84 protein-coding genes and 19 pseudogenes (2 of these 103 running past the window's edge) are annotated in these 115343 nt (G+C 40.7%); 53 read left to right on the top strand and 50 right to left on the bottom strand.

The features are described 5' to 3' along the window. Together ANSO36C_RS29240 and hemW are read right to left on the bottom strand one after the other, a co-directional pair. Window positions 1-87 (bottom strand): annotated as a pseudogene (locus ANSO36C_RS29240) (sugar phosphate nucleotidyltransferase); it reaches 802 nt to the left of the window's first position. Between the two features lie 52 nt (window positions 88-139). After that, window positions 140-1323: pseudogene (gene hemW / locus ANSO36C_RS29235) on the bottom strand (radical SAM family heme chaperone HemW). 405 nt (window positions 1324-1728) lie between these two features. Here hemW and ANSO36C_RS29230 point away from each other — a divergent pair. Beyond that, complete coding sequence (locus tag ANSO36C_RS29230) at window positions 1729-2805, top strand: PIN/TRAM domain-containing protein (protein WP_251957612.1); 1077 nt, start codon at window positions 1729-1731, stop codon at window positions 2803-2805. Between the two features lie 163 nt (window positions 2806-2968). On the opposite strand, the gene ANSO36C_RS29225 is transcribed toward ANSO36C_RS29230, so the two are convergent. After that, window positions 2969-3364 (bottom strand): hypothetical protein, encoded by a 396-nt coding sequence (locus tag ANSO36C_RS29225; protein WP_251957611.1) that lies wholly within the window; start codon window positions 3362-3364, stop codon window positions 2969-2971. 10 nt (window positions 3365-3374) lie between these two features. After that, window positions 3375-3821 (bottom strand): hypothetical protein, encoded by a 447-nt coding sequence (locus ANSO36C_RS29220; RefSeq protein ID WP_251957610.1) that lies wholly within the window; start codon window positions 3819-3821, stop codon window positions 3375-3377. A 281-nt stretch (window positions 3822-4102) separates the two neighbouring features. Here ANSO36C_RS29220 and ANSO36C_RS29215 point away from each other — a divergent pair, with 281 nt between their 5' ends. From ANSO36C_RS29215 to ANSO36C_RS29200, 4 genes are all read left to right on the top strand, one after another. Next, window positions 4103-4741 (top strand): hypothetical protein, encoded by a 639-nt coding sequence (locus ANSO36C_RS29215; RefSeq protein WP_251957609.1) that lies wholly within the window; start codon window positions 4103-4105, stop codon window positions 4739-4741. 10 nt (window positions 4742-4751) lie between these two features. After that, on the top strand, window positions 4752-5558 hold the full coding sequence (locus tag ANSO36C_RS29210) for a pentapeptide repeat-containing protein (protein WP_251957608.1): 807 nt from the start codon (window positions 4752-4754) through the stop codon (window positions 5556-5558). Between the two features lie 812 nt (window positions 5559-6370). Beyond that, window positions 6371-7714 carry a calcium-binding protein gene (locus ANSO36C_RS29205; protein WP_251957607.1) on the top strand — a complete coding sequence of 448 codons (1344 nt, stop codon included), beginning with the start codon at window positions 6371-6373 and terminating at the stop codon, window positions 7712-7714. 184 nt (window positions 7715-7898) lie between these two features. Beyond that, on the top strand, window positions 7899-9248 hold the full coding sequence (locus ANSO36C_RS29200) for a PQQ-dependent sugar dehydrogenase (protein WP_251957606.1): 1350 nt from the start codon (window positions 7899-7901) through the stop codon (window positions 9246-9248). A 55-nt stretch (window positions 9249-9303) separates the two neighbouring features. Here ANSO36C_RS29200 and ANSO36C_RS29195 read toward each other — a convergent pair whose 3' ends face one another. Next, a complete protein-coding gene (locus ANSO36C_RS29195) occupies window positions 9304-10059 on the bottom strand; it encodes an amino acid ABC transporter ATP-binding protein (protein WP_251957605.1) in 756 nt (251 codons plus the stop codon). 87 nt (window positions 10060-10146) lie between these two features. Between ANSO36C_RS29195 and ANSO36C_RS29190 the strand changes: the two genes are divergently transcribed. Both ANSO36C_RS29190 and ANSO36C_RS29185 read left to right on the top strand, forming a co-directional pair. Continuing rightward, a complete protein-coding gene (locus ANSO36C_RS29190; RefSeq protein WP_251957604.1) occupies window positions 10147-11637 on the top strand; it encodes an ABC transporter permease subunit in 1491 nt (496 codons plus the stop codon). Between the two features lie 644 nt (window positions 11638-12281). Further along, window positions 12282-12917, top strand: coding sequence for a restriction endonuclease subunit R (locus ANSO36C_RS29185; protein WP_251957603.1), 636 nt, complete (start codon window positions 12282-12284; stop codon window positions 12915-12917). 575 nt (window positions 12918-13492) lie between these two features. Here ANSO36C_RS29185 and ANSO36C_RS29180 read toward each other — a convergent pair. From ANSO36C_RS29180 to ANSO36C_RS29170, 3 genes are all read right to left on the bottom strand, one after another. Continuing rightward, entirely contained in the window at window positions 13493-14092 is a 600-nt protein-coding gene (locus ANSO36C_RS29180) for an IS66 family transposase (RefSeq protein ID WP_251955367.1), read from the bottom strand. Between the two features lie 16 nt (window positions 14093-14108). Further along, a complete protein-coding gene (locus ANSO36C_RS29175) occupies window positions 14109-14813 on the bottom strand; it encodes a DUF6444 domain-containing protein (RefSeq protein ID WP_251955366.1) in 705 nt (234 codons plus the stop codon). A 175-nt stretch (window positions 14814-14988) separates the two neighbouring features. Further along, the gene (locus tag ANSO36C_RS29170; RefSeq protein WP_251957602.1) at window positions 14989-17037 is read right to left on the bottom strand and encodes an elongation factor G; all 2049 of its coding nucleotides are present in this window, start codon (window positions 17035-17037) and stop codon (window positions 14989-14991) included. Between the two features lie 267 nt (window positions 17038-17304). Here ANSO36C_RS29170 and ANSO36C_RS29165 point away from each other — a divergent pair. From ANSO36C_RS29165 to ANSO36C_RS29145, 3 genes and pseudogenes are all read left to right on the top strand, one after another. Then, window positions 17305-18229 (top strand): annotated as a pseudogene (locus tag ANSO36C_RS29165) (tetratricopeptide repeat protein). Window positions 18230-18316: 87 nt separating this feature from the next. Then, window positions 18317-18864 (top strand): annotated as a pseudogene (locus tag ANSO36C_RS29150) (phosphate-starvation-inducible PsiE family protein). A 335-nt stretch (window positions 18865-19199) separates the two neighbouring features. Then, entirely contained in the window at window positions 19200-19445 is a 246-nt protein-coding gene (locus ANSO36C_RS29145; RefSeq protein ID WP_118163057.1) for a hypothetical protein, read from the top strand. A 412-nt stretch (window positions 19446-19857) separates the two neighbouring features. On the opposite strand, the gene ANSO36C_RS34575 is transcribed toward ANSO36C_RS29145, so the two are convergent. The 3 genes from ANSO36C_RS34575 to ANSO36C_RS29135 are packed head-to-tail and all read right to left on the bottom strand — an operon-like array spanning window position 19858 to window position 22134. Then, window positions 19858-20220, bottom strand: coding sequence for a carotenoid oxygenase family protein (locus ANSO36C_RS34575; protein WP_323374622.1), 363 nt, complete (start codon window positions 20218-20220; stop codon window positions 19858-19860). Continuing rightward, window positions 20217-21518 carry a carotenoid oxygenase family protein gene (locus tag ANSO36C_RS29140; protein ID WP_323374532.1) on the bottom strand — a complete coding sequence of 434 codons (1302 nt, stop codon included), beginning with the start codon at window positions 21516-21518 and terminating at the stop codon, window positions 20217-20219. The genes ANSO36C_RS34575 and ANSO36C_RS29140 overlap by 4 nt, the downstream gene beginning before the upstream one ends. Next, window positions 21451-22134 (bottom strand): hypothetical protein, encoded by a 684-nt coding sequence (locus tag ANSO36C_RS29135; RefSeq protein ID WP_251957599.1) that lies wholly within the window; start codon window positions 22132-22134, stop codon window positions 21451-21453. Before ANSO36C_RS29135 ends, ANSO36C_RS29140 begins: the two co-directional genes overlap by 68 nt. 196 nt (window positions 22135-22330) lie before the next feature. Between ANSO36C_RS29135 and ANSO36C_RS35220 the strand changes: the two are divergent. Then, window positions 22331-22472 (top strand): annotated as a pseudogene (locus ANSO36C_RS35220) (hypothetical protein); the annotation flags it as partial. A gap of 353 nt (window positions 22473-22825) precedes the next feature. Here the strand turns inward: ANSO36C_RS35220 and ANSO36C_RS34025 are convergent. Further along, the gene (locus ANSO36C_RS34025) at window positions 22826-22957 is read right to left on the bottom strand and encodes a hypothetical protein (RefSeq protein ID WP_267145345.1); all 132 of its coding nucleotides are present in this window, start codon (window positions 22955-22957) and stop codon (window positions 22826-22828) included. An 87-nt stretch (window positions 22958-23044) separates the two neighbouring features. Here ANSO36C_RS34025 and ANSO36C_RS29130 point away from each other — a divergent pair, with 87 nt between their 5' ends. Beyond that, the gene (locus ANSO36C_RS29130) at window positions 23045-23278 is read left to right on the top strand and encodes an EF-hand domain-containing protein (protein WP_251957598.1); all 234 of its coding nucleotides are present in this window, start codon (window positions 23045-23047) and stop codon (window positions 23276-23278) included. A gap of 841 nt (window positions 23279-24119) precedes the next feature. Here ANSO36C_RS29130 and ANSO36C_RS29125 read toward each other — a convergent pair. Both ANSO36C_RS29125 and trpS read right to left on the bottom strand, forming a co-directional pair. After that, a pseudogene (locus ANSO36C_RS29125) lies at window positions 24120-25050 on the bottom strand (methylenetetrahydrofolate reductase). Between the two features lie 58 nt (window positions 25051-25108). After that, entirely contained in the window at window positions 25109-26119 is a 1011-nt protein-coding gene (trpS, locus tag ANSO36C_RS29120) for a tryptophan--tRNA ligase (protein ID WP_251957597.1), read from the bottom strand. Window positions 26120-26460: 341 nt separating this feature from the next. Between trpS and ANSO36C_RS29115 the strand changes: the two are divergent. The 4 genes and pseudogenes from ANSO36C_RS29115 to ANSO36C_RS29100 all read left to right on the top strand — a co-directional run bounded on the left by ANSO36C_RS29115 (window position 26461) and on the right by ANSO36C_RS29100 (window position 30725). After that, window positions 26461-27686: pseudogene (locus tag ANSO36C_RS29115) on the top strand (RNA-guided endonuclease InsQ/TnpB family protein). A gap of 273 nt (window positions 27687-27959) precedes the next feature. Then, window positions 27960-28532 (top strand): PhnD/SsuA/transferrin family substrate-binding protein, encoded by a 573-nt coding sequence (locus ANSO36C_RS29110; protein ID WP_251957596.1) that lies wholly within the window; start codon window positions 27960-27962, stop codon window positions 28530-28532. Between the two features lie 74 nt (window positions 28533-28606). Then, window positions 28607-28849: a substrate-binding domain-containing protein gene (locus tag ANSO36C_RS29105; RefSeq protein ID WP_323374531.1), complete on the top strand. Its 243-nt coding sequence runs from the start codon at window positions 28607-28609 to the stop codon at window positions 28847-28849. A gap of 19 nt (window positions 28850-28868) precedes the next feature. After that, entirely contained in the window at window positions 28869-30725 is a 1857-nt protein-coding gene (locus ANSO36C_RS29100; protein WP_251957595.1) for a sensor histidine kinase, read from the top strand. A gap of 400 nt (window positions 30726-31125) precedes the next feature. Here ANSO36C_RS29100 and ANSO36C_RS29095 read toward each other — a convergent pair whose 3' ends face one another. Next, the gene (locus tag ANSO36C_RS29095; RefSeq protein ID WP_251957594.1) at window positions 31126-31590 is read right to left on the bottom strand and encodes a cupin domain-containing protein; all 465 of its coding nucleotides are present in this window, start codon (window positions 31588-31590) and stop codon (window positions 31126-31128) included. Between the two features lie 455 nt (window positions 31591-32045). On the opposite strand from ANSO36C_RS29095, the gene ANSO36C_RS29090 reads away from it, so the two are divergent. Together ANSO36C_RS29090 and egtD are read left to right on the top strand one after the other, a co-directional pair. Continuing rightward, window positions 32046-32276, top strand: coding sequence for a hypothetical protein (locus ANSO36C_RS29090; RefSeq protein ID WP_251957593.1), 231 nt, complete (start codon window positions 32046-32048; stop codon window positions 32274-32276). A 763-nt stretch (window positions 32277-33039) separates the two neighbouring features. Continuing rightward, window positions 33040-34074: an L-histidine N(alpha)-methyltransferase gene (gene egtD, locus ANSO36C_RS29085; protein ID WP_251957592.1), complete on the top strand. Its 1035-nt coding sequence runs from the start codon at window positions 33040-33042 to the stop codon at window positions 34072-34074. A gap of 512 nt (window positions 34075-34586) precedes the next feature. Here the strand turns inward: egtD and ANSO36C_RS29080 are convergent. Continuing rightward, complete coding sequence (locus ANSO36C_RS29080) at window positions 34587-34904, bottom strand: hypothetical protein (RefSeq protein ID WP_251957591.1); 318 nt, start codon at window positions 34902-34904, stop codon at window positions 34587-34589. A gap of 1204 nt (window positions 34905-36108) precedes the next feature. Here ANSO36C_RS29080 and ANSO36C_RS29075 point away from each other — a divergent pair. The 3 genes and pseudogenes from ANSO36C_RS29075 (at window position 36109) to argC (ending at window position 40030) form a co-directional block, all read left to right on the top strand. Then, window positions 36109-37280, top strand: a pseudogene (locus tag ANSO36C_RS29075) (PAS domain S-box protein). A 144-nt stretch (window positions 37281-37424) separates the two neighbouring features. Continuing rightward, window positions 37425-38938: pseudogene (glpK, locus tag ANSO36C_RS29070) on the top strand (glycerol kinase GlpK). A 117-nt stretch (window positions 38939-39055) separates the two neighbouring features. Next, the gene (gene argC / locus ANSO36C_RS29065; RefSeq protein WP_251957590.1) at window positions 39056-40030 is read left to right on the top strand and encodes an N-acetyl-gamma-glutamyl-phosphate reductase; all 975 of its coding nucleotides are present in this window, start codon (window positions 39056-39058) and stop codon (window positions 40028-40030) included. Between the two features lie 111 nt (window positions 40031-40141). On the opposite strand, the gene ANSO36C_RS29060 is transcribed toward argC, so the two are convergent. Beyond that, window positions 40142-40321, bottom strand: coding sequence for a hypothetical protein (locus ANSO36C_RS29060; RefSeq protein WP_251957589.1), 180 nt, complete (start codon window positions 40319-40321; stop codon window positions 40142-40144). Between the two features lie 322 nt (window positions 40322-40643). Further along, window positions 40644-41306 (bottom strand): hypothetical protein, encoded by a 663-nt coding sequence (locus tag ANSO36C_RS29055; RefSeq protein WP_251957588.1) that lies wholly within the window; start codon window positions 41304-41306, stop codon window positions 40644-40646. 333 nt (window positions 41307-41639) lie between these two features. Here ANSO36C_RS29055 and ANSO36C_RS29050 point away from each other — a divergent pair, with 333 nt between their 5' ends. Further along, window positions 41640-42143: a hypothetical protein gene (locus tag ANSO36C_RS29050; protein ID WP_251957587.1), complete on the top strand. Its 504-nt coding sequence runs from the start codon at window positions 41640-41642 to the stop codon at window positions 42141-42143. A gap of 21 nt (window positions 42144-42164) precedes the next feature. Here ANSO36C_RS29050 and ANSO36C_RS29045 read toward each other — a convergent pair whose 3' ends face one another. After that, on the bottom strand, window positions 42165-42992 hold the full coding sequence (locus tag ANSO36C_RS29045; protein ID WP_251957586.1) for an ABC transporter permease: 828 nt from the start codon (window positions 42990-42992) through the stop codon (window positions 42165-42167). A gap of 536 nt (window positions 42993-43528) precedes the next feature. Here ANSO36C_RS29045 and ANSO36C_RS29040 point away from each other — a divergent pair. Beyond that, window positions 43529-44068 (top strand): DUF3172 domain-containing protein, encoded by a 540-nt coding sequence (locus ANSO36C_RS29040; RefSeq protein WP_190940800.1) that lies wholly within the window; start codon window positions 43529-43531, stop codon window positions 44066-44068. A 53-nt stretch (window positions 44069-44121) separates the two neighbouring features. On the opposite strand, the gene ANSO36C_RS29035 is transcribed toward ANSO36C_RS29040, so the two are convergent. The 4 genes from ANSO36C_RS29035 to ANSO36C_RS29020 all read right to left on the bottom strand — a co-directional run bounded on the left by ANSO36C_RS29035 (window position 44122) and on the right by ANSO36C_RS29020 (window position 47273). After that, window positions 44122-44949, bottom strand: a complete 828-nt coding sequence (locus tag ANSO36C_RS29035) for an AMIN domain-containing protein (protein ID WP_251957585.1) — start codon at window positions 44947-44949, stop codon at window positions 44122-44124. 396 nt (window positions 44950-45345) lie between these two features. Beyond that, a complete protein-coding gene (locus ANSO36C_RS29030) occupies window positions 45346-45786 on the bottom strand; it encodes a hypothetical protein (RefSeq protein ID WP_251957584.1) in 441 nt (146 codons plus the stop codon). 195 nt (window positions 45787-45981) lie between these two features. Further along, a complete protein-coding gene (locus ANSO36C_RS29025; RefSeq protein WP_251957583.1) occupies window positions 45982-47112 on the bottom strand; it encodes a cation:proton antiporter in 1131 nt (376 codons plus the stop codon). A gap of 2 nt (window positions 47113-47114) precedes the next feature. Then, window positions 47115-47273, bottom strand: coding sequence for a hypothetical protein (locus ANSO36C_RS29020; RefSeq protein ID WP_251957582.1), 159 nt, complete (start codon window positions 47271-47273; stop codon window positions 47115-47117). Window positions 47274-47673: 400 nt separating this feature from the next. Between ANSO36C_RS29020 and pabB the strand changes: the two genes are divergently transcribed. The 4 genes and pseudogenes from pabB (at window position 47674) to pip (ending at window position 53808) form a co-directional block, all read left to right on the top strand. After that, complete coding sequence (pabB, locus tag ANSO36C_RS29015; RefSeq protein ID WP_251957581.1) at window positions 47674-49836, top strand: aminodeoxychorismate synthase component I; 2163 nt, start codon at window positions 47674-47676, stop codon at window positions 49834-49836. A 467-nt stretch (window positions 49837-50303) separates the two neighbouring features. Beyond that, complete coding sequence (locus ANSO36C_RS34020; protein WP_267145344.1) at window positions 50304-50429, top strand: hypothetical protein; 126 nt, start codon at window positions 50304-50306, stop codon at window positions 50427-50429. 104 nt (window positions 50430-50533) lie between these two features. Beyond that, on the top strand, window positions 50534-52312 hold the full coding sequence (locus ANSO36C_RS29010) for an iron uptake porin (protein WP_251957580.1): 1779 nt from the start codon (window positions 50534-50536) through the stop codon (window positions 52310-52312). Between the two features lie 556 nt (window positions 52313-52868). Further along, window positions 52869-53808 (top strand): annotated as a pseudogene (pip, locus tag ANSO36C_RS29005) (prolyl aminopeptidase). A 39-nt stretch (window positions 53809-53847) separates the two neighbouring features. On the opposite strand, the gene ANSO36C_RS29000 reads toward pip, so the two are convergent. Then, a complete protein-coding gene (locus ANSO36C_RS29000; protein WP_251957579.1) occupies window positions 53848-54285 on the bottom strand; it encodes an NUDIX hydrolase in 438 nt (145 codons plus the stop codon). 147 nt (window positions 54286-54432) lie between these two features. Further along, window positions 54433-54618: a hypothetical protein gene (locus ANSO36C_RS28995; RefSeq protein ID WP_251957578.1), complete on the bottom strand. Its 186-nt coding sequence runs from the start codon at window positions 54616-54618 to the stop codon at window positions 54433-54435. 16 nt (window positions 54619-54634) lie between these two features. Between ANSO36C_RS28995 and ANSO36C_RS35335 the strand changes: the two are divergent. After that, window positions 54635-54808, top strand: a pseudogene (locus ANSO36C_RS35335) (IS701 family transposase); the annotation flags it as partial. A gap of 89 nt (window positions 54809-54897) precedes the next feature. On the opposite strand, the gene ANSO36C_RS28990 reads toward ANSO36C_RS35335, so the two are convergent. Then, window positions 54898-56286, bottom strand: coding sequence for a sensor histidine kinase (locus tag ANSO36C_RS28990; protein WP_251957577.1), 1389 nt, complete (start codon window positions 56284-56286; stop codon window positions 54898-54900). Window positions 56287-56767: 481 nt separating this feature from the next. Between ANSO36C_RS28990 and ANSO36C_RS28985 the strand changes: the two are divergent. Further along, window positions 56768-56984, top strand: a pseudogene (locus ANSO36C_RS28985) (IS4 family transposase); the annotation flags it as partial. 457 nt (window positions 56985-57441) lie between these two features. On the opposite strand, the gene ANSO36C_RS28980 reads toward ANSO36C_RS28985, so the two are convergent. Further along, entirely contained in the window at window positions 57442-57939 is a 498-nt protein-coding gene (locus tag ANSO36C_RS28980) for a pentapeptide repeat-containing protein (protein WP_251957576.1), read from the bottom strand. Between the two features lie 211 nt (window positions 57940-58150). On the opposite strand from ANSO36C_RS28980, the gene gcvT reads away from it, so the two are divergent. The 5 genes from gcvT (at window position 58151) to ANSO36C_RS28955 (ending at window position 65255) form a co-directional block, all read left to right on the top strand. Then, on the top strand, window positions 58151-59287 hold the full coding sequence (gene gcvT, locus ANSO36C_RS28975) for a glycine cleavage system aminomethyltransferase GcvT (protein ID WP_251957575.1): 1137 nt from the start codon (window positions 58151-58153) through the stop codon (window positions 59285-59287). A 125-nt stretch (window positions 59288-59412) separates the two neighbouring features. Beyond that, on the top strand, window positions 59413-59802 hold the full coding sequence (gcvH, locus tag ANSO36C_RS28970) for a glycine cleavage system protein GcvH (RefSeq protein ID WP_190942644.1): 390 nt from the start codon (window positions 59413-59415) through the stop codon (window positions 59800-59802). Window positions 59803-60122: 320 nt separating this feature from the next. Further along, window positions 60123-63041 carry an aminomethyl-transferring glycine dehydrogenase gene (gene gcvP / locus ANSO36C_RS28965; protein WP_251957574.1) on the top strand — a complete coding sequence of 973 codons (2919 nt, stop codon included), beginning with the start codon at window positions 60123-60125 and terminating at the stop codon, window positions 63039-63041. Between the two features lie 606 nt (window positions 63042-63647). After that, window positions 63648-64220 (top strand): DNA starvation/stationary phase protection protein Dps, encoded by a 573-nt coding sequence (gene dps / locus ANSO36C_RS28960; protein WP_251957573.1) that lies wholly within the window; start codon window positions 63648-63650, stop codon window positions 64218-64220. Between the two features lie 318 nt (window positions 64221-64538). After that, the gene (locus ANSO36C_RS28955; protein WP_251957572.1) at window positions 64539-65255 is read left to right on the top strand and encodes a pirin family protein; all 717 of its coding nucleotides are present in this window, start codon (window positions 64539-64541) and stop codon (window positions 65253-65255) included. 367 nt (window positions 65256-65622) lie between these two features. On the opposite strand, the gene ANSO36C_RS28950 is transcribed toward ANSO36C_RS28955, so the two are convergent. Then, on the bottom strand, window positions 65623-68907 hold the full coding sequence (locus ANSO36C_RS28950) for a tetratricopeptide repeat protein (protein WP_251957571.1): 3285 nt from the start codon (window positions 68905-68907) through the stop codon (window positions 65623-65625). 220 nt (window positions 68908-69127) lie between these two features. Here ANSO36C_RS28950 and ANSO36C_RS35215 point away from each other — a divergent pair. Next, window positions 69128-70341: pseudogene (locus ANSO36C_RS35215) on the top strand (ISAzo13 family transposase). Here the strand turns inward: ANSO36C_RS35215 and ANSO36C_RS28935 are convergent. Beyond that, window positions 70306-70617, bottom strand: coding sequence for a hypothetical protein (locus ANSO36C_RS28935; protein ID WP_251957570.1), 312 nt, complete (start codon window positions 70615-70617; stop codon window positions 70306-70308). The pseudogene ANSO36C_RS35215 and the gene ANSO36C_RS28935 overlap by 36 nt on opposite strands. A 144-nt stretch (window positions 70618-70761) precedes the next feature. Between ANSO36C_RS28935 and ANSO36C_RS28930 the strand changes: the two genes are divergently transcribed. Further along, window positions 70762-71484, top strand: coding sequence for a class I SAM-dependent methyltransferase (locus tag ANSO36C_RS28930; RefSeq protein ID WP_251957569.1), 723 nt, complete (start codon window positions 70762-70764; stop codon window positions 71482-71484). A gap of 8 nt (window positions 71485-71492) precedes the next feature. Here ANSO36C_RS28930 and ANSO36C_RS28925 read toward each other — a convergent pair whose 3' ends face one another. Next, window positions 71493-71921, bottom strand: a complete 429-nt coding sequence (locus ANSO36C_RS28925) for a YidH family protein (protein WP_251957568.1) — start codon at window positions 71919-71921, stop codon at window positions 71493-71495. 337 nt (window positions 71922-72258) lie between these two features. Here ANSO36C_RS28925 and ANSO36C_RS28920 point away from each other — a divergent pair, with 337 nt between their 5' ends. The 4 genes and pseudogenes from ANSO36C_RS28920 to ANSO36C_RS28905 all read left to right on the top strand — a co-directional run bounded on the left by ANSO36C_RS28920 (window position 72259) and on the right by ANSO36C_RS28905 (window position 75393). Next, a complete protein-coding gene (locus tag ANSO36C_RS28920) occupies window positions 72259-72399 on the top strand; it encodes a hypothetical protein (RefSeq protein WP_251957567.1) in 141 nt (46 codons plus the stop codon). A 145-nt stretch (window positions 72400-72544) separates the two neighbouring features. Further along, complete coding sequence (locus ANSO36C_RS28915; protein ID WP_251957566.1) at window positions 72545-73516, top strand: LysR substrate-binding domain-containing protein; 972 nt, start codon at window positions 72545-72547, stop codon at window positions 73514-73516. 640 nt (window positions 73517-74156) lie between these two features. Next, window positions 74157-74656, top strand: a pseudogene (locus ANSO36C_RS28910) (hypothetical protein). Window positions 74657-75192: 536 nt separating this feature from the next. After that, entirely contained in the window at window positions 75193-75393 is a 201-nt protein-coding gene (locus ANSO36C_RS28905) for a hypothetical protein (protein WP_410174652.1), read from the top strand. A 196-nt stretch (window positions 75394-75589) separates the two neighbouring features. Here the strand turns inward: ANSO36C_RS28905 and ANSO36C_RS28900 are convergent. The 4 genes and pseudogenes from ANSO36C_RS28900 to ANSO36C_RS28885 all read right to left on the bottom strand — a co-directional run. Further along, window positions 75590-76450: pseudogene (locus ANSO36C_RS28900) on the bottom strand (ISAs1 family transposase); the annotation flags it as partial. A gap of 261 nt (window positions 76451-76711) precedes the next feature. Next, window positions 76712-78148, bottom strand: a complete 1437-nt coding sequence (locus ANSO36C_RS28895) for a mechanosensitive ion channel family protein (RefSeq protein WP_251957565.1) — start codon at window positions 78146-78148, stop codon at window positions 76712-76714. 4 nt (window positions 78149-78152) lie between these two features. Beyond that, window positions 78153-80630: an adenylate/guanylate cyclase domain-containing protein gene (locus ANSO36C_RS28890; protein WP_251957564.1), complete on the bottom strand. Its 2478-nt coding sequence runs from the start codon at window positions 80628-80630 to the stop codon at window positions 78153-78155. 138 nt (window positions 80631-80768) lie between these two features. Beyond that, window positions 80769-81125, bottom strand: coding sequence for a hypothetical protein (locus tag ANSO36C_RS28885; RefSeq protein WP_251957563.1), 357 nt, complete (start codon window positions 81123-81125; stop codon window positions 80769-80771). Between the two features lie 57 nt (window positions 81126-81182). Here ANSO36C_RS28885 and ANSO36C_RS28880 point away from each other — a divergent pair. From ANSO36C_RS28880 to ANSO36C_RS28865, 4 genes and pseudogenes are all read left to right on the top strand, one after another. Further along, window positions 81183-82534 (top strand): annotated as a pseudogene (locus ANSO36C_RS28880) (pentapeptide repeat-containing protein). 469 nt (window positions 82535-83003) lie between these two features. After that, a complete protein-coding gene (locus ANSO36C_RS28875; protein ID WP_251957562.1) occupies window positions 83004-83255 on the top strand; it encodes an AbrB/MazE/SpoVT family DNA-binding domain-containing protein in 252 nt (83 codons plus the stop codon). After that, entirely contained in the window at window positions 83252-83425 is a 174-nt protein-coding gene (locus ANSO36C_RS28870; protein ID WP_251957561.1) for a hypothetical protein, read from the top strand. Before ANSO36C_RS28875 ends, ANSO36C_RS28870 begins: the two co-directional genes overlap by 4 nt. A gap of 285 nt (window positions 83426-83710) precedes the next feature. Next, the gene (locus ANSO36C_RS28865) at window positions 83711-84466 is read left to right on the top strand and encodes a dynamin family protein (RefSeq protein WP_251957560.1); all 756 of its coding nucleotides are present in this window, start codon (window positions 83711-83713) and stop codon (window positions 84464-84466) included. Between the two features lie 8 nt (window positions 84467-84474). Here ANSO36C_RS28865 and ANSO36C_RS28860 read toward each other — a convergent pair. Then, window positions 84475-85538: pseudogene (locus tag ANSO36C_RS28860) on the bottom strand (ISAzo13 family transposase). A 233-nt stretch (window positions 85539-85771) separates the two neighbouring features. Between ANSO36C_RS28860 and ANSO36C_RS28855 the strand changes: the two are divergent. The 4 genes from ANSO36C_RS28855 (at window position 85772) to ANSO36C_RS28840 (ending at window position 90331) form a co-directional block, all read left to right on the top strand. Beyond that, window positions 85772-87436 (top strand): GTPase, encoded by a 1665-nt coding sequence (locus tag ANSO36C_RS28855; RefSeq protein ID WP_251957559.1) that lies wholly within the window; start codon window positions 85772-85774, stop codon window positions 87434-87436. A gap of 100 nt (window positions 87437-87536) precedes the next feature. Then, window positions 87537-88031: a hypothetical protein gene (locus ANSO36C_RS28850; protein WP_251957558.1), complete on the top strand. Its 495-nt coding sequence runs from the start codon at window positions 87537-87539 to the stop codon at window positions 88029-88031. Window positions 88032-88042: 11 nt separating this feature from the next. After that, the gene (locus ANSO36C_RS28845; RefSeq protein ID WP_251957557.1) at window positions 88043-90148 is read left to right on the top strand and encodes a dynamin family protein; all 2106 of its coding nucleotides are present in this window, start codon (window positions 88043-88045) and stop codon (window positions 90146-90148) included. A gap of 9 nt (window positions 90149-90157) precedes the next feature. Next, the gene (locus ANSO36C_RS28840) at window positions 90158-90331 is read left to right on the top strand and encodes a hypothetical protein (RefSeq protein ID WP_251957556.1); all 174 of its coding nucleotides are present in this window, start codon (window positions 90158-90160) and stop codon (window positions 90329-90331) included. Between the two features lie 36 nt (window positions 90332-90367). Here ANSO36C_RS28840 and ANSO36C_RS28835 read toward each other — a convergent pair whose 3' ends face one another. The 4 genes from ANSO36C_RS28835 to ANSO36C_RS28820 form a co-directional block, all read right to left on the bottom strand. Beyond that, window positions 90368-91156: a Uma2 family endonuclease gene (locus ANSO36C_RS28835; RefSeq protein ID WP_251957555.1), complete on the bottom strand. Its 789-nt coding sequence runs from the start codon at window positions 91154-91156 to the stop codon at window positions 90368-90370. 68 nt (window positions 91157-91224) lie between these two features. After that, window positions 91225-96351 carry a WD40 domain-containing protein gene (locus ANSO36C_RS28830; protein WP_251957554.1) on the bottom strand — a complete coding sequence of 1709 codons (5127 nt, stop codon included), beginning with the start codon at window positions 96349-96351 and terminating at the stop codon, window positions 91225-91227. Next, window positions 96327-97658 (bottom strand): P-loop NTPase fold protein, encoded by a 1332-nt coding sequence (locus tag ANSO36C_RS28825; RefSeq protein ID WP_251957553.1) that lies wholly within the window; start codon window positions 97656-97658, stop codon window positions 96327-96329. Before ANSO36C_RS28825 ends, ANSO36C_RS28830 begins: the two co-directional genes overlap by 25 nt. A 731-nt stretch (window positions 97659-98389) precedes the next feature. Then, window positions 98390-99028 carry a peroxiredoxin gene (locus tag ANSO36C_RS28820; RefSeq protein WP_251957552.1) on the bottom strand — a complete coding sequence of 213 codons (639 nt, stop codon included), beginning with the start codon at window positions 99026-99028 and terminating at the stop codon, window positions 98390-98392. A gap of 563 nt (window positions 99029-99591) precedes the next feature. Here ANSO36C_RS28820 and ANSO36C_RS28815 point away from each other — a divergent pair. Beyond that, window positions 99592-100305, top strand: a complete 714-nt coding sequence (locus ANSO36C_RS28815) for a hypothetical protein (RefSeq protein WP_251957551.1) — start codon at window positions 99592-99594, stop codon at window positions 100303-100305. Here the strand turns inward: ANSO36C_RS28815 and hpsP are convergent. The 7 genes and pseudogenes from hpsP to glmM form a co-directional block, all read right to left on the bottom strand. Continuing rightward, a pseudogene (gene hpsP / locus ANSO36C_RS28810) lies at window positions 100302-101481 on the bottom strand (hormogonium polysaccharide biosynthesis glycosyltransferase HpsP). The gene ANSO36C_RS28815 and the pseudogene hpsP overlap by 4 nt on opposite strands. Window positions 101482-101516: 35 nt before the next feature. Then, window positions 101517-102692: a hormogonium polysaccharide biosynthesis glycosyltransferase HpsO gene (gene hpsO / locus ANSO36C_RS28805; RefSeq protein ID WP_251957550.1), complete on the bottom strand. Its 1176-nt coding sequence runs from the start codon at window positions 102690-102692 to the stop codon at window positions 101517-101519. A gap of 45 nt (window positions 102693-102737) precedes the next feature. After that, window positions 102738-103717: pseudogene (hpsN, locus tag ANSO36C_RS28800) on the bottom strand (hormogonium polysaccharide biosynthesis glycosyltransferase HpsN). A gap of 87 nt (window positions 103718-103804) precedes the next feature. After that, entirely contained in the window at window positions 103805-104953 is a 1149-nt protein-coding gene (locus ANSO36C_RS28795) for a glycosyltransferase family 4 protein (RefSeq protein ID WP_251957549.1), read from the bottom strand. An 11-nt stretch (window positions 104954-104964) separates the two neighbouring features. After that, window positions 104965-106611, bottom strand: a complete 1647-nt coding sequence (gene hpsL / locus ANSO36C_RS28790; protein ID WP_251957548.1) for a hormogonium polysaccharide biosynthesis protein HpsL — start codon at window positions 106609-106611, stop codon at window positions 104965-104967. A 66-nt stretch (window positions 106612-106677) separates the two neighbouring features. Continuing rightward, window positions 106678-107418, bottom strand: coding sequence for a glycosyltransferase family 2 protein (locus tag ANSO36C_RS28785; RefSeq protein WP_251957547.1), 741 nt, complete (start codon window positions 107416-107418; stop codon window positions 106678-106680). A gap of 354 nt (window positions 107419-107772) precedes the next feature. Next, window positions 107773-109239 carry a phosphoglucosamine mutase gene (gene glmM, locus ANSO36C_RS28780; RefSeq protein ID WP_251957546.1) on the bottom strand — a complete coding sequence of 489 codons (1467 nt, stop codon included), beginning with the start codon at window positions 109237-109239 and terminating at the stop codon, window positions 107773-107775. 569 nt (window positions 109240-109808) lie between these two features. Here glmM and ANSO36C_RS28775 point away from each other — a divergent pair. The 3 genes from ANSO36C_RS28775 (at window position 109809) to ANSO36C_RS28765 (ending at window position 112913) form a co-directional block, all read left to right on the top strand. Continuing rightward, a complete protein-coding gene (locus tag ANSO36C_RS28775; RefSeq protein WP_251957545.1) occupies window positions 109809-110525 on the top strand; it encodes a biliverdin-producing heme oxygenase in 717 nt (238 codons plus the stop codon). Between the two features lie 772 nt (window positions 110526-111297). Continuing rightward, window positions 111298-112338 (top strand): cobalamin biosynthesis protein CobW, encoded by a 1041-nt coding sequence (gene cobW, locus ANSO36C_RS28770; RefSeq protein ID WP_251957544.1) that lies wholly within the window; start codon window positions 111298-111300, stop codon window positions 112336-112338. Between the two features lie 122 nt (window positions 112339-112460). Further along, on the top strand, window positions 112461-112913 hold the full coding sequence (locus tag ANSO36C_RS28765) for an ABA4-like family protein (protein ID WP_251957543.1): 453 nt from the start codon (window positions 112461-112463) through the stop codon (window positions 112911-112913). A gap of 67 nt (window positions 112914-112980) precedes the next feature. Here ANSO36C_RS28765 and ANSO36C_RS28760 read toward each other — a convergent pair whose 3' ends face one another. The 3 genes from ANSO36C_RS28760 to ANSO36C_RS28750 form a co-directional block, all read right to left on the bottom strand. Beyond that, window positions 112981-113196 (bottom strand): acetyltransferase, encoded by a 216-nt coding sequence (locus ANSO36C_RS28760; protein ID WP_251957542.1) that lies wholly within the window; start codon window positions 113194-113196, stop codon window positions 112981-112983. Between the two features lie 277 nt (window positions 113197-113473). Then, a complete protein-coding gene (locus ANSO36C_RS28755) occupies window positions 113474-113782 on the bottom strand; it encodes a DUF3181 family protein (RefSeq protein ID WP_251957541.1) in 309 nt (102 codons plus the stop codon). A 119-nt stretch (window positions 113783-113901) separates the two neighbouring features. Next, complete coding sequence (locus tag ANSO36C_RS28750; RefSeq protein WP_251957540.1) at window positions 113902-114159, bottom strand: hypothetical protein; 258 nt, start codon at window positions 114157-114159, stop codon at window positions 113902-113904. A gap of 93 nt (window positions 114160-114252) precedes the next feature. Here ANSO36C_RS28750 and ANSO36C_RS28745 point away from each other — a divergent pair, with 93 nt between their 5' ends. Further along, window positions 114253-114942, top strand: coding sequence for a Uma2 family endonuclease (locus ANSO36C_RS28745; RefSeq protein ID WP_323374530.1), 690 nt, complete (start codon window positions 114253-114255; stop codon window positions 114940-114942). Between the two features lie 112 nt (window positions 114943-115054). Here the strand turns inward: ANSO36C_RS28745 and moaC are convergent, their stop codons facing one another. Beyond that, on the bottom strand, window positions 115055-115343 hold the 3' portion of the coding sequence (moaC, locus tag ANSO36C_RS28740) for a cyclic pyranopterin monophosphate synthase MoaC (protein ID WP_251957539.1). The gene runs 218 nt beyond the window's last position; 289 of the gene's 507 nt are visible here — the last part of the coding sequence; its start codon lies off the right edge, out of view; the stop codon is at window positions 115055-115057.

The raw sequence follows: 115343 nt of genomic DNA, 5'->3' as shown, positions 1-115343 counted from the left end.
TTTTTTCACAACTTTAGTAGCTGGAAACAACCGAGTCCCAAAACCAGCTACCGGAATCACAGCTTTTCTAACTTTATTTTTCTGCATAAATCCTCAATCCTCATCACCTTAAAATCTCCCCTGCCCCCCTGCCTCTTGATCACCCCAACTTCTCAAACAACTCCGCCAACACCACATTAGAAAACAAAAACCCTTGGGGATCAATCAAACGCAACCTTCCCCCTGCAACTTCCACCCAACCTCGATCAAAATACTCTTGTAAACACCTACAAATCTCTTCCACCTTCTCTTCACCAAACACCTCCGCCAACGCCGCCAAACTCACACCCTCCGCCAAACGCAACCCCAACATTAACGTTTCTAACAATACTTCCTTTGGGGGAGTCACATCACAATCAATCACACCGCCAGCTTGTACCCATTGATAATACTCACTAGTTTTACGCGGACGAGTGAAGCGCTTTCCTTCAACATAACTCGCCGCACCCATACCAAAACCATAGTAAGGGCGGTTTTCCCAATACACTCGATTATGCCGACACTGATGACCAGGTTGAGCATAATTAGAAATTTTCATAATGCTCATAACCTGCACCAGTCAAAACTTGCTGCCCCATCTGGATACATTTTGACTGTGGCTTCATCCGTAGGCAAAGGAGTATCGCCAGGTTTGTAGTAACGACCAAAGGCTGTACCTGGTTCGATGGTAAGATCGTAGATAGAAATGTGAGTGGGGACAAGCGCTACCGCTTTTGTTAGAGAATCCTGCCATTGATCCAAAGACTGATGCGGCAAGCCAGAAATTAAGTCTAAGCTAAATTCGGGAATCTCCACTTGGTGGATTAGTTCCACAGCTGCGAAAATATCTTCAACTGAGTGCGATCGCCCCGCCCTCTGCAATAATTCTGATTGAAAGGCTTGTACACCTAAACTTACCCGGTTCACGCCGACAGTGCGATAGCCTGCTATATGCGCTAAATCAAAGGTGGCTGGGTCAATTTCCATAGAAATTTCTGCCCCTGACGCAATACCAAAATGCTTCTCTAGCTCTGTTACTATTCGCTGTAACTGCTCTCTTGATAGCAACGAAGGAGTACCACCACCAAAAAAATTGTCTTCAAGGGTTGACCAAATGCTGGTGTAATGCCGATTTCTTGACATAGTACCTCAACATATTGGGAGATAGTACCAGATGTTTCACCCCGCAAGCGATCGCCCACAACAAAACACCGGGAAATCACAATAAAAACACCGCCGTCTGCAAAAGGGAATATGCACATAAGCAGAACTGGCAATTTCAGAAGTACTAAAGTTTTGACTCATTTTGAAAAAGAAAGAGGTTAAGCCAACTGCGAATTAGAGACAATGAAAATGAAAAAAGAACTCAGGAGTCAGGAGCCAGAATAATTTGTAAGCTCAAGCATGGAATAACTTATTGATTTTATTAAAATTATTAAGTTTGGCTATCAAAGTCTTCTTAATTCTGACTTCTGGATTCTGGATTCTGGATTCTGAATTCTTGCAAAATGAGTAGTTTATTTACAGATTTTTGTCGTTTTACAACGAAACAATGAAAAATATTAAGATAAAAGCCTTTGGTTATAATAATTGCAGATACTGTCCTACTAAACCCTTAGTGTAAGTCAATATTGATGAGTTTATCTTACCGATGAAATAAAGAATACTTAACTTTATCGGTTAACACAGTTGCAGGAAAACAAGACAACCATGCTTGACGCCATTATTATTTTTTCATTTATCCTAGCAGCGTCGGGAATAGGGTTCTACAGCATTGAACTGCTACCCAATGGCACGCTAGATCAGGTAACAAACCTTGAAGCTTTACGCTTAGTTGTTGCCGTCTTTGCCGCTATTATTGGTGGTGCGATGGGGCTGAGTTTCCAGACGACATATCGTCGTTTAGAATCACAAATTAAAGAAATGCCTCTGGAAGTGATTTTAACTCGTGCGATCGGCTTAGTGATTGGGTTATTGCTAGCTAACCTGATGCTAGCACCACTATTTTTGCTACCCATCCCGGCAGATTTTGGATTTATTAAGCCATTAGTGGCAGTTGTCGGTAGTATTATCCTCTCCGTCACTGGCATGAATTTGGCAGACACCCACGGGCGAGGCTTATTGCGGTTTATTAATCCCAACACCGTCGAATCGATGGTTGTGGAAGGAACGCTAAAACCAGCCAATACCAAAGTTTTAGACACCAGTTGCATTATCGATGGTCGCATTGAAGCTTTACTAGAAACAGGGTTTCTGGAAGGGCAAATTCTCGTACCACAGTTTGTCTTACAAGAACTCCAACAAGTAGCCGATGCTAGCAAAGACCAAAAGCGGGTGCGGGGAAGACGAGGACTAGAAATTCTCAACCGCATTAAAGAAGAATATCCCGATCGCATCCTGATTAATGGAATTGACTACGACGATGTTCCCACAGTCGATGCCAAGTTAGTACGCTTCGCCCAAGAAATCAGTGGTACATTGCTAACCAACGACTACAACTTGTCTAAAGTCGCCAGTGTTCAGAAAGTACCTGTTTTAAATGTGAATGATTTAGTGAATGCCGTCCGTCCCAGTTATTTACCTGGCGACAACCTTGATTTGAAAATTCTCAAAGAAGGCAAAGAACCCAGTCAAGGTATTGGCTACCTAGATGACGGCACAATGGTAGTAGTTGAAGAAGGTAGCCCTTATGTGGGTGGTGAACTGCGAGTAGTAGTTACCAGCGCTTTACAAACTACAGCAGGAAGAATGATTTTTGCCAAACCCCAAGCTTCAGCATTGGCGTGAAACAATGGGATGTTCAATTCGAGTCACACTTAGTAATCGGTGCAGGTTGACTGCACCGATTATTTATTTAGAAGATGGTTCATATTTGAAGAGTCATTTAGATGCGGCCGCCCTCCCTGCCTTGCTACCAGCGCCTACCACTAAAGTGTGCAAAGCACTCAGCCTATTGCTTGGGAATCAAAAATGTGCCAGTTGGCAAATACAGCATTTTGCGGCCATTCTGCTCAAACGCCACTTCGTCAACCAAGGAAAGTAGCTGCTGATTCAACTCGGAAGAAGCGTTACGTAAGTTAGCCTGAAAGAGGAAATCCATCAACACTCTACCTTCTTCCGAATCCTGCTCAAAGCAAGCAGAAACATCCAAATATTCGGGATAAGTTTCAAATTTATACGACAGACCGATGTCATCTATGGTTTTACGTAACTTATTTGCTTCTACGTATGAAGATTGCCAGTATTCCTGATTGCCAACTATTTCTACATATTGTGCAATCAATTTGAATATCACTGCTTCTTCTGTTTCTAGAGTGATGACAAGTACTCCTCCGTCTTTAAGCATATTAAGAGACTTAAGGATTAATTGCCTCTCTTGATTGGGCATGTGGTAAAGAGAATGCGTGTAATGAATACAGTCGAACTGCATCATCTGCATGAAAATCCTCAATAGTAACTGGATGCATTTTTAAGTCCACTTCACCAAGACCAGCAGATTGCATCGTTGCTTCAAATATCTGCCGATGAACATGATTAGGCTCTACTGTCACATATTTTAAAGTTTGCCCTTTAGGGACATATTGCTGGAGAAAGTGGATAAGTTGCTTATCGAACTCTCCAGGGCCAGGGCCAACACTTAGCACCGACGAAACTTCCCGTTGCTTAGAAAAGTTACTTTTAAAATGCTTCTCAAGCATATCTAAAGCTACTTGTCGCTGGATTTGCCAATTCTTTAAAAAAATCGCATACGACGAAGCATAAGCCTCATACATCTGCTGCTGTGCATCACTAGATATTGACATTGTAGACTTCCTAATAACTTGACTAGAGGCAAAACTTGGTCAAGTATAGCAAGGTTGGAGTAAGTGGGTGAAAATAAACCTAGCTACTCCCGGTTCGCCCATTTCTCTAACTCATAAAGAAATGGGCGAACCGGGAGTTATTAAATTTTATAATTGCGATTTGACACAGAGGTGTCGATACATTAGATAAAATTTACGCTCCTTTATACCCTAATATTGTCAAGTTAGGCGCTTATATCTTGCAATAGATAACTTTTACCTCATGATTGGAGAGCAAAATCTTGGGCATAGAACTACGCAGTTTCGTATTTCTCGACAATCTGCAACCTCAGCATGCAGCATATATGGGAACAGTAGCCCAAGGCTTCTTACCATTACCAGGAGATACATCACTGTGGATTGAAATCTCTCCTGGTATCGAAATTAATAAGATTACGGATATAGCCCTGAAATCTGCCTCTGTCCGTCCGGGAGTACAGGTAGTTGAACGACTATACGGACTATTGGAAGTTCATTCTAGCTCCCAAGGTGAAACGCGAGCTGCTGGCCAAGCAATTTTGGCGGCACTGGGAGTCAAAAGAGAGGAATGTCTCAAACCGCGTGTTATTTCTAGTCAAATTATCCGCAACATCGATGCTTATCAAACACAACTGATTAATCGCACACGCCGGGGACAGCTACTACTAGCAGGACAAACACTATATGTATTAGAAGTGGAACCTGCTGCTTACGCCGCACTAGCTGCCAATGAAGCAGAGAAAGCGGCGAGGATTAACATTCTTGAAGTTCAAGCTGTAGGGAGCTTTGGACGGCTTTACTTAGGTGGACAAGAACAGGATATTCTAGCAGGTGCAGCAGGAGCGTTAACGGCTATTGAAAGTGTCGCTGGTCGGGTTTCTCTAGGTGGGCGTCAGGAGTAAAGGAGAAAAAATGGCAAATCGAGAGCATCTAACTTTACTCAAAGCAGGTGCAGTTACATGGATTGAGTGGAGAAAGAAAAACCCCCAGATTGAACCAGACCTCAGTGCCGCGAATCTGCAAGGCAATAACCTTAGAGGTGCAAATCTCCAAGGGGTAAACTTGAGAAGGGTAGATTTGGGTAATGCTTTACTCGTGCGAGCAAACCTCAGTGGCGCTGACCTCAGTAGTGCCAACCTCTATAAAGCCTTATTGAATGAAGCTAACTTGAGTGATGCTAACTTCAGTGTCGCTAACTTGAGTGGTGCTATACTCACGCAGGCAGATTTAAGCCATGCCAATCTGATTGGCGCGGACTTGAGTCAGGTGGATCTTAGAGGCGCTGCGATCGCGTATGCTAATCTCATTGGCACTGACTTAAGAAACGCCAACTTGAGAGATGCCGATTTGGGTGCAGCAAAACTGATGCGGACTAATCTCTCTTTTGCCAACCTCATTGAGGCTAACTTGATTGCAGCTGACCTTAGCGAAGCAAGTTTGTACGAGGCGGAAATGTTGGGAGCTTATCTTTATAAAACTGACTTATACAAAGCTAATCTGAACAAGGCTCACCTCACTGGTGCTTACCTGTTGCGGGCTAACCTTAGTGAAGCTGATTTGAGCCAAGCTGATTTAAGTTGGGCTAACCTCAGAAGCGCGAATTTAGCAGGAGCGAATCTGAGAGGAACTAACCTCAGAGGGGCCGACCTGAGAGGAGCTAACCTTAGTGGCGTAAACTTTAATGAGACAATTATGCCTAACGGTTCAAAACAGAATTAGTTAACAATAAAAAGTAATTGACATTTAGCACCATGCTTTTTGGGTATCCCCTCCCACAATAAACTTTAGTAGTTAAAGTAACCATATAAAATTTATGTAAAGCTTAAGTGTTATTAAGCCCAAAAACGCTATGGACAATATATAAGTTTAACTCATGTATTTTAAAATGCATTTCTTTAATAGAAAAGTATTTTTATTTAGAAGTATAAATAAATCTTGATATATAACTTAACGACAATATCGTATTAAGCTGAGAAACCTTGTAACGGTTACTAAAAAAAACAGGATTTAAAAAAAAGGCTTAATTAAAGTTTATAAACCTTCTAACAGTATTAAAAATTATAAAGTCTACATTTATAAGATTTGGTAAAGAATTTGATGTAACTTTCGTTCATGGTAATTAAATAATTACACGGGGGTTTAAAATGAAATAAACATGAGCGGGTGAAAATAATTGAAATAAATTAACTTTGAGCAATTACTTACCATTTGTATAATAAGCTAACCAAATCAATAATTAATAGTTTCTAATTAACATTGGTATTAATTAGGTTAGCAAAGGTATCTGTATTTGAACTTTAACTTTGAAGTAAGCCACATCAAACTTTTAAAAGTTTTTTTGATTGAGGCTGAACTTAGGCATTAGTTATAAATTTAACGCGATGTGTAACTTATTCTTGGAATCCCTCTCCATTTCTCTCCTGCGCTCCTGGAGCCTTTGATTTTTACTCCCCTTTCGTTGTAGGGAAGTGTTTGGGGATTAGGTTTGAGAGAAAGTCGCACACGGTGTAAATTCAGGAAAAATAAATAATATGGCAGTTATTTTCGGTACTACATCTCCTGACACAAGAAATGGAACTTCGGGAGATGACACAATATATGGTTGGGCTAATGGTGGTAATGCCAATAGTTCTTCCGGTAACGACACCCTCAATGGTGCGGATGGTAATGATAATCTGTTTGGTGGGACAGGAAACGACAGTTTAATCGGTGGACTTGGCAATGACACACTTGATGGCGGCTTGGGTAATGACACTTTAAATGGGGGAATAGGCGACGACAATTACATCATTGACAGTGCTGCTGATATCATTACAGAAGCTGCAAATTCAGGCATAGATACTGTCCGCCCTTCTTTTAGCTACACACTAGGCGCGAATCTGGAGAACCTCAGGCTGAGGGAAATTCCTGGTATCAATGGGACAGGTAACAGTCTTGACAACTTCCTCTTTGGCAATATTTTAAATAATACTCTCAATGGCAGAGCAGGCAATGACACGGTAGACGGTTCTGCTGGCGATGATATCCTAAACGGTGAGGACGGCAATGACACAGTACAAGGTGGGGGTGGCAATGACATACTCAATGGCGGGTCTGGAGACGATATCCTCATCGGTAATTTTCCCGGTAGTCCACTCCCACCTGGATTAGGCGAAACTGATATCTTAACTGGCGGCGTTGGGCGAGATAGATTTATCCTTGGGGACGCGAGAAATGTCTTCTACGACGATAAAAACACTACAAATGCTGGTTTTGGGGACTTAGCTACTATTACTGACTTCAAGCTTACTGAAGATAGAATAGAACTCAAAGGCTCTCCAAAAGACTACCGCCTACAAGCTGTTGGAGCTAACACACAAATATTCTTAGATAAACCTGGAGCAGAACCAGATGAGATTGTAGGTATTGTGCAGGGCGTAGTCAACCTTAGACTTGATAGTGATAGTTTCCTTTTTTATGAGCGGGAAAATGCTGGACAAGCTACAAACAATAAACTAGCCACTGCTGAAGGGTTGGGTTCTTTATCATCAGGCTCAAACGTTAATCTCTCAGGTGGGTTAGTAACAGTTCAACCGGGGGACAATCCCGATTTCGACTTTTTTACATTTTCTCTTGCAAATCCAAAAACTGTCACCATTAGTACAGTGACAACTGATGATACAGTTATCGGACTTTTTAACAATGCTGGGATTTTACTGCAAAGTGACGATGATAGTGCCCCCGACTTTGGGTCATTAATCACCGCTTCACTAGGTTCAGGTACATACTCAATTTCAGTAACTAAATATGCTTTCTTCCCTGAAGATGGCGGAACTTTCTCTGGCTCTAGTGACAGTAACTCTGCTCCCTATACGCTAAAAGTCAGTTTGGCATAAAACATAGTACCCATCATCTCTAAACTTTTTCCTCATCAAGAGGATTTAGCAACAAAATCATCTGACTATATTTATGAAGGAAACAATGAATAACACTAAATCATCTAAGCAAGTTGAATGCAGATTTATCAGTAAGTTACTTCTCAAAAAGTGCTTTTTTACTGTTAAAACTCTGTTGTTAACAATGGTTATATTAAATTATGGCATTACTGGAGTAAATGCTGCACCTGAAAGCCTACGTCCTGATATTAAGATTCGCAATATTACCAATACATCTTCGGTTTCTGCTTCTGTTCGGATTGCAAAAGATCCCCGAAACAATACCCTCTATTACCTCAAACAAAATGGTGATATTTATCAAGTCAATTTAACCTTATCTACTAGTACACTAGTGTACAACTCTAGTAATCATAATGTAGGTGAAACTCAAGGAATGGCCATTGGCCCCAACGGTACAATTTATTTAGTTGGCAATGCAGACCTTGTGAATAACCAGACCAAAGCAGTTATTGTTAAAGGTGTAGTTAATTCCGTTACAGGACAGCGTGTCTGGTCTGTCTTAGCTAAGAGTGCGGGCTATCCCAAAAGCAAAACAGCCTATGACCATCGCTTCAATGGTGTGGTTGTTAGCCCCGATGGTAACTTCATCTATGTGAATAGCGGCGCTCGTACCGATCATGGTGAGGTTCAGTCTGTTGATGGTCAATATCCTAATATTCGTGACGTAGGATTAACCACTTGTATATTCCGTCTTCCTACTAATGGCAAAAATCTCTTTCTGCCAAACAATCGAGCAAGCTTGAAGGCATCTGGCTATATTTTTGCAGAAGGAATCCGCAATACTTACGATATGGCTTTTGCACCTAATGGGGATTTATTTGGTGCAGAAAATGGCCCCGATCGCGATATGCCAGAAGAATTAAATTGGCTACGTTTAGGTGGTCATTACGGCTTTCCCTGGCGTATTGGTGGGACAGATAATCCACAACAATTTGCCAATTATAATCCTGCTACTGACCGATTGCTAGATTCTCGATTTAACGCTGTTCAAAAGGGCTACTTTCGTAACGATCCAACCTTTCCAATTCGGCCTGCTATAGACTTTATAGAACCAATTCTTAATGTTGGCCCAGACGCAGACAGTTACCGCGATCCTGTAGATGGCAAAGTCAAAGATGCTAGCACTCTTGGGCAAAGTTTTAGCACTTTTACAACACACCGTTCTCCTTTGGGCTTAGTTTTTGATACACAAGGAGTAATGAGTCCAGAATTTAACAAAGATGGATTCATGTTGAGTTGGACACCAGGCGATCCGACTGGCGAAACATTACCAGGCCCTTTTAAAGATCCTAGTCAAGACCTACTGCATTTAAACTTAACTAAAGTGGGAACTACCAACTATAAACTTAATGCAACACGCATTGCCAAAGGTTTTAATAGACCCATTGATGCTGAGATTATTGGCAATAAAATTTATGTTCTAGAATATGGTGGAAATCAAGGAATTTGGGAAGTTTCTATGCCCACTAAATAAAGCAGATTAGGGATTTTTTGATGATTGAAGAGAAGCAGAAAATCTCTACTCCTAACTATCTGCTGTTGAGACGACTGAGAAAAATTCGTAAGCGATCGCTTTGGGGATTGGTTAGCACTTCATAGGCTGAACCTTGCTCTGTCACAATACCTTTGTCTAAAAATATCACCTGATGGGCTACTTCCCGCGCAAATTGCATTTCATGGGTGACAACTACCATTGTCATCCCTTCTGCTGCTAATTGCTGCATGACTTGCAGAACTTCGCCGACGAGTTCGGGATCTAGGGCGCTGGTGGGTTCGTCAAATAGCATGATTTGGGGATTCATACATAAGCTACGAGCAATCGCTACTCGTTGCTTTTGTCCACCAGAAAGTTGTTCGGGATAAACAGACGCTTTGTCAGATAAACCAACTTTTTCGAGATATAACCTCGCTAGTTGGGCGCTTTCTTTCGGTGTTTTACCCAAGACTTTACGCGGTGCGAGTGTCATATTTTCTAAGACGCACAGATGGGGAAACAGATTGAACTGTTGAAAAACCATCCCTACTTGTGTTCGTAGTTGCCGCAGTTGGCTATAGTTGACGGTGGGTTTGGATAAGTTAATGCCGTTGATTATTAAACGCCCTTTGTCGATGGTTTCTAGACGGTTGAAGCAGCGTAGTAAGGTACTTTTACCACAGCCGGAAGAACCGATAACTGCAACGACTTCTCCCCGGTTGATTTCGCCCGTGATTCCTTTGAGGACTTTGAGTGAACCAAAGTTTTTTTCGATATTGTCAAAAATAATTGCAGGGATGGTATTGTTCATTACTTATGTCAAGCTGCTCTAAAGTTGATTGTAAGGTTTTTAACGAACCGCAGAGGCGCAGAGAGCGCAGAGGGAAGAAAATATAATATGGTTAAATTTGGTTTTGTGCGCTGGTTTGTGGTTGTAGGTTTTAGCTGTTTGTTATTAGCTGGCTGTGCTGTCAACCCTAGCGCGGGGAAAACTCTACGAATTGCTACGGAACCGACGTTTCCACCTTTTGAGTTTCAAAAACAAGGTGGTGAGTTGCAGGGTTTTTCGATTGATTTGATGAATGCGATTGCACTTACAGCTAAATTTAAAGTGGATTTTCAAAGTCTGCCTTTTGATGGGATGATCTCAGCTTTGCAAGCCAAAACGGTAGATGCGGCTCTTAGTTCGATCACAATTACAGAGGAGAGGGCAAAGGCTATTTCTTTTTCCCGTCCTTATTTTAAGGCTGGATTAGCGATCGCAATTCGTACAGACAATCAAGATATTACTGGTTTTGACAGTCTCAAAAATAAAAAAATTGCAGTACAAATTGGTACAACTGGGGCTGCAAAGGCTAAAAGTGTTCCTGGGGTACAAATTCGCAGTTTTGATTCAGCACCCATAGCCCTGCAAGAATTGCTCAATGGTAATGTGGATGCAGTAATTAATGATGCGCCTGTTACTTTATATGCTATTAATACAGGCAATCTCAAGGGAATTAAAATAGTACAACAATTACTGACAGAGGAGTTTTATGGAATTGCTACGGCTAAAAATTCGCCGAATTTGGCATTGATAAATGATGGTTTGGATAGAGTGCTGAAAAATGGCACTTATGCCCAAATTTACCAAAAATGGTTTCAAACCGAACCGCCATCACTACCAGCTAAATCACCATTTGAGAATCAAACTAAAGCTGTAGCACCGAAAATATTAACTTCAATTGGCGTGATTTTGCAGGCTTTACCAAGCTTATTGCAGGGTGCATTGGTAACGTTGCAGTTGACGATACTTTCTGTAGTATTTGGTTTAATTGGCGGTTCGTTGATTGGGATTATTCGCCTTTCTCATATTGCCCCTGTGCGTTGGTTGGCGAGAGCCTATGTAGATTTTTTTCGGGGAACGCCTTTGCTGGTGCAAATTTTTATGATTTACTTTGGATTACCAGCAATTTCGCAAGAGCTTGGTTTTACATTTACTTTTGATCGCCTAACGGCTGGGGTAATTGCCTTAAGTTTGAATAGCGCTGCATACATTGCCGAAGTTGTCCGTGCGGGAATTCAATCAATTGAACCAGGGCAAGCAGAAGCAGCACAATCATTAGGTTTGAGTTCTGTGCAAACAATGAGTTATGTAGTTTTTCCCCAAGCTTTCCGGCGGATGATTCCACCTTTGGGTAATGATTTTATCAGTTTATTAAAAGATACTAGTTTAGTTTCTGTAATTGGGTTTGAAGAATTACTACGTAAAGGACAGTTAATTGTTGCTGACAATTATCGCGCTTTTGAGATTTACGCAGGTGTAGCGATGGTTTATTTATGTTTAACGTTGCTTTCTTCACAGGCGTTTAGTCGCTTAGAAGCTTGGATGAATCCCATCAAGCGTTAAGAGGATGTTTGAAAAGCCCTCTTCTTGGTAGCAAAACGTTTTAGATCCCCCTAAATCCACGCCACGTGCTTCAAGTCGGCAGAGCCGCCCAACGCAGTGGCTCCCCTTAAAAAGGGGGACTTTGATTCCGGTTTCCCCCCTTTTTAAGCTACCGTGTATACATAAGTCGAAAATTCTCTACCCACATTGTTGTCAGAGTGAAACTGTCACACTCACCGACATCCCGCCCAGAACTGAAGTTCAGGGCTGATAGCTAAAGTCCACTTAAGTAGACTGAATTAATCATTTAGTCCACTTAAGTGGACTTCAGCTATGAGACTCGGAATTCATTCCGAGGCGGGATAGAAACGCAGTGCGAGATTTATTAATGATATGGCTGCGGCAAGACTTGTGTATACACCGTAGCCTTTAAAGGGGGGATTAAGGGGGGTAATTCGACTTGTGTGTACACCGTAGCTTTTTAAGGGGGGTTAGGAGGGATCAATAAGTGCAAAGATACAGCCAACCACTTTTCAAACAACCTCTAAGAGACTTTCAAAAATAATTTCTTGCAAATTAACGTATTCTATGTAATCAGCCAGGGATTAAGATAGGTTTTATATAGTGAATTTGGATTGAGTTGTACCTGAATCAACCAAAAATATATGACAATTCTCAACGCGAGTAATTTATCCTTAGAAGAAGTTCAGCGTCTGTTTGGCTTTCAAGAACAGTACGGTGACTCATTTTCTAATTACTTATCTCTGGAACCTCTCACGGAACCAGAACAGCAGGAACTTCTGCAAATTAGAAATGACTTTCGACGCTATCTTACAGCAGGCAAAGTTTCTGAAGGTCAGGTAAAATTTCTTGCAGTTGCGCCTTTACTAAGATTAGCTGGTTTTTATCGCTATCCTATCGAGATTCTATTGGAGGAAAATATTGCTGATGTTGAAGTTGAAGATGAAGATATCAAAATTAAAGGAAGGTTTGATATTTTAGCTGTTAGTAAAGCTCAACATTTAAAACCGCAAACATATTTTTGGATACTGTTAATCGAATCTAAAAATAGTCAGATTGATATATCAACAGGTTTACCTCAGGTACTCACTTATGCTTATAAAAATTTAGATAATCAAAAATCAGTTTGGGGATTAACAACTAATGGTAGAAGTTATCAGTTTGTTTATATCGAACAAGGAAATCCCCCGGTTTATTATCTGTTACCAGAATTAAATTTAATGGAAAGAGAACGTTCAAGTCAGTTGCTACAAATTTTAAAAGCAATTTGTCAGCTTTAAAAAGTAATTTAACTCTTAATGTCTGCGATCGCATGGTAAGAATTATTTCAGCGATCGCTTTTGTATGTAATAAACTTTGACCTTTCTCCTGCTCTTGAGAGGCTTTGAGCCTTACTCCCCAACGCTAGTAGAGAAGAGACTGGGGGTTAGGTCTATATTGAACTCAACTGCAAACTGCGTCCACGAGTATCAAAGCCTCATTCACGAGTATCAAAGACTCGTTAACGGAGTTAAAAGCCTCATTCACGAGTATCAAAGACTCATTAACGGAGTTAAAAGCCTCATTCACGAGTATCAAAGACTCGTTAACGGAGTTAAAAGACTCATTCACGACTATCAAAGACTCATTAACGGAGTTAAAAGCCTCATTCACAACTATGTATTAAAGATTCATGCGGTTTTTGGCGAGTTTTCCGTGAATCCTGATAGAATCAGAGAACTTATTTGCATGAATATGCACAACCGTATATTTACTACTTTATTTGTAACTGCCTACCTACTTAATTGAGGCGAGAAAAACAGAGACATTACCAAGTAGCGCCTGAGTAATAACTTCCAGTAAGTTAAGACCCTGCTTAGAAGCAGTGGAAAGATGCATAACGGATATTAGCGAATGAAACCGCAAACTCGAAGGAGCGAAAACCACCGGAAATCTTCTGCTTACATTTCATCATCCGCAAGTCACGTTCTGCCTGATTATTGGTAAAGGGAACATCAGGTTGTGTCAGAAACCGTAAAACATCACTCTGAAAATTTTGAAGCCGCAACAACAAGTTATGACCAACACGTCGTTTCACCCGCCCACGATTACCTTTGCGGATTAGGGGTGATTGAGAGGAGTGAAAACTCAGCCCTCGTTGTAGAATTTGCTCGTACAGTTGAGTCAGACGAGCAACAACATTTTTGGGAATACCTGATTGATAACGATGCTTGTAATTGCAAGCTAAAAGCAACAACTTGTTCATGGATTTAGCCCAAGGTTCTTGCTCGATTTCATCTATTGCTTTGAGTTCTCGAAGATGATGGGCATTACACAAAGCGTGATTGACATCAAGGAGTTGATAATAGGGTTTCCAATGGTCGTGGACTACTACACCCTTGATATCAGCTAATACTTCTATGTCTTTACGTTGAGGAGAAACTCGATACCAAGTTTGTGTTTTAGTGGCAACCACGTGCAGCCAATTGGTTTTACCACCAATCCTCAAAGAAAGTCTCGTCTAAATGTTTAACTGCTGCTGCTTTTACCTCAGAGGCCATCTCTGCTACTACTGGTTCTATGATTTGAGCCAGAGTCAAAGTTGTCTTTGCGATTGTCCCTGGTGTCATTCGGCAACCAAATAAATCTAGCAGCACTTCACTCAATCGGTCTTCGGGAATAAAGTGTTGATGATTTAGATAAGCTGCAACTGCTCTAATTCTGGCTCCATACTGTACTGGTGCTGTGACAGATTCTGGAAAACTACCTTGTAGGAGAGTTTTACATTCTGGACATTCTTTGACTGCCACTCTGTGTTCTGTGACGATGATGCGTGGGGCTGGTATATCAAATACTTGTCGCTTGATGATTTTTTTGATTCCTACATCCCCAATATCACTTCCACATCCAGGACATGAGCATGGTGTTGGATGTTCTACTATTTTCTCTGGCTCTAATACTTGTTTTAATGTCTGCCCTGGATGACCTATCTGCCCCCCTGATGGCCGCTTCCCTTTTTCTCTTAAACTTTTTGTCCGTATTTGATTTGACTTTTTGAGTCCGTCGCTGGCTGGTGGTTTTGAACTTGTTTGGCTATCTAGTCCCAAACTTCTCTCTAGCTCTGCTATCCTTTCCAGCAGTGCCTTAACCTCTAGCTCTAGCCTTTCTATTTTTTGATCTTTTTCTTCTGGACTCATTCTTGAACATTACCATCTTTCCTCCCTTCACGGGAATATCCCTGACTTTCCTACCTGGGCAGTTACAGAAAATATAGATTAACAACGATTTATTTTAGTTATTAGCCCGAAACTTAAAGTTCCAGGCTAGTGTTGATTTTAGATTAATCCAAAATCCAAAATCTAAAATCCAGAATTATTTGCTGTTGCCGTTACCACCATTGCCATTGCTGTGAATGACACGTTCGGCAAGCTTTTCAGGCACTTCCTGGAGATGGTCATATTCCCAGTGGAAAGAACCAACGCCCAAGGTGAGCGATCGCAGCTCTACAATAAAATTTTGCATCTCTGCTTGTGGCAAGTATGCAGAGACATTATCCCAGCCTTGCCAATCGTTTCGTCCCTCATAGCCCAATATTTGCCCCCGTCTACCACTCAACAGTTGCAGCACTTTGGAGGTAAATTCGCTAGGTGTGGTAACTTCCACCCGCAGAATTGGTTCTAACAAAGTAGGTTCAGCTTGAGGTATCCCCGTTTGCATTGCCAATCGCGCAGCTTGTTTAAAGGCTTGTTCGGAACTATCAACGTTATGATACGAACCATTAGTCAGAGTTACCGCCAAATCCACCATTGGGAAGCCCAAAGGTCCGTGTGTTAAAAATTCCCGCACGCCCATTTCTACGCCAGGAATGTACTGTTTGGGAACCACGCCGCCGACAATAGTTTCATTAAAGTTGAAACCTGTACCGCGTGGTAAAGGCTTAATATCGAGAAAAACATCACCAAACTGTCCGTGACCACCGCTTTGATGCTTGTAGCGCCCATGAACTGAAGCCACTGTTTTGCGGATGGTTTCTTTGTAAGGCACTTGCGGTAAATGAGTTGTCATTGGCAAGTTATATTTGCGGCGCAGTCTATCTAGGGTGACTTGTAAATGAATCTCGCCTTGACCCCACAAGATAACTTCGTGAGTATCGCCATGTTGTTCCCAAGCAAGTGAACAGTCTTCTTCCAATAACTTGGTGATGGCAGCGCTGAGTTTAACTTCATCGTTACGCTTTTCTGGTGTAATAGCGAGGGCATACACTGGTTCTAACTGTGCAGCTTTGGGTAATTTAATTGCTGCTTGCTGTTCTGTGGAGATTGTATCGCCTGTCTTGATTCCTTCTAAACGGCTCAATGCGACAATTTCACCAGCATCAACTTCATTAACGAACTGCTGTTGCTGTCCCATGAGGCGGTAAATTCCACCAGTCCGAATGCCATTGAGGACAATGCCATCAGTTAATTTGCCGCGCCAAACACGCACCAAAGAGAGTTTGCCACCTTGGGGAGTGTAAAAAGTTTTTAATACTTGCGCTAAAGCTGTATCACCTTTTATGTTTTTTAAACGACGTTGTGCTGTGGCTTCTGGTTCGGGGGCTTCCCGTAACAAGGCTTCTAATAGAGGTCTAACACCATAATCTTGTTCTGCTACACCAAAAAAAACGGGCACTACCAAATCTGCCCCTAATTCCATTTTTAAATCTTTGAGTATTTCCTCTTGAGGAGGTTCGATATCTTCTAAAAGTTCTTCGAGTAAATGGTCGTCAAAATTTGCTAAGGCTTCGAGCATTTCTGCCCGCGCTATATGTTCTTCTTCTTTTAAGCTTTCGGGGAAGGGGATAGGGTCAGCAGGTGCGCCTGGATGATATTGATACGCCTGTTCACTCACCATATCGATAAAGCCGGTGAGTTGTTCCCCTTGCATAATAGGATATTGATGCGCTACCAGGGGACGGCTAGATACTGCTTTTAGGGCGTGCAACGTTTCCAAAACGTGAATATTTGCCCGATCCATTTTGTTGACGAAGACGAGGTGGGGAATTTCCCAATCGTCCAAGAATTTAAATAGAGGAGCGAGGGTGAGGACGCGTTCGCGGATGGGTTCGCAAACTACAATTGCCGCATCCACTCCCATTAAAGCATTGTATGTTTCTTGGGCAAATTCTACACTTCCCGGACAGTCAATAAAAGTAAAGCGAATGCCGTTATACTCAGTGCTAGCGGCGCTGACTTCTACACTCATGTGGCGATCGCGCGACTCGGCAGCACTATCTCCCACTGTATTGCTGTCCTTAACACTCCCTTTGCGAGAAATTGCCCCTGTGACAAATAACAAGCTTTCTAGTAAAGTGGTTTTTCCACTCAAATAAGGCCCGACAATTGCAACATTCCGCGAACCCGATTTTACTTTTTCGTTCATAAAACCTCCCTTGCGGTAAGTTTTTCCTAACCGCATTATTCTGCTATATGTATCAGGGATAAAAAATGGTTCTCTGGAGTCAAAATTACCCCTTCTTTAATTTGTTATTATGCTCCTTTTAATCGAAACTTAAAAAAATTGTAGTCTGTCGTAAGATTTAGCTTAATAAAAGTTAATTTTTACAAACTTTTATGCCGAATCAAAAATTTTTGTAAAAAACTTTTTATGGAGTAAATTTAACTGAAAGTGTTGCGAGTCAGAAAATCAATGGGATTATCATTCTTTAAATATCGCATAGCAGGGTTAGTAAGTTTGACTTTCCTGGTTGTTAGTATTGCCTCCCCTTCAATTTCTCTATCTCCTCCTGTCGCCTCAAAGCTGGCACAATCTAATCCTAAAACTGCTGTAGACTGGTTAAACCAAGGCTTACAAGGAATTCAGGCGGGAAGGGTACAAGATGCGATCGCAGCCTTTAAACAAGCGGCTCAATTAGATCCGGCATTAGCACCAGCGCATTATAATTTAGGGTTAGCGTTTCGACAAACGGGACAATTACAACCCTCTGCGGATGCATTTTATCGAGCGACACAAGCCGATCCTAAATTTGCTCCAGCTTTTGCTAATTTAGGTGGAGCGTTGTTAGAGGGGAATAATTTACAGTTAGCTAACGATTATTTGCAACGATCGCTAGAACTCGATCCCAAACTAGGATTTGCCCACTATAACTTAGGGTTGGTACGAGAGCAGCAACGAGATTGCCAAGGGGCGATCGCATCTTTTAGAAAAGCCATAGAATATAGCAAAAATGCACCAGAGCCTCCTTATCATATAGGGATGTGTTTATCTCCAACAAGGCAAACTCGATCAAGCCAGAGATGCCTTTAATCAGGCATTAAAAATTAATCCCAAATATCCAGAAGCTTACTATAATCTCGGCTCAATTTGGTTTCAGCAAAGGAAATTGCAAGAGGCATTAGAGGCTTTTAGAAAATCAGCCGAAGCTAATTCCAATTATCCTAATGCTTATTATGGTGCTGGGTTAGTTTTTATGCAGTTACAGCAATATGGAGATGCAGTACAAGTATTGCAATTTGCTAGAGATTTATATAATGCTCAGAGGAATCCTCAGTGGGCAAAAAATGCCGAACAATTGTTGCAACAGGCACAAAATTTAAATTACCAACCTCGCTGAGGCGCAAAAACTTAATATTGCATAACATAAAACTATTGGGTTGACTCGCTGGTGTTGTCTGAACTTGTCCCGATTGGAAAAATGTAAATGCAAAAGCGCCAGAAAAGTCGATTTTTATTTAGCGATCGCTGGCTTGATCGGCAATCAATTGTTCGCAACATGGAAGCCTTTCAAGACTTAATTGTGATTGTCTTGTGTTTGGGTTTGTTCGCCGTCATGCTGATCCAATTGTGGGGGATAGCGATCGCCATCACGCAGCCACTAGACTATAAACATGTGACTGCAAAAATACTATTTGTGTTGATTTAGTCGAATTATTCCGACTATTAATGGTCTACTTGCAAGAACATAGTATTTCTGTGGGAGTGGCAGTTGAGGTAACAATTGTATCTCTACTCCGAGAAGTAGTAGTTCACGGAGCGCTGGAAATTTCTTGGGTTAATACGCTGGCAATTTGTGGTTTGTTGTTTGTTCTGGGTGGACTACTCGTAGTCTGTGCTAAAACGCCACACATGGATTGCATGAGCGCTAACACTAAGTTTTGCCCGGTTGTCTATAGAGGAAGTAGAGAACGGCAAAATGAGTTGGAATTACAGTATTCACGTCAATGTGATGAAAATCAACCGCTTGGATAAATTGTTATGAAATATGAGGAGTGGGGAGTGGGGAGTGAAGAAAAAGCATTTTCTTACTCTCCACTCCCTTGCTTGGGGCTGTATCAGAAAATTGGATGCATACAGCACTTCCGGCAGCTATGAGGTACATCCTCAAAGCTAAAAGCTATGTTAGGAGAGAGGCAATAAGAAAAACTGTATTGCATAATAGCGGGAAGCGCTGTATAAAATATCAAATAGTATAACTTACTTTTGCAAGGTACTTCCGACGTATTGAAATATACTCTTTTTGGAAGATGAATCCCTCTTTTAGGGTGAGTATAAGTTAATTAGAAATTCTCAAAGAGGGTCAAGCCATGACTACAAATACAGGTAATGGACAGTCTCAAACAGCGATTAGCGACTTGGAGTATGATTTTGTCACCGTTTTGCATAACAAGGCAGAAGCCGTTAAAGCTTACGATACCTACATCAAAGATGCAGAGCAAGTAGGTTCTCAGCCTTGTGTAGAGTTGTTCCAAAAATTGCGTCAATCTGATATTGAACACGTACAAGAGATTCGTCAACATCTACAACAAGTGTTGCAACACGGTAAGATGTAACGCAGGTTTGAAGTGCCGACTGTCTTATCGGTATATAAGAATAGATTTGAAAGCTTGAATCCTAGCAAAATCGTTAATCGATAAGCTTAAATATACTGATTAGACAGCCAGGGGAACCAATCCATAAATCAATACCTTTGTCAAAATAAGAGGCTGCAAAATTTTTGGCAAAAACTGGCAAAATTCCCCATACATAAGCGTTGATCTGACAAGGGAGGTTGGGCTGTCAGAACCTTAACACTGCGGGCAATACCTTAAAAAACCTTGCGGGAAACCTTAAAGGAATTTTTAGGAGTTATTGTTTTTGCTAAACCTCAGAAAAGGGGAGTTAATCGTCAAAGCATCATCAACTCACCCTCTTAAATTGGCAGAGGTATTGCTCTACACTAATTAAATAAACCTACTATTAACCTTATCGAGTTGCCATCTGTGCCTCAGAAACCCAATTGGCGTGGAAGCCGTAAGGAACGCGCTTTGGCATGATTATCCGCGCTACAGGTGGAGCTGTGATATTTCGAGCATCAACGACTAATAGCTCAGACTTTTTCGCTAGTGCATCCCAAACCATAGTCAGCAACCAGCCATCATCTTCAGAAGTAGCACCAGGACGAGGTGCAAAGACACTATCACCACCAAAGCGTCCCCGACCAAATTCATGTACTTGAGTGCTACCAGTCTCCAAGTCATACTTGAGCAGACCATCCAACAAAAGTCTAGGTCTCATGTAAGTAGCCTGTCGGGATGCGTAGACGTAACGTGTCTTTCGCCCACTCAGGTCATCGTTAATCCGAGGAAATTCCGTGGCGTATCATTGCTATTTAGCAATTCTTCTTTAACAACACCCGTTGCCAAATTGATCCGGTAGAGATATAGGCGGAAGTGTTCAAATTCAGTATCTCCCCCCTCACCATTGTCTTTCTGAGGAATAAAGAGATAGGTATCGGGTGCTCTGGTGGCGATAAGTACCACTTCGTTGCCTTCCTCCCAAGCGTTAGCAACATGGTAGAGCATACAGGTCGAGATGTTGAACCAGCGGATAGTTCGGTTATCGCCGTGGCGATGTACGATGCCGATGCGACTGGGGTTTTGCTTCTCAAATTTAATGGGCAACTGATCCTGCATAATCCGCATAGGACTAAAGACAAGCGGCATATCCAGAAAAAGGGTGTAGTGCTCAGTGATGGCAAAATCGTGCATCATCACTGGCGCAGGTATATCAATAGGTAGGGTTCGCAACATTTTGCCCTCTGCGGAAACCACGCTGTATTCCAGATAAGGAGGAGCAATAGGTGCAAAGCCGATCGCAATCATTTCACCCGTTTGAGCATCGACTTTTGGGTGAGCTGTAAAGGTAGAAGCAAGCTGACCGTCAAAGGTATGTACCCCAACTGTTTCTAAATCAGGAAGACGAATTTCATAAGGTGCGCCAGCTTCCCACAGTGCCAGCAGTTTGCCTGCGTGCCATATAGTCGAAGTGTTACCAGTATTCTTCATCATCAAGCCATAAGGGGCATCAAATCGAGGCAGATTCAACAAGCCAGGCCAAATCGCCTTACCTTGTTTTTGCTCAATCTCAAACCCCTCTGTGCGAATGTAGCGGTTGCGGTAGCTGGCAAAGCCATTGCTGATATTTACTGCGTGGAGCATTCCATCCCCATCTAACCAGTGATACAGTCCGATAGGCTCAAATTGGGGATTAGGGCCGTTGCGGAGAAATATGCCATTCAGTTCTTGGGGTAGTTCACCAATGACGGTTAGGTTGTCGGCAGTTATTTCTTGTTTGACAGGGGCAAAATTATCAGTCAAATAAAAATCTGCCATATCTTCTGCCAGGATATTAACTCTGGCAGTAGTGCTGAGGCGGCTCAAAATTTGGTAAGGTACGCGAGCGTAGTAGCCAGTCACCGAAGGCCCTTTATTGACTATTGATGACCGCTCCATCTGTAAGACATTAGCTAGGAATTTACTATCCATCAAAGCGCTCATAAATCGCCGCTGCAAAGTACTAGGGCGAGTACCATCTGGGGCTGCTGTCGCGATCGCGAGGGTGTGTATGAGTTCTTTTCTTTGCATCTAACACACCCTCGGTATACATCAGCGAGTTGAGAGCTTCATATAACTCCTGAAAATCTTTTTCGTCAGGATAATTTCCTAAATAGGCTTGAAGCCAGCCATAACACTCTTCTGGTTTGACAGGTTGATTGTTTGATAATAGAGATTTAATTTCTGGCTCTTCAGCCAATCCTTTTTGTTGTGCAACTCGCTGTAAAAATTCTTTTTCTTCAGGTTCTAGTACTCCATCAATCCAAGCAATACCAATGAGAATTTTTAAGAATTCTTTAGCATTTTTTGATGGTTTATGTACTCTTTCAGCTTGAGAAATTGGTACGTCAAAATGCTCGTGTGTACTGGCATCAGGACGAATATTCTTCTCTGTGGAATACAAGACTTTTGAACTGTCGGCTGTTTTGACAACAAGAAATAAGTCGGGATTACCTTCAAATTTTTCAAATTTGCCTTTAAAATCAGCTTCAGTGTAGTTAATTTCAAAAGTTCCAGTACTATTGGTTTTAACTTGTCCTAACTTATCTTTTTTGACAGTATCCTTATCAAATACTTCAACTATTAAGTTAGGAATTCCTAAACCGCTTTCAGCTTCGTAAATTCGTCCAGTAACTTTAAATGTCATTATATTTATCCTTAGTTAATTTTTCAAAAAAGAAACGCCTGGCGATTGAAATAAGCTTTAAATGCATCTAAGGAGACTTGAGTGTTTTCAATATTTCAAAATTTGAATCAAGATGCAAGGACAGTTAAGACAGTTAAGAAAGTTAAGTAAATATTTAATAAATGCTTAATAATTAGTTTTTAGACTCTTGAGCTTTTTGAGCCGTCCTGGATGCACCTTTAACCTGACTAAGCAATTTGAGCGGCATGTTGCCGTGAATGATTTTGATTTAGAGATCCATCCAAGTGGGTGAAGTTTATGGACTGATTGGCCCAAATGGCGCAGGTAAAACGACAGTCTCTCCAGCTTACAAGCATCGACTTCGCAAGGAAGTTTCGAGGTCGCTCCTGGCTATTACCCTTATAAACTCCTTTAAAAGTGGTTATTAAATCAAACCCTGCTATATTGCTTTGCAGCTTGTGCTTGAGTTAAGTGTTGCATAATGTATGACAAGTTAAGGATGTTTTCGGGGTGTCAAATTTCAATAAGAGAATCCACATACTTGTGTGGTGCGATTCGTTGATTAGTGAATCACGGTATCCAAATCTGCTATTACAACCACATTGTGGTCTAAAATTTTATCTTGCAATAAGACTTTTGCTTCCGTATTTGAGTTCGAGGTTATGCCCAAATTTAGCTTTGTAGCTACACTTCAACTTAATACTTCATATAATACGTATAACAAAGTCCCGTGACCCTGTGGCTGTAAAGCATCGATTGCCCAAATCAAGCCACCATGTTCAATGGCTGTGGCAGCTAATTTCTCCTGCGTGATTGTAGACACTGTATCACAGAGTACACCTTAACTGTCCTTGCGCCTTTGTCAAGATTTTGAGATATTAAATTGAAAGATTAATTCAGATAGAAAGTTATGACAACCGAGCAAGAGCTTCAATCTCTTTTTGATAAATTAGATCGCGATCAAGATGGCAAAGTCTCCATTAATGAACTTTTTTTAAGTCCTGGCTTAAGTGCAATCATCACAGCAGAAACAAATACCAATAGTCCCCAGGAGTTACTAGTACAGTATGATTCAGACGAAGACGGTAGTATTACATTTGAAGAGTTAAAGGAAGCAGTTGATAAAGCAAATAATTTAAGCTAGCAGTCAAAACATCAAAGCTACCTCCGCCCCCGAAAACCATACGTAAACCCTGCTATTTCAACACTGCGTTGACCGATAGCAGGGTTTTATAATCTCTCTCCTTTTAGGTTACGGTGTACACACAAGTATGACCCGCATAGGTTTCAACTCTTCTAGTAGTTTCGTAGGATGCGTTATGGACACGCCCAAATAACAAATGCGTATGCCGAAATAACAAATGAGTACCCCGAAATAACAAATGAGTATCCCGAAATAACAAATGCGTACCCCGAAATAACAAATGAGTATCCCGAAATAACAAATGAGTATCCCGAAATAACAAATGAGTACCCCGAAATAACAAATGAGTACCTCGAAATAACAAATGAGTACCTCGAAATAACAAATGCGTACCCCGAAATAACAAATGCGTACCCCGAAATAACAAATGCGAACGCCAAGATTGCAAGAGTTTAGCTTTGTCACGCCAGCGTAACGAACTGCAAATATTTGGTAGATGAAGTTTTTCCGACTTGTGTTGTACACCGTAGCCTTTTAGGAGAGAGAATTGAAGAAGAATTCAGAAGTCAGAATTCAGGAGTCAGAATCAAGACGCGACGCTCGAATACTCGCTAACGCTACGCTATCGAGTACTCGCTCTAAGCGAAGCATCCCGAAGGGTATACGCTGCGCTATCCACCAGTCGTACAGAATTCATTCTGAATTCTGACTCCTGACTCCTGAATTCTGTTCGATAAAAGTGAGGTTTTCCAGATATCGTGAAAATCAGGTGTCTGATTCGGCGTTAAAAAAAAGCAGATGGTTGCTCCCATCTGCTTTAATAAAAAATCTATCAATTTGTTTACTTGGATACCAACTGATTAACTGGAGCAATCCCAGCCAAATCTAAAATTGGCGCGATCGCATCTTCTCGCTTCACCGCCATCATGTGGACACCCTGACATAATTGCCGCGCTATTTGCACTTGCTCTGCGGCGATTTTTATCCCTTCCTCAAAAGGGTCTTTGGCTTTTGCCAATCTATCAATAATATGTTGGGGAATATTTACACCCGGAACACATCTATTAATAAACTGGGCATTTTTTGCCGATTTCAACAAAAAGATTCCTGCCAAAATCGGTTTTTTATAGCCAGTAGCAATGGTATCCATAAACTTTTCTAAACGCTCAAAATCGGTAATTAACTGACTTTGAAAAAACTGCGCTCCGGCTTCGATTTTGCGTTCAAATCGACTTTGTAAACCCGACCAACTTTTACATTGCGGATCTACTCGCTGCACCAACAAATAAATCTAACGCTCCATCAGTCAAAGGTTTTTCATTGCAATCAACGCCTTGATTCATCTTCCGAATCAGTTGCAGCAGTCGCACAGCTTCTAAATCAAACACTGCTTTGGCATCTGGATGATCGCCTGCTTTTACTGGGTCGCCAGTCAAAGCTAAAATATTATTTATGCCTAAAGCATGAGCGCCCATCAAATCAGCTTGTAAACCAATGCGATTGCGATCGCGGCAAGCAACTTGACAAATTGGCTCTATACCGTTTTGTGACAAAATCACCGATGCCATTAATGAAGACATCCGTAACACGGCGCGGCTACCATCAGTAACATTGACGGCATGAACTCTCCCCTTAAGAGTCGCCGCCATTTGAATCATGTGCGCTGGATCTCCTCCTTTCGGTGGTGCTACCTCGGCAGTAACTAGAAATTCACCAGCTTGTACAGCTTTGCGGAAGTCATTTAACCCTGTAGGGCTATGGGTGTGATGCATAACATTAAGGTTTTCAATTTCTTAAATGGTATAACAAATCACACCTAAAGGTTAAAAGTTATAGAGGAAGAGAGTAGCCTAAAGCAGTTTTGACTTGTGATAGAGTTTGATTTGCGATCGCTCTAGCTTTTTCCCCTCCATCCCGCAACACCGACTCCAGATAGCTTTTATCTGCCGTTATCGAGTGATATTTTTCTTGAATTGGTTTGAGGGACTCAATAATTGTGTCTGTCAATAATGGCTTGAATTGTCCCCAACCCATATCTTGACATTCAACTGCGACATCTTCCTTCGTTTTACCAGAAAGCAATGTATACAGCGTTAACAAGTTATTACACTCTGGACGCGCTGGATCATCAAAAGTCAGACCACGAATCGGATCGGTTTTGCAACGTTTAATTTTGTATTGAATCTGTTCCGGTGAATCTAGCAAACTGATCCGGCTTAAATCAGAAGGATCAGACTTCGACATTTTGCGTGTACCATCTGCTAAACTCATCACCCTAGCCCCTTCCTTGCGAATCAAAGGGTCTGGTAACTTCAGAACTGGCTGATCTGGTTTACCAAATTGGTGATTTAACCGAGCTGCAATATCCCGTGTCAATTCCAAGTGTTGCTTTTGGTCTTCACCCACTGGCACTTTATCCGCTTGGTAAAGCAAAATATCAGCAGCCATCAGCACAGGATAATCTAATAAACCTGCACTGACATTTTCTCCTTGTTTAACAGCCTTTTCCTTGAACTGGATCATGTCTTGCAGCCAGTTGAGAGGTGTAATGCAGTTGAGCAACCAGGTGAGTTCACTGTGGGCCGAAACGTGGGATTGCACAAAGATGGTGGAGTGATTTAAATCAAGACCACAAGCTAGATAGAGAGCAGCAAGAGTGTAGGTATCAGCCGCCAACTGTTTCGGGTCGTGTGGCACTGTAATCGCATGTAAATCAGCCACAAAAAGGTAATTTTCGTATTCGCTCTGACCTTCTACCCAGTTGCGAATAGCTCCCAAGTAGTTACCTAGATGGTAATTGCCGGTTGGTTGAACTCCAGAAAGAACACGTTGCTTACCCATAAATTTCAACTTAGTTATCTCAAATCCGCGCTATGTCAAGTGGCGATGTCTGACGACAAGTCGCTTACCTCTACGCAAAACTCATTTAATTTTGACATTTTCTAGGTCAATTCGCCCTTTTGAGATGAGAGACTTTAACTCAACTGCGAATATAAGACAATGAGACAAAAGCTTTATTCTACCTTAGTAAGCGATAAACCTACGGCATGGCTTCGCTTATGAGTCGTGATGCGTAAAACCCCCGTCATTCATGCGGGGGATATAAGCGAAGAAACCAAATTTATTTGGTGGTGTTTATGTAAATCATGGTAACATAAGATAGTGGTTAATTGGTCGATTCCATGATTGTTTACGAGTTCAAAGTTAAGGGAAAAGATAAGCAGTATAGGGCTATTGATGAAGCTATCCGAACAAGTCAATTCATTCAAAATAAATGCTTGCGCTATTGGATGGATAATAAAAATGTTGGCAGATACGACCTCAATAAATATTGCGCTGTACTTGCTGCTGAGTTTCCCAATGCCTCCGAACTCAACTCAATGGCTAGGCAATCTGCGGCGGAACGTGCATGGTCTGCGATAGCGCGATTCTACGATAATTGCAAGAAGAAAGTTAAAGGTAAAAAGGGGTTCCCTAAGTTTAAAAAGCATTGCCGCTCAGTTGAATATAAAACTACTGGGTTTAAACTTTCCACCAATCGTAAAGCGATTACTTTCTCTGACAAGAAAGGCATTGGAACTTTGAAACTGAAGGGAACCTACGACCTTAATTTCTACGACATCAAACAAATTAAGCGTGTCCGATTGGTACGCCGTGCTGATGGGTATTATGCTCAGTTTGCGATTGATGTTGAGATTAAAGTTGAAACTCAACCTACCCTACAGGTAGTCGGTATTGACTTAGGGCTAAAGTATTTCATTGCCGATAGCAAAGGCAACGTTGAACCATCTCCCCAGTTCTACCGTTCGTCCCAGAAGCAGTTAAACCGAGCGAACCGCAAGAAGTCCAAGAAGTTCAGTCCCGCGAAGAAGAAAGCCAAAGTTAGGCAATCATCCAACTACCATAAAGCTAGAAACAGATATGCTCGGAAGCATCTAAGAGTAAGTAGGCAGCGAAAAGAGTATTGCAAGCGTGTTGCATACTCCGTCATCCAATCTAACGATTTGGTAGCCTATGAAGACTTAAGTGTGAAGAACATGGTAAAAAATCGACATCTAGCTAAATCAATATCTGATGCTGGGTGGTCAACTTTCCGGTCAATGGTTAGAATATTTTGGGCATAAATATGGGAAGGTAACAGTTGCCGTTCCTCCCCATAACACGAGTCAAAACTGTTCTACTGTGGCTTGAAGGTGAAAAAGTCTCTATCTACAAGGACTCACGTTTGCCACATTGCAACTATGTGGAAGATAGAGATGTGAACGCCAGCATCAATATTTTGAAATTAGGACTAACTACGGTGGGGCACACCGGAAGCTACGCTTGGGGAGATTTGCCCTCTTGGGCAGTTGGTGCAAGCCTGCTGTCTAACGGCGAGTCAGGGAACCAAGAATCCCCGTCTCTTTAGAGCGGGGAGTGTCAAGCAACTTAAAAGCATTAGTTACAAACGAGTTTTAAACCTGGTAAATTACGAGAACAAACACCTATAACTGTTTGCGGAACTGACAGATGGGCATGATGAGGATGCTGCAATTTTACATCTAATGGAATTGGTTGAACGCAACATCCGTTCGATTCCGTAATATTACAGTAGTCATAAATATAAAAAAACAATAAGCTGCACAAGTATATTGCTAAATAAAAACTAAGAAATTTTACATTTGTAATATAATTCAGACCTATGAAACGGCGCAACCTGCTTTGGTATTCGCTACTGTTTACTGCTGGCTGCACAACAGGAGTAAATTCTACCAATAATAGCTCAGACCAAATGGCAATGACTGCACCAAAAAAGCTCAAATTTGCAGTTACAGATGTTGTTGGAATTAAAGACTTGCAACGAGATTATGAGGTTTTTCGCACTACATTAGAAGAAATATTAGGCATAGAAATTGAGTTTTTTCCTGTAAAAAATTCCACGGCAGCAGCACCAGCAATGTTATCGGGAGAGGTAGATATTGTATTTGCAGGGCCTTCAGAATACTTGATTTTAAACGCTAGAGCAAAAGCTATTCCGATAATTGCCATTGAGCGCAGTAACTACCACTCCATTATTGTAGTTCGTGCAGGTAGTCCAATTAAATTATTAGCTCAATTGAAAGGCAAAACAATTGCCATGCGAAAAATTGGCTCAACCTCTGGGCATCTTGCTCCCACAAAGCTACTGATAGATGCTGGATTAGATCCAAAAACTGATTTTAAAACTGTGATGTTAGATGATAAAGGAGTACAAGCCTTAAAAAAGGTGAGGTAGATGCTTGGGCTACTGCATCTGATAGATATAAAAACATTCTGGAATCTGAAGGCTTAATTGAAAAAGATTTTTCTGTGATTTTTAAAGGGCCATTACTTCCTAATGATGTATTTGTTGCTAGTAACCAGTTGGCATCTAGCTTTATAGAAGATATGCGATCGCGCATGATTCAGCATCAGGATAAACTAATTCAAAGTTTGGTGGCTGCTAAAGCAAACCAAAAGTATAAAGGAGGCAAACTAATTACAGCAAATGATGCTGACTATAATATGATTCGTGAAGTTTATCAAAAAATCGGACAAGGAAATTTCTTATAAGATTACAATCGATAAATCAATGATAGCTGCTAATAAATATTCGGCTAAAAAGATTTTTATATTATTTAGTTCTTTTAGCAATAACTGGAATATTGCTAAAAAGATTAGTTATGGCTATACTCTAGCAGTTAGTATTGCTTTCATAGGTACAACAAGTGGTTTATTACTTGCACACCACTATGAAAAACTTTCTCAACAGCAATTAGATTTAACTTATCAACAACAATCTCTATTAAAAGATTTAGAAAATTCCATAATTAGAGTGCGACTACATCCACAAAGATTAGTTACTGTGTTAGAAAACTCTATTTGGTTAGAATTTGAAAAAAATAGATTTATTGATGAAATGGGTCAAGTTAATCAGCAGTTATCAAAACTAGAAACTTTTACAAATAATTATGCTCATAATTCAAGAATAAAGAATATAGATTTGTTGATCTTATTAAATAATTATAAAAAAAATACGAAATCATATAATCGCATAGTAAGAGATTTTTGGCAGCAGATTGATCCAAATAAATTTCCAGCAAAAAAAACAATATCGGATCAGGAAGAATTACTAAATTTTATCAAAAAAGAAGTTAATATTTCTGTTGAGTTTGAGAAACTATCAGATGAGTTAATTCGGCTTATAGGATATGCTGAAATCCAAAAAAAGCAAGCAAAAACTAGTTTTGATAATGCCCAACAATTGCGAATTAAAGTTATTGTTGGAAGTATGCTGTTATCAGCTGCGATCGCAGCCATACTATCAATATATACTAGTAGATTAATTGCCCGTCCCTTACAAATAGTTACTAGCGTTGCTAGAAAAATCACGGAAGAGTCAAATTTTGAACTCAGAGCTAATGTTGCAAGCAACGATGAAGTAGGAACATTAGCTACTTCCTTAAATCAATTAGTGGAATGGGTGGGGGATTACACCCAAGAACTAAAGCTAGCTCACCAAAGTTTGGAGCAACGGGTAGAAGAACGAACCCAAGAATTAGAAGTAGCTCGTCAAAATTTAGAACAACGGGTAGAAGAACGAACTCAAGAACTTCAAAAAACCCTGCAAAACTTAAAAGAAGCCCAAGGACAATTAATTCAAACAGAAAAAATGTCTTCTCTTGGTCAGATGGTAGCAGGGATAGCTCATGAAATTAATAATCCTGTTAACTTTATTTATGGTAATATTCAATGCATTAATGACTATACTGATGATTTACTTAATCTCGTGAGTTTATATCAGCAAGAGTACCCAAATTCTCTGTGGAGCATTGACGAAAAAATTGAAGAGATTGATTTAAATTTTATTAATAAAGATTTGCCAAATTTACTTTCTTCCATGAAATTGGGTGCTGAACGTATTCGTGAGATTGTGTTATCTTTACGGAATTTCTCACGATTAGATGAAGCTGATATGAAAGAGGTAGATATTCATGAAGGTATTGATAATACCCTGTTAATTCTGAATCACCGACTTCAACAAGAAATTGAAGTAATTAAAAAATATGGAGATTTACCTTTACTTGAGTGTTATCCAGCACAACTCAATCAAGTGTTTATGAATCTTCTGAATAATGCGATAGATGCTCTGCTAGATCAAAAGGCTCATTCAGGTAAAAAGAAACAAATTATTATAGATACATCAAATATAGATGATATTTATATCAAAGTAGGAATCAGAGATAACGGCCCTGGGATTTCACCAGAGATTAAAAACAAATTATTTGACCCTTTTTTCACAACTAAGCCAGTAGGTAAAGGTACTGGTTTAGGTTTAAGTGTTTGCTATCAGATAATTGATAAACATAAAGGCAAAATAGAATTAGTGCCAGAATTACAAGGAGGAGCAGAATTTGCAATTATTTTACCTAAAACACAAACAAATTAATAGTGTTGTCTATAAACAGGAGTCAGGAGTCAGAATACAGGAGTCAGAATACTCCACCCATGAAGGGATGGAGTTTTAATTAGGAGGAATATTTTAATTCTTTTCGCGCCACTTGCGGGCAAGGTTTTAAACCAATATTCAGCGCGACGTTCGAGGACTCGCTCTAAGCGAAGCATCCCGAAGGGTATACGCTGCGCTATCAACCACTCGTACAGAATTCATGGCTTTTTTCTGACTCCTGATTTCTGAATTCTTCTTATAAAGTAAGGCAAAATGGAAAATTAAAAACTTATAATTCAAACGGATAAACAAGTTATACAAAGCCTTATTGCCGAGAGAGTTAACGGCAATATCTACAATATTCACATTTGGTAGCATTACAACAAAACACTACTAATCATTAAATCTCTACTGGCTCCTGATCAAATCTCCTCATCAATTCAACAAGAGCTTCTTTGTCTGGTTTTTGCCCATCCTTGAGCAGTTCGGCTAATCCTTCAAAATACCTTTCCCGTTCTGCTCCTGGGCAAAACATGATTAATAATTTTGCAGGTTGAGTTGCTCGGTTAGCGAATGTATGAGGCGTATTACGTGGAACTAGCACAAATGAACCTGGTTGCCCATGTATTATCTGATTACCAACTTGAATTTCTACTTCTCCTTCCAGAACGTAGAACATTTCTTCCATTTGTCGATGAATATGCAGTACTGGAGCAGTTCCACCTGGTTGTATTAAGTTTTCAAATAATCCTAAGTGACCATGAGTGTCAGCACCAACTACCTTAAATGTTATTTCACTATTACCAGTAGTTAAACGATTACCTTGCCCTGGCCCTAATACAATTTCTTTAACTGGTAAACTCATAAATACTCCTACTATAATTTAACAATTAAAAGTTTATTTTCAGACTTCCCAACTGCTGAGTATTGGCGAGATTGGGTTGGTAATCGAGAAGTGAAATTTGGAGAGGATGGTTTAGTCATTGACTCGCCAAGCTATACAGCTAAGATATTTGTTTCGCAGTAGACAATAAAAAGACAGGTCATAAAGCCACCTGAAATCATGCCATTATCGACCTTTGGAGTGTCAGCAGGTTGCGGAGATTACCAATGGCGCTGTTTCGCTCACCTTATGCGATTGCATCGTTCGAGTATATTCTACTATGCTAGAAGAACCAATTCAAAAATTTCGCAGTCATTGGGAAAGTTGAGCCGTCTTTATTTAACTTTGCTTTTTGAGGGTGAACATAACGATACCAACCAATATTATTGATAAACTTTAATAACTAATAATCGAACCAAAGAGAGGCTTTTAGCTTTATGTCGGAGATTGAAAATTTGGGAGTAAGTGTAGAAGAATATTTGGATGGATTAGCAGAAGGTATTGACGTTTTGGAATTGAAACGTTTAGAAGCCAAGGGAATTCCAACAAATCTAGCTCTGGAAGTTATGGAGATTGTATCAAAGGTAATTAATGGCACAGCTACCCCTGAAGAAATTGTCAAAGGGTTAATGATTCTAACGCCATCGCTGAGGCAACAAATTAAATAGTCTTTAACGAGAACTTAGCAAAAAATCTGCTTGTAATGTTTTTAAGCATTTTGGAGAGTTGCAATGCTCGTATTCAACTGCCATTATTTTTATGATTTGTAAAATGTAAACCGTAAGAAATTTATTCATTTTTATGAATTTAAAACTTCAGACTGAAAAAGAAAAATTACAGGCAAGCACTAGTATAAAGATAAATCAAGAAACAGAAAACGAAAAAGTTCTATGTCCTCATTGTCGGCGCACTGCAACGAACGGTATTAAATGCAAAGGAATTTGTGTAGCTGACAATGACTATTAAAGCATGAATGGGAGCATCTCAATGAGTGTAAAAACACGCCTGCCCTGGCGAATGGAATTCGCCGCTATACAAACAAAACCCACGGAGGTGGGTTTCAAATTCTTTGAGTCCGCGTAGGCGGCTTACCCTCCGGGTTCCCCAACGGTGTACGTTTGTGTAGCCGCGATTTCTAATCGCTTCCAAAAAATAAATTATCAAAATCCTTGCTAGAGAAGCGTTAGCGAGGCGAAACCCAGTACAATTTCGCATCTCTACAGGTTTACAATCAGTACCAAAATCCTGAACCTAAGTGTATTGCTTTAGGCGCTTACTTATCATTTAAATGGGAAAATGCGGAAAAATAGCTTTAATACTTGAGCTATATAGCTCAAGCATGATTTTATTAGCTATGACGATGTGTTTCACTAATTGGGGTAAGGGTATGCCATAAAAGGTAACTTATTACGCCAAGCAAACGGAGGTTCAATGTCGATATCTAAAGCTGTTAACAGCAACGTTACTTCTCAAAACAGCGTTGAAAAACGCTTGCAGATAGAACGTTTGGTAGGAGCAACTCAAATAGTTGCACTTAGTGCTGGGAGTGATGTAGTGAAGGGACTAACTCAAACACCTAAATCTCTACCCCCCTGTTACTTTTATGATGACCGTGGTTCTGATCTGTTTGAGCAAATCTGTGATTTACCAGAATATTATCTTACACGCACAGAAACAAGGATTTTACAGCAATATGCTGGCGAAATTGCCAAGATAACTGGTGCTTGCGAATTGGTAGAACTTGGCAGTGGCAGTTCTACCAAAACCCGCATTTTACTAGATGCTTACCAGCAGCTAGACTGTCCCCTGCACTACTTACCAATTGATGTGTGTGCAGGTATGTTGGAAAGTAGCGCCAAGCAGTTATTAAGAGATTATCCCTTACTGCAAGTTTATGCTTTAGCAGGAACATACGAATTAGCCCTGGCAAAACTCCTACCAACGCAATTACCCAGCAGGATGATTTGTTTTATTGGTAGCAGTTTAGGTAATCTTGCACCTCATGAGTGTAATGTCTTCTTTTCTCAAATTACAAATGCTCTACAAGTGGGTGAGTATTTATTGTTGGGGATAGATTTACGAAAGCCGAAACAGATTTTAGAACCAGCTTATAACGACAGCCAAGGAGTGACGGCAGCATTTAACCTGAATATGCTGGAGCATTTAAATCACCGGTTTGAAGGAAATTTTGATCCCACGCAGTTTGAACATTGGGCATTTTACAATGAAAGTGAGCATCAAATAGAGATGCATTTACGCAGCCTGCGATCGCAAATTGTAGAATTACACGCTCTTAATCTCAAGGTTAATTTTGCGCTAGGTGAGACTATCCTCACCGAAATTTCTCGCAAATTTGACCTTAATACCATCAAGCTGCAACTCACCGCACAAGGTTTATTACCTCTTCGGATGTGGACTGATCCAAATCAATGGTTTGGTTTACTGCTCTGTCAGTTGCAAAGATAAAGCAAATCAGGGTATGGTTCACATATACAGCGCTTCCCGCTATTATGCAATACAGTTTTTCTTATTGCCTCTCTCCTAACATAGCTTTTAGCTTTGAGGATGTACCTCATAGCTGCCGGAAGTGCTGTATAGTAGATAGCGGTTCTCAATTCTGACTTTTCACGCTATCTAGAAAACTTCTCTCTAAATCTCTCTTCTAAAAGGAGAGAGATTTAGAATTTTATCCACCTGAAATCCTTGTACATAAATTTAACGTAGTGGGACAAACTCCAGTTAAATTTTACGTCTCTACATTCTTTTCATTAAATATCTAATAGACACAGAAGTGAAAACAAAGAGACGTAGCACTGCTACGTCTCTATAAGGGTTTCAGCCAACGAATAATTAATTCAAATGTTTAGTATCTATACCATTTCGCTATGAAAATGCACCTAATATTTATTAAACGAACCACCAAGGGATAAAGAGCAATCATTAAGTGCAAGTTTACATAAAATTGGTATTAGCACTAATTATTGCTGCATTGAAGCTGTGGGAAATATTCTGCTGGATATAGGAATTCTTGACTTAGGCTGATCATTTGCAGTTATATTGGCATTAGCAGCAGAAGAGTTATTAACTACCTCAGAGAGGATAGGCGGTTTGCTATTATTAGAATTGGTCAAATCACTCAATTGGATAGTCGCAGGTGAATTTGAAGATATGGGGCTAATATCCTCAGTATTTTGACTGTTTGGTTTTACTGGAGTTTGAGCTTGAGATGGAGTAACAATGAAAATCGAGCTTGTTCCTAATACCAGTATGAGCAAATTAGAAATATATTGTTGCATGGGGATTGTAAAATCGTTTGATAAATATTCAAAGCTCAAAGAAGTTGTGTGTTATTAGTTGACCAATAGAAATCGTGACGCTGTTGCTTAATAAAAGTTGAACACAGCGAGTTACAAATCAATAGACTACTAATGCTTAGTACATTAATTCGCTCACAACAACCGCATCTATCTCAATCACCTTTTTTAGAAGGCAAGGATAAGGTAAACTTCTCTTTTGTTAAAAGATAGCAGTTATTTTAAGACTATTGAGTCAGCCTGATAGAGATATAGAAAATAGATACACCTGGAATAATCGACTTCTTTTAAATCAACTAAGCCTGCACAACTATCAATATCTTAGTTGGACTTAGCTTGTAAATCAAAGAGGAATGTTACTGAATTCTTAAAAAATTTTATTTATCTAACATCAACTCTTAGATCGCATATTTAACTAACTAAAGCAAAAAGTATATGAACTTTTAATAAAATCTAACTTTCATGTGGCGGAGTACTGATGAAAATCCGCAAGTAAGTAAAAAGGAGCGACGAGATTTTATCGTATTGACACCTTACTCATCACTCCCCATAAATTGCGCGTTGATTAGCTGTTACGCATTGTTAAATTACACCAGCTTACTACTTCATTTATCCTCTAACTAAAGAGGCGGATAATTATTAATTTAGAATGTGCTGTTGTATACAAATAGTTTTAACTAATTAATATCTATGTTGCAATTTTATAGATATGTGATTCGACTATTGCTTGTTTATTAATAGATGAGGTATTCATGGACACAAACAAACTTAACTTAGATTCTATGTCTTTGGTGGTAGATGCTTTATTCTTGTGATGGAAGTTGGGGGGAATATTATCAGGTACTCTACTAATAATGGAAACAATTATCATTAGCACAAAATCATTCATTGGGGGAATGGCAAAGCGGTTAAAACATACTGATAAATTAAGGTTGAGATCCAGGTTTCCGTCTGTAGGATCTTATGTAATTTCTCTGCTAGTCGTAATTTTGACTGGCTTATGAATGAATTTAGTCACAAATTAGCATAATTTGAGTTCAGCACCTTTGGCGCTCATATTTAGTTAAGTTTACTGAGTTTTCCTACCAAAGTTATAAATAATACTTAACAATATGTGGATTTTTCCAAGGATTTATCTAGTAGATTTTTTTGCTCAACCTCTGCAAGCAAGTAGCGGGAACTTAAGGTGAACACAGAAAAATTTATCCAACGCACAGAAGTATTGCACAAGCGTTTAGCCGATTTATACCAAACTGCTAGTGTATTGCCTTGGATTCCTGCTGATCTTCTGCCGCAAGCTTTTAAGGAACTCTATAACACCTTAAAGATAGTGCAGTTAGCGGCAGAGGAACTGTATCAGCAAAATGAGGAACTACTACAAACACGTAAGTGGCTAGAAGCAGAACGCCAACACTACCAAGATTTATTTGAGTTGGCACCCGATGCCTATTTAGTAACTAATCCAGAAGGAATCATCCAAGAAGCTAACCATCACCGCAGCTAAGTTACTCAATGTTTCAAAGCATTTGTTTGGTTGGCAAAGCAATGATTAACTTCGTCCCTTTACAAGAACGTCAGCACCTTCGTAGCGAACTTATACAACTATCGCAATCAGACAGAGTTAAAGAGTTATTGCTACGTTTACAACAACGTTATGGCGAGTTTTTTGATGCATCTTTTACAGTAGCTGTTGTCCGCAACCACCAAGGTAAGGCAATCTCTCTGCGCTGGATACTGCGAAATGTTACTGAGCGCAAGCATTTAGAATCAGCAATAGTCAAGAATGATAGCGACTTTTTCAATCATCGTCCTATACATAAATATTGTAAAGGAGAAACTATTCCCCTTAACCCATTACTAATTTGGTATGTTTGTCAGGGTTGGGTCAAACTTAGTACGTATTGTGAAACGGGTGAAGAAGTGCTGATAGGATTGGCAACAGCAGGGATGGTTTTTGGCTCTAGTTTGACATCTCTAAACATTTACCAAGCAACAGCCCTCTCTGATGTTGAGTTGGTGTCAATTTATGCGGCAGAGATAGCAGCTTCTCCAACCTTAAGCCACATATTTTTACCAAAAATTAATCAGCGTTTACAACAAACAGAATCTTTTTTAGTTATTTCTGGAAGACGACGGGTACAAGAACGCTTGTACCATCTATTAGAACTTTTGAAACGAGAAGTGGGTGAAACTGTGCCAGGAGGGACTCGCTTAAATGTTCGCTTGACTCACGAAGATATTGCTAGCGCCTGCTGCACTACGAGAGTAACGATTACACGATTGATGGGCAAATTACAAGAAGAAGGTATTATCAGTTTTGACTTAAAAAAACATTTAATCTTAAAAAATTTCGATTAATTACATCTCTTCTTCTGGGGAGACGCTGCGCGATGGGCTAGTCCCCGCCGTAGGCGATCGCAAAACTCAAAACGTACCCAAAATAATGTATATCTGATTGAGGGCGTATTGCTAAAATCGCAATCGCAGCATATCAAAGCAGCTATGCACACACTTGGTAACACAACTCCATCACCGGGCTACATCTTAGCACTAGACTTAGGTACAACAGGCAACCGCGCCTTTGTATTTAACGCAGACGGCAAAATTGTTGGACAGGCATATAAAGAACTAACTCAGTATTATCCTCAGCCAGGATGGTTAGAACATGACCCTGAACAAATCTGGCAAGATACATGTTGGGTAATAAAAACCGCAATTGCAAATGCCAAAATTGCTCCATCTGCGATCGCAGCCTTGGGACTAACTGTACAGCGTGAAACCTGTTTGATTTGGGATAAAACTACTGGTAAAACCAATCCATAGAGCGATCGTCTGGCAAGATCGCCGCACTGCTCCCCTTTGTCACCAGTTACAACAACAAGGCTACGCTGATGAAATTTACGATCGCACCGGATTAATTATCGATGCCTATTTTTCTGCTACCAAGCTCAGGTGGCTATTAGATATTTTACAGATGTTGACCTGAACAATGTTTTAGCAGGCACTATTGATACCTGGGTGTTGTGGAATCTCACAGGTGGCAAAGTCCATGCGACTGACCACAGCAACGCCAGTCGGACAATGTTGATGAATCTCAAAACCTGTGAATGGGATGAGAATTTACTTAAACTGTTGCAAATTCCGGCTCATATTTTGCCCCAGATTCAGCCGAGTTTAGGGGTATTTGAATTACTGATGCTACTTTGTTAGGTGCAGAAATTCCCATTACTGCCATCTTGGGAGATCAGCAAGCTGCTCTATTTGGTCATGGCTGCGATCGCCCCGGTTTGATGAAATGTACTTATGGTACTGGTAGCTTTTTGGTTGCTCACACAGGTAATCAAATTGTACGCTCGCACCATCAACTCATTTCTACAGTTGCCTGGACACAAACAAATTCAAAAGATTCTTTAGATGTCGGTTATGCCCTAGAGGGCAGTATGTTTACTAGTGGAGCTTGTATTCAGTGGTTGCGCGATCGCCTGAAGTTGATTAAAACTGCTGCTGAAACAGAGGCGATGGCAAATCGGGTAAAAGATAACGGCGGAGTATATTTTGTGCCCGCATTTAGTGGATTGGGTTCCCCCTACTGGGATATGAGCGCCAGAGGAGCCTTTTTTGGCATTACCGCCAGTGTACAACCAGAGCATCTAGTTCGCGCCGTACTGGAAGCGATCGCCTATCAAGTTCTGGAGGTGGTGCAAGCAATTAACGCGTCTAGCAGTACTCCAGTTGGGCGATTAACTGTAGATGGTGGTGCTTGCGAGAACAATTTTCTGATGCAGTTCCAAGCTGATGTGCTAGGTATTCCAGTTGAACGCCCGATAATGCGAGATACCACCGTTCAGGGTGCAGCATTTGCAGCAGGTTTAGCTGTAGGATTTTGGGAGAGCTATGAAGCATTGGTGGAACAACGGCAAATTGAACGTGTCTTTGAGCCGAGAAGCGATTTCTCCTTATCCAACTTTGGCACTTGGCAAAAGGCAGTGAAACGTACTCTGGCTTGGGAAGAATAGCCTGCATTTTGTACCTCACTTAAAAAGCAAACTGCTGTAATTCTTTGCTCCTGACTCCTGCCTCTCTTTTAAGTATTAAATTAGTCAAAATATCACTCACATATAATTAAGAAGCGCATGACTACTAAACCAAAGATTTTTATTGATGGTGAATCAGGAACCACAGGCTTACAAATTTACTCACGCCTCAACCAACGGGATGATATCGAGTTAGTTAGTATTGAGGCGTCTAAACGTAAGGATGCAAATGAGCGAGCCAAACTAATTAATGCTGTTGATGTTGTCATTCTCTGCCTACCTGATGACGCAGCCCGCGAAGCTGTTGGCTTAGTCAGTAATACTAGGGTGAAAATCCTTGATGCTAGTACTGCCTATCGCACAGCCAAAGACTGGGTATATGGCTTCCCCGAACTCAATCCCGAACAGCGAGAGAAAATCGCCAGCGCTCAGTTTGTCAGTAATCCAGGCTGTTATCCTACAGGATTTTTGGCTTGTATCCGTCCGTTAATTGCCAAAGAGCTTCTCAATAGTAATTTTCCTATCACCGTTAATGCAGTGTCAGGCTACTCTGGCGGCGGAAAAAATCTGATTAAACAATACCATACCTTCCACGAACAGCAAGCTGGAGCAGAGTCAATCTATCCTTATGGCATCTACGGTTTGCAATTTGGGCATAAGCACGTCAAAGAAATGCAATATTACTCAGGGTTAGCATCGCCGCCACTGTTTATACCCGCAGTGGGAGATTTTGAGCAAGGGATGCTAGTACAAGTGCCTTTGCCACTAGGAACTTTAGATAATCCACCATCAGGTGAGGTTATCCATGAAGCGATCGCTGACTACTATCAAAGTGAAAAATTCGTGCAAGTTGTTCCATTCCAAGATTCTACTCTGCTCAGAGACGGAACGTTTTTAGATGCGATCGCACTCAATGGAACCAACTTTGTTCAGGTTTTTGTATTCGCCAATGACACTACCAAAGAAGTGTTGCTAGTTGCTCGTCTTGACAACCTGGGTAAAGGCGCATCAGGAGCCGCTGTCCAAAACCTAAACATCATGCTCGGTTTTCCAGAAGAGTTGGGATTGTCATAAAAATGAGACGCGATTAATCGCGTTTGTACTCTGGGTTGTCGATTGGAGTCTCTATGTACGGACTTTCACCGTGATTCAACACTCAACGAATCGCACCCCTACCCTTGAAAGCTACGGTGTACACACAAGTCTCTTGACCTGCACCTTTAATGCATCGACTTGCACCTTTAATGCATCGACCTGCACCTTTAATGCATTGACTTGCATCTTTAATGCATGGACTTGCACCTTTAATGCATGGACTTGCACCTTTAATGCATCGACTTGCACCTTTAATGCATTGACCTGCACCTTTAACCTTCTTTAAGTTACCGAAGAAGAATTCAGGAGTCAGGAGCCAGAATGGGCTAAACCTTAGCTATCCGCTAACAGAATTGAATTCTGTGCGACTGGTGGAGGAATCATGGTCTAGAGCAAGCGACTTCAGTCGTGGAGGAGAAAAAAGTATTCCTTGCTTGAAACCCCTGACAACTCTTGGAGACGCTGCGCGAATAGACATGGGGTATTCTGACTCCTGAATTCTGACTTCTGACTCCTTTTCATACAACAACTCTAAAAGACTTTTGTGTACACGGTAGCCCTTGAAAGGGGGAGGCAGTCCCCCATAAGAGTGTTAACAGTGTAGCGATCGCTTTAGTTTTAAAGCTACGCCTAAAGAGCCAAAGAGCAGTACACCCAAAACGTTAGTTGATTCAGGAATGGCGGTGTAATAAGTACCTACCCTAATCGGCCCATCTTGATCTGCTGGTGGGGGTGGTGCTGATGGAATGATTCCACCGCCTGGAGCTAAATTCGGCTGGGTAGCAAATCGATTGAAAAATACGGTTCCGTCTGGAATTTCGCCACCACTGTAAGTCAGAATATTGCCTTTAATGGTAACAGTTTTAAAGATATCCTCTAGACCAGGAATACTAGAGAAACCAATCCTTCCATCTCCATCAACATCTCCCCACTCCACCGATTCATTATTAAATGATGGATTAGAACTGGAATTAGTGTAGGAAAGTGTTGCTAAATCAAATACCAAGCTTCCTATATTATTCCCAGTGTCATTTAGCAAGTTGTTAGCTCGATCTGGGACACCATATTCTATTCTTAGCCCTGGTAAAATATCTTTTCCAAGGGTTCTTGGGTCTCTAATTAGGCGTATCTCTTCATTCGTAGTCGTCACTATGGGTTCTACCAATATGACGGCTCTCGCTGGTGTCAAAGATAAAAAACTAATTCCTGCTGCTCCTAAAACAGACAAGGCTATTTTGGTGGCGATTGTAGTCATATTTGTGTCCTTTTCATGAAAAGAATGCTATACCGAGTGGATTAAATCAAAGAGTAAAAACTCACTTTTAACCTGCTATTTACTTGCTAGATAAATACTGGTCAAAGTATGTTTACTCACTGAGTTTATATTTACTCATAGCTTGATTTATAAAGCAATTCTTCTAATGCTTTATCATGATAATTAGTAATTTCACGCAATCTTTATAAAAAAACTAAATTAGAATTGATGTATTGACAAATTAGACAATATATGTGGGCAGTCGATATTTTTCTCATAAACTGTGGTTTATTACTGTTTCAGGAGGATACCACGTAACAGGCTTGAGGTGAAATGGTTATAAGGTTTAAAGACTATAACAAACGGCTTTCTGATTTTGAGCAAAAAATTTTAGTTTGTTGTCCACAGTGCGATTGCACTGCTAGGGTATTGAGTGTAAACTCTGAGCAATCAAGTCTCAGTTCAATCAAAAGAATTACCTGTCAGCACTGTAGCTATACAAAACAACAGTCAAATATTGCTAAACGAAAATATAGATTGTGGCAAAACAATTACATAGCTCAAAGAAATTCCCGGTATGGAATATTAGACCATTTTTTTGGATTGCCTCTGTCGCTCCAAATCTCTTGTTGCGGTCAGGTATTATGGGCTTACAATGAAGCACATTTGAGCTTTTTGGAAAACTATGTTCAATCAACGTTGCGAGAACGCTTGGCAGATGACACATTAGGCTGGCATAATGGCAGCCTTGCCAGTCGCCTACCCCGATGGCTCAAGCTGAGGCAGGATCGGGAAAAAGTTTTACAAAAAATTCAACAGTTAAAGCACAGGTTGTAATTAAGGCTTTAAGGAATTACTTTAATCTTGTTGGTGAGCGAATTTATAACCACCCCACAGAGAAAGAGCGATCGCAATCACCAGCAAAATCGGTATAGTATACCAAGGAAACTGGGACAAGGGTAAATGGGCAGCTGCACGCAATCCAATGCTGGCGTAGGTCAACGGCAACAGGTAAACTACGACTTTGAGGGCAGATGGTAACGTACCAGGGTCAAAGAAAGTTGCTCCTAAGAAAGACATGGGGATAATGATAAAATTGTTGTAAAGTCCAACTGATTCGAGCGATCGCACACTTAAACCCACAATTACCCCTAACCCAGCAAATACTGAACAATTCAGCACTACCAACAATAAAAATAGTGGGTTGAGAAAATTCCAGTTGCCAGTCAATAGCACCGCTACCAAAATCACAGAACCGGATGTCATCAGTCCCCGCACGACTCCCGCCAGCATTTTACCGATGTGCAACGCTAAAGGGTGGATGGGAGTTAACAACAATTCCTCGAAGGTTTTGCTAAATAGTCTGTCTCCACAAATTGAAAATGTCGTACCACCAAAGCTAATCGTCATCGATGATAGCGCCACCATCCCCGGTAGTATAAATTCCAAATAGTTGTTATAGTCACCACTAATCCCTGAGCCTGGTTTGATAGAACTACCCAAACCCAAGCCAAAAGCTAAAATATATATCAGTGGAGAGATTAAGCCTGATGCAGCAACTTGTACGATTCTCACACGTAAATCTAACCAATCTCCCCAGAAAATAGTCAAACTATCAGCTAGAAGGATTTGAAGTTGCGAAGTTTTGAACTTCTTGCTTGAAAATAACGCTTTTTGAGATGTCACTTGCTTCTTCTGATTTATTAAAACTTTCTTAAGTTTTAAGTTACCTTATTTGACATATCAATTACTAGGGGGAACAAAAATTTCTCATCCGAATACGAAAAATTCGTCTGGGATAGTTATAAGCGAAAATATGTTATGGTTGGTTAATGAAATATAGAAATTAAAAACAGTTACTCTGTGATTTAAATCTGAAGCAGCATAAAAGTAATAAACATACCTTAATCGGCAGATAAATAAAAATACTTCCCAATTGTTCAAGATGGAAACAATAACCGACAAGGTTGAAATTCTGTCAATATATCTAAATAAGTTCCTAATTTATCATTTACAGCAGATTGCAACTTGGTGAGATACAGATAATCGTAGGGGCACAATATGTTTTGCCCCTACCCATGTACTTCATTTACCTGAAATACGCTGTAAGAAAAATACTGTCCTAAAAACCGCAGACAATTACAGTCAAGAATAGGCATACTGAAAGAGGGAGAAAAATTTAGACCCTCCCTGCCAAACGGCGTGAAGGTGATTAAGCAACAATGAGACGTAAACCCACTGGTAGATCGGCTACTACTTCCAAACCCTCGATTTTCCAATCCCCTATGTTTAACCTCTTTACCATTGCAATTATGGGAGGAGTATTGATTTTGGGAATTGGAATTGGTATTGCTTTTAGTTCTACAACCACGTTGGCTCCATCAAATGTGGCTTCCCGTGAATTTATTGATTTGAAAGCACCTAACCCTGAGATTTGCGTGCAGAACGGAGCCAGCGCAATGGTGATGGATGCTAGACTGTTCGTCACTCTCAACCCATTCAACGTCTATGTTTCGCAGCCGAGTATGCGTCCTGGATGTGTAATCCGACAAAATAACTGGGCGCTTTTAGAGCAACGTAAGTTGGTGACATCTGAGCAGGTAAGAGATTGCAAAAATCGCCTGAACACTTTTGGCTTTACAGGTAGCTTGGACAGTGATAAACCTGATATTAGGTGTATATATCAGAATGAAGCTGCTCAAAACTTATTTACCGCTCAACCAGGAGCAGTTGGAACGCCTCAAGAAACGGATAGATTTTAGAATTGCGAATTTCTCCCCCTGCTTCCCCTGCTCCCTCATCCCCCACTCCCTGCCTATCTATTTTTAGGAAGGGGTTGCCCAAACTCTATCACTGGGGGATTGGGAACATTGGGGATTGTTGGAATTGGAAATTCCGACATACCAAAAGGAGGAATGCTATTCAAATCACCCGGTTGATTTGGGAAAGAAGGAGGGGGAAGAATCAAAGCAGGTTGTTGAGAGGATGTATTCGGACTTAGGGGAGGTACAGTGACAAAAGGCTGCCCTGGATTATTAGTAATTGTTGACGGCAGGTTATTTGATATAGGCGGAACTGTAAGTTGTGGATTAGTAGTTATGGGTAGGTTACTAGGCGGCTGTGACTTATAAGGTGTTTGAGGTTGTTTTTTAGCGGCAGGTGGGGACTTTGCTGGTTTGACGGCAGTAGTTTTACCAGAAAGAACGGGACGTAATACCCAACGAGTGGAGTTTTTTCGGGAAACGGGTTGCAGTTGTACCTGCTTAGGATTAAAAACAGCCCCTGGTGCTAAATCTAGGACAATGCGTGTCTCGTGATCGTTGAGTTGAGAAACGCGAATACTTTTGATTGATCCAGAATAATTTTGTTGCGTGGTAACTTTGCCCAACTTGGTATTCGGTAAATCTACAACCAGACGAGAGGGTTGCGTCAGGTAGAAATAACGGGGGGTTGTGCCTGCTGAGAGAGTAATTTCGAGTTGCTGCGTCTTGGGGGAAAAACGCCAATTATCTAGCTTTGCTAATGGTGTAGCGGCAGTGCTGCAAGTTTCAAGGGCGATCGCTGCATAAAAGCCTAATATACTGATACTAAATAGCTGCTTGCCCCATTGGGAAAATTGCTTAGTGTTTAATCCCTGATCCATTCTTTTTATTTGCTCCATAAAACCCGTACAATGCGCTGACATTGCTGTTTACTTGGTGCTTCCATTCCCCAGTACAGAGGCGATTAATTGTGTCTCTCCCTACCCCCAATTCAATTAATTTTTTGGGGCACAGCAGTAAATTTCAGAGTTTGGGGAATGCCTTTTACGGTTAATTGATCTGTCATATTACCTTTATCGAACAGAATTCAGGAGTCAGGAGTCAGAATTCAGAATGAATTCTGTACGAGTGGCGGATAGCGCTGCGTATACCCTTCGGGATGCTTCGCTTAGAGCGAGTACTCGAGCGTCGCGTCTGAATAAACGGGTTTAAAACCCCCACCAAATTGAAAATTTGGTGGTCTTAAAGACGCTCGATGACTCGCTAACGCTACGCTATCAGTGGTGGGTCTGAATCCCCCACTGATTTATTCTGACTCCTGTTAGCGGTAGCGGGGCGTTTAGCCCATTCTGACTTCTGAATTCTTCTTCAACTACAAGTTGCATTTGAATTGTGACTGAGTTCAGAGGATCATTTTGGGGGCGAGGAATACTACAAAGGATTGATTTACCAACTTTTCCAGATAAATTTAATTGTTGATTTCTGAAGATGCCTGCCAGAGAGTGCTTTTCGTTAGTATCGGCGTTGTAAGTTGCTGATAATACAGAGGCATTTAAGTAAATACTTAACTGCTGAATGCTTAACGTCAGGGTATCCGATTTTTCACAGTTAGGCAAATTCTCAGCTAGGGTGAGACATAGCCGCCCGTTAACTGAAGGAGGAACTGCTAACAAACACCAAGCGGTGACATCATCCACTGCTGCACAAGTTAACGCCAACGTTCCTAAACGCGTTCCTTGTAAATTATTTCAAGAATTTTGATAATTTTAGAAGCTACATCTTGAAGAATGAGAGCCTCAAATCCTCGATTTCTTAAAGAAGCCGGGGATCTTTTTGTTCATAAATTATTTAAGATTGCTATAGCCAGAATCAAAGGAGAACATTTTACCCCATTACTAGATAATTAAAATTGCTTAGGTAGAAGATTTTTCATAGATTGTACCATGCAATAAAAAGGCTATCAGTGGTGATGCCATAAGGGTAGTAATGACGGCCATGATAACCATTATAGTGAATAAAGTTGGGGTAATTATACCTTGTTCTAGACCAATATTGAGGATGATTAACTCCATCAAACCACGAGCATTCATCAGAGCGCCAATAGTTGCCGATTCGCGCCAATTTTCCCCCGTCAATTTAGCAGCTAACATACAAGCAACACCTTTACCGAGAATGGCAATCGCAACAATTAACAGCGTAACTCCCCACAAAATAGGTGTGTTTACCAATCCGATTTGAGTGTTCAATCCAGAGAAGACAAAAAATATCGGTAATAAAAAAGAAGTAGTCAAAAACTCGGTATATTGGCGAATTTGTTGGGCGAATTCCCCCCGTGGTGTCACTGCTCCCAGCACAAAAGCACCGAATATTGCATAGATGCCTGTGATATCAGTAAACCATGCACAAAACATCAAAATTATCAACATCAAAGTCAGGGTTTGTCTGTTTACACCTGCATCCCGTTTTGTCATGCGTGTGAACGCTTTCAGTAGAGGTTGACCGAGAAAAATCGCAAATAGCACATAGCAAATGCCACCACCAATTGCTAAGACGGCAATGCTTAAAGAATTTTTCACGCTAGCAAGCACAATTGCCAGCAAACACCAAGCAACGGCATCATCTACCGATGCTGCACCTAAAGCCAAAGTACCGAAGCGAGTTTGTGCAAGACCGCGTTCGTAAAGAATGCGAGCTAACATGGGAAAAGCCGTAATTGTCATCGATGCACCTAGATACAAAGCGGCTGACCAAGGCATTACGTTTGGTTGAAAAAAATCGCCATTATGATAAAACCAAAAAGATGCGATCGCTCCTAAAATAAAAGGAGTAATAATCCCAGCCGCAGATAGCAAACTTGCACTTTTAATATGGTGTTTTAACAGTTTGGTGTTAAACTCCAAACCAATCAAAAACATATAAATTACCAACCCAATCTGGCTAATAGCATATAAAATCGACATCGATGGATTGGGTATCTTGAGTCCAACAGCAGTAATAATGGGAAGCTTAGGAAACAGCCATTGCTGAAAATCTGGTGCAATCAATCCTAAAAGTGATGGCCTCCTAGCATTACACCTGCAATCATTTCACAAACAACATCGGTTTGACCAAGATAGCGGCGTCCTAAAATCGTGACGATGCGACAAGTGGCTAAAATAACTGTGAGTTGTAGAAATAGTTGAATAACCAAATCAAAATTTGACATTGCACTTCCTTAATTTGCGTCTCTGCATTGAAGAATCTCCCCAGCCCAGATCCCAAACCTATACCGCTTTCAAACCGACATTCTGCTTGTCAATCGGGTTTGAGACGCGCTAACCCTGAGATTGTGAGATGCTTGTCCGCAGCCAAAGAGCGCAACCACCCCACAAAACTAGATAATCTATTTGTTGGAAATCCTTTATGGTAGGATACTTCACACGCAGTAGGTACAAGATTAACTAAAAAAATCTCCAAACGGCAAAAGTAGAATCAAAAACGGCAAAGTGCATGGCAAGATCACTTATTAACAAAGATAGAAAGAAAAAAAATTAAAGTAGCAGATAAATTCTCTAGATGCTATTCTAAGTGCAAAAACGTTCTATATAGTAGTTAATTTAGTATGTATGCAAACATTAATTATTGATAATTATGACTCTTATACCTTTAATCTTTACCAGATGATTGCCGAGGTAAATGGGGAACTACCCTTAGTAATTCATAACGATCAGTTTAACTGGGATGAATTGAAAGAAATTGCATTTGATAATATTGTGATTTCACCTGGCCCTGGTCGTCCAGAAAAATCAAAAGATTTTGGAGTCTGCCAACAAATAATTGAAAACGTTGATGTGCCCTTACTGGGGGTTTGTCTGGGGCATCAAGGGCTTGGCTACTTATATGGTGGCAGAGTGATTCATGCACCGGAAGTTAGACACGGTAGACTCAGTAAAATTTATCATAATGATTCGGAATTATTTCAGGGTATTTCTCATCAGTTTTCTGTGGTGCGCTATCATTCGTTGTTAGTTGCCGATCAGCTCCCTGAGTGTCTAGAAAAAATTGCTTGGACTGAAGAAGGACTAGTGATGGGATTGCGTCATCGGTATCTACCTTTTTGGGGTGTGCAGTTTCATCCAGAGTCTATCTGTACAGAATATGGACAAAGATTATTAGAAAACTTTCGAGATATTACACTGCAATTTACAGAAAAATCGTCAATAAATCGAGAAAAACAGCATTGGAGCGGATATGGATTTATTGCTCCTTCTATCAAGAAATCTTGCCAAAAACAAGAAGAGAGGTTTGAACTTCATAGACGCAAACTGGATATTTGTCCGAACACAGAACAAATATTTGTCCATTTATTTCGGCAAGCACCAAATGCTTTTTGGTTAGACAGTAGCCGTGTGGAAACCGATTTATCTCGCTTCTCGTTTATGGGCGACGGAAACGGAGAAAACAGCCTTTTGGTACGCTATCATACCCAAAGGCAAGAAATTACGATCGCACACTCAGATCGTGTTACCCATCATCGCGAAAGTATTTTCGACTATCTTAAACGAGAAATTGACCTCCGAAGTTGCCAAGCTGATGATTTACCGTTTGATTTTAACTGTGGATTTGTTGGCTATTTTGGCTATGAACTCAAGGCAGAATGTGGATCGTCATTGGTGCATTCTTCACCATTACCTGATGCAATTTTTTTACTTGCCGATCGCATGATTGCCATCGATCATCAAGAACAATGTCTTTATTTACTGCAATTAATCAAAAAAGGACAAACGGAACAGGTAGAAACTTGGTTTGAGACTATCCAACAACAACTCGAAAATCTAGATCCTCTTTCTTCAGATGTACCGCCGGAAAATTCTCAGCCAGTCAAGTTTCGTTTGAGTCGCACTTATCAAAACTATATTCAAGATATTCACCAATGTTTAGACGAGATTCACGAAGGGGAAACTTATCAAGTTTGCCTGACGAATCAGCTACACACCAATGCGACACCCGATCCATTGACCTTCTATCGCACATTACGTAAAATCAATCCTGCTCCTTACTCTGCATTTTTACGTTTTGGTAAAATTGCGATCGCCTGCTCATCTCCAGAAAGATTTCTACGCATTGATCGTCAAGGTTGGGTAGAAACTAAGCCTATTAAGGGAACCTTACCACGAGGAGAAACCCCCGAAGCCGATTTCGTCCTCCGTGAAAAACTACGCAACAGCGAAAAAGACCGCGCTGAAAATCTGATGATTGTGGATCTATTACGCAATGATTTGGGACAAGTCTGTGAAGTTGGTAGCATTCATGTACCAAAATTAATGGATGTGGAAACATATCCAACAGTACATCAGTTGGTGACAACGGTACGCGGACGGTTACGCGCAGATGTACAAGCGGTGGATTGCGTGCAGGCTTCATTTCCCGGAGGATCGATGACCGGTGCGCCGAAAATTCGTACTATGCAAATTATCGATCGCCTGGAACAAGAAGCGCGGGGAGTGTATTCAGGAGCGATCGGCTTTTTGGGCTTGAATGGTTCAGCCGATTTGAATATTGTGATTCGGACTGCTGTTTTGACTCCTGAGCAAACCTCCATTGGTATCGGTGGCGGCATCATAGCGCTTTCTGAGCCGGAGATGGAGTTTCAGGAAACGCTGCTTAAAGCCAAAGCATTAATCGACGCTCTGGTTATAACGATGCACGGAACATCTGAACCAGATATCTATCCCATTTTGGGATTAGAAACAACAACTGCTGATGGTTATGAAAAATTAACAGCTTAAATTAGAGCTTGAAATCGGCATTCCGCAGGGTGGAGGTCAAAATAATTCTTGAAGAAGAATTCAGAATTCAGAAGTCAGAATTCAGGAGTCAGAATCAAGACGCTCGTTCGCGCAGCGTGCCGTAGGCAAGACTCGCTAACGCAACTCTTAGAGACGCTAAAAGCGAACGCTATCAGTCGGGGATTCAGACCCTCGACTGATTGAAGACCACCAAATTTTCAATTTGGTGGGGGTGCAAAAACTCCGATTATTCAGACGCGACGCTCGAGTACTCGCTAACGCTGCGCTATCCGCCAGTCGTACAGAATTCATTCTGAATTCTGACTCCTGACTCCTGAATTCTGTTCGATAATTAATAGTCATTAATTCATAACATAAGGAAAACCTGATGCATAAATACACTTTATTGATTGAGGAATAAATTTAAAGATAAAGAGTATTTACCGCAAATCAGGGTTAAAAACAAGATGCTAAAGTTCATAAATGGCACAAAATTGAGTGAAATTAACCTAGAAAGGCGACCTTTGGCAAACAAGCCATCTCTAAAAGTTTACGATTCTTCATCCAGGAAAATTGTTGTAGATGTAGCTTAGATAACAGCAATCTGATAAGATTTTTAAGAAGTAGAATAATAGCTTATTCTCTTTTTCTTCAACCCACTGATTTTGGGTCTTTTTTAGGAAAGGAAAATAAAATAATGTCTTATCTATTGTGGAAAACTCTGGTACTAAGTCCAGTAGTTTTGGGAGTGACGGTGTTGGTTTCTGCTAGGGCTATGGCTGCTGAAGTAGCAAGCTCTTTTGAAGATACAAAGGTAAAATCTGCTCAGATAGAAGCACCAATAGCTTCTAATGCTTCAATATTTATTCCAATAGAGCAACCAAAAGTTAATCAGCAATTGATTGCCCAAAAGACTGAAGACAATAAGGTTTTAGAACAAGTTAATCGCTACAGCAGCGAAGGCAAGAGCCAAAATTCACTGTCTCAAGTCACATCAGTTTCTCAGTTTTCTGATGTACAGCCGACTGACTGGGCATTCCAAGCTTTACAATCCTTAGTAGAGCGCTACGGTTGTATAGCAGGATATCCAAATGGTACTTATCGCGGCAACCGGGCGCTGACTCGTTATGAATTTGCCGCAGGTTTGAATGCTTGTTTAGATCGGGTTAATGAACTGATTGCCACAGCAACTGCTGACTTGGTATCAAAACAGGATTTAGCGACCCTCCAGCGTTTGCAAGAGGAATACTCGGCAGAACTGGCAACTTTGCGTGGTCGAGTAGATGCTGTAGAAGCACGGACTGCTGAACTAGAAGCTAATCAGTTTTCTACTACCACAAAATTGGTAGGTGAAGCTGTTTTTGCTGTTACCGATATTTTTGGTGGTACCACTGGCGATGTTAACAATACTGTCTTCCAAGATAGGGTACGTTTAGACTTGCAAACCAGTTTCACTGGTAGAGACGTTTTACACACCCGTCTTGCAGCCGGTAATGCACAAGCTTTTACCCAAGTAGGGGCTGGTGGCGCTGCGATTGATACTGTTGAGGGCACACAAACGTTTCAAGTCGGCAGCACTGGTAACAATGGTGTAATTATAGACTGGCTAGCGTATTACGTACCCATCGGCCCCGTCCAAGCTTACTTTGCGGCCACCGGAGGTATTCATAGCGATTATGTTGCCACTAACAACCCTTACTTTGAGGATTTTGATGGTGGTAATGGTGCTTTGTCTACCTTTGCTTCTGAAAGTCCCATCTATCGGATTGGTGGTGGTGCTGGTGCAGCACTGACTTTACCCTTTGGTAAAGGCGGCAGCTTTTTGCAATCAAGTTCACTAACTGTCGGATATTTGGCATCAAATGCTAATAACCCTGGGCCGAGTCAAGGTTTGTTAGAGGGTAACTATGCAGCTTTAGGACAGTTAAACTTTAGTGTTGGCGATCGCTTGGCGATCGCTGCTACCTACGTTCATGGTTATCATGGTGCTGGAGGTGGTAATTTATTTGATGCAGGTAGTGGTTTAGCTGGCACTAACCGCGTCGTAGGTACTGGTCAAGCCAACACACTTCTAAACGCATCTTCCAGTAATTCTTATGGTGTGTCGGCAGCCTTCAGACCCAGCGACAAACTGTCAATTAGTGGCTTCGTTTCTTACCACGATATCTCAGGCGTTGGTGCTGGTGATGATTATGAAGCTTGGAGCTACGGTCTTGGGGTAGCCTTACCTGACTTCGGTAAAAGAGGTAATGTATTGGGTATTTTTGCTGGTGCAGAACCATATTCCTTTAACCGAGGAGGAGTTTTTGCTGGTACTGGTAATGATATACCTTATCACTTTGAAGGCTTTTACAAGTATCGCTTGTCGGATAACATTTCTATTACCCCTGGTGTTATCTGGTTGACTTCTCCTGGTCAAAATAGCGATAACGATGATGCAATTATCGGTACATTGAGAACAACTTTCACCTTCTAAAGGTTGGCGATAGAGGCGCACAGATGTGCGCCTCTACTATGGGAATTTGATTTTCTAATAATTAGACAGCTAGTGAAATTAAATATTACGTTATCCAAAACCTTTGTAGAGACGTAGCAATGCTACGTCTCTACAATCTTTTGGAAGTAGTAGCCCAAGTTTTCAATACTGTGATGATTCTCAGCTGAGGCGATCACTGTGTAGGTGGAAGCCCATTAGACAGTTGTATCATGGGTATCGGGTTTATGAGAAGAATTCAGAACTCAGGAGTCAGAAAAAAGCCATGAATTCTGTACGAGTGGGTGATAGCGCCGGCGGCAAGCGAGTCCTCGAACATCGCGTCTGAATATTGGTTAAAACCGTACCGTCCCGCTACGCGCTTTCGCCCCTGGTGGGCGAAACTAAAATAAATATTTTTCGTAATCAAAACTCTATTCTATCCCGCAAGTGGCGTAAAGTATTCAGAATTCAGAATTCAGAATTCAGAATTCTGACTCCTGGTTTATTTGATTTGACAAGCGATCGCCATGACAATATTACTGATAAAATATCCAAAATGCGAGAACTTTACCCAGCGATCCAACCTTACTTAGAAGGTAGTTTAAAGGTTTCTGACCTTCACACCATTCATTTTGAAGAGTCAGGGAATCCACAAGGTAAACCTATCGTTTTGCTGCATGGGGGCCCTGGTGGTGGATGTCCAGCTTTTTATCGGCAAATATTTTCACCCCGAAAAATGGCGGTTAGTCATGTTTGACCAGCGTGGTTGTGGTCAAAGTACGCCCCATGCTGAATTACGAGAAAACACCACTTGGGATTTAGTTAGTGATATCGAAAAACTGCGCCAACATTTAGGTATAGAAAAGTGGGCGGTCTTTGGTGGAAGCTGGGGTAGCACTTTATCATTAGCCTACAGTCAAACCCATCCCTCTCGATGCACGGCATTAATTCTCCGTGGCATCTTCATGCTGAGACAAAAAGAGTTGCGATGGTTTTACCAAGAGGGTGCTAGCTATATTTTTCCTGATGCTTGGGAAGAGTATATCAAACCGATTGCGATCGCAGAACGTGATGATCTGATCGCAGCATATTATAAACACTTGACCAGTCCAGATTTAGAAATTCAATTAACAGCAGCGCGTGCTTGGTCAATTTGGGAAGCCAGTACAAGTAGACTTTTTTTCGATGCAGAACTCATGCAAAAGTTTAGCGGGAGTGAATTTGCTTCAGCTTTCGCACGTATTGAATGCCATTACTTTATGAATAAGGGATTTTTTGAAACAGAAGATCAATTACTCTTAAATATAGACCGCATCCGCCATATTCCCTCTGTAATTGTTCAGGGACGTTATGATGTAGTTTGCCCAATGATATCAGCTTGGGAACTACATCGAGCTTGGACAGAAGCAGAATTTATAGTAGTTCCTGATGCCGGACATTCGATGAGTGAACCAGGAATTCTTAGTGCTTTGATTGAGGCAACAGATAATATTTAATTTTAAAAGATATTGGATTATATATTATTGCTCATTTACTTAAGAGCCAAATCCACAAAAGTGAGATTTAACTTGGAAAAAACTTTTAAGGATTCGTTTAAGTGAATTAAACTTAACCCGCCTGATAGCTTTATTTACTTCTACCCATTGTCGTTTTCTTTTATTTGCTTCTGGATAATCTTCACTCAGCATATCCACGGCTAACAAGTACATCTTGACATGGTAAGTTTTGCCTTGTTTGCGGTACTTGTAAGTGCCCAGTTTATTCATATCTACCTGCCCAATCACCCCCGCTTCTTCCCACGCCTCTTTTGCTGCTGAATCAGGCGGACTCATACCATTAGGAATATCTCCTTTCGGAATGACCCAGTGTTGAAAGTCACGGGTTGTGATCAGCAAGATTTCAATTTTACCATTGTTTACTCTGTAAGGAATTGCCCCAGACTGGGTAAACACTTTGCTGACTTTTTGGCTCATGAAATTTGCATCCAGTAAGGTCTAGCTTTTTTGTACAACGTTTACTTCAGAAAGTCGAGAGCTGATACTGGATAAATTTTAGTTAAGCTTAGATTATGAAAAGGTTAAAAACACTTTTAACTATACTTACCCGTAGAGTATTACAAATTACGAATTACGAATTATCGGCAAGTATATAGTAAAAGTTGCCCCTTGATTTGGTGTGCTGCTGGCGATAATACTACCTTGATGGGCTTCAATAATGTCTAAATTTGGGTCAGAAGTGGCTAATAGACTGCCTTGTTGATTAAAAACACGTAGGGTTATAGTTTGTGGTGCCCCATACCGTTGCACCAGCACCTTTACCTGTTTAATATATAAGCCACGAAAAAGACTTGAAGTAGGAGGAGTCTATAAAACCAAACCTCAATTGGCAGTCGAAATAATTGAAACATTGCTCAAAATTGGGTTTAATTTTGATTTGGTTTTAGCGGATAGTCTGTATGGCGAAAGTCCAACATTTATTACTGTGTTGTTCAAGCATATAGCGGTATGCAGTTGAGTGAGATACAAAAACTTTGCTGAAATGATTTGACAGTAAGGACTTTGGTGTTTTCATCCAATCGATAACCGCTATAATTTACTCTTGACTATTACTGTTCCTTGTTGGAGAAATTTTATCGTAAAACTTGTTCCGCCTCCTACTTCACTATCTACATAAATTTCTCCATGATGTATTTCTAAACACTTTTTAACCACAGCAAGTCCTAGTCCACTGCCAACAATCTTGCCTACATTATTAGCACGATGAAAAGGCTCAAATAAATGCTCTTCAAATTCGTCAGGAATTCCTATTCCATTATCTTTAACTTGGAAAAATATTGCGGATGGCTCACAACTAAGAGTTAGGGAAATACTTCCCTCTGGAGGTGAATATTTCATTGCATTTGAAAGTAAGTTACTGAGGATTGAATACAGTATATGTTCGTCTAATTTGGCATGAGTACAGTTCCCTTGACTGATAAATTTAATAGTATGCTGTTGTTGATTAGAAAATTGGAGGTCTTCTATCAAATTAATGCAAAATGCTTCTAAATCCATCAGTTCTGGATGAAATTCTAATTTTCCAGCTTCTGCCCTAGTCAAAGTTAAAATATCGGTTAGTAACTGGTTCATTGACCTAGCTGAAGATTGAATGCGATACAGATTTTTAAGTTTCTTCTCTTCCGTCCACTGCTGATTACTTTGAGCCAATAGTTGAGCCGAACCCAATATAATACTCAATGGGGTACGAAATTCATGGGATACCATTGAAAAAAAACCTAACTTCAATTCACTAAGTTCTTTTTCTTGAGCTAAAGTTTTTTGAATAGTTTCTGCTTGCTGACGCTTAACTAATTGTTGATAAAGCAAAGCATAAACGCCTAATAAAATGGCAAAGCTCAAGAAAGTACTAAGGAATTCAATCAACATCCGGTTGCGGATATTATCTTGAGAATGTCTCACTGAGATTTGCAGTAACTGTTCCTCCCTAGCTTGCATTTGAGTAAGTGTTTCACGGATTTGATTACGGTTTTGGTTGCCTTGAGTAACTAGAGGTGCTTGAATAGCAAAGCTTGATTTACCTGCTTCTTTGAGGTTAATTGACTGTTTAGATAATTGAACTCTTTGAGCAATGAGGAATTTTAGTTTTGTTATTTGCTGCTGTTGATAAGAGTCATCAGCAATTTGTTGCTGCAATTTTTTAACTTTGGCATCTAGGTTTTGCATTGCTTGATAGTAACGTTTGAGTTCTGATTGCTCCCTATATAGGATATAACCTCTGCGTCCGGCTTCTGCATCGGTTAGTGTAGCGAAGATGTCAATTACATTTTTCATTACCTCATGTGTGTCCTTTACTTGATTGCTACTTGCAATTAACTGAGTAGCATTTTGGTAAGAAATAAGACTAGCTGTACTCATTAATAATAAGCTCAAGCCAAAGCCAGAGGCAATCCATTTCCTTTCTAGTGACCATTTCATAGAAAAAACTAATTAATCATTAATGGTTCAGAGTCCATATTTTATCCAAGACCTTACATCAAAGTAAAGATTTTTCCAACAGAAGCTTAGTTTAAAATTATTTTTCTTAATAACCGATTTCTACCCGATTTTTGCCTTTTATCTCTACAAGCAGTTGTTAAAATACTACTTAAATTAAAACTCTCTTGCACTAAAATATCTCCAAATAAATTTGATTATTTGTTTGGAGAATTTTAATTTTATATAGTAAAACTCAGGTTTTATTTAAAAAAATCATTACAACTCAAAAAGGGTATGGCTTTTTGACCATTACCTGCTAAACCAGGTGAGTTATCTAAATCTAAAGTGGGCTGCTAGATTTTCATTAAATAAACTCTGATTATCTCTAATTTCAGAAATGTTGAATGTTAAGAAAAATTAAATAAAAATAGCCCAAAATATGGTATTTTTGGGCGAAGAATTAAAATATATTAGTTAAGTTGTGATTATAAATTTATTCCCCAAAATTGTCAAATATATTCTGAGAAGACTGCCAAAAAAACGATTATCCAGTATTGAACAGTCGTCTGTTCTTCGAGTGCTGGCTGTCCTATGCCCTGGATAACAGTTTAACCAGTATGCGAGATTTATTTAAAAGATTAAATAATACAGGATTTGAAGTAGATATTTCTACTTTTTCCAAAGCCAATTCTCACCGTTAACAAAAACTCTTCCAAGAAATTTATCAGAAATTAAATGATTTAGCTCCTTTGCCAAAGCGCGTAGACGTAGCCTTTGTAGACATTGCCTAGCTATTTCGAGTTCCAAAGCTCGACGTTGACCTTCCGAGGTTTAACTTTGACTTTCCGAGGCTCAACTATACCCCACAGCGCGGTCTTGGTGTCTCCCCAAGTGGAGCGACTGACATGGGTTAGCGGGGATTAATAAGTGCAAAGATACAGCCAACTACTTTTCAAACAACCTCTTATCCACCAGCGAAGAAGCCAGGATGGTTTCATACAAATAGAGAAAAACTAAAACTGGGTTTTAAAACCTTTCTCTTGTGAGGGAGAGGGGTAAAAAGCCATGCTACAAAACGATAAATCAAGACTGATGTATTTTTCTTTTTTCGTATGAAACCACCCTGCTCTCCACTCGCAAAAAAAGGGTTAAATTCTACTTACATCCTAAAGACTGGCGAGTATCTACACCAGTTTTAGAATTAACACCACTTGCCTGAACACAAAGTTTTTTCACTTGCGTTCCATCTAAAATTGCATTGGTAAAATCAGCATCTTTGATATTTACATCATCAAAAATAGAACGCAGCATCATTGCATCAGTCAACACAGCATCGCTTAAATCAGCATCTTTAAATTTTGTTAGATAGGCTATGCCTTCACTAAAATCAGCACCATGCAGATTTACTCCCTCCAGCAGAGTACCGTTAAACACGACACCACGTAAGTCAGCATTGCTAAAATTAGCATTCTCTAATTTGAGATTGGTAAACTCCGTGCCAACTAAACTTTGACCAGAGTAATCCTTGCCCTTGAGTTCATCATTACCCACAGAACGGGTAATACTGGAAGAACTTGCAGCTTGTGCCGATAAGGGAAACCAAAAAAGAACCATAGCTAAGACAAAACTAGCTAACAATCGCCAATATTTCATAATGTCTTCTTAATAAATCTCAACACTTGCACCATTAACTATTAAACCTCACAGAAGGGGACAAAGGAGTGAAGAAAGGAATAGGGTACAGGGTAGAGATTATTCCCTATTAGCTGTCACCTGTCACCTCTTCCCTAATCTCTCGTAGGATGATAGATGTTGAGGTGCGATGCCTAACGGCAAGTTGCTCCGCATATACGCAAAATTACCTGTGGCTAATCAAGAAGACAACGCCCAATCTCTGGCGCGAACCCCTTTATATCAATTGGGTGTAGAACTCAAAGCACGCCTTACCAGCTTTGGCGGTTGGGAAATGCCTGTGCAATTTAGTGGAATTAGCCGCGAACACGAGGCTGTAAGAAATACAGCCGGAATGTTCGATATTTCCCACATGGGCAAATTTACCCTCCAAGGTAAAAACCTAATTTCCCAACTCCAGCCTTTAGTGCCTTCCGACTTGAGTCGTTTGCAACCCGGTCAAGCACAATACACCGTATTGTTAAATCCCCAAGCCGGAATTATTGACGACATCATTGTTTATTACCAAGGTGAAGACACCACTGGTACACAAAGGGCATTTATTATAGTAAATGCGGCAACCTCCAGTAAAGATAAAGCATGGCTATTGCAACACCTTGACCTGGATAAAGTGCAATTCCAAGACCTTTCACCAGATAAAGCCTTAATTGCCGTCCAAGGGCCAAAAGCGATTAAATATCTCCAGCCATTAGTGCAAGAAGACTTACAACCAATCAAAGCCTTCGGACATTTAGAAGCAACCCTACTGGGTAAACCTGCCTTCCTAGCCCGCACAGGTTACACCGGAGAAGATGGCTTTGAAGTGATGGTAGACCCAGATGTGGGGGTAGAATTGTGGCGAAACCTCCATAAAGCTGGTGTCATCCCCTGTGGGCTTGGTGCCAGAGATACCCTGCGGCTAGAAGCAGCGATGGCGCTTTACGGACAAGATATCGATGACATCACCACACCCTTAGAAGCAGGTTTGGGGTGGCTAGTTCACTTAGATACCAAAGGCGATTTTATTGGTCGGGAAGTTTTAGCACAGCAAAAAGCCGCTGGAGTGCAACGCCGATTGGTCGGTTTGCAAACTCAAGGGCGTAACATTGCCCGTCATGGTTATCAAGTGTTATCCGCAGGTAAAGTTGTGGGAGAAGTAACTAGTGGCACTCTGTCGCCTACACTTGGCTATCCCATTGCCTTAGCCTACGTTCCTACCCAACTAGCAACCGTCGGTCAACAATTAGAAGTCGAAATTCGCGGCAAAGCTTATCCATCAGTTGTGGTTAAACGTCCCTTTTATCGGTCAAAAAATCGTGTTGCCAACTGATAAGCGCCGAGGTTTTTGAGGAATAATGTGTTGTGAGTTATTCAATCTCTACTAAGGTTCATTACCAGATATGGCTTGGATGACTATTGGGGCAATAATTTTTTTAATAAGGGAGAGGAAGTGATATGTCTTTTGAATATCCTCAAGATTTCAGATACCTGGATTCTCATGAATATGTGCGAATAGATGGTGAAATTGCCACCATTGGCATTACTGAGTTTGCCACACATGAATTGGGTGATATCGTCTTTTTGGAACTGCCAGAAATTGGCGATGCTCTTGCTAGAGGAGAAAACTTTGGCACAATTGAATCCGTGAAAGCCGTTGAGGAACTGAATTCACCAGTGACAGGCACAGTTATAGAACGGAATGAAGCCTTAATAAATTCTCCCGAAGAAGTGTCAGAAGATCCCTACGGGGAAGGGTGGTTTTTGAAAGTCCGCGTCAATGACCCTGGCGAAGTTGAGGATGCCCTGACAGCCGATGAGTATCGGGCGCTGGTAGAAGGGGAGTAAGGGTGCAGGGGGCAGGGGGAAAAACTGCAAATTCTTCTCCCCAACTCTCCCCGTTTCCTTCTCCCTTGCCTCTTTTCTCTGCCGTGGAATCAAGAGGGGAACATGGGTTAGAGTCTCCCACTTCGCAAGCGTAGTTTTTGTGTAGCCTGGGGTTGAATTCTAATTCTTTTCTATCCCCCTTGCTCCCTGCTCCCTGCTCCCTGCCTCTATCCACTCCACCTGAAAATAAATCATGAAATTTAGATGAACTGAAAAATTACACCTACTTCTCATCAGTATTTATTGCAAAATATGAAATAGTACCGTCTGGAGAGTAATTTGTGGTATTGAACGCCCCTATTCTCAAATCTAATGAACAGCAAGTGCTGGACGAAAAAAGTCAGAAGTTAAGTAATTTTGCGCCAAGACATATTGGCCCTGACTCCGATGACATCCAGCTTATGCTTAAAGTTTTGGGGTTTCCCAACCTGGATGCCCTAATCGACCAAACAGTTCCACAGGCAATTCGGCTGAAGCAACCGCTAAAGTTACCAGAAGCAGAAAGTGAGTACGCAGCGCTGGCATCGTTAAAAAAAGTTGCTGCCAAAAATCAGATTTTCCGCTCATATATTGGTATGGGATATTACGACACTATTACCCCACCTGTAATTGGGCGTAATATCCTAGAAAACCCCGGTTGGTATACTGCTTACACTCCTTATCAACCAGAAATTGCCCAAGGACGACTAGAAGCACTGCTGAATTTTCAAACCCTGATTATTGACCTCACAGGTTTGGAAATTGCCAATGCTTCGTTACTTGATGAAGCCACGGCAGCTGCTGAAGCGATGAGTTTAAGCTATGGTGTCTCCAAAAATCATGCAGATGCCTATTTTGTCTCTCGTGACTGCCATCCCCAAACTATCGATGTGCTGCAAACACGCGCTCAACCATTGGGGATTAAGATTGTTGTTGGTGATCATCAAACATTTGATTTTGATCAAGCAATTTTTGGGGCTGTTCTGCAATATCCTGCAAGTGATGGAACCATTTACGACTACCGCGCTTTTATAGAAAAAGCCCATGCTAAGGGTGCATTGGTGACGGTAGCAGCAGATCCTTTAAGTTTAACTTTACTAACCCCTCCTGGGGAATTTGGTGCTGATATTGCTGTAGGCAGCACTCAGCGATTCGGTATTCCCTTGGGTTATGGTGGCCCTCATGCGGCATACTTCGCTACGAAAGAAGAGTATAAGCGGCTAGTTCCAGGGCGAATTGTCGGAGTATCAAAAGATACGCAAGGTAAACCTGCATTACGTCTCGCCTTGCAAACCCGCGAACAGCACATTCGTCGTGAAAAAGCTACTAGTAATATTTGTACTGCACAGGTGTTGCTGGCGGTAATGGCGAGTATGTACGCCGTCTATCATGGCCCTGCTGGACTGAAGCAAATTGCTGAAAATATCCACTCTTTGACGGTGTTGCTGGCGGAAGGACTAAAGCGTTTGGGTTACAGCATCAGTTCCAAAGATTACTTTGATACGCTGCGAGTTGAATTGGGAAGACGAAATTTAGAAGATATTCTGGCAGTTAGCGAACAAATGCAAATTAACCTGCGGGTTTTTGATGCAACTGCTGTTGGTATCTCGCTGGATGAAACAACTACACCGGAAGATTTAATTGACCTTTGGCAAATTTTCGCTGGTACAGATGATTTACCCTTCAGTTTAGAAGAATTAACTGCTTCTTCATCCTCCCATCTCCCTCTCTCCCGTACAAGTACATATCTCACTCACCCAGTCTTTAACCGCTATCACTCAGAAACTGAGTTATTGCGCTATTTGCACAAGCTAGAAAGCAAGGACTTGTCGCTAACAACATCGATGATTCCTTTGGGGTCATGCACAATGAAGTTGAATGCGACAGCTGAGATGATTCCGGTAAGTTGGGAGAAATTTGGCAAGATTCATCCATTTGCCCCGACGTCACAAACGCAAGGTTATCAACTTCTGTTTGAGCAACTTGAGGCATGGTTAGCTGAAATTACTGGTTTTGCGGGAATTTCTCTACAACCAAATGCCGGTTCTCAAGGTGAGTATGCTGGACTTTTAGTAATTCGTCAGTATCACGAAAATCGGGGTGAAGCACACCGCAACGTTTGTTTGATTCCCACCTCGGCACACGGGACAAATCCAGCGAGTGCAGTGATGTGCGGGATGAAGGTGGTGGCTGTTGCCTGTGACTCACAAGGTAATATTGACGTTGATGACCTGAAGAGTAAGGCAGAAAAACACAGCAATGATTTAGCTGCCTTAATGGTGACATATCCCTCAACCCACGGTGTCTTTGAGGAGCCAATTCAGGAAATCTGCGCTGTTGTCCATAGTCACGGTGGACAAGTTTACATGGATGGGGCAAATATGAACGCCCAAGTGGGAATTTGCCGTCCTGGGGATATTGGCGCGGATGTTTGTCACTTGAATCTGCACAAAACCTTCTGTATTCCTCATGGTGGAGGTGGCCCTGGTATGGGGCCTATTGGCGTTGCATCTCATCTTGTGCCGTTCCTACCTGGACATCCTGTGGTGGGGAGTAGGGAAGAAATCTCTAATTCCCAACGTATTGGTGCTGTTGCGGCTGCACCTTGGGGTAGTGCGAGTATTTTGGTGATTTCTTGGATGTATATCGCCATGATGGGTGCAGGGGGTTTAACCGAAGCAACTAAGGTGGCAATTCTCAACGCTAACTATATTGCTAAGAAACTGGAATCGTACTATCCGGTTTTGTATCAGGGGAAAAATGGTCTGGTTGCCCATGAATGTATTTTAGACTTGCGATCGCTAAAAAAATCGGCAAGTATCGAAATTGATGATGTTGCCAAGCGTCTGATAGATTATGGCTTCCATGCGCCAACTGTCTCCTGGCCTGTAGGGGGTACAATCATGGTGGAACCTACAGAAAGTGAATCTAAACAAGAATTAGATCGTTTCTGTGATGCGTTAATTTCTATTCGCCAAGAAATTGCCGAAATAGAAGTTGGCAAGGTGGATGCCCAAGATAATGTTTTGAAGAATGCACCGCACACTGCCGAAAGTCTCATTGCTGGAGAATGGAATCATCCTTATTCTCGTGAACAAGCTGCTTATCCTGCGCCTTGGACTCGTGAATATAAATTCTGGCCTGCTGTTGGCCGCATTGATGCAGCCTTTGGTGACAGGAATTTTGTTTGTTCTTGTCTGCCAATTGATGCTTATTCGTAGTACCTCAGCCGGCTGATTGGGAGACTGAGGCTATAGGGGCGTACAACTGTACGTCCCTAACTATTTGTATCAGTTATGTTGAGTTTAGAACTTATATATGTAAATTAGGCATTGAAACTTTTATAATTTTATTAATATTTCTAAAACGGTTGAATACCGATTATATTAATTTACTCTGGTTGCACGCTTGGGATTTGATGCGATCGCTAAGTTCTCAGTGAAGTTGCAAGATAAATTGCACACCTACCTCCATAGTTAACATTAGCTTGGCTACGCGCTCAAAACGGCGTGATTATTCAGCTCGTTGGGGCACGTAAATTAACGCACTCTTTCGCTACAACATTTGCAACATTTAAATGAAGTGAGTCAAATTAAGCTGGGTTTTCCCCATGAATTTTTGCAGAATGATGTAATTAGCGATGCCTGCGGCGGGCTACGCCTACGCCTTTTCGGTGGCATATTAAATACCATAGTAAACTACCGTATTTAACTAATATTAATAAACTTTAACATATTCAGGCATTAATTCAATCCATCGTCAGAGAGTTTCGGACAACCAATCAATTCTGTAAAGTTAGATTTAAAAGGCATTAACAACAAAGAATCATGAGTGACAACAGCATTACATCACGTTTGTACCCTACCCGCATTGACATTCCTGCCGAAGCGCGAGTGCAAATCGTGGTACTTCTCAACCAAACTTTGGCAGCTACTTCTGATTTGAAAACCCAAGCAAAGCAAGCGCACTGGAATGTTAAAGGTACTGACTTTTACCAGTTACACTTATTATTTGATGAACTTGCTGGGGAATTGGAAGGATACATCGATATGGTCGCTGAACGCGTCACAGCTTTAGGCGGATACGCTTTTGGAACAGCCCGCGCCGCAGCTAGTAATTCAATTTTGCCAGAATATCCTTTAGATATTTTGGATGGTAAAGACCATGTAACAGCCTTATCAGATCGTTATGCATTCTATGCTAAACATCTTCGGGAAGCGATCGATAAAACTGATGAATTAGGCGACCTCGATACCGCCGACCTTTACACCGAAATTTCTCGCACCATTGACAAACGACTCTGGTTCTTAGAAGCTCATCTACAAGTAGTAGAAATTAAGGCAGAGAATGGCAAAGCGGCTACTACTAAAACTCAAAAGATCCCTGCTGGTGTAAAATAAGCACTTCTGAGAAAAGTAGTTTTTCTTAAATTCTAATAGTATCTTTTTGGTAAGTACGTTACTTTTAAGTGCGTACTTTTCATTTATATGTATATACTTTACTATTTAAATAGTTCAAAACTAGGTCGAAAAATTTTAGAATATCTTCGACAAGTGATACATCAAGATTAATCGGAAACTTGAATAACTTATTAGGTTACTGAAAATTTATCCTAATTTCATTCTTAACTCTTATACAGACGCGTAGACGCTCAAAGAGCGGCTTCTCGTAAGAGTATAATTGCATCTCTAAATACTCATTAACAACGAGGTAAATATATGTCTCAAAATACAATTAGCCATCTAATTCATGATAGAAACGCCCGTGGTCACGCTAAAATGGGCTGGCTCGATAGTTATCACACATTTTCCTTCGGTAGTTTTTACGATCCGAACCGCATGGGATTTCGCTCTCTGCGAGTGATTAACGACGATCGCATCGCCCCTGGTGCTGGATTCCCTACCCACAGCCATCGTGATATGGAAATCCTCACTTATGTCTTAGAAGGTGCTGTGGAGCATAAAGACAGCTTGGGTACTGGATCGGTAATTCGTCCCGGTGATGCCCAGATTATGAGTGCTGGAACTGGAATCAGCCACAGTGAATTTAATCCTTCGCCAACTGAACCACTACACTTGCTACAAATCTGGATTCTTCCCGATCGAGAAGGAATAACGCCAAGATATGAACAAAAAGCTTTTCCTCTCGAAGAAAAGCGCGGCAAATTACGCTTAATTGCCTCTAAAGATGGGCGCGATGGTGCTGTGACAATTCACCAAGATGTTGAGTTATATACATCTGTTTTAGAGTCAGGTGATGTTGTTAATCATCAAGTCAAAAGCGATCGCTATGCCTGGTTACAAATAGCGCAAGGCATAGTTAACTTAAATGGCGAAGAACTCAGAGCAGGCGATGGTGTACAAATCAACGGCGAAGAACAGCTAGAAATTAGCACCAACATCGGCGGCGAAATCTTGCTTTTCGATTTAGGCTAATATCTCTTTTCTCTGTTAAAGGCTCATTTAGATGAGCCTTTAACTCAGAATATAATGTGCTTTGGGGTGAATTATGGCGATCGGATCGCAATCTCCGACAACCAAGCCACAAGTCTAAAAAACTGCTGAACGAGTATCAAAGGCTCATTAATGGAGTTCAAAGCCTCTTTAATGAAGCTCAAAGGCTCATTAATGGAGTTCAGAACCTCTTTAATGAGTATCAAAGGCTCATTAATGGAGTTCAAAGCCTCTTTAATGAAGCTCAAAGGCTCATTAATGGAGTTCAGAACCTCTTTAATGAGTATCAAAGACTCATTAATGGAGTTCAAAGCCTCTTTAATGAGTATCAAAGGCTCATTAATGGAGTTCAAAGCCTCGTGGATAATAAGTAATCAATAATTGCTTGTACTTTCTTTGTATGCGGAGAATTTAGTTGTTGGAAGATATTGATAGCCTCATGTAAATAGCCCATGCCGACTGAAAAGCTTCTTTCTATAGCAACTATTTGTCCAAGCATCATCAGAGAATAAGCTTGACCTTCAACATCATGGATTTCTCGTGCAAGTTTGAGGGCTTTTTCATATAAAGCTATTCCTTGATCAACTTGCCCTTGCGTAATATATACATGAGCTAAAGTGTGTAATGTTACTGACTGTCCTTTTACATATCCAATACTCTCTTTTAATGTCAGCGATTGTAGAAGGAAAGGTACAGCTTGATTAATTAATCCTTGCAATATATAAATTTGAGCAATGTTGTGTAAGGTCGCTGCCTGATTTTTAATATCGCCTAATTCTTCCATTATTTGAATAGATTTTGTATATAAAGTAATTGCTGCTTCAAGATTCCCATTTAATGTATGAATATAAGCTATATTACTTAGGCAAACTGCTTTATATCTAGGTTTTTGAGTCAAAATTACTTCATCTTCAATTCGATCAGCAGCTTCTAAAGCTTTTTCGTAATAATTAAGAGCATCGTCTATTTTCCCTTGCTGTGTACAAATAATTGCCATTCCATGAGAAACCATCATTAAGTTTTCATAGCTATTAATTTCTTGAGAAATTTCCCGAGATTTTTTATTAAAGTAAATGGCTTTTTTGGGTTGACCTGTCTCAATATAAATAATAGATAAGTTATGTAGAATTGTTGCTTTTTGTTTTTTATTAAATAGTGGGCATAGATTTAAAGCTTCATGATAGTATTTTAAGGCGTTTTTAGTATTACCAAGTTCTTTTTCTGCTCGCGCCAAGTTATTAAAAATACTCCAATCTTTAAAGAATTTTAAAGTAGTTTTACAGACCTTGGCTGCATTACGATAAAGACTTTGACCTTGGTTCCAAAAAGCAAGAGCAGAACAAGTTTCAATAGCTATATCTTTTTCTCCACCTAGTAAAGCTAATCTATGAATTTCAATACATCTATCTTCTGCAAGATTGCCTTCGGTTTCTAGTCGCCAGATTTGATTGAGAATCCTTACAGATTGACTGTATATATTTTTATTTTCGATCACAGGTAGGGGCAAAATGCGTGGTACTCGTAACGCCTCATCATGGCTCACTTCCAATAGTCCCAACGCCACTGCTCGACTAATATAATGTTCCAAATTGGAGATATTCTCACAAACTGCGGCTAAAGCTTCCCTCGGTACTGGCAACTCAAACACTAAACCCCGTGACAACATCTCCCGCATGGTTGTATCCATCTGTTCCAGCAGCGCCTCTGCCAAAACTTGCTCTCGCAACTCCACCGGATCTGCTGCTAACCGATTCAATATTGCCGCCACATCAACCGTTGTATTTTGCAGAATCTTATCCAACCATTCCAGCAAGCGGGGATTACCATCTGCTAACTTCTGCGCTTGCGATTTTAACGCCTCATCCACCTGAGATTTAGCATTAAAGGCTGTGAGGCGATCGCACTTTTTTCGCAAATCTGCACCATGCAGTGCATCCAACGGCTGCTTTTGGAAATACTGCAACTGGGTAAATTCAAAATCGTAACGGCAAGTAATAATGATGCGGTGGGAAGTGAAATTTTCTCTAATTGCCCAAACTAAAGCTTTCATTACCTCTACTGCTTCCGGTTGCAGCACATAACTCTCATTGCGGGGTTCTAAATTTTCTTCAAAGTCATCCAGCACCAACAAAAACGGCTTTGCACCCTCATGCAACTGCTGGAAAACTCGCCGCAGCCGATATTTTAATTCTTCATCATAATTTTGTAAGCTTTTGCGTTGTTCGTTGTCATCCAACTTTTCTGCTAAACGACTCACCAAATTAGCTTGATCAATTCTTCCCACCCAGACAACACGCTCAAAATTCGGCAGTCTGTCACAAAGCCTAGCTGCTAAACTACTTTTACCCAAACCGCCCATCCCATGAATCAACACCCCTACCCCCCCTGTGTCCCCCCCTTGGTAAGGGTGGGATAGCAAAGGTTGACTCAGCACCCGCAAACAATTTTGCAATTGACGACGACGCCCAACAAAACTCTCCCGCGTCGGGACTTTCACCTTACCCGCAGGATCTAAAAACTGGGTAGAAACAGAAAGCGGTGGTGCTGGTTTCCGTCCCCGACTCCGCAACGGTGTGACTAATGAACTTGGTAAATTGCCTGCTGCATACAGCCGCAACAAGTGCCAATCCCGCGCTTTGTTCTTAATTAATGCTTGGTAAGTACAAGCAACAGCTTCAGTGATTTGTTTTCCGCCTGACAATTCCTGATACAATACGGCAGCTGCGGCAGTCGCATCAGAATCTAAAACCTTTTGACCCCAACCCAAAACCGCTTTTGCACCAGATTTCAGCAATTCTTCAGCCATTGACGGCACAGATCCCGAATTGCCAGCTTGCCCGGTGCGACAACCAGAGAGGAAAATCAGTTTAGGCAGTCGAAATTGTAATTCTTGGGCAATATCTCTAGCACTGGCATAGAAAGCTTCACCTGTTGCCGTTTCTGTAATGAAGCGCGGTTGCCCATTTTGTAAAGTAGCATGACCCGTCAGGTGTAAAACATCAAAATATTCCCTGTCGTAACCATCAACTAAATAACCCAACTCCGATAAACAGCCGCTTTCTTCCACTGTCAAAGCTAAAGGTTGTCGCGCCGTTGCTTCTAGAATCCGTGCTTCCTCTGCCTCAAACTCCAGCACAGGTTCAACATTCAGGGGCGAAGTTGCCATAAACAAAACTTGCAGCGCCCGGTTTTTTGGTTCCCCCTCAATAGTTAATTTTTTTACCGCGCTATCTGACACCCAGCGCACCGGGAGAATCGCCGGGACTCGCTGAACCAAAAAACTAACGCCATCGTGAAGCACTTCCCAAGGCAGATGAGCAAGTTTTTCAGATGTGGCGTTAGCGGAGCTTAACGAAGTTATCGCTAACACAATCCCCTCACGCCGATAGTTATCTAGCAAGAGTTGCAGCCAGCGATCGCTCCCATCCAACCAGTTATACAACCGCCGTCCAGTTATCGTATAATCCTCTGGGAAAAACGAAACGTAATAATCTCGCTCGGCCAACTGAATCAAATCGGCGATTTCTGATAGAGGAAGCGATCGCTTTTCATACTGGTTTGGATTATCAATAAAGTAACGTAACTCTACGTAATTATCATCAACTGGCTTAAGGTCGAGGTGGAGGGTTTGCACGTTCTCAATCTTGAGACTTCAGTATTTCCCCCAAGTCTACCACCCCCAATTCCGTCTCTACGATTCTAAAATTTGGCGAATCTCTTCCAGGGTTGCATCTTCTAAAAGCAATCGCCTACCATTGCGCCCGACAATCAAGGGACTTGCAAGAAAATAAAATACCAGCCATTCTAGAAGAGAAGAAGCGGTGAACTGTCCGCGCCTAGTTTAAATATCTAGAATGGGAATCCCTCAATTCATGCTCACCGACACCATCAAATCGACCTTTAAAGATGCAGCACAGAAACTGACTAGCAATCGCAAACGAGATTTCATGGCAAAAGTTACCGAAGATTACTTCGATAGTTCAGCACGCATTGCAGAAACCGTTATGGGATGGAATCGCCAGAGTGTGCAACTCGGCTTGCATGAAAGGCGGACGGGGATAGTCTGTGTAGAGAATTATCAGGCAAGGGGACGACACAATAGTATTGAGGTATTGCCCAACTTAGAAGCAGATATTCGTTCATTGGTGGATGCTCAAGCTCAAGCCGACCCTAAATTTCAATCGACCTTTCTGTATGCCCGCATTAGTGCCAGAGCAGTAAGAGAAGCATTAGTAAGTGTTCATGGCTATAACGAGAGCGAATTGCCATCTCGTCAAACTTGTGGAGAAATTCTCAATCGCTTAGGGTATCGCCTAAAAAAACACAAAAAACGAAACCCTTGAAAAAGATTCCGCAAACTGATGCCATTTTCGAGAATGTGTTCCGGGAGAATCAGGCATCAGATGAAAACCCCAAATCGTTGCGAGTGTCTATAGATACTAAAGCTAAGGTGAAGATTGGCAACCTTTCTAGAGGCGGTAAAGCTCGGACAATGGAGGCGAAAGCTGCTGATGACCACGATACACAGTGGTCATCAGTCTTAGTTCCCTTTGGCATTCTCAATACACATAATGACCAGCTATCGATTTACTTGGGTCAGTCGGCGGAAACCAGTGATTTTATCGTCGATTGTTTAACCGCTTGGTGGCATGAGAATCAACACAATTACCTGGAACTTGATGAGTGGGTGATTGATCTTGATGGCGGTGCCGCTACTCGCAGTAACCGCACACAATTTATCAAACGCATGGTTGAGTTGTCTTGTGCAATTAATTTAAAAATTCGACTGATTTATTATCCCCCTTACCATAGCAAGTACAATCCAATAGAGCGGTGTTGGGCTGCCTTGGAGAACTATTGGAATGGTGCGATTTTAGATTCTGTTGCCGCCGCAGCACAATGGGCCGCCAATATGACTTGGAAAGGAATTGCTCCCATTGTACATCTGGTTCAAACCACATATCACAAAGGAATCAAGGTTCTCTCGCAAGAGTTAGAACAATACCAACCCCAATGGCAGCGTTCTGAAACATTACCCAAATGGGATATTACTATTGTCCCTGTTTAGCTGGTACTTTATTTTCTTGCAAGTCCCCAACACCTTTTCGATTTTTTTACCAGACTGTTTGGCTTTATACTCTTGATACCACTTGCGGATTTGTTCAGCAATTGCGATCGCACCCCCAACAATCCCAACGATGGTTGCAACAGTTGCTATTACTCCTTCTCGTTCCGGTGCTTCTGAACTAACGCTATAGTTACCTGAGATACCAGGAATTGCTAAAAGCGCCTCTGTTGCTGCGATGGCATCTTCACCCTCAATCGCCAACTGAATTTCTGCCATAGTGTTGACCTGCAAGTAATTCCAGGCTTATCTTAACTGTTTTGCCGTAAGTTCCCCGCGCTCATTTGGTAATCCGAATCAGTGGCGGGTTGGCAGACTAGGGGAGAATGAAATAACCTTGCGATTAAAGTAATTAAAAACTTAATGTCTAAAAAGTCCGATTCGCAGTTCCAAAATCTCTTTAGTTCACCCAAACCAACCAACTGGGACGAAAGATTAGCCCAAATAGCCTATCGTTTTAACCGGGAGTATCAACGTGAAACCTTTGAACTCCCAGCAGAAGTACAGGCGATGCCGATATTCCGCGAGTGGATTGGAGGTAGTTTCTCAGGAAGAATTGCTTCCCCTTTTTGGGAAATTGCTGAACCTAAAAAGAACCAGCACTGTTTAGACATAGGCTGTGGTATCAGCTTTTTAATATATCCTTGGCGGGATTGGCAAGCATTTTTTCATGGGCAAGAAATCAGTAATGTAGCACGCGATACCCTTAATTCGCGTGGGCCGCAGTTGAATTCTAAGCTGTTCAAAGGTGTTGAGTTGGGAGCAGCCCATCAGCTAAACTATTCACCAGAGCAATTTGATCTTGCGATCGCCACAGGATTTAGCTGCTATTTTCCCCTCGAATATTGGAATGCTGTACTAGCAGAAGTCAAGCGCGTATTAAAACCAGGTGGACATTTTGTGTTTGACATCCTCAATCCAGAACAGCCTTTAGCAGAAGATTGGGCAGTTCTGGAAACATATTTGGGGGCTGAGGTGTTTTTAGAGCCTGTAGCTGAGTGGGAAAAAACGATTAAGGCGGCTGGTGCTAAAGTAGTCACACATAAATCAGGGGAATTATTCGAGTTGTATAAGGTGCGGTTTTAAAAATCTGATTACTCAGGCATAAGTGGACTCATGGGATCTAAAGAAGTTGTAAAAACAAAATAGATTACCCCAGTTCCGAGAATCATCACAGCGAGACTGAACAGCAGCACCCACCGGTCTGTTGGTTCATAAGTATCTTCTTCGATATCACGACGGACAGCGAAATAGTGTGACGTTGACAGGCACACCGTGATTAAACCCACCAGCGAAAAGACTAAACCTAACTTCCAGCCGTTGCCAGGACGGGGTATTAAAGGTACTTGAAAAGCACGCAAACGCACGATAACGACACCAAAACCTAAAAGAGCGATTCCTGTCCGCATCCAAGCGAGATAGGTACGCTCATTTGCCAAGTGATCTCGAATTCGGGACGGATTCAGTCGTCCTGGCTTTTTGTTATCTTTGCCTTCTTCTGTAGCTTTCAATTTTAACTGCATCAATAATACCCTTATCCCCAAAGCGGCTCTGATAAAAAAAATGCGGAGGTAGTAGGAAATTTCCTTCAAGATGACTTGCAATAAGCGCAATATTTGCGCTACTGAAATATATCTATTGTGATTGTACATTTTTTTCAAAATTTATTTTAATGCAGATATCGATATAAAACAAGACTAAGATGGAGGATAAATAAATTTAAAAAAACAGCCAGTACCAAAGAGATTTTATAGCAGTACTTATCCTGTTTCGTTTTCGCATTGACTCCAGTTGATTCCCGTCTCTAAAGCATATTTTTACAGTGTTAATTCTTCGGTTCTTTTTTTAATTTCTTCTGGTGTGAAACTTTCAACTTTTGCGATCGCAGCTACATTGTATGTTTGCGGAGAGAGAAAACTGGTAACGTCGATGTTGGTGGCAGTGAATGCGGTAATCCCTGTGATGATGAAGGGGAAAGGGGAAAGGGAACCCCATACTTAAGCTCTCTACTTGGTCGTTTAAGTGCGTGCCGAAGCCTTGGTTTATACTCTAGTCAAACTAATCGATAGAATCAAATGCTTTTGTTTGTCAAAATGATAAATGAAAGTGATTAAAATTTTGACACCGAGTTGTAGGGATACGATAAATGGCAGGAATGACGCTTGAGCAGCTAAAAATATTTCTGGCTGTGGCGCAGAACTTACACTTTACTCGCGCAGCAGAGGAGCTTTATATTACACAACCTGCCGTCAGTGCAGCAGTCCACAACTTAGAGCAAGAATACGGAGTTAAACTATTCCATCGGATTGGTCGCCATATTGAGATTGCTGAGGCGGGTAAATTATTGCAAGTGGAAGCGCAAAAAATTCTCGACCAAGTTTCCTTGACTGAAAGGGGATTGCGAGAATTGAACAATCTGCAACGGGGTGAATTGAAATTAGGGTCGAGTCTGACAATTGGTAATTACTGGCTACCAAGTAAGATTAGTGAGTTTAAGAGCCGATATCCCGGTATCCAGATTGACTGTAGCCTTGCTAATACAGAAGAGATTTGTGTCGGAACTGCGACAGGACAGTTTGATTTGGGTTTGGTAGAAGGAGATGTGAAGCCAGCACTTCAGAGTACTCTAGAGTACGAAATAGTGGGGAGCGATCGCTTACAAATTGTAGTAGGTCAAAAACACCCTTGGTTTGAGTGGGGAGAAATTGACTTAAGCCAATTGACTCAAACCCTTTGGGTAATGCGAGAACCAGGTTCTGGAACTCAGCAAAGATTTGAGGAAGCCTTAGAAAATTGGGGAATTAATCTCAATGAACTGAATGTAATTTTAGTATTCAACAGTGGGGAGATGACAAAAGCAGCGATTGAAGATGGTGTCGGTGCAATCGGAATTTCTGAGTTGATGGTAAAAAAAGAAATACAGTTAGGAACACTGCGGGCAATTCGAGTTATTGATAACAGAGATGGCAACGGTGCGATAGCAGAAATAGTTAGACCTTTTTTCAAACTCAAACATCGTCAACGTTTTCAAACTGCTCTTTCTAAAGTCTTTGAACAAATGTTAGTATCATCTATGCTAGATGGCTCACCTCAACACATATTAAAACCAGTTATTTAAGGTAATACCTTTCAGTTTTCCTTATCGCTTATTTAGCTCAAATGCAATTTTGGGCTAAACAAGCTGAGATAGGATGAAGATACAATTCGGTTCGTTGTCTACTACCTATACAGACTGTTTGCGTTCCCTAATTCAACGTTTTAACTACAAATCTAACAAAAACTCTTTGGAAAAAAATAACCAGAGCGCAGGAAATCACCTATGGTGCTGACAAGGATATGTTCAACTTAACCAAGTTTGCATTTGATAAATATCAATCACATTTGGTCATAAGTAATTTCCTGTAGCTCTGATGTTTTTTTTGGCGGTGAAGTTTCGCCAAAAGTATAAAAGTAAAGGGCTTTTCAAGACTATAACAATCGTTACTATTTAGTTGTATAAATGAACACGATTTTTTGGTTTGCTGTTAAAAGGTGGGGTAGACGCATTAGCATTGGCGTTAGCGCAGCGTGTCGCAGACAAGCCTTTCGTAGAGAAGCAGTAGCGACGTTCGCGTAGCGTCTCGCAGAGAAGGAGCGTCAGCGGCTTGTCGTAGATATCGCTCACTCTCTGAACTTGGTAATCTTTATTGGTGTCATTGAAATTCCAATTGTATATGTGGGCACACTAAAGTTAATCAACATACCGGAGATTAATTTCTATGTTCACAGCCCCAATTAGCGCAACACTAGCACAATCAGAGAGAGATGCTGTGTTGCAAGCGATGTCTACGACAAGCCGCTTCGCGTCTACGCCACCATTAAAGAAAAACTACCATTTTTAATTGATTTAAGTAACGAGGAGCGTAAAGCTTTACCCAAAATGGGAGATAAAAGCCGCGCCTTTGTCAGCAAAGCATTAGAGGTGGCGACACAGAACCCAGAGTTTTTACCGCGATCGTTTGACCTCAATGAGATGCGGAAAGACGTACAATTATTTGAAGCTTTGTATCCAGTATTGCTTTCTTTGTCACAATTACATGAGTTGCTGGATGATACATCTATAGCAGTAGGCAGTGAAGCTTATGCAGCCGCCTTGCAGGTGTATAACTATGCCAAAGCTAGTGGACAAGGCGCTGGTTTAGATGCAGTAGTTGAAGAAATGGGGCAAAGGTTCGCCCGTAAATCTCGGAAATCCAAGCCTCAAGCAGCAGCGTTGTAGAAAATAGCTCGGTAATTGCACTTCTAAGGTGCAATGTTGAGGTTTAGAACTCGGATGTTGGAGTAAATTACTCGGCGTTCCGAGTTCAGAACTCGAAGCTTCAACCTCAGAACATGGAATTTCGAGATGAGAACTCGAAACTTCATGCTTAGAACAGCAACATCCGAGATCCAAAGGTGAATGATGGTGAATAAAAGGCGATCGCTCGTCCTTTGAACAGCAACGTCCGAGATCCAAAAGTAAATGATGGTGAATAAAAGGCGAATTTTTTCCTTAATATCGTCTCTTTATAAACCTAAAAAATAAAGCCACAAAAAATATCTGGCGTAGGGACATGGCATTGCCTTGCCCTCATAGAAATGTTCACCACCGCCAAGAATTTATTTGTAATTTCGTTATAGAGGAATTAGCTGGATGGAAAAATATTATTTATCGTTGAGATGCGAAATTTGTTGGAGGGCAAGGCATTGCCTTGCCCCTACGTTATTTTTATAGGTGAAGGTAAAAATCAACGATTAAAATAAATATAGAAATTCATGCCTTATGATCCACAAAAACATCATCGGCATTCTATCCGCTTAAAAGGATACGATTACACCCAAGATGGTGCATATTTCATCACCATTTGCACTAAAGAACGGCAATGTTTATTTGGTAATGTGGTTAATGGCGAAATGCAATTAAATTCTTTAGGTTATCAAAGCAGAATTCAGGAGTCAGGAGCCAGAATGGGCTAAACCTTAGCTATCCGCTAACAGAATTGAATTCTGTGCGAGTGGCGAATGAATAAAGGGCGTTTTTGCACCCCCGCTAAATTAAAAATTTAGTGGTCTACAATTAGTGGCGGGTCTGAATCCCCCACTAATTGATTCTGACTCCTGTTAGCGGTAGCGGGGCGTTTAGCCCATTCTGACTTCTGGATTCTTCTTCAAGAGCATTGCAGTCTAAACTAGTTAGATAAAATTGCACTTCACGAGTTGTTTTATTCCACAAATGTCGCACCCGCACAACCATAACTAAACATTTAAGCCCGACCCAATCTGAATGATTATGTAGAAGTGGTAGTTGAGAAACTGGAACACACCACACTTGTCGCTTTTCGGTACGATGATGACCTTTTTCTACCCGTTCGTCGTAACTATTGGTAATCCCTTCAAACCCAAAAGCCAAGCGTGCAAGAAACCAGTCTTTTACTTGTGTATGAAGTGTAGGATGATTACCTTTAAGCGCTAAAATGTAATCAGCTTTCGCATTGAAAATTTGAGATGCAATTGCGGTTTGCGTGCCCATTGCATCAATTGTAATAATGCATCCAGCGATATCTAATAATTCTAATAATGCAGGAATTGCAGTAATTTCATTTGATTTGTCAGCTACTTTCACTTGTCCTAAAACAAGGCGGTACTCGCTCGACCATGCGCTGACTAGATGCAAAGCTGTTTTTCCCAATGTCCGATTATAAGAACCTTTGAGAGTCTTACCATCAATGGGAATCACCTGCGCCCCTACTGTCTCAACTATCGATTCTACCCAACGTCTAAAACATCCCTCAAATACTTTTGGGTTAATGCGTTCAAAGACTCGTCGGAATGTATCTGCGCTTGGAATGCCTTCAGGTAAAGCTAAAAACTGCTCTAACCATTCGTATTTACTCAATCCATAATTTTCCATGTCCTCCCATCCATTGGCTCCTGCAATCACTGATAGTATTGCAATTATTAAAATATCTGTTAACAAATGGACACGGGTTCTTTCTACACGAGGGTCTTCTATTTCGCTAAAAATTAATTCCATCTGTTCTGTTAGTGCTAGCGCATTGGCTATACTCAATTTTTTTGAGGTTTGTTTTAATCGTTGGTTTTGAAGATTTTAAACCTGATGCCATGAGACTGCCTCTGATGCTAGATAGATGCTTTGATTATTAGCCTACTACTGAATGTCTTTAATGCTTAAATCTTCTTTTTAAGATCACAATTGTGCAAAACAATCTGTCATTTTAACTACAAAATTAGATGCGCTTACCCTGATTACTCATTACTCAAATTTAAATTTAAATCAGATGCGCTTAATTACCTTATCTCGCTCCTCAATTAAGCGGTTGATTTCTAAAGCAAACTTAGGACTGTGTTCTGCCAAGTCAATGATTACCTCAGTCGGAATTACGATCGCCTGTAAATCTTGAACCACCGTGACAGTCGCTAAACTGGGTTGTCCTGCTAAGAGCGACATTTCACCGAAACAATCGCCACTTGACAAACGAAATACTTCTTGGTCTTTCCCTTGAGAGTTTTTTACCGAGAGGCGAACGCATCCATCCCAAACAATAAAAAATCCTTTGTCGAGATTTCCAGCTTTGACAATACATTCACCTACGCCATATTCTTCAACAATGGCGCTACGAGCAAGTTTATTGATAGTACTAGGATCGAGGAAGGCAAGATAAGGCAAGGCTTCCAAATATTCCAATATTCTTTCTTGTGGAACTTCGTTTTTTAACAAAGCTTGATCGAGAGAATATTCCATTTGAATTGGCAAGGGAATTGTTAACTTGTTACGCTTGACGGCGTAGTAGATTCGTTTTAACAACTCGCCTCTGATATCATCTTTTTTAGGATAATTATTGATGTAGATTTTCAACTCGTAACTGATGAAAAAATCTCCATATTCTTTGATGCGGATGTTAGGTTGTGGATCGGCAACGATTCCGGTAGTTTCTAATGCAGCTTTTTGAAGAGTATCTATAACTTGATTAGGCAAATCATTATAAGAAAACCTGACAAAAACCTTTTCTGCATGAATAGGATTGAGTAAAGTATAGTTTTCAAAACTTATTTTTCCCAGTTCTCCATTCGGGATAATAATCATGTCTCTATCTCTGGTTCTCAGGCGAACAGCCCGCCAATTCATTTCAATTACTTCTCCTTCATAACTCGTGCCTGAACGGGGAGAAACTTTTAGCCAATCTCCTTCTTCAAAAGGTCTTTCTAAAAGTAGGAGAAAGCCTGAAACTAAATTACTTAGGGTATCTTGTAGAGCTAACGCCACTACTAGAGAACCAACCCCAAGAGCAGTTGTAATTTGTGCTAAGTCAATTTTCCAAATATTAGAAAGGATATGCACTCCAATGAGTAAGACAACTGAGGCTTTTGCTAGCAACAAATAGAGATTTGGCACTCGAATTTGCCAAGCTTTGGGTTTCTTGCGGGTTGTCAGGGTAGTGTTTAAAAAAGATAATCCAGCGCAGATGGTTGCAATCCAAAATAGGGTTTCGACTGCACGTACCAAATTTCCTGAAGGTTCGAGAGTCAGAATCTGACGCATCACCAGCCATGCAGTCAGAAAAGGCAAAACTAGATTCCGCAGATGTTGGAGTGTTTCTACAAACGGTATGTTTTGCCGTTGTAATCTCTCAATTACTTCGTTGAGAGCGATCGCCACCACAGGAACCCCCAGCATCAAGGCAATTCCCCAAGTTAAAATGTCTTGGCGCATGATTCTAAACCCCAATATTTTGATGCTCTACTTGAGCCGCAGCATCTTTCATAATTTCACTCAAAAATTTATAAGCTTCTTCCCAGGCTCGCCGGACTTGAGGGGTAAATGCTTCTCCTAACCCTTGCTCTAACGTCCAGAGTAAAGCCTCCCCCACCACGTCGTAATATTCCGCCGTCACTCCGTAGCTGGTGTGTCGTTTACCCAGTTCTTGCACAGCAGTAATAATTGCTGCTGGTTGGCGTAATCCTTCAACGGCGATCGCTAGTGTACTCATCAGCTTGCGTTGCTGATCTTCCATACTCCCCTTGAATAGAGGTCGCAAAGAGGGACTTAATTCAAACAGTCGTTGATAAAATAATTCGGCGGCGGTATCAGCGATCACTTGAACTTTCGCAAAAGATGATTGCACTAGATCAACTTTGCTCATTGACATCCTAGTAGCAGAAACCAAAATCCATGTGTCTACTTCGCCGATGTTGTCAATGTGCATCGGTCGGTATTGCACTAAAGTGTAAGAATCTGCTACCCACTCGTAAGCAGCACGAGTCATCACAATGCTGTTGAGTTCAGCTTGAGTATACAACCGCATCACTAAATAAACCGATTCGCCCCAAACGTTGTAACCAAATTTTTTAGTACCTATTATCCCAGCCGTTACCGAACCAGTATGAATACCAATTCTCAACCCCAAAGCTAAATCGTGTCCTAACTCCATACGATGTAGGATATTCAACATTTCCACCCCAAAATCAACGGTGCGTTTCACGTGATCTAGTCGGGGAATCGTCAGTCCGCAAACTACCATGTAATCGGTGTCAATTGTACTTTTACGCTCCAGCCCAAAGCGTTCCGCAGCCTGATCGAATTCATGAAATAAGCGAGTCAGCAGTTGAATAATTTCTGAGGCTGGGAGTCGTTGACTAAGTTCGGCAATACCAACCACACGCGCATATAAAATAGTGACCTGCTTCACATGGTCGGCAATTACTAACTCACCCTGTTTGAGGCGCTGGGCAATAGTAAAAGGTACAATATTGAGCATTAGAGCTTCATTTTCCCGATTTTTTTGGTCGATTTCTGCTAACTTTTCGCCCACACTAATAATCATTGCATTAAACGCCCGTCCGATCTCTCCAAATTCATCGTCAGCATTAATATTAACTGTGGTGTCATAATTGCCGGCTTGCAGTTGTTGAATTCCCTCTTTGATGGCGGCAATGGGGCGATTCACAAAATAAGCAATAATAATGCTTAAAAATGTGAACATGACAATTAAAATTGTGCTGGCGCTCAACAGCCACAATTGTAGATTGTTCACGGGAGCAAAGACTTCATCTGTGTCCATCTGTGCCAATATTGCCCAGTTCAGATCGCCAATCTTCAAAGGAGCATAAGCAGTGAGCGCCGAGATCCCACGATAATCTTTGAAAATGCCTATACCAGTTTCACCGGCCAAGGCTTTTCGCGCACCTTCTGTTTGTACAGTCTGGATTTTGTTTTCTTTATCTGTGAGTGCAAATCTTGAGAGCGATCGCATCCGATAATCTGAACTGACTAAATAAGCTTCTCCAGACTTTCCTAAACCCTCATTCACCCAGTTTTGGTTGCTGGTCATGATGCGGTTAATTTCCGCAACAGATAGTTGCACCACTAAAATTCCCACCAGTTTAGAGCCGTCATAAATGGGGCCAGCGATAAATGCCACTTGAGAACCATACATTGGTCGATAAGCTTCAAAATCAGTAATTTGAGTTGTTCTAGGATCGAAGCTCTGACGCACAGTTGCTACCAACTTGGCTAGGTGGCTGGTGCGGTAGGGGCCAGTATAGAGGTTAGTACCGTAGTCTGGTTCTTTACGGATTGAGTAGATAATATCGCCTGTATTATGATCGATGAGTAATAAATTGCTATAGCCCATGCTTTGGACTAGATTTTGAAATAAAGGTTGATATTGAGCATGGAAGCGACTGTATGCACTACCATCGCCAGCATCTAAAAGTTGAGCTTTTTGTTCAGAAGGATAGGAATTACCAGCAACGTAGTAATACTGGAGATATTTAGCAGCTTGGCTGACAGGACTATAGTTGCTAAAACGGAGTTCTCCAGAAACTTTCTCAGAAATCTGGGGAAAAAATTCCTTCTCATAATAATTTTGCAAAGATTGCTTCCACTGTGGCGGAATTGATTTCTGATTCAATTCCTGAAATCCTTGATGGAAATCTACCATCGCGGCAATAACCATCCGATCTTCACACAGGGTTTGAAGGTGATTGCGTAGAGTTTGCAAGTAAGTTTTGATTTCGTCTGACTTAGCAGCGCGAACACTGGTAAGTTGATTAGAAACAGACTGAGTTAGCGATCGCTTACCCATTTTCCACCCTAGATAGCCAATGATTAAAATCGAGCTAATGCTGGCAAACAGTACGACGATAATAAGCTTGGATTTGATGGTCAACCGATTAAAGATGGGTAGCTGCATATTCGTGATGATTTTTTCCTGCGCCTAAAGAGCATAGTATAGGCTGATAGTTATTTATGCAGGCTTTACTTGTTGTTTTTTGACACCAGTAACACCAGTAAGTAACAGAAATTTCAACTCACTCCAAAGCCTTATTTATCAGAGCTTTTGGGAGCTAGTCCTGTTTTGTCTTTTTGCACGGCCGGATCGCCAGGGAGATACCATTACCCATAGTATGGTGTGAAGCTGCGATCGCCACCTTCTTACCTTGACGTAAAGCATCTCTAAGTACAGACTGTAGTAGCACCTCAGTAACTCCAGGCTGACTATTAACTTGCTTAATTGTCGATTCAGGTGACTGGCATCATTAACCGTGCCGGGAGGCAGGGGTTGACGATGATCGCGAGCGCTCCAAGCTGTTAAAGTCAGGTGAGCAACAGGTCTGGCAATGACTGTCAAAGCAATAGTGGTAACTGCCACAAAGACAAACAGGATAATCTTCAGCCTGTTTTTCAACAATTTACTCCGGTGGGAACGCTGCATAACCAGGATTGAAGGGGCAAAATAGAAAACATGACAATTGAATCCAATTCCTCTAATCTACCAACCCCAGAACCAGACCCGGAAAACGATTTGCAGCCAGATGACTTTGACGGGAGTGCAACTGAGAAAAACCTAAGCTCAGAAGTACTAGCGACACAACAAGCACTAGCGGCGATCGCATCTTTGAAATCTCCGCAATATACAACTGCTCTCCAACAAGCCCATTCTGAGGCCAAGCAACCGACTACCAAGCAATTCACAGTTAAGCCGAGGGCATTGCTGATTATCCTTGTGGCGATCGCCATCACGTTCGTTGGAGTTATTCTGAATAACTCGATCGTCGGCATTATCGGAACGCTGATGACTTTGCTGTTATCCCTAGCGATATTATTGCCTTGGTTGCAAAAAGCCTTAGACGAGTGGTTTTCACCTCAAGAACGCACCCTGTTTGTTGCTATTTTGGGACTACTAGTAGCCATCATCGGCTTGATCAAGTTTACAGGTGTAGGCGATCGCTTACTGCTTTGGGGAGGCCAGATTAATTGGGATATTGCTGGAACCCTAGCAGATTGGTTTGGTGCTTTGGGGCAAATTCTTATTGCCATCATCGCCGTTTACGTGGCGTGGCGACAATATGTCATTTCCAAAGACTTGACAATTCAGCAAAACCTACTAACAGTTCAGCAAAATATTATCACCCAGCAACAAACAATTGATTCCTATTTCCAAGGCGTTTCAGACTTAGTATTAGATGAAGAAGGATTATTAGAAGATTGGCCCCAAGAAAGAGCGATCGCTGAAGGACGCACTGCGGCAATTTTAAGTAGTGTCGATAGCAGTGGTAAAGCAAAAATTCTCCGCTTTCTCTCACGTTCAAAATTGTTGTCTCCCCTAAAACGCGATGGTCGATTAGGTCGAGCCATTTTCAACGGTACTGGTGGTTACGCGGAAGACCGTTTGGAAGGTGTGCGCGTTATTGATTTAGGTGTAATGCTAGCAGCAGCAGACCTTTCCGGCACTGATTTGCGTTGGACTGATTTGAGTGAAGCTAATCTTGTCCGCGCTAATTTGTCCGGTTGCGATTTAGTAAAGCTAATCTTTCCCGTACAATTTTATATCATGCTAATCTCACTGGTGCTGACCTGAACGGGATTCGTCTATTTTACGGTACATTGGACAAAGCATCACCCCGCAGTCGCACCGAACCACCAGATTATGAAACCGGCGAGCAAACTGGCGCTGTGATAGAAAATGCCGATTTCACCAATGTGCAGCGGATGTCTGAGTCTGCACGCTGGTATTGTTGCACTTGGGGGGGCGAAAAAACTAGAGGCACTATTCCTGGTGGTTGTGAAGGTATCCCTAATAAGTTAGGACAATGATAATACCAATTTTGGATTAACTTTAAACAGTTTAAATACTTCTCTCCTTTGCTAAATTCGTAAATACCATAAAATCTTGAACGGAGTCAGCCAGAAGCATACTTTGCAGATGTTCTTGAAAACACAAAGACTTTACTCATGTAAAAAGTCTATTGAGTTAAACCAGCGATCGCTTTGCCAATGATAAGAGCGATCGCGCATCAAACATACAGGCTTTACCAAATAATGCGGAAGGTGGTAATTTTAAGCAGAAGTAACAATTATCAAGATTAATTATAGTTATTTTTTAAGTATTTTTTCTTTGATAATACATATATTTTAGTTAATTTACATAATTTGAATATGCAACCACTAAATATAGTGATTGCTCAAGCAAGCCACTATAGTAAAATTGCGGTGTATGTCTTTAGAACAAAAACTAAAGCTATTAGCCAAACATTTCAACATTAATATGAGGACATAATAACCCTTGAATAACAAACACATTATGCGGATGACACCTGACGGTCAGATTACTATCCCTCCTGAAATCCGAGAGGTACTAAACATTTCTCCTGATGTAGAATTAGCGTTTGAAATCGAAGGCGATCACCTCTACCTCAAGAAAATGCAACCTACCGATAAAATTTCAACCTGGATTGATATCATGCGGGGTTGTGCTGCTGGAAACCTCACTACCGACCAAATCATGACCCTCACCCGTAGCGATGACAATCCATGACCGTCTTGGTAGACAGCAACGTTATCCTCGACATTCTTACCAACGATCGCAACTGGTTTGATTGGTCAGCCCTTCAATTGACAACCTATGCCCGTCAAGACCAACTTGCCATCAATCCGATCATCTACGCCTACGCACCTTTGGTTGATTTCAGGTGCGATCGCTTTTAACTTCACTTGCTCAGGCTAGGAGTTTTTGGGATGCGATCGCGCATCAAACTAGTAGCAAGCAATAAATCGTGTTGATATCAACATACGTACAATCATAAAAATTTTAAATATTTGAATAACTAATTAAGCATATTTACGTAAGCTTTTGAATTCTTTTCAGATTATAAATAAATAGCGAAAATACTCAAATCCAGCTACACATTAACTAAACAAAACTGAGATTTATTGAAAGTGTACAGAAAGTAGAACTTCTGTAGGTATAGAAAATTAGCAATAGGTTTTAAAATGAGCAATAAATTATATAAAGTATTTGAAGATGTAGAACAAAATGCCCAACTTCTGTCTAAATATTGGCATAATTTTTCTACCGAAATATCTGAACATTTGCCAGATACATATCACGCCGAACTACAAGAACTTTCTGATAATTTAGAGATAGCTATTGATAATTTAATAGATGAGCTTCGTAATCCTACTCTTACCCTTGCGACAACAGGAACTACTAGTAGTGGTAAAAGCACTTTAGTAAATCTATTATGTGGAGCAGAAATTGTTCCTGTCGCTGTTAGCGAAATGAGCGCCGGAGCAGTAACCATAGAATACAGCGAAACAAAATCTTTAATAATCCATGAAACTCCAGGAGCATTATGGGAGTGTGGAGAATGGACAGGTATTAGTGATGAGCGAATTTATCAACGCTTATACGATGTCATGATAAGTTACATCGATAACAGAGAAAAACAAGCTAATTTAGCTTGCCCCCAATCAACCATATCTTACCCTTTCAGACTCATCAAAGAATCGAAATTGGAATTACCCAGAGGTGTAAAGGTAAGAATTTTGGATTTGCCTGGTTTGGCGTATGTGGGTGATGAAGGTAACGCAAATGTAATTAAACAGTGTCGTGAGGCATTGTGCTTGGTAACATATAACAGCGCAGAAACCGATAAAGAAAAAGTTAGAAGCTTGCTGCAAGAAGTAGTTGAGCAAGTCAAAGATTTAGGTGGCTCTCCTGCACGTATGGGACTTGCAAGAAAATAAAGTACCAGCTAAACAGGGACAATAGTAATATCCCATTTGGGTAATGTTTCAGAACGCTGCCATTGGGGTTGGTATTGTTCTAACTCTTGCGAGAGAACCTTGATTCCTTTGTGATATGTGGTTTGAACCAGATGTACAATGGGAGCAATTCCTTTCCAAGTCATATTGGCGGCCCATTGTGCTGCGGCGGCAACAGAATCTAAAATCGCACCATTCCAATAGTTCTCCAAGGCAGCCCAACACCGCTCTATTGGATTGTACTTGCTATGGTAAGGGGGATAATAAATCAGTCGAATTTTTAAATTAATTGCACAAGACAACTCAACCATGCGTTTGATAAATTGTGTGCGGTTACTGCGAGTAGCGGCACCGCCATCAAGATCAATCACCCACTCATCAAGTTCCAGGTAATTGTGTTGATTCTCATGCCACCAAGCGGTTAAACAATCGACGATAAAATCACTGGTTTCCGCCGACTGACCCAAGTAAATCGATAGCTGGTCATTATGTGTATTGAGAATGCCAAAGGGAACTAAGACTGATGACCACTGTGTATCGTGGTCATCAGCAGCTTTCGCCTCCATTGTCCGAGCTTTACCGCCTCTAGAAAGGTTGCCAATCTTCACCTTAGCTTTAGTATCTATAGACACTCGCAACGATTTGGGGTTTTCATCTGATGCCTGATTCTCCCGGAACACATTCTCGAAAATGGCATCAGTTTGCGGAATCTTTTTCAAGGGTTTCGTTTTTTGTGTTTTTTTAGGCGATACCCTAAGCGATTGAGAATTTCTCCACAAGTTTGACGAGATGGCAATTCGCTCTCGTTATAGCCATGAACACTTACTAATGCTTCTCTTACTGCTCTGGCACTAATGCGGGCATACAGAAAGGTCGATTGAAATTTAGGGTCGGCTTGAGCTTGAGCATCCACCAATGAACGAATATCTGCTTCTAAGTTGGGCAATACCTCAATACTATTGTGTCGTCCCCTTGCCTGATAATTCTCTACACAGACTATCCCCGTCCGCCTTTCATGCAAGCCGAGTTGCACACTCTGGCGATTCCATCCCATAACGGTTTCTGCAATGCGTGCTGAACTATCGAAGTAATCTTCGGTAACTTTTGCCATGAAATCTCGTTTGCGATTGCTAGTCAGTTTCTGTGCTGCATCTTTAAAGGTCGATTTGATGGTGTCGGTGAGCATGAATTGAGGGATTCCCATTCTAGATATTTAAACTAGGCGCGGACAGTTCACCGCTTCTTCTCTTCTAGAATGGCTGGTATTTTATTTTCTTGCAAGTCCCTATGCTGTTTATTCTAAATCGTATTGATGTTTTTCGAGCAGATAGAAACTGGCCAGAAACTGAGAATCGTTTTGTTGAAGATGCGATATGTAAAATCAAGTACGAACTCTCAGAACAGCTAAAAGAGTATACACAAGAGATCGACACATTACAGGTTATAAAACTGAGTACATGGGCTGCTTTACTGGCACTACAAATCAAAAACAATGATGAAATATATAGTGCAGAAGCATCTAAAAAAGCACGAAACAATTTTTTAGGATTAATTGATGAAAGTATATTAGAAGACCTTCCATTTAAAACAGAAAGATGGTCTAGACATGATCGAAATAGGGTTTCTGATGCGTTATGGCAAAAGTCTTATGCAGAAGAATTTCAGCAATCCTTAAGAGAGCATATTAGTCAGTATTTTCCCAGGTTAGTTATCCCTCAAGCAATAGAACGTTTTAATATTGCTGCTGGGAATGCTATTACAGAGTGGGCTTTACAGACAACAACAGCCATTCTTAATAGTTCAGAAGAAAAATATCAAGATGAAAATAAAAACATATTGCAAATTAGGTCTGTACTTAAAGATTTTCTAGAATATAGTGACAAGAAATTAAGGGAGCCATTTGAAAAAATTAAGCAAGTAGTAGAAGAGAAAGCAGGAGATGAAGCATTAAGAGGACTAGAGGAAACACTATATAGTTTTGAAAATGATGAACCTTATAATAAAATACAAGATAAGCTAATTCCTCTTTATGATTGGAATGATCACTTAGGTCAGGGTATAACGCGAGTATTAGAAGTAGTTGCTCAGTCTCTAAAAAGTGGAAAAGTTATTTTGGATACTCCAAACCTAAAAAAAGCAAACATTATACATGTCAATTTACTAGGTAACTGTTTAAAAAGACTAGTTAACTTAGGTTACACAGGTTTTGTTGCTGAATCTGGCAAAAAAATGGAAGCAAAAACGGATGAAGAGAAAAGTAAACTTAGACAACTAAATGAAGAACTAAATGAGCTTGCTATGCATCTCAATCTTGTTATGAAAGATGTATTAGAGCAAATTTCTCGCCAAGAACAAGGAAGAATATATAACTCAGTGGAAGAAATTTTCAAATGCCACATACTGTATCTTAAAGAAGGTATGAATGAAAAAGCACCTAATATGGCTATTAACTTTCCTGAATCAGAGCTTAGTAAAGTGGATAAAATCCTTTCTTTTCAAGTGAATTTCCAATCAGGCTTTGCAATTAAATCAGGAACTTGGCAGGAAGAAATAGAAGTTACAAAAACTAGAAGAAGTTGGCATACATTGTTTATTTTTAAAGAAACATATTATGAAACAAAGTACGAAACCCGTTCTAGTGATAATGCTGAAATTCCCAGTGTAGATAACTTGTTTAGTGGCTGGAGGGATCAGTCAAAGCAATCGCGTGGTGAAATTGCCCAGCACATTATGCGTTGGCTAGTAGAACAAATGGATTGTTTAAAAAAAAATATAGATGAATTTCAAACGAATGTAATTAATCGTTACCAAGAAAAATTAGATATGGCACATAGAGAAATCACTCTAGATTTTGAAAAGCAGAAAAATATTTGGCAACCTATACATTGCAAAGCCAAAGACCTGAGAGAAGAATTTTATAGTTTAGCTAAAGTGTTAAAAGATATTTCATAATGCTTAAGTCATTTTTTACTCACAATAGTTGAATAAGCAATATGAAATAGTAGAAAAAAATCTAAAGATATCAATTATTCATAATCAAGAGGTAAAAGACATGAAAGAATTATTAATTTGGCTGGCAAGCATTTTTGGGTTAAATCTTTGCCCAAAAAATCCTCAGCAACAAGGACAAGCTAATCGACCCATCCCAGTAGAGGATCATGAAGAATCTACAGCGAAACAAAGAGAGTCAGTAAGTTTATGTTTAGTTATACCAGCATCAGCAGCATACAATTTAAGAATAAATAGTTCTGTAAATGTTTCTGATTTAAAAGAGCTTATAGATAATGCATCATATTTTCTATGTACCGAAAGTGCTAAGGTTAAATCAATAGATGAATCTTTAGTGCCCACAAATGAAGATATTGCATCTGTTAATGAGCGAAAAAGAATTTATATCAGAATTAATATACCTAATGCTCAAACAATGATTGGGAAAGATAGTCAATATAGTTTAAAAGAGAACTTACCACTTCAGGAGCAAGGCACTATCGAAAAAATATATTGTCTAAAATATTTATCTGGCTTAGAAGCATTTAACAGTATTTAAGGGCTATTCAAATGGATTGGAAAACAGCATCTTCTTATTATGAGGCTCGTTTAAGTGAAGCTCTAAACGTACAGAGATACGCGGTTAATTTAGCTAATTTACCTCAAGCTGAAGTTCCTTCTCAATTAAAAGCACTACTTTTACAAGAAGCAGAACCAGCCCGTCGTCAACTTGAAAGGCTCAAAAAGCGAGAGTTTCGCATTGCAGTTGTCGGTTTAGAAAAAGCAGGAAAAAGTACTTTTATTAATGCCTGGTTAGAATGCGATTTACTTCCAGCTAAGGGAGGAAGATGTACATTTACAACAACGCAAATTTATTCGGTTGAAAATGACACCGAGCAAAAGCTTGAAGTACAAGCGAAAACAGAAGAACAATTTATCAATTTATTAAACGAGCTTGAAACAGCAAAAGCCCAAGAAGATATCAAAACTATCCGAGAAAATGAAATTACTTTGCAGCAAGTAAGAAAAGAAGGTAATCGGACTTTTCCATTTACTTGTTTAGACGATATTAGGGAATCACTGAAGAAGTATGTAGCAGACGAAAAGTATGCTCATGCTGTTTTAGAAGCGAGACTTTATACTAACAAACTTGCCCAAGCCGAAGGTATTGTATTTTATGATGTTCCTGGTTTAGATTCAGGTTTAGCAAAGCACGTTGACGAAGCCAAGGAAATGCTGTCAGATTGCGATGCCGTAATATTAGTACAGCGTTTTACTAGCCTGAGAGAGAAAGAACTAGAAATCATCAAATTTACAGAAATTGGTGACAAAAATATTACCGTTGCTGATAAACTTTTTGTATTTTTAAGTCGTATTGACTCGTTAGCTACTCCAGAAGCACTTCAAACTCATATTGAAGAAGCATCCCAAGATTGGTTTAAACGTGCCAAACTTCCACAGGAACGTATTATATATGGTTCTGCTGGAGCATATCTAATTTTGAATGGATTAGCTGGAGAACAAACAAGGTTAGAGATTGGTGATACAAGTAATATCCAAGCCCAGTTAAAAAGATTAACTGGGATTCTCGATGAGGAAACTTTAAATAAGAAAGGTACTGGAATTCCAGAAATCAAAGAGAAAATATTTAATTATATTAATACTGAACGTGTATTTATCTTAAAAAAGAGATGTGAGGCTTCCATAAATACAATCTTAGCTACCTCGGAAGAAATTTATAATTTAGTTAGTAAACGTTATCCTGAAAACCCTGAAGAAGCAAAACGATTTGAAGAAGACCGTAGACGAGTTTTGTTTAGCGAATGGTGGAATCATAGATGGGAAGAGAAGAAAGCCGATCTCCAAAAGTTTTATGATTCTGTTACCAATAACTCTTTTGATAATTTAACTACTAATTCTGCAACCAGCCTCGCCAAATTTAAAGAGAGATATCTACAAATTGTTGCCAGTGAAATCCAAAAACTGAAAACAGAAGCATTTAGAAAAAAAGATATTATCTTTGCTGCTAACTCATTCCCACAGTTTGACCGCATGAAAGCTAATTTCGCTTGGCGTGAAGATTTATATGGCGATATTAGCAAGCTTTTATCTTCTATAGCCCGACAACTCGCTCTAGAATTGAAAGATGAGGCATTAAAACTAGTCGAATACATGACAACCTTGTTGTGGGGCAGTAAGCAAGTCAAAGAAAGATTAATTGATAAATCGGAAGAATACTTTTTATCTAAGCTAGAAAATAGCTTAAGTGTTCTGTTTTTACGTTTTGCCCGTCCAGTTGCAGAAGTATTAATTCGCGCTCCACTTAATAGCGATGCCCGCGATAAAATTGCTAAAAGCCTTGGTGTAGATATTGAAATAGTTGATAACTATTATACAGGAGAAGAAGCAGCTTTTCAAATTCTTAAAAGATACGCAAAATATGGTTATAAATTACTCTACAATCCTAATACAAGGCAACAAGTTTTAGGAATAACAGGAATCGCAGCACCGATTATTAATGTTGCCACACAAATTGCTATAGATGTATCCAGTGAATTCCAATCTCCGCAAGATGATGTAATATTTGAAGTAGAAAATGATATTAATGCTTTTGAAGAGTACTTGCGGGCGGCAATTTTTGAAGCAGCAGGTTTTGAATCATACTGCATTCAATAACTCAAGGGATTGATTGATAGTTTTAGAGAAAAGCAAGGCACATGGATGGGAGTTGCACTTAACGAATGGTTGCAAGAAAATCCACTTTTGTTAGCAGAGATCCCACCAAAATTGCGATCGCAAGAGTCTAACTTAGAAGTTAGCGATCGCTTGCGCCAATTATCTACTGCATTAAAGAAGTAGCATAATAACACTTGTCCATCCATCCCCAATCAAATATTAAACTTCATCAGGATTAATTCCAAGTTGTCTCAAGCGTTCTTCTAAACGCTGGTTTTTTTGCTGTTCTTGTTCCAATTGGGATGTTAATAACTGCGATTTTTCTTGTTCTTGTTCTAGTTGAGGTGCTAATAACTGCAATTTTTCCTCACCAGTTAGTAATAGATTTCCCTGTGCATCCCACCAACGCAACCAAGGCGCTTTAGTATTTCCATACTGTCCTTGCCAAATACCCAATTCGACACCCATCAAGGAAATCTCATAATGTCCACGTTCGTTAGCTGTGAGTTGCTGATACCTACCATCAACTAAGTGATAAACCTCAATCGCAGCTTTGCTAAATTCGTAAATGCCATAAAAAGGTACGCGGATTGCTTGCTCGTATACCCAGAATTTACCAGTAATTGGAGTATTATCTCTTTCTTGTGAACCATCCCCAGAAGCGAATTCCAGTACAATTAGGGGAGCAACATATTCTTGCCACAGCACATAAGAACGTCGAAACTGACCGTTTAACATAGGTGCAACATTCGGGACGTAAAACCAATCGGGTGCTTCTGCACCGCGCTCAGGTGGTTCAGTCAAACGCCAGTAAATGCCACAATCTTGACCAATACAATACTGATTATCTGAGTGAATTTGCTGTAATATACCTTGAACGGAGTCAGTTAGAAGTATGCTTTGTGGGTGTTCTTGAAAGTTTTTCACAAAGGTTCCATCTGAATCTGGTAACTCAGTATGGTCGGGAAGGTGAGTAATGCCTAGTTCGGACAGTTTAGCAATAGTCATTGAACTTTGGCGCGAGGGAGTCGGTTTACTTATCTTAACACCACATTACCTTTCATCATTCTTCTCCATCACCTACCAGAACACAAGGCGCGATCGCTTTTCATTACCTTTTGATTAGTCTGCAAATAATCATGTAGCAAATTGCAACCTCGTGCCAGCAATTTTTCCAGTTCGATATCTGCCAAATTCTGGAAAATCACTGTACCATTACCACTACCCGCAGCCAGAGTCTTACCGTCATTACTAAAACTGACGCTGGTTAACTCTTGCTTATCACCTTTTAAAGCAATTAGTAATGTCCCTTCTCGGTTCCAAATCCTCACTTTGTCATCACTGCTAGCAGCCAAAGTCTTACCATCGGGGCTAAAACTCACACTGATAAAACTATCACCATCGCCTGTAAGAGTATTTAGCAAATCACCGTCCCGACTCCAAATCTTCACTGTGTTATCAATACTAGCTGAAGCGATCGCTTGACTATCAGGCGACCAAGCAACCCCATTTACCCGGCGGCTATGACCAGTTAATGTGTATAGCAATTTACCATATACACTCCAGATTTTCACGCTTTTGTCATCGCTGGCTGAGGCTAGCAACTTGCCATCAGGACTAAAGCTGACCCAATTCACGTCATCTTGATGTCCCTGCAAAATGTTAAGTAGTTTACCGTTGCGATTCCAAAGTTTCACCGTTTTATCTTTACTAGCTGAGGCAATTATTTGACTATCAGGCGACCAAGCTACACTCAAGACGGCTTCATTATGACCCTGTAAAGTATTGAGTAGTTTACCGTCACGACTCCAAAGCTTTAGAGTTTTATCTTTACTAGCCGAAGCAATTACTTGACCATCGGGGCTGAAACTAACTCCCCAAACTTGACCTTCATGCCCAGTAAAAGTACGGAGTAGTTTACCTTCGCGGCTGAAAAGTTTTACAGTTTTGTCTCGGCTTGCTGCTGCTAAGGTGCGATCGTCTGGGCTGAAACTGATGCTAGTTATCCAGTCATCGTTATCGGCTTTGGGTTTTCGTAATAACACATCGTCCCAATGCCAAAGTTTAACAGTTTTGTCGCGGCTTGCAGAAGCTAGGGTGCGACCGTCTGGGCTGAAACTGACGCTGTTAACCCAATTATTATGTCCCTTTAGGGTTCCTAGCAGCACACCTTCAAAATTCCAGAGTTTGATTGTCTCGTCGGTACTTGCAGAAGCGTAGGCGTAGCCCGCCGTAGGCATCGTATTACCATCACGGCTAAAACTGATACTGGTAACTCCAGCACTATGCCCTGATAAGGTTCGCAGTAATTTACCCTCCAGATTCCACAGTTTGATTGTCTGGTCTAAACTAGCTGAAGCAATAGTTTTAGCATCGGGCGACCAAGCGACACTCAAAACTGCATCTTCATGTCCCTGCAAGGTTTTGAGCAGCTTACCATCCCGACTCCACAATTTCACTGTTTTGTCAGCACTCCCAGAAGCAATGGTTTGTCCATCGGTTGACCAAGCGACACTCAAAACTGCACCATCATGTCCTTGCAAGGTTTTGAGCAGCTTACCATCTCGGCTCCACAATTTCACTGTTTTGTCTGTACTCGCCGAAGCAATAATCTGCCCATCTGGGCTGAAACTAACACTATTCACCACAGCTTGATGCCCTAATAAGGTAGCAAGCAGTTGACCATCTCGACTCCAAAGTTTTACTGTCCTGTCTTGACTGGCGGAAGCAACAATTTGACCATCTGGGCTGAAACTGACACTATTAACTACATCTTCATGGCCCGACAAGGTTTTAACCAAGCTACCATCGGGATGCCAGAGTTTGATTGTAGTATCTGCACTGGCTGAGGCAATTAAAGAGCGATCAGGGCTGAATGCAACACTATTTACCCCAGATATATGCCCGTCCAAGCGGTTATATTCTTTTAACCCAGAAACGGCTTGATATAATGCCGTCCGTACTTGCTCTTTTGTATAGGAATCTACCCAAACTGTTTGTTGTAATTTTTTCCCTGCCTTTAAACCCTCCTTTAAGGCATCAATACCTTTTTGCGAGGCAAAGAGGGCTTCACTAGATGCACTGAGGGTTTTAATTTCGCTATCTACTGCTGTGACGATGGAAACACTTAATCCTAATATGGCGAGAAAAGAAGCAGTTAGGGCGATTTTTAGCGAACGATTTAATTGAGCTTCACTGAGTCTTTGTTTCTTTTGACTTTCCGCAAGTTTAGCTGTTAACTCTTTTTCTTTAAGTTCAGCTCGCAATTGCTCAATTTCTAACTGACTCAATTCTTCCCGCTTGTGTAATTCTCGCAACTCTGTTAATAAGTCTAAACTTTGTTGGGGATGAGAATCTATCAATTGCGATCGCTGGCTATTTTGGCTAAGTTCGCTCTTGAGCCGATCAATTTCAGCTTTACTTTGTTCTACTTTAGAGCGCAACTGATTTAGTTGTACTTGTAAACTCGATTCTTGTTGTTGCAGGTAGCGAATCAAGTCTACTAAATAATCGTGAATCAGTTGATAGCGTTCTGGTACATCAGGGAAAAGAACCACTAAGCCTGAGCTGACTAAAATCTCTAATACTAAATCTAATTTGCCAGCATCTTCTAATTCTGCTAGCTGCGCCGCTAACTCAGCACGAGTTTTAAAAGGTCGGTTGTTACTTTCATCTGTGAGTAAATATAAGACAAGTAAAGCGGCTCTTTCATTCTCTGGGCCGCAATCTTTAATTAGTTCCTTAAGATATCGCTCGATGAGTTTGTTGGGTCTATATGGCTGATATTCTTCTAGTGTAGTAATGCGCTCATCTTGAATTTGCGCTCCGACAACTTGTAGCTCAATGGGGCGGACTTCTCCAAATTCTGTTGATAAATCTTCGATTAAGGCATCAATTAAAGCAGGTGTTAAATTAAAGTGCGATCGCTCTGTCAATTTTTGGATAATTGCTTTAGCATATTCTGGCGAAAAATTATTTAACTGATAGCGGATATGCTTGTCGAGAATATTATTATTAATCGCTTCCAGCGCAGAAACATTTTTAAAGTCTAATAAACGATGTAAATAATCTTCTCGCAAGGAAAAAATAACTTTTACAAAGGGTATATTCAGACAATCGCTAATAAATTTATCAAACTCCTGTTTTTGATTGCGATCGCTATAACCAAAGAAAAATTCTTCAAACTGGTCAAAAATTAAAACTGTGATCAGATGGTTGTCAGCATTTTCTTTTAGTTGTTGTAAAATTTTGAAAATGGTGATCGGTGTGTCAGAGTAAGGCAAAGTTTCTGCTTCATTGGCTACTTCTGGCTTCATATCAGCGTAAATGGCAAGGGATGGGTCATTAGACATCGCCTCACTTAAAGATTTTCCTAATTCCCGTGACCAATCTGTATAAACTTGTAGCACCACAGGCACGGCTATTTGATCGCCAATGGCTCGATTTTGCAGCGCCGGAACTAAACCCGCCGTGACAATAGAACTCTTACCTACCCCTGATTGACCATGAATCACCGTTAGCTTTTGATCGGCGCGGCTAATTCTGCCAATTAAGTTATTAATATCACGCTCCCGACCAGAAGCGGCAATTTCTAAAGCCACGCTGGTACTTCCAGAAGGTGACATCAATGCTGGGTTTGTCGCTTGCCTTTGGGGTTGCAAGCGTCCCGCACCGATAAAAGCCCGAAAACCATACTGCTGTTCAACAGAACGCCGTTTCTGTCGAATGTAATAAGCTTCCAGATACCGACCTTCTTCAAAGTAGAGCGATCGCAGTGTCCGCAATAAGCGAATATAACGATGGGCATCGTATTGATGGGCACTGCTTTCTAAGGCTGTCGGCAGTTCTTTTGTCGCCTTTTCTAAATATTCATGCGCAACTTCTAGCTCACCTATATTGCGCTGTGCTTTTGCCAACACTAAATAGTAAATTTGCGCCAATAATAATGGAAATAAGCAGTTATGAGGGTCGTTGTGCTTTTGCGCCTCACCTAATTTCAGCAGTGATACGTGTGCTAAAATACTCGCCTGTACCCACCGCGACTGCTGCACAGCCACTTGTGCCAAAAAACCATAGTCACAAGCTAATTGGATTTGACTACCATAAGTTTGATGTAACTCCAAAGACTTTTGAGCAACAGTCTGCAACTCTTCCCACTCTTGCAGATATTGCAAAACCTCTGCAAGTTGACCAATAAATCCAGCAACTATGTCTAAACGTCCAGCCACCTGCAAGATATTCAAGCACTGCTGGAAATAAGATTTAGCTGTATACCAATGGCGGCGATTTTCTGTTTGATTTTGCTCTGCAAAACGGCAATAACACAGCCCAATATAAAACAGCAAAATTCCCTGTCGCAGAAGTAAAGGAGATGGGGGAGATGGAGGAGATGGAGAAGTAAAGGGAGCAGGAGAAGTAAACTCCTCCTCATCCCCTTTCTTTGCCAACTTTTGCCAAACTAGCAAGCTTTGCTGAAAATGGCTTAAAGCTGTATCAATGCGATCGCTAATATAATTATCTAAACCAAAAACAAATTCTAAACTAGCGTGTAATTCTGGCTCTAAGGTAATACCACGATTATGCAACTCTCTAATGGCAAAGTGGAGTTCATAGCTATGTTCCCAGACTTGCTCGACTGTAGAATGAGGTTGGTGTTGTGCGGGGTCGGTTCGTAATATTGTAGCAAATAAAGAGTCAGTTTCCTGTTGCAGAAATTGCAGCAGTGATTGAGTTGTCATTTCAAACCGAATCGGTGTCGCCGCCCAACTAGCGAAATCTGGTGCTAAACGCACTACTTTTTGCAATACATCCTCATTCACCCACACAATCATCGGAAATGGGTGGCGTTTGCGAAATTCATCTCGAATATGATTGACAGATCGAAGTAAATCATCGAGTCCATCTACTGACTCTAAACCTAAAATCATCAACGCCGATGGCGGATTAGCTGCGGTTAGCAGTTGTAAATGAATACTTGTGTAAAGACTTCTAGCATTATGCGGCAGAACTACCTTTTGAATTTGGTGTACTCCTGAAGAGAGTTCTTCAAGTCTTTGTAGCATAAGCTCTTGCAAAACTCGATAATTGCAGCACACCAAAACTAGGGAAAATTGACCACTAGAAAGGGTAATTGCTCTCCCCAAACTTCGCAAAGCACGCTCATTAGCTGCTCTTACATCTACTTGTGGGTGTCGTTCAACCATGATTTAAATTTTTCCGTCTCTGCTAAAACTGGGTTGACGGCAAACCAAGCTCCTTGATGATCGCGGTATTCAAATACAAATAAACTTCGCAATAGGGTGTGGTATTCTATATCACCTCTGACTCTCTGCTGTTGCACCACCTGAAAGATTAGTTCCCACTCATGGGGATCGATGGCGTTGGCTCGGTAATCACGTTGTCTTCGAATTACCAGTTCGACACATTCCCGATCAAAAGGTGGATCTTGTTCTCGCAGACAGTCAAACAGTAATCCTAGTAAGTCGCGTACATGACCACCACTCATCAGGCACAATCGATCTAAGGTTTCCAAGCTATCAAACACTTCTGTTATTAAGCCTAACCGATCGCTAGGCAAAATGTCTGGAAAACCCCTAGCTAGCACCATTTGCCGCATCATTGCTAGCCCTTGAGGAAAAACCTCTCCAGAGCGCAAACGTACAGGTATCATCGGTAAGACTTTGGGGGCGACTCCTCCACCCAAACGATGCTGAAGTTCAGCGCTATCGTTGGAGAAAGTCAGGGCTAAGGGAATAGTGTAGACTATATGACAATTCAGTTTGCGTAACTGTTCACCACGCTGAATAAATAAGTATTCTGGCAGCGATCGCCCCGATGGTAAAGGTCGAATTGCGACTCTATCCAAGTTATCAACAATTACCACCAGTCCTTTTTTACCCCTGGTTTTCAGTTCCTTGGTGGCAGCTTCTAGCAATTCTTGATTAATTGACTGCAAAATATTTGCTGTTCGTGGTTCCAAGTAATCCCTTAACCGTCGCCGCAATTGGGGACTTTCTTTAGTTTTAGCTGTAATTTTGGCAATCCCCACAGACAACTCGGCTTCTACCCCAAGATCAATTGGCGTTTGCAAGAAATCCACAAGTTCACCAAATAACTTGGTAAAGTAGGTAGACTTGAACCTAATTTTCATCGCTTCTAGGCTTTCACTCACCTGTCCAGCGATCGCCAACAAAATATCAGTCACATCCACATCTGCCATTTCTAAGACATGGGTAGACTCAAAGTAAACTACATGAAATTGTTGCACTTCTAACTCAGCTTTGAGGCGCAACAACTCTGTTGATTTTCCACAACCGAGATGTCCTGTAAATAGCTGACAGGTTGGGATATCCGGCGAGATTCGAGCGATCGTGCGCTGCAAAGCTTCGATAATTTTGCCACCCCGTACCGCAGCAAAATCGATATAGTACCTGCGATCGCTAGCGTTTCCTATAATTAGAGGTCTGCTTGGATTGCAAGCCTGATAAAATCTTTCTAAATCTAGGAGCATAACTAATCGAGTTCACTTAGGAATAGAAATGACAAAATCTGCTGAATAAATATATCGATTTTAGGAAATTTATCTCTTAATTTAAGTACATCTCTCTCAAAATACTAACTAAATTCGCAGCATTCGGGAGAATTTTTCATATCTTACGTTGTGTATAACATATAGCAATGCTGATATAGGACTCATATTTGATTTTTGAAAAAACTCCGTACACTCAAAAAGTCTTTTTTCCTACTCCCCACTCCCAGCCTACGCAAATAATTTCAGTAATCAAACCGGATTCCTATATTTACTTTTAAGTAAGCAGAAATACTCGTATAAGTGAAAATCAAATAGATATCTTATATTAAATAAGTTACTCTTATGAATATTAAAAATATCTAGCACAAAAAAAGGTACTGTGAAGTACAATTTGGGGTGCTGTTAAGATAATTCCTAATAATACTCTCTACGAGACGCTGCGCGTAGCTTGCTTGTAGTGGTACACGGCGCTAACGCAATGAAGTTTTGTAACGGTAATTTAGATCCCACCAAGTTTGGACACCTAGTTCACTGAGGATATTCTTATGCAAAAAAACAAAGACACCAAGATATAATAACTTGGCGTCTCTGCTTTAGACATCTCCAGAAATTAAATATGCGTTAACCAGAACCCTTGTAGAGACGTAGCAATGCTACCTCTCTACATTCTTTTTCGGAGATGTCTTTTTTATCCGAAATCATTCTCAGATTTACTTGTTAGGCTGAGGAGTCATCCGCAGATACGGTTTGATTTCCTCATAACCTTTGGGGAATTTTTCTTTGAGTACTTCTGGATCTTTGAGTGAGGGGACAATTACGACATCCTCTCCATCTTTCCAGTCGGCTGGTGTTGCCACACTGTAATTATCAGTCAATTGCAGAGAATCAATCACCCGCAACAGTTCATCAAAGTTGCGTCCTGTGCTGGGAGGATAGGTGAAAGAGAGACGGAGTTTCTTATTGGGGTCAATTACAAAAACCGATCGCACTGTCACAGCCGCATTAGCATTGGGGTGGATCATATCGTAAAGGTCAGAAACCTTGCGATCCGCATCTGCCAAAATTGGGTAGTTAAGGGTTGTGCTTTGAGTTTCTTCAATGTCTCCTACCCAGCCTTTGTGGGATTCAACATCATCAACACTAAGTGCGATCGCTTTGACATTGCGCTTGTCAAATTCTGGTTTTAACTTGGCTACTGTGCCGAGTTCTGTTGTGCAAACAGGTGTAAAATCAGCAGGGTGAGAGAACAGCACAACCCAGCTGTCACCTGCCCATTCATAAAAATCGATGTCGCCGTGTGTTGAGGCTTGCGTAAAGTTGGGTACTGTGTCACCAAGACGGAGAGCCATGAGAGATTCCCTGTAGTTAGAAGCATATATATTCTAATATGCCATCATGACACAAAACCCCTATTTCCCAATCGGACTTTAGCAGTTTGAAACAAAATTTTAGGTTGTCAGCCCTCTCAGATAAGGGACAAGAGGAAGATACAAACTATTGACTAAATTACACATATATGCTTCTAATTGATATATTTTTCCTACAGGTTTTTCTTTACATAGAGGATTGCAAATATCAGGGTGATACCCAACTACAAGCCATTGCATATTTAGTGTTATTGAGTTGCAACATTTCCACCTTATTGCAGAATTCGAGAAAGTTTCTTCGCATAGATGCAATATTGTGATAAATTTTTAAGTTGTTGCAAATCGAATTTTGATAAAGCAAGTAGTGAGATTGAAGAAGAAGTCAGAATTCAGGAGTCAGAATCAAGACGCTCGCAGACTCGCTAACGCTGCGCTATCCACCAGTCGTACAGAATTCATTCTGAATTCTGACTCCTGACTCCTGACTCCTGAATTCTGTTCGATAAAAACTACAAATATGCTTATTATTTTTGAAGTTTCAATTAATGATGATAGTAATCTTTTTGGTGATTGGGGTTATCCTCAGTACAACTGCGAGTTTTCTTTTTAGAGTTCCTTGGTTAATGCCGATTTTAGGTGCTGCTGTCCCCTATCCCATTTTCTTCTTACAAGTGCGTCGTCAACAATATAAAAGTGCTTTTTGGTGGATGTTAGTGTGGGGAGTTTTACAGAGTATTGCCGTAATTGTAGCAACTACGCTCGCACCAGAAACAGCAGCAAAAGTTATTCTTCGGGGACAGTCATACACAAAAGAGATGCTGCACTGGATTCGCACGGGAGATGGCATGGAAGGTTCACTCAATTTATTTTTACCAGACCATCTATTACACTACGGAATTTTTTGTATTCTCTGCGTTGTCACCTTAAGTAGCATGGCATTGATATTCGGCACTTGGATGCTGAACTACATGAATTTTTATGTTGCAGTATTAGTAAAATTGAGTGCTAAACCTTGGTTAGCAGCTATTTTAGGGTGGTATCCTTGGTCACTTTTGCGGATAATCGGGTTTATTGCCACTGGGGTGGCTTTAGCTGCATTAGGATTAAATCTAATAACTCGCATTAGAAGCGAAGTTCCGAAATCTCCCTTTCCCAAAATTTATATGTTAATTGGGATTGGTTTTGTGATTGCGGATATTGTTGTGAAAGCGGTTCTAGCACCTATTTGGCAAAAACTGCTGTTGTCTGCATTGGGTTAAATTAATTTGTTCGTAAGAATTTGCTGGTAGGCTTGGATTGTTTGCCTTGCGATCGCATCCCAGCTAAAATTTTCCAATGCATATTTTTGAGCATTTAATCCCCGGCGTTTGGCATTCTGCGGGATTTTGCAATGCTTCTTGTAGTAACTCTACCAATGCTTGCACATCTGTTGCACCCACCCAACCCGACTCACTATCATGTATCTGTTGACAAATATGCACTTGATCAGAAATGACTACAGGTACACCTGCAACCATCGCTTCAGCTACAGCAATCCCAAAATTTTCGTAGTAGGAAGGCAAGACAAATAAATCAGCAGCTTGTAGTAAACTAACTTTGAGTTCACCAGTGACAAAGCCAGTAATTGTAGTGTGCGATCGCAGTGGTGAATTTTGAATTTGGGATATTATCTTTTGTTCGTAATCTGGATCTTGCGGATTAGTACCAGCTAAGACAAAATGAAAGTTATAACCAATCGCTAACAGCTTTTCTAGCGCCGGAATCAACAAATTTAATCCCTTTTTTGGATCAATTCGTGACATAAACAGCACTAACGGTACATCCTTTGGGATTTCTAACTTACTACATACATCTTTAATAGAGGGTTGAGGTGGAATCACACCCAAGGGAATCACTAAATCTGGCGTAGATACTCCAAATCGTTCTGATATTTTAGCTTCTTGAACGCTAGTAAAATGAATAGCCGCCGCACCAGCTAAATTTTGGCGTTCTATAAGTGCGACATAAAGCTGTTTTAATTGCTTTTTCTTCCGTAAATCAGCCGGATCAAGAGTACCCAAAGGACGGAAAATATAAGGTAGCTTTTGCTGACGACACACCACAGCAGCAGCGCTACTTATAGGGGAGAATAAAGCATGAATATGTGCTATATCAAACTCGTCAGCATGACGTTTTAGCCAGTTTAATAAATCGAGTGAAAATTTGTAGCGACGAAATGGGGCGCAACGAAAGTAAATTATTTCATAGCCATCTTGTTTAATTGGACAATTTAAAGGAACATCTAAAGGTGTTTGACCATTATCGCCATTACTATCAGTTGTGATAATTGTAACTTCCACTCCTTCTTTTACCAACGCTGGAGCTAGCCCTAACACCATTTGACTGGGGCCGCCATAAATCAAAGAAATTGAGGGGACAATTTGTAATATTTTCATTTTTTTATCAATTGTCATTTGTCCTTTGTTATTCACTAATGACCAATGACTAAATCTTGATAGAACTCTAATTGCTGTTTAGCCAAAGCTTTATTTGTATATTTAATCATTGCTTTTTGATAACCCATTTCACTCAAAGTATGAGCAAAAGCTGGTTTATCCATTAATTGAACTAAGCAATTAGCAAGGGCTTGAGCATTACCTTCGGGAAATACTAAACCTGCATCACCAATTACATAAGGAATTTCACCAGAATCAGAACCAATCACAGGAACTTGGCAAGCCATTGCCTCAATTATCACATGACCAAATTGTTCTTTCCAGCCAACAGAAGTTAAGGTTTTAAACTTATAAGTTGTTTCCGAAGGTAGTACCAAAGTACTCATTAAATTGATATAGTTTGCAACCTCGTTATGAGGAACACTTTCTACCAAAATTAATCTGTCTTCAATATTCTTTTCTGTGGCTATATTAATTAATTCATTTTGCAACTCTCCCCGTCCAAGTAGCAGTAATTTCCAGGGTTTATATTTCAACTTTACTAAGGCATCTAAAAGCGTTAATAAACCCTTTTCTTGCACAAAACGTCCAACAAAACCTACTACAAAATCTTCTTTTTTAATGCCAAATTTAGCTGCTAGTTCTGGTTGCAGTTTGGGAGTAAATAGGCTTTCATCTACGCCTAGTTGTGGCATAACCTTAATTGCCCCCTGATATCCCCTTTGTCGCAAAACTTCTGCTCCATCCTGATTGCCAGAAATGATACCGTGGCTGTGATTGAGGTTATATTTTTCTAATAAAGCAATTGGCAATTTTAGATTATATGGTAGGTTCCACCAAGTAAAAAATACATTTTTTGCCTTAAGTCCTAATAGCTTATTTAAAGCAATCATTTGAGTATAAGCCAGTCCTCTAGATCCTTGTTCTACTTGGATGATTTGAGGGCGGAATTGTTTTAACAAAGATATTAAATCAGCACCAAAGGTAAGTAGTCCTTGATGATTTTGACTGAAATTAGAAACGGGAACTATTCTAAATGTGCCTTCATCGCGGTATTCAGTTTCAATAATTCTATTTTGTACACCACCTGGTTTCCAGCGCTTTGGAACTACAACTGTTACTTCAATTTCAGGTTTGAGTTGAGATAAAGCGCGTAATTTTTCACAGTTGAGGTCTACGATATAAGTGTGACTAGCAACTAAAATTCTCATTTTTCATTTATTCTTTGTTATTCACTAATGACCAATGACCAATGCCTAAACTTGTTCATCCAAATGAGTGTAAATTTGACCATCGTTCCATAGTGATTGGATGACAGTACCCAAGGCTTTGAAAAAACCCAAAATGTAGAAAATAGCGCGAGTAGCAATTTTAATGGGGGAACCACTTTTGTGACAAGGTGGACGACCGAGTACGTGACAATCGAATAAACGGGCGTATAGGCGTAAAGCTTGGATAGCAGTAAGGTTTTTCAGCCCCAGCAAGAAATGGTTGTGGTAAAAGGTAAGTTGATATTTGAGCGATCGCATACTAATATCATGACAACCTCCCGTTTCTTCGCCTAAATGCACCAAATGGGCCTCTGGGTCGTACCAAATCTTATACCCTGTCTGTCGCACCCGCAAACAAAAATCTGACTCTTCGCGCACTGCACTGCCGCGAAACCTCTCATCAAACCTCAATCCGTATTTAGTAAATATTTCGCGGCGAAATGACATATTGCAACCCCTCGCCGTCAACACTTGCTGGGGTTTGGTGGTATGTACTAAATCAATATGATACCAAGCAATTCCTGGATCCATAGCTTGGGGAGGCAAATATTCAATCTGTAAATCTCCCCCAGAATCACCTAATTTCATTCTGTCAAATACCCGCCCAGCCACAGCCCCAACCTCTGGGTTTTGCAAATAATTTTTCGCATGGGCTGCTAATAATCCAGGGGTTAGCTGAACATCGTCATCAATAAATAATATTATTTCACCAGAAGATCGGCGGATAGCATAATTCCGCGCCCCTGGCAAACTTGCCCAATCTAAACGCAACCATTTAATTTTACCAATCTCCGCCATTTTCTCTAGGTAGGCTTGAATTTCTGGTTGATGTTTTGGGTTTGGTCTACAACTAAAACTTCAAAATTTGGATAGTCTTGTTTTAAAACATCTACAATGCTATTTTGTAACGGTTCTTCCCGCCCGTAAGTCGGGATTACTACACTAATTAATGGACAATCATTCATTATTTTTATTAAGTAATTTTATTACTTCTATAATAGCCTTGTAAAAATTAGTTTTCATGAAGCTGAGTAAGCAGCCATTGCTTTGGTTTACACTGCTGCATAAAGATTATCAAATAACTCATTTTGCTTTTCAGAGTTATGCAACATTTGTGCTTGAGCTAATGCTCCTGCACTTAAAAATTCATAATGTTCTTGTTTATCATTTCTATCCAGAAATTGGCTGATTTGTTGCAATGCTTTCTCTGCCAAATAGTTATATGTGCTATTGACAATTTCCCAATATTCATTTGTTTTAGTTTTTTCTCCGTACAACCAATTATTCCAGTGCCTAATTTCATTAATTGGTAATTCTAAAATATAGCCATTTTCGCCGTGACGCACAAACTCTGGTAAGGCACATACATTTGTTGTAATTGCCGGAGTGGCAACAGAAAATCCTTCGATAATACTATAGCCATAAGTATCCTGTAATGTCGCCATTAATTGAAAATGACTTTGGGATAATAACTCAATAACTTTGTCATTAGGAATATTTTTATGAAAGACAACGTTATTTAGATCAAGTAACTTTAAATCCTCAATATATTTGCTGCGATCGGGAAAATCTGTCGGGACTCCTGAACCATGTTCCAGCCCCGAAATTATATGTACAGTAATGGGTAAGCCTAACTTTTCAGCTTTTTTGGCGAGTCTTAAAGCAACAACTCCGCCTTTGCGGGCAATATGATTTCCGATAAATACAAGCTGGAGATTTTGCTGTTCCTGATAAAGTTTTGATTGCTTAACTCTAACTGGAAAATTTGGATGAATTACATCCAATTTATTACTTACTTTTTCTTCTATCTTCCAACCTGCTATTCGGTTAATAAATCTCAATTTGGCATAATCAGAGATAGCAATGATTTTTTGGCAATTTCCTAATGCTAAACGATTGTTTAATAAATCATAAATTGCAGCTTCAGCTTGATTTTGAGGATTTCTATATAAAACACGATGATCTTCAAAGGTGAGAAACCAAGGTTTGTTTGTATATAAAATTCTGTTGAAAGAATGAATTGCTTGGTATCTTCCCCACACAGGTTGCCACGCCATAAAGCTGCCTAAAGGATACCAAATTTTTTCTATAGGATATCTACCTGCGGGAAAAGGCTTGGGGCGGATGAGTGTATGCCGAGAATTTCGAGGTAGGTTTGGAATGCTGAGGTGTTGTTGACCTCCTATGATAACTTTTGCCATTTTTATTTCATTTAAATTGTTTTTAGACGTTTTTTCTGGTTTTTTTGCTGAGGATTGGCATCTTCGTTATCTTGTTTTTCCAGTTCTGGCAATTTAAAAAGAACTCCCGCATAAAACCAATAATAGACAGCAACTGGATCAACATCCAAAGGATAGTAGTAGGTGTTGTAGCTAATAAACAATATAAACACCCACAAAGCTGCTCCGTAACTGCGGAAATTACGGTTCTTTATGGAGCGATAGGTTTTAAAGCCAAGAATTGTTAAAGTTGTTACCAAACTCAAAAAAGCTAGCACTCCAAGAATTCCCACTTCAAAAAGTACTTTAGGGTAGTAAGTTTCCACCAGCTTAGTTTTACCCATTACGCGGGCAGAGTTAGTTGCTCGACCTAAGCCACTTCCCAAGGGCCCATCTACGTTTTTCCAATTGTCTTCAAATTGCTGGACGATAAAATCTTGAGGTGGTGAAGCCTCCCATCGACCTGTAAAACTCTCGGTTCTCTGTTGTACAACTTCAGGGTTAGTCACCATTGCTATTCCCAGAAGCAGGGCAAGTCCTATACCTATGGGGATAAACCGTTTAAGGTTGCCAAGTTGACCCGTGAGCAATAGCAAAATCACGAAGCAGATTGGTACTAAAGCTAAAGCAATTCTTTGTCCAGAGATTACAGCATTGATAAAGACTGCCGCTAAAGAACTTAAACCGATTAACCGCCATATTGGGGAAGGATCAGTGAAGGCAGTGGCAAATGTAAAAAAGGTGCTGGAAATTAAGAACCATGCCCACTGCCAAGGGGCTACAAATGTCCCTGGTAAGCGAATAACCCCTTCTTCAGGACTATATAAGAGCGCTCCACCAAAATAACACCGGGCTTCTAGTGATGTGACAAATAAGGCATTTCCTTCAAGACCTCTAGTGCCTTGACACACACCAGTTAGTAGTAACAGGTATTGAATAAATCCCAGTACACAGCAAATTAGTACGAGAGTAATCTGGAGGCGCGATAACAATAGAAAATCCCGCTTATCTCGAATTAGATAATAGGCACAACCAATTAGGGGGACATAGCCTAAAAATACTTTCAGTCCCAGAATGCCCATACCTAATGGTATTTCTGGGGGTGCTTTTTCTAATAGTCCCACACTAGGCGGGTTAAACTGCTGTCCACCATTGATAAATAGTAGCGTTAGCAGACTGCAAACCAAAACTAGATAGAGTGGGATTTTTATCCCTTGGGGAATAATTATCGGTAGTCCCTGTTTACGACACGTCTGCCAAAGTCCAATTAGTGCTGGAACATAAAAGGCGTCTTTAGCTAATTGGAGTATGGGACTATTGCCCAAGTAGTAGGTAACAGTACCCCCAATGGGTACGTAAATGATGAAGGCATATAGGGCTTGGCGTGGGTATTTGTAGGAAAGTGATATGACAAGTATCCCTAAGACGGCAGGGACTGCCACTTTAATTCCACCTACGAAAAAAAGTAAAATGCCAACTAAGGCACTGATAAAGGTAACGGTGGTGAGTAAGCTAATGAGTTCTTTACGCCCTTGAGCTGCTTTGCGCTTTTGGGCTAACTGTTCTTTGAGGCTAAGAGTAGGAGTTTCTTTTTCAGCCTGTTTTTTTGATTTTTTATTTTTAGATTTGGATCTTGGCATAGTGGCGCTGTAGCCTGTCAGCCTGAAAAAACAATCTATAGCTTACATATAAATGGATTAATATGGCTATAGCGTGTACAAGCCAAATTCATCTTTAACTGATTGAGTTAGGGATTTTCGATCAAAAAAATTGAAGTTTAACTTCATTGAACCGTAAAAAAGATTTTCTCCTGTTTCTACAATGTAAACTGCTCCAGGAAATGGTAGTGGTTCAATCGGTTTATCTTTGCTTTCTAATACGCCTTTGATTTTACCGTGGTCTATATAATATTTGTAGTATCCATAACCTCGATTATATTCTGCGTTTTCTGGTAATAAATTTAAGTCATATCGAATAATATTAGATGTGCCGCACATTGAATAGAAATCTTTTCTTTTAATATATATATATTTACTACCTTCTTTATATTTATAACCTTTGTTGATAAACCATCCATTAGAGTTAGGATGTTGCTTAATAAATGCGGCTAAATTTTTACTGATGCAATCATCTGCATCAACTGCCATAGTGTGAGTTGGAGAAAATTGACGAGCATACATTAATCCCTTCAAGATTTTTCGCCCTTTATCTGTGTCTCCTCTGGCTATACGGTCTGTCTCTTTGGGAGGAGCAAAGTCAACTGTGATGTACGTAATCTGGGGATGATTAAATTCTATTTTTGGCTGTTCATGGCAAACGACAATAGCATGAAATTCAGGAGACGTTTGATTGCAAATTGATTTGATACATCTTTCAAATGATTGGGTGACGCGTTCCCAGGAATTAGAAACTTTCGGACTTTTAAGTGGGACAACAAAAATAAGCATTTTATTACCTTATAGAAGATAATCAATAAATATATGTAGACCTCTTTCTTTGTTATAAAAGAGGTTGACAATATACGTTAAAATGCAAATCTCATCAATAGTAACTTTTCCACAGATGACCAAGACTGGTTAATTTGCAGAAACCGTAACGACGAAAATTTGCATTTTTAAATGGTGAGATAGTAGCTACTCCCTTCCTCCGAAAGAATACCTAAATTTTTTCACGAACCGCCATCTTTACGAGAAGCTTCCGCCAACGCGCAGCGTCTCGTAAGAGTTGGACGCTAAGGACACCAAGCAAGAGAGAGATCAATAAATAGGTAATCTTTTGTCGTGGGAAGGGAGTAGGAAACGTTATATATGTTGTTGGACTTGCGAAACTAATTCATTTGTCCAGTGGTTGGCGAGTTCTGCATTGGCAGCTTCTACCATAACCCTGATTACTGGTTCTGTGCCAGAGGCGCGAACCAAAATTCTGCCGGAATCACCCATTGCAGCTTCAGCAAGAGCGATCGCTTGTTGCACTGGTTGACAATCTTGCCATCCTAAACGGCGATCGCGATCAACAACTCGCACGTTCCGCAATAATTGTGGATATGTCTGGAAACTTTGATCTACTAATTCGCTAAGGGAAACACCCGCTTCTTTTACCAAAGCTGCGATATGTAAGGCTGTTAACAAACCATCTCCAGTAACTGCATAGTGACGGCAAAGAATATGACCTGATTGTTCGCCGCCTAACATTCCCCCAGTCCGCAGCATTTCGGCTTGCACGTATTGATCGCCGACTGCGGTACGAATTAAGTTACCACCAATCTGCTGCCAAGCTTTTTCAAAGCCTAAGTTAGCCATGACTGTAGATACAATCAGGTTGTCTGGCAATTGTTGGTTTTGTTGTAAGTGGCGTCCCCACAGGTAGAGAATGTAATCGCCGTTAACTTGCCTACCTGTATTGTCTACTGCTAAGACGCGATCGGCATCGCCATCGAAGGCAAAGCCGATGTCGGCGTTGTGTTCTTGTACTGTGGCTGCAAGAATATCTAGGTGGGTGGAACCGCAGTTAACATTAATGCGATCGCCATCTGCTTCGTTATGCAAGCAGATTACCTCTGCCCCCATTTCTGTAAATACTGATGGCGCTAAACCAACTGCTGCTCCCCACGCCAAGTCTAAAGCAATTTTCATTCCCTGAAGATTTAGGCTACTGTTCAAGGGTTTTTTTAACGCCTCACTATAATGCCCTACTAACTCAAAACGTGAGTAATGCCGTCCGCAATTACTGACTTTAGCGATCGATGATATCTTGCCACGCAGTCCCGCTTCTATTTCTGCCTGCAATATTTGCGGTAACTTGCCACCATTAGCACCAAAAATCTTAATCCCATTGTCTTCTGGGGGATTGTGGCTAGCAGAAATCATCACTCCGCCGATGGCATCAGTAATGCTGGTGAGATAGGCAATGCAAGGAGTGGGGCATAATCCCAAATACCAAACCTCTAACCCTGCTGCTGTTAACCCTGCACTCAAAGCCATTGCCAGCATATCGCTGGAGTTTCTAGAGTCTTGTCCGAGAATGACTGGCCCTACTTGAGTCGCATGGTTACGTAAAACAATCCCTGTCCAAAAACCAACTTGCAATGCTAGAGGCGCACTCAGTAATTCTCCTACTTGTCCGCGAATCCCATCTGTGCCAAATAAAGGATTTGCTGGTAGCGGGATTAAATTCAGTCCAAAACTGCTTTCAATGCCTTTGCCCAATCCCTCAGCTTCGGAAGCAGAACCCCCAGCAATGCCCGATGTCCGAGTTATAGATGAAACCATATTTTTAAACACTCCACACAATCACACTGAAAAATAGCACTTAAGACTTTATTCAGCAATTTTGACATGCTTTTTCTTTTTAGAAATTCATTCTAGATCAAGCTATCTTTACGTAAACATACTGAATTCACGCCTCTTTTTTTGTAAATTCTTCATAAAGTCAGTATTAGTTTTTACATTATTAGTAAAGTCTCCACATCTTAACTAATTATTCCTTTTATGCAATTACGTTTAGTCTTGATTTTTATTTGTACTAGTTCACACTTCGCAATACTACTAATCAAAAAATATGTAATAAATATTACCTTTGTTTCATGACAGGGGTTTTTCAGCAAAGCTGAGAATGAAAGAAAAATTTAGCTAATAACAACAAAAAATCAAAACACTGAAATGTAAAATTATATTCTCTTACCTTTCTTGCGGTGTAAAAAAATACAAAGCTACCGCAGCTTAAAAAATTTTAATATAAATTCTCATCAAATAGTTTTAAGGTAACGTTTTAATGGCTTTTTTAGCCGTTAGTGAATTAAAACTCCGGCAGTTAACTTTTTAAAGTTGAGAAATTTAGCATGAGCAGCAATTTAGCAACCAAATTACGTGTAGGCACTAAGAAAGCCCACACAATGGCAGAAAATGTAGGTTTTGTCAAGTGCTTTTTAAGAGGAGTAGTCGAGAAAAACTCTTACCGGAAACTTGTTGCTAACTTCTACTTCGTCTACTCAGCGATGGAAGAAGAAATGGAAAAGCACCGCCAGCACCCAATTCTTTCTAAAATTAACTTTCCTCAGCTAAACCGCAAGTATACCCTAGAGCAAGACCTGAGTTATTACTTTGGTGCTAACTGGAGAGAGCAAATTAAGCTATCTCCCGCAGGTGAAGCTTATGTAAAGCGTATCCGAGAAATATCTGCTACAGAACCCGAACTGTTAATTGCTCATTCATATACTCGTTACTTGGGCGATTTATCTGGGGGACAAATTCTCAAAAATATTGCTGTAACGGCGATGAATTTGTCTGATGGGCAAGGAACAGCTTTTTATGAGTTTCCAGAAATTCCTGATGAGAAGGCATTTAAAGCGAAATATCGGCAAATTGTGGATGAATTACCCCTTGACGAAGCTACAACCGATCGCATCGTTGATGAAGCTAACGCTGCCTTTGGCGTAAACATGAAGATGTTCCAAGAATTGGAAGGCAATTTAGTCAAGGCAATCGGTGTAATGGTGTACAACAGCCTTACACGACGTCGTACACGCGGCAGTACTGAACTCGTCACTGCTGAGTAACTGTGTTGAGATTGCGGAGTTTGGTGTGTGGAATCTAAGTCCCGATAGCCTAATGAAAGATAATTAATAGGTGTTTCTGGAGAAAGAGCGATTAACGCTCAAAATATTTAGGGGCGATCGCCTTGTGACTGCTTTCTGTTGGTGAAAGCAAGCATGGGGAGATTGCCCCTCAATTATTTTTAAGAGTTAGCAGTTAGTTATTAACACCAATGTTTTGGGATTGTGCTTGAAGAAGAATTCAGAAGTCAGAATGGGCTAAACGCCCCGCTACCGCTAACAGGAGTCAGAATCAAGACGCTCGTTCGCCTTTGGCGTCTCCCCTTGGGAGAAGACTCGCTAACGCAACTCTTAGAGACGCTAAAAGCGAACGCTATCAGTCGGGGATTCAGACCGCGCAGGAATTGAAGACCACCAAATTTTCAATTTGGTGGGGGTGCAAAAACTCCGATTATTCAGACGCGACGCTCGAATACTCGCTCTAAGCGAAGCATCCCGAAGGGTATACGCTGCGCTATCCGCCAGTCATACAGAATTCAGAATGAATTCTGACTCCTGACTCCTGAATTCTGTTCGATAAATTTTCAACTTACAGCAGTTTTCATTTATTTGAACCACATCTGTTGTAGGGGGTAAGGTCTTGCGCCCCTACGCATGGTCTATTTACCTGAAAATAGCTGTAAAATAACTAAGTCAATCTTCAAACCAAGCTTAATCTCAGTATTTAAGTTTGTAACCCGTAAAACTTCTTATACTGAGTCAATCAGGCAAAAATATGGCAACGAAAATTCCTGTCACAGTGATTACAGGCTTCTTAGGTAGTGGAAAAACCAGCCTAATTCGCCACCTGCTACAAAACAACCAAGGCCGCCGCATTGCCGTTTTAGTCAATGAATTTGGCGAACTCGGTATTGATGGCGAATTGTTAAAATCTTGTCAAGTTTGCCCAGAAGATGGTGAGGGCGACACTAATATCTTTGAATTAACCAACGGCTGCTTATGCTGCACCGTGCAGGAAGAGTTTTACCCGACGATGCAAGAGTTAATCAAGCGGCGAGATAGCATCGACTGCATTTTGATTGAAACCTCTGGTTTAGCGTTACCAAAACCATTGGTGAAGGCTTTTCGCTGGCAAGAAATTCGCAACGCCGCCACTGTGGATGCGGTGATTACCGTGGTAGATTGTGCCGCCGTAGCGGCGGGGACATTTGCTAGCAATCCAGATGCGATCGCAGCCCAGCGACAAGCTGATGATAATCTAGAACACGAAACACCCTTGCAAGAACTGTTTGAAGACCAACTTGCTTGTGCAGACTTAGTGGTGTTGAATAAAATTGACTTGGTGGATGCCGAGACAAAAGCCAGAGTTGAAGAATTGATTAAGCAAGAGTTACCCAGAGTGGTGAAGATTGTCGAGAGCGATAATTCTCAACTAGATGCATCTATATTATTAGGATTTCAAGCCGCAGTTGAAGACAATTTAGATTCTCGTCCCAGTCATCACGATACTGAAGAAGACCACAATCACGACGAAGAAATTATCTCAACTAATTTAGTTTTGGATCGTACCTTTGATCCAGAAAAGCTGCAACAACAGTTAGAGAAATTAGCACAACAACAAGAAATTTACCGAATTAAAGGCTTTGTGGCAGTGCCAAATAAATCAATGCGTTTGGTGATGCAAGGCGTAGGAACCCGATTTGATAAATTTTACGATCGCCCCTGGAAACCCGAAGAGCCTAGGCAAACCCGCTTAGTTTTTATTGGACGTGATTTGAAGTCTTCAGAAATCGAATCGCAACTTGTAGCTTTATAAGTATACCCAGAAACCCGACTTCTCAAAAAAGTCGGGTTTCTATATTTTGAGAGTTACGATTTATGAATAATTAGTTAATTTAAAACATATAATAACTGAAATGTTTTTCACTTTACAAAAATATGACGATCTCTCAACTTTTTAATGCCGCCAATCTTTTTGTATTACCCTTTTGGGCGTTGATGATTTTATTGCCAAACTGGAAAGTTACACGGCAGATAATGTCATCATATTTGCCATTTGTGCTGTTAGCTGGGGCATATTTGTATTTGTTTATCAGCAGTATTACCCCAGAAAATGCCCAAGCTTTATCGAATCCCCAATTAGCTGATATCGCTAAATTTTTTGCAGATGAATCGGCTGCTGCAACAGGTTGGATTCATTTTTTAGTGATGGATTTATTCGTCGGTCGCTGGGTTTATTGGGAAGGGCAAAAAACAGGTGTTTGGACAATTCATTCTCTTGCGCTGTGTTTGTTTGCTGGCCCTATGGGATTACTGTCTCACATTTTGACTGACTGGATTACTAAGGCATTTTTTCCCAATTCTCAGCAGAATGAAACGGTGACAATATAAGAAAAAGCTGCATCATAGTATGGCACTTAGTAAGGTAGCACATCTGTGCTACCCTATTAATTAATCATTAACCGTTGTCGTGTCTATAGTCGGCATCTAACCAACAGCGTGGTAAAACTTCACCTGAAGGGAAAATGAGATTTTCTTTTTTAAAAGTTTCAGGTTGCTGTTCTTCTTGACCTTCTTGGTCTTTTCCGTGAACAACATCATTATTCGGGTCAATTAATTCCTGAATTTCAACAATCTTTACCAATTCACCACTATCTTTGACTTGTAAAAGCATAGAAATTGCCTCAATGAGTTTGCATGAAAGTTCAAAGCGAGTTTGAAGATCAACTCGCTTAAATCTAAACTGATTTTGAACGCGGAGATTCCTTAATTGTTAAAGGAAATTTTTATTAGATATCCACACAGAAATTACACGAGATTCATCTATGTGTATCTATATTAATTTTTATAGATTTGTCAAACCACAGCATTACCTAATTCAGGAGTGAAACTCGAATCAGGAAATGCTAATTAATAAAATTGTCCAAGTAATATAATCTTGGTTTTAGCAACTAGAAATCACGTTGATATTTTTCCAAAATATCTACTAAAGTGACTTGGCATTGCAGAGGTAGTAAATCGATTAAAGGAACTTCACGTTTCCCGCCACCAATTTTTATTGGAATTGCTCCCAACACTTGTAAAACTCGGTCTTCATTTACAGTATTAGAAGTAATTAAAGGATACAGTTGCTCGGCAACAACTGTATGCAGTTTGGCATTAGATAAATAAAGATGCCATTTGGCAACGTCTATATAGACGTTTTCGCCAATCTCAGCTGCTAGGGCTTCTAGTAGTTCTGTGGTATTAGTCTTAGCCATAAAAATAACCCTACATTAAGAAAAAGTGCGAAATCTCAGGCTTTTTTACATTATGGCTCAATTAACAGCCTAATCCTACTACCAGAGGTTACAATCGCCCCAGCATGAGTAATCCATCTTCAGGTGGATTTTGAGGGAGTTTCGGTGTAGTTAGCGATCGCACTAATATAAATCAGATGCGCTAAAACTATCCCCGTCCAACTTAACGTTACTAAAGGCAGCCACTCCCAGCTAGTGTCTTTCAAAATGTGGAAAAACCATAAGCCAGAGTTAATCGTAGCAGCGATCGCTACATGCACAGCAAAATTCATCCGGTCATCGATTTTACGATAATCAGCGTCTTTGCGATCGGGTTTGCGAGGCCAACGAGGAGGCATAAATATTTGTTACAGATTTAAATACACCCTATTTATTCTAAGGTTTTTGTGGCAACGGTTGCTATTAGACCCTTATAAGCAGTCATAATTGAATTGCCAGTCATAATTGAATGTAAGTCAAGAGCCACTGGGTTAAATCAAATGACCATCTTTGAGCAAATAGACCCCGATCTCCTCTATCCAGATAGTGACGGCAAACCAATGGCAGACAATACAGAACAGTATCGTTGGATTGTCCTGATTAAGGAGAATTTAGAGATTCTGTTTGCTAATAATGACAATATTTTGATTGCGGGAGATTTACTTTGGTATCCAGTCCGTTCTCGGCTGATTACACCAACTGCACCTGATGTAATGGTTGTTTTCGGTAGATCCAAGGGAAAACGCCGTTCCTATCGTCAGTGGCAAGAAGATAATATTCCGCCGCAAGTAGTCTTTGAGATTCTTTCTTATAGTAATGATACCAAGGAGATGGAGCGCAAGCTGGAGTTTTACGATACTTATGGTGTTGAAGAATACTATTTATATGACCCTGAAAGTTTTCAACTAGATGGCTGGTTGCGGCAAAACAACCATTTGAATAAGCTATGGCAAATGGATAGTTGGATCAGTCCCCGTTTGGGAATTAGATTTCAAACTGGGCTTGGGGAGTTAGTAATTTACCGTCCAGATGGACAGAGATTTTTGAATTCTCTGGAACTCAATCAACGGGCTGAACAGGCTGAGTTATTGCTAGAACAAGAACGTCAACGCGCTGAACAGTTAGCAGCATATTTTGCGTAATCTCGGCATTGATCCTGATAATCTCCCGTGAGTGAATATTGGGGATAAAGGAGAAGAATTAATAACCAATTCCCAATTCCCAATTCCCAATTCCCAATTCCCAAAAAGCTTATTACTCTGGCGGCAAATAATCTCCTGATTTCCCGCCACTCTTACTTATTAAACGAATCGATTCAATTTGAATCGACTTCTCTAAAGCTTTTGCCATATCGTATAAAGTTAGTGCAGCCACAGAAACGGCAGTTAAAGCTTCCATCTCTACACCAGTTTCAGCTTTAGTTTTGATTGTGGCTTGAATTTGATAACCCGGTAGTTGGGGATCGGGTATAATTTCGACTGCAATTTTTTGCAAAGGCAAGGGATGACACAGAGGAATTAAAGTGGCTGTTTGCTTGGCTGCC

It is taken from the genome of Nostoc cf. commune SO-36, from assembly GCF_023734775.1.
GTDB lineage: Bacteria > Cyanobacteriota > Cyanobacteriia > Cyanobacteriales > Nostocaceae > Nostoc > Nostoc commune_A.
The sequence above is the reverse complement of the archived record's forward strand: the minus strand, read 5'-3'. Positions and strand labels throughout refer to the sequence as shown.

Excerpts from the sequence above, each read along its gene's own strand:
- ANSO36C_RS29230 (WP_251957612.1), top strand. The coding sequence starts at position 1,729 with ATGCTTGACGCCATTATTATTTTTTCATTTATCCTAGCAGCGTCGGGA.
- ANSO36C_RS29225 (WP_251957611.1), bottom strand. The coding sequence starts at position 3,364 with ATGCTTAAAGACGGAGGAGTACTTGTCATCACTCTAGAAACAGAAGAA.
- ANSO36C_RS29220 (WP_251957610.1), bottom strand. The coding sequence starts at position 3,821 with ATGTCAATATCTAGTGATGCACAGCAGCAGATGTATGAGGCTTATGCT.
- ANSO36C_RS29210 (WP_251957608.1), top strand. The coding sequence starts at position 4,752 with ATGGCAAATCGAGAGCATCTAACTTTACTCAAAGCAGGTGCAGTTACA.
- ANSO36C_RS29205 (WP_251957607.1), top strand. The coding sequence starts at position 6,371 with ATGGCAGTTATTTTCGGTACTACATCTCCTGACACAAGAAATGGAACT.
- ANSO36C_RS29200 (WP_251957606.1), top strand. The coding sequence starts at position 7,899 with ATGGTTATATTAAATTATGGCATTACTGGAGTAAATGCTGCACCTGAA.
- ANSO36C_RS29195 (WP_251957605.1), bottom strand. The coding sequence starts at position 10,059 with ATGAACAATACCATCCCTGCAATTATTTTTGACAATATCGAAAAAAAC.
- ANSO36C_RS29190 (WP_251957604.1), top strand. The coding sequence starts at position 10,147 with ATGGTTAAATTTGGTTTTGTGCGCTGGTTTGTGGTTGTAGGTTTTAGC.
- ANSO36C_RS29185 (WP_251957603.1), top strand. The coding sequence starts at position 12,282 with ATGACAATTCTCAACGCGAGTAATTTATCCTTAGAAGAAGTTCAGCGT.
- ANSO36C_RS29175 (WP_251955366.1), bottom strand. The coding sequence starts at position 14,813 with ATGAGTCCAGAAGAAAAAGATCAAAAAATAGAAAGGCTAGAGCTAGAG.
- ANSO36C_RS29170 (WP_251957602.1), bottom strand. The coding sequence starts at position 17,037 with ATGAACGAAAAAGTAAAATCGGGTTCGCGGAATGTTGCAATTGTCGGG.
- ANSO36C_RS29145 (WP_118163057.1), top strand. The coding sequence starts at position 19,200 with ATGACTACAAATACAGGTAATGGACAGTCTCAAACAGCGATTAGCGAC.
- ANSO36C_RS29140 (WP_323374532.1), bottom strand. The coding sequence starts at position 21,518 with ATGCAAAGAAAAGAACTCATACACACCCTCGCGATCGCGACAGCAGCC.
- ANSO36C_RS29135 (WP_251957599.1), bottom strand. The coding sequence starts at position 22,134 with ATGACATTTAAAGTTACTGGACGAATTTACGAAGCTGAAAGCGGTTTA.
- ANSO36C_RS29130 (WP_251957598.1), top strand. The coding sequence starts at position 23,045 with ATGACAACCGAGCAAGAGCTTCAATCTCTTTTTGATAAATTAGATCGC.
- trpS (WP_251957597.1), bottom strand. The coding sequence starts at position 26,119 with ATGGGTAAGCAACGTGTTCTTTCTGGAGTTCAACCAACCGGCAATTAC.
- ANSO36C_RS29110 (WP_251957596.1), top strand. The coding sequence starts at position 27,960 with ATGAAACGGCGCAACCTGCTTTGGTATTCGCTACTGTTTACTGCTGGC.
- ANSO36C_RS29100 (WP_251957595.1), top strand. The coding sequence starts at position 28,869 with ATGATAGCTGCTAATAAATATTCGGCTAAAAAGATTTTTATATTATTT.
- ANSO36C_RS29095 (WP_251957594.1), bottom strand. The coding sequence starts at position 31,590 with ATGAGTTTACCAGTTAAAGAAATTGTATTAGGGCCAGGGCAAGGTAAT.
- ANSO36C_RS29090 (WP_251957593.1), top strand. The coding sequence starts at position 32,046 with ATGTCGGAGATTGAAAATTTGGGAGTAAGTGTAGAAGAATATTTGGAT.
- egtD (WP_251957592.1), top strand. The coding sequence starts at position 33,040 with ATGTCGATATCTAAAGCTGTTAACAGCAACGTTACTTCTCAAAACAGC.
- ANSO36C_RS29080 (WP_251957591.1), bottom strand. The coding sequence starts at position 34,904 with ATGCAACAATATATTTCTAATTTGCTCATACTGGTATTAGGAACAAGC.
- argC (WP_251957590.1), top strand. The coding sequence starts at position 39,056 with ATGACTACTAAACCAAAGATTTTTATTGATGGTGAATCAGGAACCACA.
- ANSO36C_RS29055 (WP_251957588.1), bottom strand. The coding sequence starts at position 41,306 with ATGACTACAATCGCCACCAAAATAGCCTTGTCTGTTTTAGGAGCAGCA.
- ANSO36C_RS29050 (WP_251957587.1), top strand. The coding sequence starts at position 41,640 with ATGGTTATAAGGTTTAAAGACTATAACAAACGGCTTTCTGATTTTGAG.
- ANSO36C_RS29040 (WP_190940800.1), top strand. The coding sequence starts at position 43,529 with ATGAGACGTAAACCCACTGGTAGATCGGCTACTACTTCCAAACCCTCG.
- ANSO36C_RS29035 (WP_251957585.1), bottom strand. The coding sequence starts at position 44,949 with ATGGATCAGGGATTAAACACTAAGCAATTTTCCCAATGGGGCAAGCAG.
- ANSO36C_RS29020 (WP_251957582.1), bottom strand. The coding sequence starts at position 47,273 with ATGTCAAATTTTGATTTGGTTATTCAACTATTTCTACAACTCACAGTT.
- pabB (WP_251957581.1), top strand. The coding sequence starts at position 47,674 with ATGCAAACATTAATTATTGATAATTATGACTCTTATACCTTTAATCTT.
- ANSO36C_RS34020 (WP_267145344.1), top strand. The coding sequence starts at position 50,304 with ATGCTAAAGTTCATAAATGGCACAAAATTGAGTGAAATTAACCTAGAA.
- ANSO36C_RS29010 (WP_251957580.1), top strand. The coding sequence starts at position 50,534 with ATGTCTTATCTATTGTGGAAAACTCTGGTACTAAGTCCAGTAGTTTTG.
- ANSO36C_RS29000 (WP_251957579.1), bottom strand. The coding sequence starts at position 54,285 with ATGAGCCAAAAAGTCAGCAAAGTGTTTACCCAGTCTGGGGCAATTCCT.
- ANSO36C_RS28990 (WP_251957577.1), bottom strand. The coding sequence starts at position 56,286 with ATGAAATGGTCACTAGAAAGGAAATGGATTGCCTCTGGCTTTGGCTTG.
- ANSO36C_RS28980 (WP_251957576.1), bottom strand. The coding sequence starts at position 57,939 with ATGAAATATTGGCGATTGTTAGCTAGTTTTGTCTTAGCTATGGTTCTT.
- gcvH (WP_190942644.1), top strand. The coding sequence starts at position 59,413 with ATGTCTTTTGAATATCCTCAAGATTTCAGATACCTGGATTCTCATGAA.
- dps (WP_251957573.1), top strand. The coding sequence starts at position 63,648 with ATGAGTGACAACAGCATTACATCACGTTTGTACCCTACCCGCATTGAC.
- ANSO36C_RS28955 (WP_251957572.1), top strand. The coding sequence starts at position 64,539 with ATGTCTCAAAATACAATTAGCCATCTAATTCATGATAGAAACGCCCGT.
- ANSO36C_RS28935 (WP_251957570.1), bottom strand. The coding sequence starts at position 70,617 with ATGGCAGAAATTCAGTTGGCGATTGAGGGTGAAGATGCCATCGCAGCA.
- ANSO36C_RS28930 (WP_251957569.1), top strand. The coding sequence starts at position 70,762 with ATGTCTAAAAAGTCCGATTCGCAGTTCCAAAATCTCTTTAGTTCACCC.
- ANSO36C_RS28925 (WP_251957568.1), bottom strand. The coding sequence starts at position 71,921 with ATGCAGTTAAAATTGAAAGCTACAGAAGAAGGCAAAGATAACAAAAAG.
- ANSO36C_RS28915 (WP_251957566.1), top strand. The coding sequence starts at position 72,545 with ATGGCAGGAATGACGCTTGAGCAGCTAAAAATATTTCTGGCTGTGGCG.
- ANSO36C_RS28905 (WP_410174652.1), top strand. The coding sequence starts at position 75,193 with ATGCCTTATGATCCACAAAAACATCATCGGCATTCTATCCGCTTAAAA.
- ANSO36C_RS28895 (WP_251957565.1), bottom strand. The coding sequence starts at position 78,148 with ATGCGCCAAGACATTTTAACTTGGGGAATTGCCTTGATGCTGGGGGTT.
- ANSO36C_RS28890 (WP_251957564.1), bottom strand. The coding sequence starts at position 80,630 with ATGCAGCTACCCATCTTTAATCGGTTGACCATCAAATCCAAGCTTATT.
- ANSO36C_RS28870 (WP_251957561.1), top strand. The coding sequence starts at position 83,252 with ATGACCGTCTTGGTAGACAGCAACGTTATCCTCGACATTCTTACCAAC.
- ANSO36C_RS28865 (WP_251957560.1), top strand. The coding sequence starts at position 83,711 with ATGAGCAATAAATTATATAAAGTATTTGAAGATGTAGAACAAAATGCC.
- ANSO36C_RS28855 (WP_251957559.1), top strand. The coding sequence starts at position 85,772 with ATGCTGTTTATTCTAAATCGTATTGATGTTTTTCGAGCAGATAGAAAC.
- ANSO36C_RS28850 (WP_251957558.1), top strand. The coding sequence starts at position 87,537 with ATGAAAGAATTATTAATTTGGCTGGCAAGCATTTTTGGGTTAAATCTT.
- ANSO36C_RS28845 (WP_251957557.1), top strand. The coding sequence starts at position 88,043 with ATGGATTGGAAAACAGCATCTTCTTATTATGAGGCTCGTTTAAGTGAA.
- ANSO36C_RS28835 (WP_251957555.1), bottom strand. The coding sequence starts at position 91,156 with ATGACTATTGCTAAACTGTCCGAACTAGGCATTACTCACCTTCCCGAC.
- ANSO36C_RS28830 (WP_251957554.1), bottom strand. The coding sequence starts at position 96,351 with ATGGTTGAACGACACCCACAAGTAGATGTAAGAGCAGCTAATGAGCGT.
- ANSO36C_RS28825 (WP_251957553.1), bottom strand. The coding sequence starts at position 97,658 with ATGCTCCTAGATTTAGAAAGATTTTATCAGGCTTGCAATCCAAGCAGA.
- ANSO36C_RS28820 (WP_251957552.1), bottom strand. The coding sequence starts at position 99,028 with ATGGCTCTCCGTCTTGGTGACACAGTACCCAACTTTACGCAAGCCTCA.
- ANSO36C_RS28815 (WP_251957551.1), top strand. The coding sequence starts at position 99,592 with ATGATGATAGTAATCTTTTTGGTGATTGGGGTTATCCTCAGTACAACT.
- hpsO (WP_251957550.1), bottom strand. The coding sequence starts at position 102,692 with ATGAGAATTTTAGTTGCTAGTCACACTTATATCGTAGACCTCAACTGT.
- ANSO36C_RS28795 (WP_251957549.1), bottom strand. The coding sequence starts at position 104,953 with ATGGCAAAAGTTATCATAGGAGGTCAACAACACCTCAGCATTCCAAAC.
- hpsL (WP_251957548.1), bottom strand. The coding sequence starts at position 106,611 with ATGCCAAGATCCAAATCTAAAAATAAAAAATCAAAAAAACAGGCTGAA.
- ANSO36C_RS28785 (WP_251957547.1), bottom strand. The coding sequence starts at position 107,418 with ATGCTTATTTTTGTTGTCCCACTTAAAAGTCCGAAAGTTTCTAATTCC.
- glmM (WP_251957546.1), bottom strand. The coding sequence starts at position 109,239 with ATGGTTTCATCTATAACTCGGACATCGGGCATTGCTGGGGGTTCTGCT.
- ANSO36C_RS28775 (WP_251957545.1), top strand. The coding sequence starts at position 109,809 with ATGAGCAGCAATTTAGCAACCAAATTACGTGTAGGCACTAAGAAAGCC.
- cobW (WP_251957544.1), top strand. The coding sequence starts at position 111,298 with ATGGCAACGAAAATTCCTGTCACAGTGATTACAGGCTTCTTAGGTAGT.
- ANSO36C_RS28765 (WP_251957543.1), top strand. The coding sequence starts at position 112,461 with ATGACGATCTCTCAACTTTTTAATGCCGCCAATCTTTTTGTATTACCC.
- ANSO36C_RS28760 (WP_251957542.1), bottom strand. The coding sequence starts at position 113,196 with ATGCTTTTACAAGTCAAAGATAGTGGTGAATTGGTAAAGATTGTTGAA.
- ANSO36C_RS28755 (WP_251957541.1), bottom strand. The coding sequence starts at position 113,782 with ATGGCTAAGACTAATACCACAGAACTACTAGAAGCCCTAGCAGCTGAG.
- ANSO36C_RS28750 (WP_251957540.1), bottom strand. The coding sequence starts at position 114,159 with ATGCCTCCTCGTTGGCCTCGCAAACCCGATCGCAAAGACGCTGATTAT.